At 43.5% G+C, this 115,343-nt stretch carries 75 protein-coding genes, 6 tRNA genes, 1 rRNA gene and 7 pseudogenes (1 of these 89 running past the window's edge); 59 read left to right on the top strand and 30 right to left on the bottom strand.

The genetic code is table 11. From position 1 onward, the window contains the following. From ACGF63_RS10085 to ACGF63_RS10055, 7 genes are all read right to left on the bottom strand, one after another. Positions 1-1,091, bottom strand: partial view of a VRR-NUC domain-containing protein gene (locus ACGF63_RS10085; protein ID WP_387630464.1) — the 5' portion only. It extends 268 nt beyond the left edge of the window; only the first 1,091 of its 1,359 coding nucleotides appear in the window; its start codon is at positions 1,089-1,091; the stop codon falls past the left edge of the window. A 2-nt stretch (positions 1,092-1,093) separates the two neighbouring features. Beyond that, positions 1,094-3,208 carry a type VI secretion system tip protein TssI/VgrG gene (tssI, locus tag ACGF63_RS10080; protein WP_387630462.1) on the bottom strand — a complete coding sequence of 705 codons (2,115 nt, stop codon included), beginning with the start codon at positions 3,206-3,208 and terminating at the stop codon, positions 1,094-1,096. A 1,060-nt stretch (positions 3,209-4,268) separates the two neighbouring features. Further along, on the bottom strand, positions 4,269-5,159 hold the full coding sequence (locus ACGF63_RS10075; protein ID WP_387630459.1) for an Rpn family recombination-promoting nuclease/putative transposase: 891 nt from the start codon (positions 5,157-5,159) through the stop codon (positions 4,269-4,271). A gap of 286 nt (positions 5,160-5,445) precedes the next feature. Then, positions 5,446-17,232 (bottom strand): MARTX multifunctional-autoprocessing repeats-in-toxin holotoxin RtxA, encoded by an 11,787-nt coding sequence (gene rtxA, locus ACGF63_RS10070; RefSeq protein WP_387630457.1) that lies wholly within the window; start codon positions 17,230-17,232, stop codon positions 5,446-5,448. Between the two features lie 685 nt (positions 17,233-17,917). Further along, on the bottom strand, positions 17,918-29,923 hold the full coding sequence (rtxA, locus tag ACGF63_RS10065) for an MARTX multifunctional-autoprocessing repeats-in-toxin holotoxin RtxA (protein WP_387630455.1): 12,006 nt from the start codon (positions 29,921-29,923) through the stop codon (positions 17,918-17,920). 29 nt (positions 29,924-29,952) lie between these two features. After that, on the bottom strand, positions 29,953-30,414 hold the full coding sequence (gene rtxC, locus ACGF63_RS10060) for an RTX toxin-activating lysine-acyltransferase RtxC (RefSeq protein ID WP_036850547.1): 462 nt from the start codon (positions 30,412-30,414) through the stop codon (positions 29,953-29,955). Between the two features lie 21 nt (positions 30,415-30,435). Then, positions 30,436-30,786 (bottom strand): hypothetical protein, encoded by a 351-nt coding sequence (locus ACGF63_RS10055; RefSeq protein ID WP_036850544.1) that lies wholly within the window; start codon positions 30,784-30,786, stop codon positions 30,436-30,438. A gap of 346 nt (positions 30,787-31,132) precedes the next feature. Here ACGF63_RS10055 and ACGF63_RS10050 point away from each other — a divergent pair, with 346 nt between their 5' ends. The 7 genes from ACGF63_RS10050 to fur all read left to right on the top strand — a co-directional run bounded on the left by ACGF63_RS10050 (position 31,133) and on the right by fur (position 39,832). Continuing rightward, positions 31,133-33,238, top strand: coding sequence for a peptidase domain-containing ABC transporter (locus ACGF63_RS10050; protein ID WP_036850541.1), 2,106 nt, complete (start codon positions 31,133-31,135; stop codon positions 33,236-33,238). After that, positions 33,231-34,586: an HlyD family type I secretion periplasmic adaptor subunit gene (locus tag ACGF63_RS10045; RefSeq protein WP_387630450.1), complete on the top strand. Its 1,356-nt coding sequence runs from the start codon at positions 33,231-33,233 to the stop codon at positions 34,584-34,586. The genes ACGF63_RS10050 and ACGF63_RS10045 overlap by 8 nt, the downstream gene beginning before the upstream one ends. Positions 34,587-34,588: 2 nt before the next feature. Further along, positions 34,589-36,733, top strand: a complete 2,145-nt coding sequence (locus ACGF63_RS10040; protein WP_387630447.1) for a type I secretion system permease/ATPase — start codon at positions 34,589-34,591, stop codon at positions 36,731-36,733. 185 nt (positions 36,734-36,918) lie between these two features. Beyond that, positions 36,919-37,887, top strand: coding sequence for a GlxA family transcriptional regulator (locus ACGF63_RS10035; RefSeq protein ID WP_036850535.1), 969 nt, complete (start codon positions 36,919-36,921; stop codon positions 37,885-37,887). A 139-nt stretch (positions 37,888-38,026) separates the two neighbouring features. Continuing rightward, on the top strand, positions 38,027-38,314 hold the full coding sequence (gene ybfE / locus ACGF63_RS10030) for a LexA regulated protein (protein ID WP_036851002.1): 288 nt from the start codon (positions 38,027-38,029) through the stop codon (positions 38,312-38,314). A 172-nt stretch (positions 38,315-38,486) separates the two neighbouring features. Next, positions 38,487-39,017, top strand: a complete 531-nt coding sequence (gene fldA, locus ACGF63_RS10025; protein WP_036850533.1) for a flavodoxin FldA — start codon at positions 38,487-38,489, stop codon at positions 39,015-39,017. 368 nt (positions 39,018-39,385) lie between these two features. Beyond that, positions 39,386-39,832, top strand: a complete 447-nt coding sequence (fur, locus tag ACGF63_RS10020; RefSeq protein ID WP_021326440.1) for a ferric iron uptake transcriptional regulator — start codon at positions 39,386-39,388, stop codon at positions 39,830-39,832. Positions 39,833-39,914: 82 nt separating this feature from the next. On the opposite strand, the pseudogene ACGF63_RS10015 reads toward fur, so the two are convergent. The 13 genes and pseudogenes from ACGF63_RS10015 to ACGF63_RS09955 all read right to left on the bottom strand — a co-directional run. Further along, positions 39,915-40,171: pseudogene (locus ACGF63_RS10015) on the bottom strand (transposase); the annotation flags it as partial. A 415-nt stretch (positions 40,172-40,586) separates the two neighbouring features. Further along, positions 40,587-41,657 carry an Rpn family recombination-promoting nuclease/putative transposase gene (locus tag ACGF63_RS10010; protein WP_387630444.1) on the bottom strand — a complete coding sequence of 357 codons (1,071 nt, stop codon included), beginning with the start codon at positions 41,655-41,657 and terminating at the stop codon, positions 40,587-40,589. Between the two features lie 229 nt (positions 41,658-41,886). Further along, entirely contained in the window at positions 41,887-44,562 is a 2,676-nt protein-coding gene (locus tag ACGF63_RS10005; RefSeq protein WP_387630441.1) for a beta-N-acetylhexosaminidase, read from the bottom strand. A gap of 878 nt (positions 44,563-45,440) precedes the next feature. Then, entirely contained in the window at positions 45,441-46,187 is a 747-nt protein-coding gene (locus ACGF63_RS10000) for an SDR family oxidoreductase (RefSeq protein WP_152963600.1), read from the bottom strand. 54 nt (positions 46,188-46,241) lie between these two features. After that, positions 46,242-46,691 (bottom strand): cupin domain-containing protein, encoded by a 450-nt coding sequence (locus tag ACGF63_RS09995; RefSeq protein ID WP_036850528.1) that lies wholly within the window; start codon positions 46,689-46,691, stop codon positions 46,242-46,244. A gap of 76 nt (positions 46,692-46,767) precedes the next feature. Further along, the gene (locus ACGF63_RS09990; RefSeq protein WP_152963601.1) at positions 46,768-48,492 is read right to left on the bottom strand and encodes an FAD-dependent monooxygenase; all 1,725 of its coding nucleotides are present in this window, start codon (positions 48,490-48,492) and stop codon (positions 46,768-46,770) included. Between the two features lie 57 nt (positions 48,493-48,549). Further along, complete coding sequence (locus ACGF63_RS09985) at positions 48,550-50,217, bottom strand: FAD-dependent oxidoreductase (RefSeq protein ID WP_152963602.1); 1,668 nt, start codon at positions 50,215-50,217, stop codon at positions 48,550-48,552. Positions 50,218-50,257: 40 nt separating this feature from the next. Continuing rightward, complete coding sequence (locus ACGF63_RS09980) at positions 50,258-50,953, bottom strand: methyltransferase (RefSeq protein ID WP_387630437.1); 696 nt, start codon at positions 50,951-50,953, stop codon at positions 50,258-50,260. 27 nt (positions 50,954-50,980) lie between these two features. Continuing rightward, positions 50,981-52,687, bottom strand: coding sequence for a class I adenylate-forming enzyme family protein (locus tag ACGF63_RS09975; RefSeq protein WP_152964139.1), 1,707 nt, complete (start codon positions 52,685-52,687; stop codon positions 50,981-50,983). Continuing rightward, positions 52,662-53,420, bottom strand: coding sequence for a TenA family transcriptional regulator (locus ACGF63_RS09970; protein ID WP_051477505.1), 759 nt, complete (start codon positions 53,418-53,420; stop codon positions 52,662-52,664). The genes ACGF63_RS09975 and ACGF63_RS09970 overlap by 26 nt, the downstream gene beginning before the upstream one ends. A 55-nt stretch (positions 53,421-53,475) precedes the next feature. Further along, positions 53,476-54,264, bottom strand: coding sequence for a class I fructose-bisphosphate aldolase (locus ACGF63_RS09965; protein WP_036850522.1), 789 nt, complete (start codon positions 54,262-54,264; stop codon positions 53,476-53,478). Between the two features lie 9 nt (positions 54,265-54,273). After that, positions 54,274-55,581 (bottom strand): 3-dehydroquinate synthase II, encoded by a 1,308-nt coding sequence (locus tag ACGF63_RS09960; RefSeq protein ID WP_081738293.1) that lies wholly within the window; start codon positions 55,579-55,581, stop codon positions 54,274-54,276. Positions 55,582-56,007: 426 nt separating this feature from the next. Further along, positions 56,008-57,525: an MFS transporter gene (locus ACGF63_RS09955; protein WP_387630432.1), complete on the bottom strand. Its 1,518-nt coding sequence runs from the start codon at positions 57,523-57,525 to the stop codon at positions 56,008-56,010. 165 nt (positions 57,526-57,690) lie between these two features. Between ACGF63_RS09955 and ACGF63_RS09950 the strand changes: the two genes are divergently transcribed. Next, the gene (locus tag ACGF63_RS09950; protein ID WP_152964142.1) at positions 57,691-58,584 is read left to right on the top strand and encodes a LysR family transcriptional regulator; all 894 of its coding nucleotides are present in this window, start codon (positions 57,691-57,693) and stop codon (positions 58,582-58,584) included. Between the two features lie 87 nt (positions 58,585-58,671). Here the strand turns inward: ACGF63_RS09950 and glnS are convergent, their stop codons facing one another. The 3 genes and pseudogenes from glnS to nagE all read right to left on the bottom strand — a co-directional run. Beyond that, the gene (gene glnS, locus ACGF63_RS09945) at positions 58,672-60,339 is read right to left on the bottom strand and encodes a glutamine--tRNA ligase (RefSeq protein ID WP_036850515.1); all 1,668 of its coding nucleotides are present in this window, start codon (positions 60,337-60,339) and stop codon (positions 58,672-58,674) included. A gap of 198 nt (positions 60,340-60,537) precedes the next feature. Then, a pseudogene (locus ACGF63_RS09940) lies at positions 60,538-60,987 on the bottom strand (glucose PTS transporter subunit IIA); the annotation flags it as partial. A gap of 56 nt (positions 60,988-61,043) precedes the next feature. Further along, positions 61,044-62,562: pseudogene (nagE, locus tag ACGF63_RS09935) on the bottom strand (N-acetylglucosamine-specific PTS transporter subunit IIBC); the annotation flags it as partial. Positions 62,563-62,907: 345 nt separating this feature from the next. On the opposite strand from nagE, the gene nagB reads away from it, so the two are divergent. From nagB to ACGF63_RS09890, 9 genes are all read left to right on the top strand, one after another. Next, positions 62,908-63,720: a glucosamine-6-phosphate deaminase gene (gene nagB / locus ACGF63_RS09930; RefSeq protein WP_152964143.1), complete on the top strand. Its 813-nt coding sequence runs from the start codon at positions 62,908-62,910 to the stop codon at positions 63,718-63,720. A gap of 84 nt (positions 63,721-63,804) precedes the next feature. Next, positions 63,805-64,965, top strand: a complete 1,161-nt coding sequence (nagA, locus tag ACGF63_RS09925) for an N-acetylglucosamine-6-phosphate deacetylase (protein WP_152964144.1) — start codon at positions 63,805-63,807, stop codon at positions 64,963-64,965. A gap of 15 nt (positions 64,966-64,980) precedes the next feature. Continuing rightward, positions 64,981-66,198, top strand: a complete 1,218-nt coding sequence (locus ACGF63_RS09920; protein WP_152964145.1) for an ROK family protein — start codon at positions 64,981-64,983, stop codon at positions 66,196-66,198. Between the two features lie 152 nt (positions 66,199-66,350). Further along, positions 66,351-66,427 (top strand) — tRNA-Met (locus ACGF63_RS09915). 5 nt (positions 66,428-66,432) lie between these two features. Next, positions 66,433-66,517, top strand: a tRNA-Leu gene (locus tag ACGF63_RS09910). Between the two features lie 29 nt (positions 66,518-66,546). After that, positions 66,547-66,621: transfer RNA gene (locus tag ACGF63_RS09905), tRNA-Gln, on the top strand. Positions 66,622-66,664: 43 nt separating this feature from the next. Then, positions 66,665-66,739 (top strand) — tRNA-Gln (locus ACGF63_RS09900). A gap of 59 nt (positions 66,740-66,798) precedes the next feature. Then, positions 66,799-66,875, top strand: a tRNA-Met gene (locus ACGF63_RS09895). Between the two features lie 4 nt (positions 66,876-66,879). Continuing rightward, positions 66,880-66,954, top strand: a tRNA-Gln gene (locus tag ACGF63_RS09890). A gap of 220 nt (positions 66,955-67,174) precedes the next feature. Here the strand turns inward: ACGF63_RS09890 and ACGF63_RS09885 are convergent. The 3 genes and pseudogenes from ACGF63_RS09885 to ubiF all read right to left on the bottom strand — a co-directional run. Beyond that, positions 67,175-67,366: pseudogene (locus ACGF63_RS09885) on the bottom strand (helix-turn-helix domain-containing protein); the annotation flags it as partial. A 2-nt stretch (positions 67,367-67,368) separates the two neighbouring features. Further along, positions 67,369-67,458: pseudogene (locus ACGF63_RS09880) on the bottom strand (type II toxin-antitoxin system RelE/ParE family toxin); the annotation flags it as partial. Positions 67,459-67,535: 77 nt separating this feature from the next. Next, positions 67,536-68,717 (bottom strand): 3-demethoxyubiquinol 3-hydroxylase, encoded by a 1,182-nt coding sequence (gene ubiF, locus ACGF63_RS09875; RefSeq protein ID WP_387630473.1) that lies wholly within the window; start codon positions 68,715-68,717, stop codon positions 67,536-67,538. A 198-nt stretch (positions 68,718-68,915) separates the two neighbouring features. Between ubiF and miaB the strand changes: the two genes are divergently transcribed. From miaB to crcB, 24 genes are all read left to right on the top strand, one after another. After that, the gene (gene miaB / locus ACGF63_RS09870) at positions 68,916-70,346 is read left to right on the top strand and encodes a tRNA (N6-isopentenyl adenosine(37)-C2)-methylthiotransferase MiaB (RefSeq protein ID WP_152964147.1); all 1,431 of its coding nucleotides are present in this window, start codon (positions 68,916-68,918) and stop codon (positions 70,344-70,346) included. Between the two features lie 87 nt (positions 70,347-70,433). Continuing rightward, a complete protein-coding gene (locus ACGF63_RS09865; protein WP_387630471.1) occupies positions 70,434-71,411 on the top strand; it encodes a PhoH family protein in 978 nt (325 codons plus the stop codon). Beyond that, positions 71,408-71,875: an rRNA maturation RNase YbeY gene (gene ybeY / locus ACGF63_RS09860; protein ID WP_152964148.1), complete on the top strand. Its 468-nt coding sequence runs from the start codon at positions 71,408-71,410 to the stop codon at positions 71,873-71,875. The genes ACGF63_RS09865 and ybeY overlap by 4 nt, the downstream gene beginning before the upstream one ends. A gap of 72 nt (positions 71,876-71,947) precedes the next feature. Beyond that, positions 71,948-72,829: a CNNM family magnesium/cobalt transport protein CorC gene (corC, locus tag ACGF63_RS09855; RefSeq protein ID WP_036850495.1), complete on the top strand. Its 882-nt coding sequence runs from the start codon at positions 71,948-71,950 to the stop codon at positions 72,827-72,829. 7 nt (positions 72,830-72,836) lie between these two features. Further along, the gene (gene lnt / locus ACGF63_RS09850; protein WP_387630427.1) at positions 72,837-74,366 is read left to right on the top strand and encodes an apolipoprotein N-acyltransferase; all 1,530 of its coding nucleotides are present in this window, start codon (positions 72,837-72,839) and stop codon (positions 74,364-74,366) included. 124 nt (positions 74,367-74,490) lie between these two features. Further along, on the top strand, positions 74,491-74,952 hold the full coding sequence (locus ACGF63_RS09845) for a carboxymuconolactone decarboxylase family protein (RefSeq protein WP_036850489.1): 462 nt from the start codon (positions 74,491-74,493) through the stop codon (positions 74,950-74,952). A gap of 452 nt (positions 74,953-75,404) precedes the next feature. Next, positions 75,405-76,298 (top strand): glutamate/aspartate ABC transporter substrate-binding protein, encoded by an 894-nt coding sequence (locus tag ACGF63_RS09840; RefSeq protein ID WP_036850486.1) that lies wholly within the window; start codon positions 75,405-75,407, stop codon positions 76,296-76,298. Positions 76,299-76,431: 133 nt separating this feature from the next. Beyond that, positions 76,432-77,172: an amino acid ABC transporter permease gene (locus tag ACGF63_RS09835; RefSeq protein ID WP_046973647.1), complete on the top strand. Its 741-nt coding sequence runs from the start codon at positions 76,432-76,434 to the stop codon at positions 77,170-77,172. Further along, positions 77,173-77,847, top strand: a complete 675-nt coding sequence (gltK, locus tag ACGF63_RS09830; RefSeq protein WP_152964152.1) for a glutamate/aspartate ABC transporter permease GltK — start codon at positions 77,173-77,175, stop codon at positions 77,845-77,847. Continuing rightward, positions 77,847-78,572 (top strand): amino acid ABC transporter ATP-binding protein, encoded by a 726-nt coding sequence (locus ACGF63_RS09825; protein ID WP_152964153.1) that lies wholly within the window; start codon positions 77,847-77,849, stop codon positions 78,570-78,572. Before gltK ends, ACGF63_RS09825 begins: the two co-directional genes overlap by 1 nt. Before the next feature lie 162 nt (positions 78,573-78,734). After that, on the top strand, positions 78,735-81,317 hold the full coding sequence (gene leuS / locus ACGF63_RS09820) for a leucine--tRNA ligase (RefSeq protein WP_387630421.1): 2,583 nt from the start codon (positions 78,735-78,737) through the stop codon (positions 81,315-81,317). A 14-nt stretch (positions 81,318-81,331) separates the two neighbouring features. Next, complete coding sequence (gene lptE / locus ACGF63_RS09815; protein WP_051477504.1) at positions 81,332-81,880, top strand: LPS assembly lipoprotein LptE; 549 nt, start codon at positions 81,332-81,334, stop codon at positions 81,878-81,880. Continuing rightward, positions 81,877-82,917 (top strand): DNA polymerase III subunit delta, encoded by a 1,041-nt coding sequence (gene holA / locus ACGF63_RS09810; RefSeq protein ID WP_387630418.1) that lies wholly within the window; start codon positions 81,877-81,879, stop codon positions 82,915-82,917. The genes lptE and holA overlap by 4 nt, the downstream gene beginning before the upstream one ends. Beyond that, positions 82,901-83,578 (top strand): nicotinate-nucleotide adenylyltransferase, encoded by a 678-nt coding sequence (gene nadD / locus ACGF63_RS09805; RefSeq protein WP_051477503.1) that lies wholly within the window; start codon positions 82,901-82,903, stop codon positions 83,576-83,578. Before holA ends, nadD begins: the two co-directional genes overlap by 17 nt. Positions 83,579-83,677: 99 nt before the next feature. Continuing rightward, positions 83,678-84,004: a ribosome silencing factor gene (gene rsfS / locus ACGF63_RS09800; protein ID WP_081738292.1), complete on the top strand. Its 327-nt coding sequence runs from the start codon at positions 83,678-83,680 to the stop codon at positions 84,002-84,004. Positions 84,005-84,006: 2 nt separating this feature from the next. Then, positions 84,007-84,477, top strand: coding sequence for a 23S rRNA (pseudouridine(1915)-N(3))-methyltransferase RlmH (rlmH, locus tag ACGF63_RS09795; RefSeq protein ID WP_036850471.1), 471 nt, complete (start codon positions 84,007-84,009; stop codon positions 84,475-84,477). 38 nt (positions 84,478-84,515) lie between these two features. Then, positions 84,516-86,411, top strand: coding sequence for a peptidoglycan DD-transpeptidase MrdA (mrdA, locus tag ACGF63_RS09790; RefSeq protein ID WP_036850468.1), 1,896 nt, complete (start codon positions 84,516-84,518; stop codon positions 86,409-86,411). Positions 86,412-86,419: 8 nt separating this feature from the next. Then, complete coding sequence (gene mrdB, locus ACGF63_RS09785) at positions 86,420-87,532, top strand: peptidoglycan glycosyltransferase MrdB (RefSeq protein ID WP_036850461.1); 1,113 nt, start codon at positions 86,420-86,422, stop codon at positions 87,530-87,532. 13 nt (positions 87,533-87,545) lie between these two features. Then, positions 87,546-88,553: an endolytic peptidoglycan transglycosylase RlpA gene (gene rlpA, locus ACGF63_RS09780; RefSeq protein ID WP_387630413.1), complete on the top strand. Its 1,008-nt coding sequence runs from the start codon at positions 87,546-87,548 to the stop codon at positions 88,551-88,553. Positions 88,554-88,715: 162 nt separating this feature from the next. Continuing rightward, positions 88,716-89,927, top strand: coding sequence for a D-alanyl-D-alanine carboxypeptidase DacA (gene dacA, locus ACGF63_RS09775; protein ID WP_152964159.1), 1,212 nt, complete (start codon positions 88,716-88,718; stop codon positions 89,925-89,927). Between the two features lie 162 nt (positions 89,928-90,089). Beyond that, positions 90,090-90,353 carry a DUF493 family protein YbeD gene (gene ybeD, locus ACGF63_RS09770; RefSeq protein ID WP_011145617.1) on the top strand — a complete coding sequence of 88 codons (264 nt, stop codon included), beginning with the start codon at positions 90,090-90,092 and terminating at the stop codon, positions 90,351-90,353. Positions 90,354-90,485: 132 nt separating this feature from the next. After that, positions 90,486-91,127: a lipoyl(octanoyl) transferase LipB gene (gene lipB, locus ACGF63_RS09765; RefSeq protein ID WP_036850454.1), complete on the top strand. Its 642-nt coding sequence runs from the start codon at positions 90,486-90,488 to the stop codon at positions 91,125-91,127. A gap of 111 nt (positions 91,128-91,238) precedes the next feature. Continuing rightward, positions 91,239-92,204, top strand: a complete 966-nt coding sequence (gene lipA, locus ACGF63_RS09760; protein WP_036850452.1) for a lipoyl synthase — start codon at positions 91,239-91,241, stop codon at positions 92,202-92,204. Between the two features lie 14 nt (positions 92,205-92,218). Further along, positions 92,219-92,593: a fluoride efflux transporter CrcB gene (crcB, locus tag ACGF63_RS09755; protein ID WP_036850451.1), complete on the top strand. Its 375-nt coding sequence runs from the start codon at positions 92,219-92,221 to the stop codon at positions 92,591-92,593. 78 nt (positions 92,594-92,671) lie between these two features. Here crcB and cspE read toward each other — a convergent pair whose 3' ends face one another. Both cspE and ACGF63_RS09745 read right to left on the bottom strand, forming a co-directional pair. Next, the gene (gene cspE / locus ACGF63_RS09750; RefSeq protein ID WP_021323071.1) at positions 92,672-92,881 is read right to left on the bottom strand and encodes a transcription antiterminator/RNA stability regulator CspE; all 210 of its coding nucleotides are present in this window, start codon (positions 92,879-92,881) and stop codon (positions 92,672-92,674) included. Positions 92,882-93,100: 219 nt separating this feature from the next. Further along, on the bottom strand, positions 93,101-93,562 hold the full coding sequence (locus ACGF63_RS09745) for a methylated-DNA--[protein]-cysteine S-methyltransferase (RefSeq protein ID WP_036850449.1): 462 nt from the start codon (positions 93,560-93,562) through the stop codon (positions 93,101-93,103). 334 nt (positions 93,563-93,896) lie between these two features. On the opposite strand from ACGF63_RS09745, the gene nrdH reads away from it, so the two are divergent. From nrdH to emrB, 13 genes are all read left to right on the top strand, one after another. Beyond that, on the top strand, positions 93,897-94,127 hold the full coding sequence (gene nrdH / locus ACGF63_RS09740; RefSeq protein ID WP_152964160.1) for a glutaredoxin-like protein NrdH: 231 nt from the start codon (positions 93,897-93,899) through the stop codon (positions 94,125-94,127). A 13-nt stretch (positions 94,128-94,140) separates the two neighbouring features. Further along, positions 94,141-94,563, top strand: a complete 423-nt coding sequence (gene nrdI / locus ACGF63_RS09735) for a class Ib ribonucleoside-diphosphate reductase assembly flavoprotein NrdI (protein WP_162524278.1) — start codon at positions 94,141-94,143, stop codon at positions 94,561-94,563. After that, the gene (gene nrdE / locus ACGF63_RS09730) at positions 94,560-96,689 is read left to right on the top strand and encodes a class 1b ribonucleoside-diphosphate reductase subunit alpha (protein WP_152964161.1); all 2,130 of its coding nucleotides are present in this window, start codon (positions 94,560-94,562) and stop codon (positions 96,687-96,689) included. The genes nrdI and nrdE overlap by 4 nt, the downstream gene beginning before the upstream one ends. Before the next feature lie 21 nt (positions 96,690-96,710). Continuing rightward, positions 96,711-97,670, top strand: a complete 960-nt coding sequence (nrdF, locus tag ACGF63_RS09725; protein WP_036850445.1) for a class 1b ribonucleoside-diphosphate reductase subunit beta — start codon at positions 96,711-96,713, stop codon at positions 97,668-97,670. Between the two features lie 598 nt (positions 97,671-98,268). Next, positions 98,269-99,468, top strand: coding sequence for a glycine betaine/L-proline ABC transporter ATP-binding protein ProV (proV, locus tag ACGF63_RS09720; protein WP_152964162.1), 1,200 nt, complete (start codon positions 98,269-98,271; stop codon positions 99,466-99,468). Further along, positions 99,461-100,546 carry a glycine betaine/L-proline ABC transporter permease ProW gene (gene proW / locus ACGF63_RS09715; protein ID WP_152964163.1) on the top strand — a complete coding sequence of 362 codons (1,086 nt, stop codon included), beginning with the start codon at positions 99,461-99,463 and terminating at the stop codon, positions 100,544-100,546. The genes proV and proW overlap by 8 nt, the downstream gene beginning before the upstream one ends. 72 nt (positions 100,547-100,618) lie before the next feature. Then, positions 100,619-101,617, top strand: a complete 999-nt coding sequence (proX, locus tag ACGF63_RS09710; RefSeq protein WP_387630407.1) for a glycine betaine/L-proline ABC transporter substrate-binding protein ProX — start codon at positions 100,619-100,621, stop codon at positions 101,615-101,617. Between the two features lie 225 nt (positions 101,618-101,842). Next, positions 101,843-103,066, top strand: coding sequence for an MFS transporter (locus ACGF63_RS09705; RefSeq protein ID WP_387630404.1), 1,224 nt, complete (start codon positions 101,843-101,845; stop codon positions 103,064-103,066). 92 nt (positions 103,067-103,158) lie between these two features. After that, positions 103,159-103,917: an AzlC family ABC transporter permease gene (locus ACGF63_RS09700; RefSeq protein WP_152964166.1), complete on the top strand. Its 759-nt coding sequence runs from the start codon at positions 103,159-103,161 to the stop codon at positions 103,915-103,917. After that, positions 103,917-104,252 carry an L-valine transporter subunit YgaH gene (gene ygaH / locus ACGF63_RS09695; RefSeq protein WP_198539154.1) on the top strand — a complete coding sequence of 112 codons (336 nt, stop codon included), beginning with the start codon at positions 103,917-103,919 and terminating at the stop codon, positions 104,250-104,252. The genes ACGF63_RS09700 and ygaH overlap by 1 nt, the downstream gene beginning before the upstream one ends. Positions 104,253-104,381: 129 nt before the next feature. Further along, the gene (mprA, locus tag ACGF63_RS09690) at positions 104,382-104,909 is read left to right on the top strand and encodes a transcriptional repressor MprA (RefSeq protein WP_021323081.1); all 528 of its coding nucleotides are present in this window, start codon (positions 104,382-104,384) and stop codon (positions 104,907-104,909) included. Positions 104,910-105,142: 233 nt separating this feature from the next. After that, positions 105,143-106,321: a multidrug efflux MFS transporter periplasmic adaptor subunit EmrA gene (gene emrA / locus ACGF63_RS09685; RefSeq protein ID WP_036850436.1), complete on the top strand. Its 1,179-nt coding sequence runs from the start codon at positions 105,143-105,145 to the stop codon at positions 106,319-106,321. Positions 106,322-106,345: 24 nt separating this feature from the next. Further along, entirely contained in the window at positions 106,346-107,887 is a 1,542-nt protein-coding gene (gene emrB, locus ACGF63_RS09680; RefSeq protein ID WP_036850426.1) for a multidrug efflux MFS transporter permease subunit EmrB, read from the top strand. A 46-nt stretch (positions 107,888-107,933) separates the two neighbouring features. Here emrB and ACGF63_RS09675 read toward each other — a convergent pair whose 3' ends face one another. Beyond that, positions 107,934-108,950: a tRNA/rRNA methyltransferase gene (locus tag ACGF63_RS09675; RefSeq protein WP_152964168.1), complete on the bottom strand. Its 1,017-nt coding sequence runs from the start codon at positions 108,948-108,950 to the stop codon at positions 107,934-107,936. 137 nt (positions 108,951-109,087) lie between these two features. Here ACGF63_RS09675 and ACGF63_RS09670 point away from each other — a divergent pair. The 5 genes and pseudogenes from ACGF63_RS09670 to ACGF63_RS09650 all read left to right on the top strand — a co-directional run. Continuing rightward, a pseudogene (locus tag ACGF63_RS09670) lies at positions 109,088-109,312 on the top strand (DTW domain-containing protein); the annotation flags it as partial. A gap of 115 nt (positions 109,313-109,427) precedes the next feature. Beyond that, the gene (locus ACGF63_RS09665) at positions 109,428-112,070 is read left to right on the top strand and encodes a bifunctional acetate--CoA ligase family protein/GNAT family N-acetyltransferase (RefSeq protein ID WP_387630399.1); all 2,643 of its coding nucleotides are present in this window, start codon (positions 109,428-109,430) and stop codon (positions 112,068-112,070) included. A 163-nt stretch (positions 112,071-112,233) separates the two neighbouring features. After that, a complete protein-coding gene (pssA, locus tag ACGF63_RS09660; RefSeq protein WP_152964170.1) occupies positions 112,234-113,589 on the top strand; it encodes a CDP-diacylglycerol--serine O-phosphatidyltransferase in 1,356 nt (451 codons plus the stop codon). A 415-nt stretch (positions 113,590-114,004) separates the two neighbouring features. Continuing rightward, positions 114,005-114,286 (top strand): Exc2 family lipoprotein, encoded by a 282-nt coding sequence (locus ACGF63_RS09655; protein WP_152964171.1) that lies wholly within the window; start codon positions 114,005-114,007, stop codon positions 114,284-114,286. Between the two features lie 259 nt (positions 114,287-114,545). Further along, a pseudogene (locus ACGF63_RS09650) lies at positions 114,546-114,668 on the top strand (IS982 family transposase); the annotation flags it as partial. A 509-nt stretch (positions 114,669-115,177) separates the two neighbouring features. Here ACGF63_RS09650 and rrf read toward each other — a convergent pair. Then, a 5S ribosomal RNA gene (rrf, locus tag ACGF63_RS09645) occupies positions 115,178-115,293 on the bottom strand. Positions 115,294-115,343: the final 50 nt, after the last annotated feature.

The raw sequence follows: 115,343 nt of genomic DNA, 5'->3' as shown, positions 1-115,343 counted from the left end.
CACCGGGCTTTTATCTCACTCTCAGTCCAAGTCACGATTTTCCCCGTTTGTTCACTGACCCAGGAAAAAGCGTAACTGGCCTGATGAGTTATCGGGTCGATTATCTCTTTACACACCCACTTGCCGGTTTCACTGAACCAGACCCCAAACTGAGCAAGGAGTTCACGGGTACTGTCGCGGATATAATCTAACCCCTGCTCTGTCAGGCCAGCCACTTCCTGTCCGAGAATAACCCAGTCTTCATAGCTGGGTAAAAAAGACCATGGGGAAGTACTGACAAGCGGGGGATTTTTGATCAGGGGTTGCGGAATGGTCCCCGGCACGCCCTCTTCGGGAGGTGCGGGTAAGGCGTTATCATCAGGAGGCGAACCGGGCGGCAGGGGGGCCAGCGGTATCGGATTTTTATAGTGTTGTGAACCGGGTTGATAATGTTTTCGCCACGCTTCATCATACTGTTTTTGCTCTTCTGTACGGTTATCGTCGACACGCATCACACCAAAGCGCTTTTCTGTCGCAATCTGGATATAATCTGTTTCTTGCCCTTTACCGAGGTAATCTCCCGGAAATTTCACCTCAATCAACATTTTTAGATTATCGGGGTGCACAGAACCATCAAAATAGGTGGCATTTCTGCCCGGCCAGCGGAGAACCTCATCTTTAACCAGAATAATATCGGGGCGGCGAATACGTTTAACACCAAATTTCTCCGCGTCGTCGGCAGAAGGCCGGGCAAACGGATTACTGGATTGCGGTAAATTATCACCATAACGCTGCTTAGAGTCTTGACTGGTCGCCAGCATGGGTAAAGGGACATCTTGCTCTCCTCGGAGAGCAAACACCACTTCCGCTTTATAGGGCCATAAAAAGTCATGTTTAAACTCTTCAATCTTAATCAACCCACTCATAATGACTTGATTAAGAAAACGAATGGCACCCTGCCTGGTGATAATCATTGCCGGCAAACGCAGGGCATATTCGGCTTTTTTCGCCAGGTAGCAGGGATCTTCATCGGTGGGGAAGACCCCTGTTTCCATTGTACAGGTGATTGATGTGACAGCTGGGCACATCTTGCTGCTGTTGGATATTGCCATACTTACTCCTCCATAAATTCCATAACATACTCTACGGGCGCGTTATCACTGACCTCGTATAAAGTTTTCTTCGGTTTCGGTGGGGATCCCGGTGAACTCAGTTGCAGATTTTCTTCAACCTTACTCTGTACAGTCACAGTTCTGCCCAGCGCGTCAGTTTTACCGGAAAGGATCTGCCCATCGGCGGTGGTGATGGTGTAGAGGGTATTCACCAGCGGCTTACCGCTCTGCTCACTCAGCAGGGTATAGCGGGCAGCGTAGTCAAACAGCGCATCGGCGGATTTTCTACCGATGGTATGGTCAGACATGGTGATGCTGACCCCTTCGATACGGATATTCCCCATCGGGTCAATGACTATCTGCCCGCCTGCGTTTCCAATGGTGATTTGTCCGCTTTCAGAGCGTAGCTTGATATGTTTACCCACGGTAATTTGCTGATTATCGGTGATGTTCAATTGATGGCTTTTACCAATGGAAACGGCTTGCTGGCCTTTAATGGTCACCGTTTGATTTTGACCGACTTCAAGCGTCTGGAAGCCTTGTACGGCTTCATCATCATCGTTTTTAATGATGATGGTGCGGTTATGTTCAACTGCTGTTTTCTGGTCATGGGTTATCTGTGTGGTTTTATCCCTAAGAACCCGGGTATTCATATCCCGTTGAGCGTGAATAAACACTTCCTCGCTGCCGTTTGCGTCATCAAAGCGCAGCTCATTAAATCCCTGTCCTCTGTGAGTCTGGGTTTTGAAGGTAGTCCGGGTTTTCTCCGCCGGTAAATCAAGCGGCGGACGATTGAGGCCGTTGTAGGTGCAGCCCGTCACAATCGGGCGGTCGATATCGCCATTGAGATAACTGACTATCACCTCCTGCCCGACGCGGGGTATCGCCATAAAACCGTAACCGCTGCCGTTCCAGCCCTGGGCGACCCGTACCCAGCAGGAAGCGAGGTCGTCCGCTTCATCGTAACGGTTCCAGTGGAAGTGGATGCGTATCTCGCCGTGTTTGTTAACATAAATCTCTTCGCTTCCCGCCCCGACTACCGTAGCGACTTCATCACCGTCCGCCAGTGGCTTGTAACGGTAAGGTGGCCGCCAATCCTGTCGCCCTGGAATAAAGGCGACATCGTTTGTCAGTGTTGTTCCTTCACCCCCGTCGTTTGACGCAATAGGCTGCCGCCCATGATGAGTGACAGACAGCACCTGCCAGCGGTCATTCATCGCTTCTATTGGATGGGATTGCAGCGTAAAAATTTTGCCCGGATGAAGCCGGATACAGTTGGTTTGGGCCGTGCCGACTTTGCTGTAGTTTTGTAACTGCTCTAACCGCAGTTGGGTAAACGGTTTTCCTTCCGCATCCCACTGAAAACGCCCGTAGCTTTCAAACACCGAATCGTACCCGCGATTGTCAGCTGTCTTCCGGTGTTCGAGCGAATATTTGGGGTTAAGAAAGTTATAGTCTTTCTGGACAGTGCCATTCGGGCACAGGTATTCGCCATAGCTCCACTGGTATGCAGTGGTATCGGTATCGTCCGTTTCAGGATGCGTATTGTAAGTAAGATCGATATCCGCCTGCATGCCCAGGTGGCAATCACAGAACAACATCTGTTTTTCTTCAAACCAGAAGATAATGCCCTCTTCCGCCGCCAGCCGGCACCAAAAGTCATAGTCTGATTCACGTTTTTGCGTGGTGTATTCCCGGTCAGCATGGCTTTTATAGAGCGTATCACGGACAAATAAAATACGATGTTGTTTAAGCAATTGCGCCAGGATTTTCGGTACAGACTGGCGATGGAAAATACGGCTATCCTGATTAAGCGTCATCAGCCACATTGTGGGGCGGATAGTGAAGGTATAAAAAGTTTGACGGCCATCAGTATTACCCTGTTCGACACCGGCTATCAAACCATTAATGGTACGTTCAGTAAGGCCATTACGGGTAATAATCAGTGATGCACCGTTCCCCAGTTGGTCATTCAAAGGAATATCATCACGCGGACTCACTACGGTTAATGTCAGGTTATAAAGCTGTGACAGCTCTTCCTGCAAGGTAAATTGTGTCACCTGAAAGGTTGTTTGGGACAGTGCGCCAATCTGGCAGGTGAAAACTAATCCATCCATATTTGAACCCTTACATAATTGAACCATCATTCTGAAACGGGGTAATGACGACAGCAGCCATTAAGCGAATAATCACGTTTTGTTTTTTTAATCGCGCCGCAAAACGTTTCTTCATATTACTGAGCCGGTATTTCAACTTGATGGCGCTGAATACAAAGACAGTGCCAGCCTGTTCCGTAGTAAAAAATGCAAGCGGAAAACCAAGTCACTTAATACGTGGCATTTGAGAGAACAATAAACAGCTTCCCGCTGAGTCGAGTGGAAATAAATAACAGAGAATTTCTCCCTCTGTATTCTATGACCATAAGATCACGATATTTATCATATGAACATGATAAAAATGTGATGCGCATCACATAAAATAGCTAATTAATCACTATCAATGCATGGAATTAATAAAAATCTTCGTAAGTTTTTGCCTAATACGGGGGAAATCTAAAACCCCAGAAGCATCAAAAATATCAATCAAGTGTATTTGGGCTGACAATATATGCTTTGCGTGTTTCTATTTGAATTCAGTGACCGTCTTGACGTAATCTGCGTAGATTTTATTAACACTTTATTTAGTTATTCACAATATATGATTTCTGTAATTTCAGCACTTAGACTGACTGGCTCAATAACGGAAAAAGCCGTATTCATTACTTCCTCACTAGGTCATCAACAGCAATTCTTTGTTAATTACCCAGTGAAGAAAAATAGACAACCCATTACAAAAGACAATTATTCATTCTATTTTGGAAGAAACATTTAGCAATATTATCTTTCACATCATCACCAGTTGCCGCTAATACTGTTAGCTCCACCAGTTCCGGCGCTCTTTGAACAATAACACCGTTTTTTTAGATACAAAATAGCATCAACTCGACCAATATCCACAACACCATGCAGGCTACTGTATCGATCAATTAAACCGAGCTTGAATTTACGGGATTGTGATATCGCTATCTTTAAACGAAGTTGAGGTTAAGTTAGAAAAATGGCAGTTTAAAATCTGCCCATAATAAAACTCAGGGCAGAATCCCACTTTTGAATGCTGATTAAGAACTCTCAGTACGAGTTAGTGGCGTATTTGCTCAAGTTCGTTCTCGCTCAGACCGGTGGTTTTCATCACCGTTTCACGGTCGATTCCGCTGTTCAGCAATGCATGAGCAATTTTTAAAGTTGCCTCTTGGCGCCCTTCCTGACGTCCTTTCTGCTCCAGTTTCTGCGCTATAGTCATCAGTATCTCCTCATACTTCGGGGACTGTTCTGCCAGTCGCCGGATAAAACCCTCTGGATCGGCGGTATCTCCCGCCTGTAATAAGTAGTTTAGCACGCTTTTTAACTGCTCATCCGTATAGTAATCATACGTCAGCAGCGTAACCAATTCTTGCAGCAGCTCCGCCATATCACGCTGCCTGATATGCTTTTGCACCATTTCCAGTAGCGCAACCCGTTTGTGTGTCAGGATCTTATCGTCCGGGATTACCGTCACATCTACCAGCGGGAATGCACCGGAATAGATCTCCTTCGCCAGAGCCGAAGCATCGAAGCAGTCGAGCCAGTTGGTACTCCACGGATACGGCTGTATTTTTCCGTGATAGAACAACACCGGAATAACCAGCGGTAATTTTTCATGTCCCTGTTCCAGATGCCGTTGCATTGCTGAAACACTGTAGCGCATTAACCGGAATGCTATCATTCTGTCCGGGGAACTCTGGTGTTCGATCACGCAATACACGTAACCGTCACCCTGCGCCGTTTTCAATGAATACAAAATATCGGAATAATGTGCGCGCAGATTATCCTCAATAAACGACCCTGATTCCAACCGTAATGTATCAAGATCACAAACTGCCCGTAATGTCGCAGGCAAATGAATCTCCAGGAAGTCTCTGGCGGTATCAATATGACTTAAAAACTGTTTAAAAACAGCGTCATGTGGCGTTGGTGTATTTTTTCTCTTCATCGGTGAATGGTAGCATACTTTCTTTTATATTGAAGGAATATTAAGCAAGAAACCGAGCGGACTGAGATGCTTTGAATCTTCTTTGACAAAAACGTTGATCGTATCTCAGGTACTTTAATTTCCTTCTTAAGCGAAGTTCAGGTTACTTATTATACCCTTCATTTTTCAAGTTGCTGCTTTGTTGGCTGCTTTCACTCACCCCAGTCACATAGTTATCTATGCTCCTGGGGATTCGTTCACTTGCCGCCGCGCTGCGGCTCGAAATCTATTAGGTATAGCAAATTAATCAGGCAAATTTTCCTTTTCCCATCGTGGTATCTGTCCACGCCGTCGTAATAGCACTCTTCGCTTTACTGTCCAGGCTTTCAATAAAACCATTATCACCGGCTATTGGGGAAAAACTGCTCATGGCCTGGATCAAGGAATCAACCGCATTGTCAGAAAGCGCAGTAAATTCACGCTCTCCTGATCCGTCCTTACACCCCATCTGAGTCACCAGTTTGGCACGATGACCATTAAAGTAGTCATTAAAGGTGACTGAACCTACCGATTCAAATAGGCCCTGCTCAGTTTTATCCTGAGTATGACGGTTCACTGATAATACCAAGTCATACCCGCTGCGCTGGAACCACAGGTTTTGCCAGTCAACACCATTAAAGACAATGATATCTTCTGCGCTGATATCATTAACCTGACTGTCAATCACCTTATCACTGACCATAAAGCTGTCTACACCCGCACCACCGAGGAAACTGTTCTTATAACCCCCCAGCACCAGCAGATCTTGACCCACACCGCCATCAAACTGACTGAATTTCGAAATGGCGGACGCTATCAGGTGATCATCACCGTTTCCGCCATTGATCACCGCATGGTAGCCCATCAGCTTAATCACATCGTTACCTGTGTTGCCATCAATGCGGTTGTCATTACCAAACACTCTGGCAAAGTCATTGCCTTCACCCAATTCAACCCGGTTGTTATTACCGATGGTTACGGCGTAATCCTGATCTTCCCCGGTATCCACCCGATTGTAGTTGCCGGAAGTCACAACGTAGTCCCGGCCTTTACCGGCGTCAATAAAGCCACCTTCGCCAAAGACAAACGTCTGGTCATTCCCCTCACCCATAAAGACATGGTTAATGCGTCCGGCCACCACTGCGGTGTCATCACCATGACCACCAAACATCCAGTTTTCACGTCCCATCAGAACACCGAGGTCATTACCTTCACCGCCCGTAAAGATGTTGGATGTGCCAATTGAATAATAAACGTCATCACCACGACCACCCCAGAAGTTGTTGTTGTCGCCCAGATAAGCACCGAGATCTTTACCGTTACCGCCCCAGTTGAAGTTATAGTTCCCCAACGAGACATGGATATCGCTATCCCCTTGCAGGTGACCGCTATTACGCAGGAAATCAAACGTTTTTTGTTCCATATTGAGCAGATCTGCGGTCAAATTCTCTTTCAGATTAGTGACGAGCGATTGCATCTCTTCTTGCTTCTGTTTGATGGACATCGTCGCAAACAGGTTAGGCAGGTTCAGCGAATTAAAGCCAAATGCACGCTCTGATTTATCATGAGCCTGAGTATTCTCTCTGTTAATGGCAACCGAAGATCTTTTTTCCTGATGTTCATTAGGCGCTTTCTCTTTCAGCCCATGACTCACAAAAAAGGATTCCACACCATCCGCATTCATCTTGATGTTCTGTTTTAAACCATCACTTAATTTATCCGGATCAGTGAAAGCTCGCAGTTGATCACCACTAAATTTCCCAATAGCTGATAGCATCTCTTGCAAAATCGCCTCGCCATCAACAGGCTCGCCGGTACGGGAGACAATCCGTCCCTCCGGGGTGTAATCCACACCAAAGATATCCGCTAAGGTGGTATCCGAACTCACACTGGCTAACCGGCCAAGCAATTTATTCCTGAGCTGGCGCGGTAAGTCCCATAGATTATAGGTAAACGTTGTCCGCGCCATACCGGTTGTCGAGTATTGCTGCGTCATTAAACCAAACAGTGAACCCAGGTTGGTATCCAGAATCGATTGTATATGGTCACCGAACATAAAATTCCAGCTACCGGTTGTGACCTGAATGTCCGCTCCCTGTCCCCCTACCGCAAAATTGAAGGCCAGCTTTTCATTGGCCTGACGGAATTTATCTGCACGGCTCATTTTGCCCGTACCAATATTGTTGCCGTAACCACTTAACCATTGGTTGTATTTCTTGTTCAGCGCTACTTCGACGTCACTTTTCAAGCCACGGCCACTGCGTTCATGCTGAGAATCCAGATCAACCAACGTGTTGTAGTCCACACTGCTGGTTTGGTCCAGACCAGACATATCCCGCACAAATTTCTTCGCACCAAACAGTGTCCATTGCCGATCCTGCGCCGCCAACCAGTTCCGTTCTTCACCGGAACGAGCGATCGCTTTCAGTACACCCGTAATACGAACAGTACCATCAAATGGATTAACCAACGGTGGCGTTGGGATTGATTTATCCATCATCACTATCAGGTCATTACTGCGGCCCTGGTTGAAACTGACGTTGCGGTTACCGATAAACATCTGCGCCCCTTCAACCGCTTGATAGCCACCGATATTGACGCTGTGTTTACTGTCGCCATCACCGATGTGAACCATCACATTGTTGTCACCGAAGGCCAGTGATTTAAAACCACCGGTCCCCACTTTAACACCCACGTTTGAGGTTCCCCAGTTGATCGCGGTAAATTCACCATCACCCACATTCACTTGAATATTGCCGGAGTAACTCAGCGGTTTATCCGATTGATGACTTGAACTCACTTGAATCCTGTTTTTGCGCTTCCCTGGCGCGGTGAAAACATTATTGTTATCCGCAATTACCCCTCTGGTCACGGCATCAGCCTCTCTGTACCCTACTCTGGAGAGGTTGATATCACCTTCAGCAATACCACGACGAATCTTTTCTGTTCTGGTCGTCAGTTCATCTTGTTCATTCCAGCACAATACCAGTTTGTTATCGTCCAGTTTGTTAACCCACTGATTATTTTTATTGAGGGTAAATTTACGGCCCGTCGCGTCAACCGCGACTTCACTGCGACGCGCTGAAACCTCACTACGGATGCCTTGTTTATCTAAAGCGGTAATAAAATGATAGGCAAAACCATCCCGTTTATCATCACTAATCAGTGAACAGCCCACGATGCTGATACGTTCGGGTTTACCCGCCTGGCTAAAGTTCTGGCTGAACAGCTTCAGTTTTATCGCCAGTTCGTCAGCACTGTAACCACTCAGACGCATGTTATTTTGTGCCGATCCGTCACGACCATGACCGACGATCTGCCAACGTAACTTGCCTGATAATCTGGCAGGGTCGCCATAAATGACATGATATTTGCCATCGGCATCAAGTTTAACAAGGACGCTGGAACTTGGGTGTTTACCCGCCAGATTGATCGCCGCTTTCGCTACAACCGGGTCATCTTCCATCTGAATAATGAGCTGGCTACCAAAGCGGGTTTCACGATCATCACGCTTTTGCAGCAAGTTCTTTATCACATCACGATTTTTATCTTGAAAACTGACAAGAGTCGATACAATCCTGTCTGCATATTGGCTCATCAAAGCACCGCTTTCTTCATGACCATAAGAGGTTTGTTCACCAGATATGTGGTAACCGGAAGCGGTTAGTCTCGCACGTAGCTTTTCCCCTTCATGGCCCAAACCTTGGCTATCAGTCAGCAACATGATCGGCATATTGATCGGCAAATCTTTAAGGTTTTTTTCTACTGAAAATTGCCCATTCATCACTTTTGCCAATGCCCCAATGATGCCACCGGGGTTTGGTACTTCATGCGCGGTTATACCTTCGGCTATATTCAGCATCGGCCTGTCAAGTAACAAACCTGATACTGCTTGATTATTTTGCGCCGCGTAGCGGGCAAGATCAGCCGCAACCGGCCCACCAATGGAATAGCCATGAATGATGATGTTACCCGGATCGATACCGCGATCTTTTACCAAATAGCGGAACATCGTCCGGGCATCTTGATAGAGTCCTTTTTCACTTGGCCCTCCATCACTGCCACCATAACCACGCACGTTGATGGCAAGCATATCAATACCTTGCCTTTGATAGTAATTTTGGATATGACGGGCTTGCTCCTCAGCAGGTAAACCTGAACCATGAATAAAAAGCACTACTTTTTTCACGGCAGCTGTAGAAGTGACGCCAGGTTTTACGTCACCCAGATGATAATATCCGGTTAAACGTCCCTCCCCACCTTTCAGCGTAATTTTGCTTGATTTGCCATTAGCAACCGCATTATTCAGTACCGCCTTAGTCTTATTACTGATATGACGGCGATCTTCTTTAAGGCCATGAAGTTCGTTGTTCAAGAATCGGGTCAACGGATCTAAAGGCTCTTTATCATGTGGCGGGGTACCGTCATTCCCCGTTATCACCGATTCTGATGCTCTATTTTTGCCCGATAACGCTTGCAAGGCCTCCACAGGAGAGTGGCTTTGTTCTCTCTCCTGCGTGTATTCTCGATAAAGGTGCTGAGTTTTCTCAAAAGCACTATTTAATGCCTGACTTATCCATAGTTTCCCTTTATCTCCAGCGATGTCCATCAGGTCCATATAACTGGCAGTGTAGTTTTGCAGTACCTGCCTGCGCTCATCTCCCGTCGTCTGCAACGCTTTGTAGACGACCAAACTTTCATTGACAGAATGACCGCCATCAAACACCAGGAATACCAACGTATTAAGATATCCCTGCTCCACCAGGAAAGCAGGATCTTTACTGGCAATGTAGTTATTGAGGTGAACCATGATATTGGTCGAGCCAGATGCCCCCGTCACCACAGAATGCCCTTGAGCCAGCGCATTACGCTCAAGCGCTGTCTCCTGCCCAGGCGTCAAAACTCGGCCTGCGGCAACCTTCCTGCCATACAGAAAGTCTTCGTACTGATCACCTGACGGCTGGTAGGGCAGAGCAATACCATAATCGTTGGTTTGCTGTTCAGTTAACTCCACTTTGTATGTCACATTAGCCCGGTCAGTTAACTCATTACTGGTCGAACGGGCCCAGTAGATCGCCTCACGATAGAATGCATCCCCTTCAGCCTTCCATTGAGATGAACTCAGCCCCATGCCATCCATGTTCGACATTTTTACCGCCAGAAACGGTATTTTGATCATTTCAAAGCCGTTATCCACCTTGGTCATCATGGTCTTAAAGTTATCAAAGGTCGGCTGTTGCAGGAATGTGGTCAGTTCAGGCACCCGGCTGAACCAAGGGCGAGTATCCTTTTGAATGACATTGGCAAAGGCTTGCATCCTGATCGCAATATGTCTGTCACGTACAGTTGAATCGGCGGTGCTCTGCATCCATTGTTCAAATTCCCGCACCAGGAATTGACCTGTCCGCCCGGCAGTCGCTATCGCCTCCGGTGACACCGTTTTCACCAACGCATGTGCCAATTCTGAATCAAAACGACGGCCAAATAAGTTGTCAATATATTGGGTGGTGGCTTTTTTTCTGTGAGCATCAACCTGTAATGACAGCACCAAAGCATGCAACTCAGGGTATGCCTGTAACTGGGGAGCGGCATCATTAAATAACCGGGTGGTTTCTTGCGATGTCACCTGTCCGGTGAGCCAGAGTTTCCTGGCCCGCTCAACTAAAGGCATCGTTTCCGGGATATCCGCCTCTTCCAATCGGCTCATGAAAGCAATGAGACTTTCACTTTCAGTCTTAGGCGCTTCCCGTTCAGCGCCGGAGTTCATTCGGGTCAAAGGTGTAATTCGCCATTCAATAAGGCGATCAATTTCGTCTTGCGTGACACCGCCTTTCAGACCCACAATACGTCCGGTTCCATCAAATATTATCCGCTGATTAAGCCGTTTAGCATGCTGAGGGGCCACGGCAATCCCAAGGACCCCAGCTGATTCGGCTCTTTGAGCTTGCAAGTGCTCAATCATCCTGCCCATCTTAAAGCGCACTAAGTTCACTTGACTGCCACGCGGGGTAAATTCCGTTGAATGACGCTGTTGCCAATGAGAGAGTGCCTGTTCAAACTGCAATACATGCTCTTCATCAAAATGGTTCACCATTTTGTAGAAAGTATCACGTACAGCGACCAGCGCCTGACTAAGCTGCTTTTTCCGGCCTAATGCTTGCGCATTGGGATTGATAAACAGCTTGTTTCCTTCCGTCAATAAATTAAATTTTAATTTTTCAAATATAACGGAATTATGCTGTTCCACCTGAGGGCCATTCCCCAACGATTTCAAATCAACGCTTGAAGTTCGCAGAGGTCTTCTGACAAGCTCACCGGAGCTGTTTAAGGTTGAAACCATCATGTTGTCAGATTGTGCTTTGGCGAACGTTGAAGTCTCTAAAACGCCAGTATTCGCTACGCGAATGGCGGCATTTATCTGTAGACGATTAATCGCCTGTTTAGCACCAGCCAGCGCCTGTCGCTCTTCTTCAGTCAAGCCCTTGTCAAATTTGCTTTTAACTTCCGGCATAGATTCAGGATCAATATGGCTGCCGGTTTCCTCTGCCCCTGTTGATTCGTAGGCCTTGCCAGATAAACCACTGCCACCCGCCCCAGTGCGATCAGGTCTGGAATCGCTCTGTTTGGCTCTTTTAGCATCTGTTTGTGCCTGAGCTACTTTACTTTCAGCCGCAGCAGTATCGTGCTTACCCCGATTTTTAGCGTCCTGATACGCGATATTCGCGTCATTTTCAGCTTTTTCGGCCCGCTGTTGCTGCGATAACGCCTCTTCTTTTCTTAACCCGGCTTTTTCCTGAGCGTCCACAATATCTTGTTTTGCACTAGCACGATGCTGCTCACTTTTTGCTACACCTGTTTCTGATTTCGCAACCAATTTTTCTACTTGTTTTTGGTTATCAGTAAGATACTGTTGAGCAGTTGCTAATTTTCTCTGTGCAATAAATTTGGTGTAATCCAACTCATGCTGAACACTGTCCAAAAACTCAGCAGCAAATTGATCGCGCCACGGGTCACTTGATTCACCGTTGTAATTCGCATCATCATCAAGCGCCTCCAGGCCCTGAGTCATGGAAATCAGTTTGTCAGTTTCCACCTGCGCTTCTGCTTTTATCGCATTACGCTGCGTCAACCCACTCTGGTTAAGCGCTTTCTGATCCGTTAATGCCAATTGGGATTGCGATTTTTCAATAGCTGCCAGTTGTTTATCTTTTTCCTGTTCCAGCAGCTGACGATCTTTTTCGGCTTTTTCTTTATCGTTGAGCGCATTTTGCGCCGCTTTATCCTGTTTCGCGTGTTCGGTAACGGCATTGGTTTGTCGTGGATTCTTAGATTTCGCAACAACGTTATCCAGAATATAGCCGACTCCATCATTCAAACCGGTTCCTTTAAATTCAATCCGGTTAGTACCCGCTTTTGCCATTAAATCGAGTTTTTGGGTGTGCCATATAGCCCGCTCCCCAGAAGCTGAGAATACAGACTCACCATTCCATAACACCGTTATTCCATTGTCACTAAGATCACGATCCTCGATATTTAGACGGCTCGCAAAATCAAAAGTCAGTGAAATCACTTCTCCTTCAGACAGATTTTGCAATTCCTGCCAAATAGTGGTGTTTTTATCAACATCAAGTGCACTGACTCGTTCGCCATAACCTGCATTATCAAGACCATAAGCACTCGCCGGGCTATATGCCTCGATATCATTGGTTGACTGCCACCCCAAACTACCTTGCTCAAAGTTACCATTGACGATCAGGTTTTTATTCTGGCTTGGCATAGATCCTATTTTTCGATTCAAAGCGCTTTCTATTAAATCAATATCAAGCCCTTCCACCCCTGTTACAGAACCACTGAGACGACTGCTTAAATCTGAATCTACCAGCGCAATTTCTTCCATCTGAAAGCCATCAATAGCAGAAACTTCCACTAATTTAATCGCGCCTCTGCCTTTATATGCCCCAGATATGTTAGCTTCATCACCCTGCACCAGATAGTTGATCGCCTGACTGCCTGCCACACCTAACGCAGTCTGTTTGATATTCTCAAACAGGGAAGAGAGTTTGTTGCTTTCTGCAACAGAAAAACTGTAAAAATCACCGTTACCAATCTTAATCGCCACGTTATTGCGGGCATAAGAGGCGTTGACACCCAGACCATCACCAACATGAATATTGGCGTTGCCTTTGCCTTTCATGACCGCCACATTGAGACCCTTTCCGACTTTGGTATTAGCGTTATATTCACCCCACACCACGTTAACTGAAACACCGTCACCCACTTTGGTATTCATATTAAGGTCGCCATGCATGGCAGTCACACTTAAACCCTTCCCCACCGTGGTAGCGACATTAGCTGCGCCTTTCGCGGCGGTAACCTGTATACCATCACCCACTTTGGTGACGATATTGCCTTTACTCCACAACGCATTAAAGCTGTCACCATGACCCACTTGAGTCACAATGTTAGCATCGGCTTTGGCAAGCACCACATTACGCCCGTTGCCTACCCTGGTGATAACGTTAGCCTTGCCCCAGGCTCCGGTGTAGTCATCACCGTTACCGATATGGGTGATAATATTGGCATCACCCTGAACGACCGTGACTTCCTGCTTATCCCCCGCTTTGGTAATGATGTTCGCTGTACCTTTAGCAAAGTTGTAACGATCGCCATCACCCACCTGAGTCAGGATATTGGCCTCACCCCAAACGGCGTTCACCCCGGTGCCGTTCCCCACTTTGGTCATGATATTGGCTTTACCTTTGGCGAAACCCACTGTTGTGCCATCACCAATATGCGTCATGACATTACCCACATCGGAAATAAGCAGGCCAACTGTCGTGCCCTCTCCCACTTTCGTCAGAATATTGCCTTTGCCAAGCAGTACCGCCGCAGTTGTCGAATTGCCAACATGAGTGATGACGTTGGCTTTCACCCCAGCGACTACCCCCATAAAATCATCACCCACTTTGGTGACAATATTGGCCTCACCCAGCGCCAAGACACCGGTTAACCCATTGCCGGCATGGGTCATGATATTGGCCCGGCCAAACATGGCCGCCAGCGTTGTACCATCACCGACTTTAGTCATGACGTTCAATTCACCAGCAAACAAACCAATACTGGTGCCATCACCCACATGCGAATAGATATTGGCTTTACCTATCATCAAAGCGACCGTCAGATCATCACCGACCTTAGTCAACACATTGGCACCCCCGATCATGGCGGCAAACGTCTCGCCATCACCCACATGGGTAAAGATATTGGCCTTGCCAATCATCGCTGACAGAGTCATACCGTTACCCACTTTGGTCGCGATATTGCCTTTTGCCAACATCAGGGCAACGCTGGTACCGTCGCCAATATGGGTAAACACGTTGCCGGCGGCTATCATCAGTGCTAATGCGTTGCCATCACCCACTTTAGTAAAGATGTTTACTGCGCCACCCATCAGCGCCCACGCATCACCGTTGCCAATATGGGTAAAAATGTTACCCGCACCAAGCATAGCCGCAATCGCAGTTCCATCCCCAACTTTAGTGAAGATATTGCCGGCGGCTCCCATGACACCCAATGTCTGATCGTCACCGACATGGGTAAACACGTTGCCCACCCCAAGCATAGTGCCGGTAGTATTGCCGTTCCCGACTTTGGTCAGGATATTGGCCCCCCCCAGCATGACCCCGGTCGTGTTGCCGTCACCGATGTGAGTCAATATGTTTGCACCACCGCTCATTATCGCCAGTGTATTACCCGACCCTTTCTTGGTGAGGATATTGGCTCCGCCCAGTGCTATCGCTGTGGTATCTGATGTTTCAATTTCATCACTGAGATGCGTGATAATGTTGGCACCGCCGAGCATACCGGCAATCAGATCACCGGCACCGAGTTTAGTCAGCACGTTCGCGCCGCCCAAAAGTACCGAAGAGATATCCCCTTTGCCTGCTTGGGTGATGACGTTAAAACCACCCGTCCCCGAGCAGTTCGCATTGCCATGACCTATTTGGGTATGGGTGTTGTAACCACCCAACATAACAACCTGGCTGTCACCATTGCCTTTATGGATCGAGATATTGCCATACGCCAGCAAATGAGCCAGATATCGCCCATCACCAACCCGCACGAGAACATTTGCCGCACCGCCAGCGTAAGCGTCCATTTCTCCCCGCAGGCTTTGATGAACAAGGACATTTGCCAAACCTGCCCCACGAAATGTCAGATCGCCCTCTTCACCGCTTTTCACAATGACATTGGCGGCACCAGCGCCGTCAAAATGCGTCACACCGGATTTTGAACTGTGCAAAATAACGTTAGCCGCCCCTGCACCGTTGAAATTAACATCACCGTACGTAACGCTGGATGTAATAACGTTTCCACCACCCGCACCACTAAAATGAATATCACCAGAGCTATCACCACTGGTTATTGATGATTTGGTAAGATCTTGCTCAGAATAGCCTTCAAGACGAGCTAAACGATCAGTAGTACTGTGATCAACATTTAAATCATAGTAAAGCTGACTTAACGCATAACCCGCTCCGATTGATCTGTAGCCATGAGGATAGGAAAATATTTCATTCGCTAAATGACCAGTATAGTCACCCTGTTTATACCAAGCTCTTGCTATATATTTCAGTTTCCCCGTTTCATAATCATTTGCCAGTTTAACCTCAACCACTTTGGTATAGGGCTTCAAAAAGACCGCATACACATAAGTATTCGGCAGACTGTTTGATTTAACTGGGGATACATCGATTTTCGAACCATCCGGAAAGATTGCATACCCTCCTATTTTGGCATCACCCAGTGTGACATTTTCTGCTTTAACGTTCATACCGCCAGCATAATTCACCCACTTACCTATTAATAGCGCTTCCTCGACGCCATGCATCGTGGTTGTTTGTCGATGTAGTAGGTTAATACTGGAAAGACTAATAGCCTCTTCGTTTTCAATCGGAAAAAATCCATTGCTTACTGAGATCTTTTCCGCTGGCAAATCCTTAAGATGATCACCTTCCTTATACCAGGCAGTAGAGTAATAACGGAGCTTACCAGTATCAGGATTATTCTGAAGCCGCACGGCAACAATTTTAGTATTAACATTATCGGCAAATGCAAACAGATAAGTATCAGGCTCGATGGTGGATTTAATCGCCTTAACTGACTGAGGTTGCTGAATCCAATGCCCCGCCATTATTGCCGATACCATGACAATATCTTTGGCTTGAGCAAACTCTATTTCATTTTCCGCCCCCGTCCGGGTAATTTTATTATAAGCCCCTGCACCAGAGAAATTAATATTACTATGGGCAATATCGGAATAGAGTTTGTTATAGCCACCGGCGCCTTCAAACGTGATATCACCGCGAGTCTGTTCATACACATCTTCACTGTGGCGTATACGCTCAATGCGGTTTGATGCTCCTGCGCCACGTAAGATAATGTTGCCTTCTCTGCCTTTCCGCACGATATGATTATCCGCGCCAGCACCATGGAAAGTGATATCACCACTTTCCATCCGCGAGTTGATACTGTTTGCCGCACCCGCGCCATTAAATGTCACATCACCCTGAGTCCCCTGATAACGGTTAAACCAGGTACGATCAATATCATTAGCTGCCCCTGCTCCGATAAAATATAAATTGCCCTGGTCAGTTTCATGCCATAACTCATTATATCCACCCGCCCCTTTAAAACTGGTGTCACCAGACAAGCCTTTACGAACCAGTTTGTTATAGCCGGCAGCGCCCGAATAATACAAATCCCCCGATTTACCCGTATGATCAATGAAAGCAGCACCTGCCGTCCCCGAAAATGACAAGCCGCCATTTCCGGTTTTACAAATACCGGCGTAACCTGAAGCTCCTTTTACCGAAAGTTCACCCTCTGTATGGTATACATCAACCTTAAATGAACCAACGGTAACATTGTCATCCCCGCCATAAGCATAAACGTCACCACCAACACCAATAGCAGTAATATTATTACCATCATTATCGTCGTAATATTTTCCAGTAAAGAAGTATTCTGTACTCCTATTTGATGATTTCCCCATAAATAATCCTTTAATTTATCGTTTAGGTTAAGCAGAAAACCACCGCACTTAATGGATGAGCGGTTATTTTTAATATTCAAACTCTCATGAAATAGTACAAACTTTACAAATTTTTAACAGTAATAAATTAAATAAAGAGAAAAAACCACTATTAAAATTAACATTAGAGATTGTTTACACGAATTTATCAGACATGCTTTTTCCAAAAGTAATTTATTAATAAAGCACGTATAATAAGGAAAACACTAAGTTCAGATAGGTTTCAAACTGACGCATCTATAAACACTTTCAAATAAATCCATCGAATAGAATAAATAAAAAACCCAAAAAGATATTTAACGCAGATGTTTTTTTCCACAAGAACATGGAAAATACAGATAAGATAATAAAGTCACTTCTAAACTAAGATACAACTTTTCATTAATTACGATCAATTATTTCATTCCATTCCCATGAAAATATTGAGGATTATAACCATTAAAACAATATAAGTAAATGAGATAATATCATCATACTTTTTTAGTCAAAAAACAATAATAACGAATAGAATTAATTAATAAAAATAACGATTGGTCAGTGAGCAATCTACAATATAATCGGCATTCGTATTCAGCAGTAAAATAATGGCTTACCGATTCTGTGAGTCATTCTTATTACTCATTTTACTTTTATTATCGAAAATTAATTACGCAAATTTCGCCTTGCCAATAGTGGTATCTGTCCACGCCGTTGTAATAGCAATTTTGGCTTTACTGTCCAAATTCTCAATAAAACCATTATCACCCACGGTAGGTGTAAAACTACTCATTGCCTGGATCAAGGAATCAACCGCGTTATCTGAAAGCGCAGTAAATTCACGCTCTCCCGATGCGTTCTTATCACTCATCTGAGCCACCAATTTGGCACGATTGCCATTAAAGTAATTATTAAGGGTGACTGAACCTACTGATTCAAATATGCCCTGAGCAGTTTTATCTTGAGTATGACGGTTCACTGATAACACCAAATCGTATCCGCTGCGTTGGAACCACAAGTTTTGCCAGTGAATATCGTTAAAAACGATCATATCTTCTGCATTGATATCATTAACCCGATTATCAATCACATCTCCGCTGACGACAAAACTGTCTACGCCTGTACCGCCTTTGAATTCGTTCTGATAACCACCCAATACCAGCAGATCCTGACCATCACCGCCATCAAACTGGCTGAACTTCGAAATGGTTTCCGCTATCAGATGGTCATCGCCTTCTCCACCATTGATAACCGTATGGTAGCCCATCAGCTTAATGCTATCGTTGCCTGAATTACCGTCGATCCGATTGTCATTACCAAACACTCTGGCAAAATCATTCCCTTCACCCAACTCAACCCGGTTGTTATTGCCGATGGTCACGGCATAATCCTGATCTTCCCCAGTATCCACCCGGTTGTAGTTGCCGGAAGTCACAACGTAGTCCCGGCCTTTACCAGTATCAATAAAGCCACCTTCGCCAAAGACAAATGTCTGGTCATTCCCCTCACCCATAAAGACGTGGTTAATGCGTCCGGCCACCACCGCGGTGTCGTCACCATCACCACCAAACATCCAGTTTTCACGTCCCATCAGGACACCCAAATCATTACCTTCACCGCCCGTAAAGATGTTAGATGTGCCAATTGAGTAATAAACGTCATCACCGCGGCCTCCCCAGAAGTTGTTGTTGTCTCCCAGATAAGCGCCAAGATCTTTACCGTCACCGCCCCAGTTGAAGTTGTAGTTACCTAATGATATGTGGATATCACCATCCCCTTGCAGATGACCACTATTACGCAGGAAATCGAATGTTTTCTCCTGCATATTGAGCAAATCAGCCGTCAGATTCTCTTTTAGATTGGTCACTAGCGACTTCATCTCTTCTTGCTTGTCTTTGCTAAATATCGTCGCAAACACGTTAGGCAGATTCAGTGAATTAAAGCCAAATGCACGCTCTGGTTTGGTGTTGCCAGTAGCCAAAATGCCGGTTTGATCATTTTCAGTATTAGCTACCGAAACCTGACCTTCTTGACTTTCATCAACAGTTTTCTCTTTCAAACCATGACCTTCCGCAAATGATCTGATCCCATCCTTACCCATGTTGAGATGAGATTTCAGACTGTCGAGCAGTTTATCAGGATCAGTGAAGGCTTGCAGTTGTTCACCACTGAATTTCCCAATGACTTCAATCATCTCTTTCAGAATAGCCACGCCATCCACAGGCTCGCCTGTGCGGGAAACAATCCGGCCATCCGCGGTGTAATCCACACCAAAGATATCGGCTAAAGTGGTATCTGCTCCCACTCCCGCTAATCGACCAAGTAGTTTGTTTTTAAGCTGACGAGGCAGATCCTGCGGATTATAGGTAAAAGGTGTCTGTGCCAAACCCGTCGTTGAGTATTGTTGCGTCATTAAGCCAAACAACGAACCCAGATTAATATCCAGAATCGACTGAATATTGTCACCGAACACAAAGTTCCAGTTCCCGGTCGTAACCTGAATATCTGCCCCTTTACCACCTACCGCAAAGTTAAAAGCCAGTTTCTCATTGGCCTGACGCAATTTATCCGCACGGCTCATTTTACCCATATCGGCGCTATTACCATGACGACTTAGCCACTGGTTAAATTTCTTATTCAGGGCCGCTTCAGTATCACTTTTCAGGCCACGGCTGCTACGTTCATACTGAGAATCCAGCTCAACCAGTGTCTTATAATCCACACTGCTGGTTTGATCTAAGCCAGACATATCCCGAACAAATTTCTTTGCGCCGGCGATTGTCCATTGCTGATCTTGTGCCGCTAGCCAATCCTGCTCTTCACCAGAATAAGCAATGCCTTGTAATACGCCAGAAATACGTGCCGCGCCATCAAATGGATTAACCAATGGTGGCGTTGGGAGGGATTTATCCATCATCACAATTAGGTCATTACTGCGTCCTTGGTTAAAACTGACGTTACGATTACCAATAAACATTTGCGCTCCCTCAAGCGCCTGATAACCCGCAATATCGACGCTGTGTTTACTATCACCATTGCCGATGTGCACCATCACATTATTATCCCCGAAGGCCAATGATTTAAAGCCACCCGTCCCTACTTTGATACCAATGTTCGATGTTCCCCAATTGAGCGCAGTAAATTCACCCTTCCCCACATCCACCTGAATATTACCAGAGTAACTTAGCGGGTTATTCGATATATGATTTGAGTCAACTTCAATTTTATTTTTGCGCTCCTCTGGTGCCGTGAAAATATCTGCATTATCCACAATCGCACCTTTAGCTGGCGTATCTACATCCGCTATACCGACACGAGAGAGATTGATGTCGCTTTCAGCAATAGTGCGACGCACCCGCTCTGAATGCGTTTCAAGTTCGCCTCGTTCATTCCAATTCAATACGATTTTGTTATCAATCAGGCTGTTAACCCATTGATTATTTTCATTTCGCGTAAATTTACGGCCAGTGACATCAACGGCAACTTCACTACGACGAGCTGAAACCGCCGTGTGGATATCTTGCTCTTTTAACGCAATGATAAAGTGGCGGGCAAAACCATCTCGTTTGTCATCCTCAATCAGCGAACAGCCCACGAGGCTAATGTGGTCTGGTTTACCCGCCTGACTAAAGTTCTGGGTGAATTGTTTTAGTTTTATTGCCAGCTCATCCGCACGGTAGCCACTCAGACGAGTGTTATTCTGCTCTGATTCGCTACGACCATGCCCCACAAGCTGCCAACGTAATTTGCCTGATAATTTAGCCGGATCACCATAAATAACTCGGTATTGTCCATCAGAATCAAGCTGAACAACCACACTAGAATCCGGGTGTTTACCCGCCAGATTTGCCGCTGCTTTAGTTGCTACAGGGTCATCCTCCATCTGGAAAATGATCTGACCATCAAAACGAGTCTCGCGGCCATCGGTTTGTGGTGTCACCGCCACTGTTTGCCAGAGATTAACAGGTTTGTGAACTAACTCTGCCGCTGATGTTGCTTGCAAGCTATTAAGCAAAGGATCTCGCACCCCATCCTTGGTAATAAGTTTATTCAGTAATGGAGTGCCATCACTCTCCATGACGACCGTTTCCAATGCCTTATTTTTGCCCGATAACGCGGCTAACTCTTCCACGGGAGAGTGGCTTTGTTTTTTCGCTATTACTTCAAGCTGAGCTTCTTGAAGCACCTGAGCATAATTAAACAACTCAGTTGGCGTCCAGGTACCAAACTTTGGCAGCCACTTATGACCGACAAGTTTCTCTGCCCCCCCTGCTTTTAATACTCTGGCAATGATGCTTGAACAGTTATTCGTCAGCAATTGATAATGTTCATTAGGATCGCTGCTGATTTTATTCCATTCCGCCTGCATTGCCGCCACATCCAGACCTTCAAGGTTAATGCGGAATACGCGCCCTTGATCGGCTTCGCTGATTTTAAAGTCCCGAATATTCTTCAACTCTCGATCTTTAAATTCACGAATGACGTTAGCAACACGTTTTTCTGCCAGTTGAGGGTCTTGTACATTTTTATCGGCTTGATATCGCAGTTCTTCCGCAAAAAGTCTGCCAACATCTGCCATCTCATATTGGCGATCATTCCACATTTCAACAAATGGCTGGTATATCTGCTCAGGAATACCGGCTGATTGCAGCAACGCAGGATTTTCCAATGCCATCATAGCAAAGCCTTCAGTAACATCTTTGAAGGTGATATCTACCCCTTGTGCGAATTGCAGCTTTTCAATGAAACGTTGTAATTTACGATCACCATCTTCCAGACCAAACTTATCATGCTCTTCGAAGGCGACATCTGCTTCAAGCGTTCTATGGTTCAACGAAGGCCACCAACTGACATAATTTTTCTCATTGATAGCGCCTGCATCGTCCGCATTAATATGCGCTCGTCCCTGACCAATTTGCATGGCGACGTGCCCTAACTGGCTATGATCGCTTGGTTTCCAAACAAACAGTGTGGCACTTATTGGAGATAAATGCTGTTCAATCGCCTGATGGATCTTTCTTAAACCAGAGACATCAATACCTTTACCATCGTTCGATAAATCGCTGGCTTTCAGATTCGAGAAGACGGCATCTGAAACATCTTGACCATATTCTTTAATAACCGTTGCTTTGACTTGCTCAACCGCTTTATCAAAATTTTCCGCTTTCTGGTTAATATGAGTATTTGCCTTACCCCGAGTGACAAAATCGCCATTTTCATCAACATAAAAGTGTTTTGAATCCTTAAGATTGGCACTGCCAAGCTTATCATACAGACTACTGAAATCGCCTTGTTCTGGGATTCTCACAGTGGATTCAGCAAGCACCATCGACTCTTCAAAGCGCGTGTCAATTTGAGACAACAAGTCCTTCATTGCGGGTACACGACCTGAGTCAGGATGACCTAAGAGATAACCTTCAACCTGTTGGCGCAAATCGGATAATTTTCCAATCACATCCAATTCATCGTCTTTTCTTCCTTGTCGGGCATTCTGATAACTCTCTAATGCATCAATTACTTTTTGGTAACTGTCACCACGAGTTTTACCTGCAACAGATGCGACTGCCTGGAACTCACTCACCGACATCAATTTTGGCACGGGTTTCCAGATGCCATTCACTTTCTCAGTAAGAATTCGGGTGTGTCCTTGATGATGAGATATAATCCGATCTTCAATGAAATATAACTCATCAGGTAACTGTGCATAATTGTCATAATTAGCCAGAATAAAACGTTCAACTGCTTTAAGCAGATTATTACTGGTCGTATTTTTTACAATAATTCGCTTAAATTCATTGCCATTACCTGGCCACGCACGCACCTCAAATCCTTCATCACTCTTTTGCACTAATAAGTTACGTTCTGTACGTAATCCATAAAACGGCAATGCCTGATTTAGCATAGTGTCGATAGCACTGAGCTTAATATCGAGCTCAACAACGGTATCGGCTTTATAACCACCGGGGTTAACCGCCAGCCGTTTTTTCTGCTCTTCAATAGTCAACGCATCAAAGCGCGTCTGCACAGTAATACCCGGTTTGGTTAAGTTGCGGCCAATAGATTCTATAGGCCGCCCTGCATATTCACTTGCCGGCTTATCTAGCAATCGAATTTCACCCACTAATCCTTCACGTTGCAATTTACGCAATACAGGTAATTCAACATTCCAGAAATAGTTACCAAGACGTAAGCCGCCTTCAGAGATCAGATAAACATCACCACGTGATCCTGCGGCATAGATGGAACTCCAGAAACCGGTGTTGCTATATGCAGCAGCATTAATTGCCGATCTTAACGCTTTATGTTCATTATTTTCAGGATCGGCAAGGTACATAATTCCCCAGCGCATGAGTTGCTTATTAAGTTGAATCGCAAAGGCGTTTCCTTGCACATCAACATCGTAAACAATTTTTTTACCATCCGGTTGTGCTGCCTCAAGAACATCTCTATGTCTTCTAAAACTCTTCCCGGACCAGAATGAAACAATACTCTTATCATCGCGGACAGGTTCAAAGCTATAGCCATAGCGATCCAGTTTTACAATAAACTCAACGCGTTTATCCCAGTCATAATCCAGCGTCGCGTCAACAAACAGTTTCGCTAAAGATGCAGCTTCATCCTCCGGTACTTTCTCCGATACTTTGTTTTTGGTGTTAGTGTTGGCATTCCGAATATACTTTTCAACAAAAGTCACCATCCGCAGCCTGGTTTTATCGGAAATATCTGCACTAACGCGCTTAAATCCAGGAACAGGAATATATTCGTCCCGCGTATCAACATTACCATTATCAAGCCAACGGTAAATGTGGGCGATTTTTTGTGCCCGACTTAGTACAGAAGAATCGATCGCCCTCTTTTTGCTTCCACCTAATCCTTCCAGATTAATACCCGAAATTATCGGCGCTTTTCTGATGAGTTCACGCGTCTGATGTGAAGGCGGTACCACAATGCGGTCAGATTGTGTTTCAACAGACTGCGGAGTAAGCGAAACACCGGTATTTTTTGCACGCCTTCCCGCGTTGATCTGCAACCGGTTTACGGCTTGTTTAGCACTCGCCAATGCTTGCAGTTCTTCTTCGGTCAGTCCTTGATAATATCTGTTTCTCGCTTCTGGCATCGATTCAGGATCAATATGGCTGCCGGTTTCTCCTGCGCCTGTTGACTCGTGGGCTTTTTCTCCTGATAAGCCGCTGCCACTTGCTCTAATGCGATCAGGCCTGGAATCGCTCAGTTTTGCCCCTTTAGCATCAGCTTGGGCCTGAGCCGCTTTACTTTCCGCCGCCACGGTATCACGCTTACCACGACTTTCAGCATCCTGATAGGCTATCTTAGCGTTATCCTTCGCCTTTTCTGCCTGCTGCTGCTGTGAAAGTGCTTCTTCTTTTCTCTGATCTGCTTTGAGTTGCGCATCTACACCATCAAGAATTGCCTTATCACGATTTTGTTTACCTTTTTCCACACCAGCTTCTGATAGCACAACGGCATCTTTTACTTTTTGCTGTGTACCAATCGTATCCCGATGTATATCTGCCAGCCGTTTTTCTAATGTTGGCTTGATGTCATCTAGCTGTTTCTGGACGTCCTCAGAGATTCCACCCGCATAGTCAAGATAATGGCTATCTAACTCACGACTATCATCAGTCTCATCTTTAAGTTCTTTAAATCTGTCAGCGATTACATTCAGCTCTTCAGTCACCGCTTGAGCTTCTTCTTTTATCGCCTCACTCTGTGCTTGCCCATTCTGGTTAAGCGCTTCTTGATCCGTTGCTGCCAATTGAGATTTCGATTTTTCAATCGCAGCCAGTTGCTTATCTTTTTCTTCTTCTAAGAGCCGGCGATCTTTTTCAGCTTTTTCTTTATCGCTTAACGCATTTTTGGCCGCTTGGTCTTGCCTGGCATGTTCAGTCACACTGTTGGTTGGCAATGTACCTATAGATTTTGCAACAACGTTATCCAAGATATAGCCTAACCCATCATCCCGGCCCGTCCCTTTAAATTCGATTCGATTAGTGCCTTCTTGTGCCGTTAATTGCAGTGTCTTATTTTGCCATGCAGCTTCGCCACCAGACGTTGAGAAGATACTTTCGCCGTTCCAGAGCACCGCCATACCCTCTTCTGGAGAAAGACCTGAACGTTTTGCAAAGTCAAAGTTCAGTGAAACAACTTCACCTTCAGACAGATTTTGCAATTCCTGCGAAAGCGTGGTGTTAACATTCACATCAAGTTCACTGACTCGCTTTCCATGACCGGTATTATCAAGCCCGTAGCTACTTGCCGCATTATAGGCTTCAACACCATGAGTTGACTGCCAACCTTGATTACCTTGTTCAAAGTCACCATTGACGATCAGATTTTCGTTCCTCTCTGATACCAATCGATTTTTTCGATTCAACGAGCCTGCTAAGGCGCTTTCTATTGAGTCAATATCAAGCATTTCTACCGCTGTCACAGAACTACTCAGGCGATTGCTTAAATCCGAACCAACTTGATCAATTTCCTCCATCTTAAAACCATCAATGGCAGAAACTTCCACTAAGTTAATTGCACCTCTGCCTTTATGGGTTCCCGATGTGTTAGCTTCATCCCCCTGAACCAGGTAGTTGATCGCCTGACTGCCACCCACACCGAGTACAGTCTGTTTGATATTGTTGAAAAAAGAGTCGAATTTGTTGCTTTCAGTATTACTCGATGCCACAGCCAAGCTGTAAAAATCGCCGTCACCAATCTTAATTGCCACATTATTACGCGCATAAGAGGCATTAACGTATAAGCCATGACCAACCTGAATATTGGCATTACCTTGGCCTTTCATTGCCGCAACATTAAGACCATTGCCAACTTTGGTATTAATATTGTACTTACCCCAAGCCACGTTAACCGAGACACCATCACCCACCTGGGTGTTAATGTTAGCGTCACCATAAGCAGCAGTTACACTTAAGCCATTTCCTACTGTCGTCGTTACATTAGCTTTACCTTTTGCCGCCGTCACCTGCATACCATCACCTACTTTGGTGACGATATTGCCTTCGCTCCACAAGGCATTAAAACTCTCTCCCTTGCCTACCTGAGTGACAATGTTGGCCTTACCTTTGGCAAGTACCACATTACGCCCGTCACCGATTTTAGTGATAACATTGGCTTCGCCCCAAGCGCCGGTGTAATCATCATCGTTACCGACATGGGTAATCATGTTGGCATCACCTTGAACCACGGTGACTTCTTGCCCATCACCCACTTTGGTAATGATGTTCGCTTTACCTTTCGCGAAGTTGTAACGGTCGCCATTTCCCACTTGGGTTAGGATATTCGCCTCACCCCAAGCCGCATTCACCCCGGTGCCATCTCCAATTTTGGTAATAAGATTGGCTTTACCTTTGGCAAAACCCACCGTCGTGCCATCTCCAACATGTGTCATCACGTTACCCACATCGGAAATAAGCAGGCCGACTGTGGTACCGTCTCCCTCTTTGGTCAGAATATTGCCTTTGCCAAACAGGATACCTGCGGTTGTCGCGTCGCCGATATGCGTAATGACGTTCGCTTTCGCCACCGCAACAACTCCCATGAAATCATCACCCACTTTGGTAACAATATTGGCTTCACCCAATGCTAATACGCCAGTTAAGCCATTGCCGACATGAGTCATGATATTGGCTTTACCAAACATGGCCGCCAGCGTTGTACCCTCGCCTACTTTAGTCATGACATTCAGCTCACCGGCAAATAAGCCAATACTGGTACCACCACCCACATGCGAGTAGATATTGGCTTTACCCACCATTAAAGCCGCCGTCAGATCGTCACCAACCTTGGTCAACACATTGGCACCACCGATCATGGCAGCAAAGGTATTGCCATCCCCTACATGGGTAAAGATATTGGCTTTGCCGATCATCGCCGCCAGGGTCATGCCATTACCCACTTTAGTTGCTATATTGCCTTTTGCCAGCATCAGGGCAACACTGGTGCCATCCCCAATATGAGTAAACACATTGCCTGCGGCTACCATCAATGCCAGCCCATTACCGTCACCCACTTTAGTAAAGACGTTTACTGCGCCGCCCATTAACGCCCAGGCATCCCCTTTGCCGACATGGGTAAACAGGTTGCCTGCGCCAATCATGGCCGCAATCGATGTACCATCCCCAACTTTAGTGAAGATATTTCCTGCCGCTGCCATCACGCCCAATGTCAAACCGTCACCAACATGGGTTAACACGTTGCCCATGCCGAACATGATGCCAGTCGTGTCACCATGTCCGACTTTGGTCAGAATATTGGCACCACCCAACATCACGCCAGTTGTGTTACCGTCACCAATATGCACGAGGACGTTTGCACCACCGCCCATGACAGCCTGTGCATTACCTTTCCCTTTTTTGGTGAGAATATTGGCACCACCCAACGCAATTGCGGTGGTATTTGAGGTTTCAGTTTCATCACTGATATGCGTGATAATGTTAGCGCCCCCGAACATACCCGAAACCAGATCTCCGGTACCAAGCTTAGTTAGTACATTGGCACCACCTAAAAGTACTGAGGAGATAGCCCCTTTTCCTGCTTGGGTGATAACGTTAAAGCCACCAGCCCCGAACCAGTTCGCGCTGCCATCACCTATTTGGGTATGCGTGTTGTATCCGCCCAACATTAGCACCCGGCTGTCACCGTTGCCTTTGTGGATTGAGATATTGCCATAGGCCAGAAGATGAGCCAGGTATCGTCCATCCCCAACCCGCACGAGAACATTTACGGCACCACCCGCGTAAACCTCCATTTTCCCGCTCTGACCTTGGTGAACGAGGACATTGGCTAAACCCGCACCACGGAATGTCAGATCGCCCTTTTCACCACTTTTTACAATGACATTGGCTGCACCCGCACCATCAAAATTCGTATCACCGAATTTTGAGCCATGCAAAATGACGTTTGCCACCCCTGCGCCTTTAAAATTAACATTTCCCTGCGTGACATTAGATTTAATAACGTTTCCACCACCCGCGCCGTTAAAATTAATGTAACCACTGCTTGTGAATGACTCTACCAAGTCTTTCTGACTATATTCTTCGCTATGGACTAATCGATGGGAAATACGGCGCACTGTATTGGCGCTATATTGAAGCTGGCTTAACGTGTAGCCGTGGCCAATAGAGGTATATCCATTATCATAGGAAAACTGTTCATTGGCCAAATTACCCGTATGATCGCCTGTTTTGTACCATGTTGTTGCTTTGTATTTCAGTTGCCCGGTATCAAAATCATTTTTCAACTGAACTTCAACCACTTTGGTATATGGCCCCATCACTTTGGCATACACATAAGTATTGGATCGACGGTTCGATTTGACTGCAAAAACATCAACTTTGCTACCATCAGAAGAGATCGCATATCCCCCCATTTTGGCATCACCTAACGAGATATCCTCTACTTTAACCACAATGCCACCCGCATAGGTTACCCACTGATCTATCAATAGGTTTTCCTCAACAGCATGAATCTTGACGGGTTGCTGATGCTCAAAGAGCAAACTGGAGAGACGGTAAGCGCCATTAGTGTTTACAGCGGTAAATCCATTGCCTGACGAAATATCTTTCGCCGCAAGATTTTCAAGGTGATTGCCTGCTTTATACCAAGAAGTAGCGTGATAACCGAGCCTACCGGTTGTGGGATTATTTTGCAGCCGAACTTTACTGATCTTAGTGTACATTTTGTCAGCAAACGCAAAAAGATAGGTATCCGGTTCGATAGTTGATTTAATTCCTGTGACTTGCCTAGATTCCTGGATCCAGCTTCCTCCCATCGTTGCCGTCGTCAATACTATCTCTTCAGATTTAGCAAATTCCAGTGTCTCACCATAGAAATCTCTATTCGTGCCTACTCTGGTGATTTCATTGTAAGCACCGGCACCGGAGAGATTAATATTGCCATGTGCGACATCAGAATAGAGTTTGTTATAACCCCCTACACCTTCAAAAGTAATATCACCACGCGTCTGTTCATACCCATCTCTATTTTGGCGTATACGCTCAATTCGATTCGATGCCCCAGCACCACGTAAAATAATGTTACCTTCTTTACCTTTAAGTACGATGTGATTATCAGCACCGGCCCCGTTGAATGTAATGTTACCGCTTTCTACTCGTGAGCTAATGCTGTTTGCAGCGCCTGCGCCATTAAAAGTCACATTTCCCCGTGATCCTTGATAACGGTCAAACCAGGTGCGGTCAATGTGATTAACAGCCCCCGCGCCGGCAAAATATAAATCTCCTCGGTTAGTTTCATGCCATAACTTATTGTATCCTCCGGCTCCTTTAAAATTTGTATCGCCAGACAAACCTTTACGAACTAGTTTGTTATAGCCAGCAGCGCCCGAATAATTTAAATTTCCCGTATCACCTGTATGATTAATAAAAGCCGCACCGGCTGCCCCCGCAAACGACAGACCGCCATTTCCCGTTTTACTAATGCCGGTGTAGCCTGAAGCTCCCTTTACTGAAAGGTCACCATCTGTATGGTATACATCGACTTTAAATGAACCAACAGTAACATCATCATTTCCGCCATAAGCATAAACTTCACCACCAACACCAATAGCAGTAATATCATTACCATCATTATCGTCGTAGTATTTCCCCGTAAAGAAGTACTCTGTACTTCTATTAGATGATTTCCCCATTAGAAAGCCTTTAAATAATAATATAAAAATTAAACAAAGAACCACTGCACCTGACGAACACAGCGGTTGTTTTGCACATCAAGTTTCCCGCGGACAGTACAAGCTTTCTGGCCTTTCCACGGTAAAAAAACACGACGGCGTAAATCCCTGGCAACTTCGCGGCCGTGTCCAAAAGGCGCAATCATTTCGGGAAAAAAGATATGTGAACCTGAGCGCCAGTCCGTGTGGGTAATCTCTCTTTTTCCCGAAAGAAGCTCATCTCGATTTTGCTCAGATAAAAAAGCCCAATTACAAAAAGCAATTGGGTGCCCTTGTTCATTTGCATAATAGCAAAACTGATTCAGTTCAAACGCAGGCAAGATACGCTGTTGCCACTCGGACACCAGGTATCTCCGATGCAAAGGAGAATACTGACTCAGCAGTAACACTCCTCCGATCATTGCCTGAATTTCTGCGGTATTCAGTTTCGCTGGTTGATGTACAATCGCCATACGTTACTCAACCGCCAAGGGTTATTTTTCGTTTTTAGATGTGCGTTTCTTCGCATTAGCAGGTTCTTCCGCTATAACTTCTGATGCAGCTTGCTCTTCAGTCAATTGCGGAGCAGGCAGAAACCCGGCGGCAACCAGTTTGTCAAATTCCGCTGCCATACGCGGATCTTCCAACATATTTTTAACCATCGAAACCATATACATAAATCCCGATGCCGGCATATGAATAACCTGTTTTAATTCAAGTTCATTATCATTCTCCGCCATTATTCCGTTCGCCATCCGATTTGGTTCCTGACCAACAAAATAAAGAGAGAAAATACCTTTGTTATAATTGACGCTAGAGATAGTTTGTACGAATTTTTCAGACATATTTTATTCACCAAAAAACAAACAATTCATTAAAAAGAATGCTAAATACATATAACAACAAAAGCACTAAACTCAAAGAAATCTTGAGCTTATATAACGACAAATGCTGCTAAATGAGTGAGTCAAATGAAATAATATAGTGCAAAAATTCAAAGACAATATTCATATCCAAAAAAGTCTCTTTACCCCCCACACATAGTCCTATTTACCCACACCATTACCGACAACAAATATAAGATAATTAAGTGACATCAAATTACAACATAACAAACAGGTAACATAATAATCTGTTTCTATTAATATTTTATGCAAATATTACTTATACAAACTCTAAAGATATTTATTCATGAATGAGATTGAGAAATTAACCCTATCATCGTTAAAATTAATATTGATGATCTGTAATGGAAAAAACAATATCAGTGATATTGATAAATTAAAATACTCTGATTGTTACCACTCTTATATAAGGGCTATCGAGAAAAAATTTAACTTATCTCTTGCAAATAAACACTCTGCAAGAAAGAAATATCATGACATATCATTACCCGCAATCTTGTTTGATAATAATGGCCTACCTTTTATTTTAGCCAAATCGAATAAAGATAATTCACTCATTCAGAAAGTGAATAAAGAAACACCAGAAGTATGGTCAGCAGAAAAACTGATGGCAGAGTGGAGTGGAAAATGGATTAAAGTAAAACAAAAGCAAACTAAATTTGATATTAGTTGGTTTATTCCAGAATTTCTGGCACAAAAGAAAAACCTGGGTGAAGTATTGCTATTTTCTTTTGTGCTACAAATCCTTGCTCTCATTTCACCGTTAGTCATTCAGGTGGTTATGGATAAGGTCTTAATCCATCAGGCGTTATCAACCCTTGATGTATTAGTCTTTGGCTTAATTATCGCCGGTATAATAGAGGTGGTTTTACGTGGATTACGTGAGTACCAATACGCTCACACCGCAAACCGTATCGATATCAAACTGGGGTTAAAGCTGGTACGGCATCTGTTTGGGCTACCTCTACTCTTTTTTAAATCCCGTCAGGTAGGCGCGATTGTTACACGGGTTCGTGAACTGGATACCGTCAGGGAGTTTCTGACCGGTTCAATGTTCACTTTATCCGTCGATGTGCTGTTTATGTTTGTTTTCATCTATGTGATGAGTCTGTTATCCAGCACGCTTACCTGGGTTTTTATCGCAACCATCCCTTTTTATGCCATTCTGGCGTGGTGGCTGACTCCCCGCATGGAGAAGGCCGTTGAAGAACAGTTTACTCATGCAGCGATAAATACTTCTTTTCTAACTGAAACCGTTTCCGGTTCTGAAACCCTTAAAAGTCTGGCGGTAGAACCGAGATTCATTCGCCGCTGGGATAGCCAGACTGAGAAGATGGTCAATACCAGTTATGCAGTACAGCAATTGAGTAATCGCTCAAACCATATTGTCATGCTACTGCAAAAAGTTACCAATGCCGCGATTCTCTGGTTGGGTGCCTCAGAAGTTTTATCACTGCAAATGACCATTGGTCAATTGATCGCCTTCAATATGATGGTCAACCACACGTCCCAGCCATTAGCCAGGCTGGTGGAACTGTGGGGACAATTCATCAGAACACGGGTAGCCGTAGATAAATTAGGCGATATGTTGAATCTACCCACCGAGCAACAATCCGGCCAGCAACAGGTAACGCTGCATGGTTCAGTTTCGTTTAACAACATTGTCTTTCGCTATCAACCTGACATTCCACCAACCATTAAAGGACTGACGCTTGATATAAGAGCCGGAGAAACCATTGGTATTGTAGGTACGTCCGGTTCTGGGAAAAGCACGCTGGCACGTTTATTACTCCGCCTTTATACCCCGGAAACCGGTGCGATCACCTTAGATGGCATTCCATTGCAAAATATAGGCATTGAAACACTCAGGCAGCAAGTCGGTGTGGTTTTGCAAGAAAATTTCTTATTTAACAAAACAGTATATGAAAATATCGCCCAGTCAAAACCCGATGCCGGCCTGGAGTCCGTGATTAAAGTCGCCAAATTGGCCGGGGCGCATGAATTTATTCTCAGGCTGCCAATGGGATATGACACAACCATCGCAGAAGGTGGACAATCCTTATCCGGTGGTCAGCGTCAGCGGCTTGCCATCGCCCGGACTCTCCTGGCTGATCCCAAAATTCTCATCCTTGATGAAGCAACCAGTGCACTTGATGATGAGTCACAATCTCTCATTCAATCAAATATGGCCGAAATTGCCCAAAGCAGAACGGTGATCACTATCGCCCACCGGCTTTCAACCGTGCGTCATTGTGATCGCATCATTGTGCTTAATCAGGGGGAAATTATTGAACAAGGCTCTCACGATCAGCTGCTTAACCATGACAAGCAGTACCGGAAACTCTGGCAGTTACAACAGGAATTAAAACAGGAGGGGCTTTGCCATGATTAAGGCGTTTAAAGATAAACTGAAATCACGGTTGCGCTGTCGCCCACCACACTATGATTTTCTACCAACACATTTAGCGTTGTCACAACGCCCACCTTCACCTTTTGCCCGCTACACTGCGATAACACTCAGTGTCGGTATCATCATAGCCTTGCTCTGGGCCTATCTGAGTAAGTTGGATGTTCAGGCAACCGCTACCGGTCGTCTGATTGTCTCTGGCCGCTCTCAGATAATTCAGGCATATGAACAGAGCCGGGTAACCGCTATCCATGTTCAGAATGGGCAGCAGGTGGAGAAAGACGCCCCTCTTCTGACACTCGATACTCTCGGCGTTAACCAAGATATCACCCGGTTATTCAAGCAGATCGAATATCAAGCCCACGAAAAAATTCGTTATCAGGCTTTGACAGAACAACAGGAACCAACAGAACAGGCACTGTTTCAATCATTACCGGCATCCCAGCAAGCACAAGTGGTTGAAAACTATTCCCGTGAGAAAAGAGAATACGAAGCGGTTGTAACCAATCTGAAAGCAGAGATGAACGTGAATCTCTCTTCCCAACAATCACGAAAAAGCGATATTAATGCGCTCACTAAGCTCCGGCAAAATATCAGCCAGCGTTTAAAAGCACGTCAGACCTTAAGTCAAAAACAAGTGATCAGTAAAGTTGAATATCTTGAACAGGAAAAAGAGTTTCTGGAAACAGAGCGCCTGATTGCCCAACAAAATGCGGAGCTTAATGTTCTGCAATCGCAATATATTAGCCTAGAAGAGCGTTTAAACAGTCTGAAAACACAAAAAGAGCGCGAATGGTTTGATAAAAGAAAACAGGCCGAAGTTCAATTGGTCGTTTTAGAGCAAGAACTTGCAAAAGCTCAGGTACGGGAGCAGCTTGAAGTCATTCGCTCCCCCGTCACAGGCACCGTTCAACAACTCAGTGTGCATACGTTAGGTGCGGTACTTCAACCGGCACAAAACTTGATGGTGATCGTTCCTGATGACAATGTGCAGCTAGCGGAAGTGCAAATTTTAAACAAAGACGCCGGATTTGTTTATTCGGGGCAACAAGTCACCATTAAAGTCGATGCCTTCCCATACACACGTTACGGCACTATCGACGGTGAACTGTTAAGTATATCCAGAGACTCAACCACGGATGAACAATTAGGACTCGTCTTTCCTGCTCAAATTAGTCTCAAACGCAATAGTATTGTCATAGACAATACCCATATCGAAATTACCCCGGGTATGTCCATTGTTGCCGAAATCAAAACTGATCAGCGGCGCGTTATCGATTATCTCCTGAGTCCTATCAGAGAGTATCAATCTGAAGCATTGAGGGAGAAATAATCGTGAACGTATTACCATCTTCTACCATTGATTCCAGTCGCTACATTCATAATCAGGCACTGGATTGCATCGTCTATGTGGGGAAACAATTTCATAAATCAGCCTCTGTCGATCAACTTCAACACAGCCTGGGTTTTGATTCTTTATATCTGAGTGATTTACAACTGCGTGAAGCAGCCAACGCTATCGGGCTGCACAGTAAAATGGCGTGCTTAACTGCCAATACAGCACCGACACTGCCCTTACCGGCATTGATCGAACTGGAACAACAGTGGTGGGTACTTATCGAAGTCGACAATAACAATATTACCGTTCTCGATCCTACGACTAAACAAACGCGGTCACTCGCTTTACCGACTGATGATAAAGAAAGTGCCTATAAAATTCTTTTAATCGCAGATCAGCAATTAACTAAGAAGCATGTCAAATTCGGCTTGAACTGGTTTTATCCCTCAATTTTCCGGCAAAAAAGTCAGATAAGAGATCTGTTTTTGTTTGCCATCGTTCTTCAGCTATTTGCGCTGGTCAGCCCAATACTGTTTGAAAACATTATCGACAAAGTTTTAGTAGGTCGAAGTTTATCCAGCCTGCATGTATTAGGCATAGCTATGCTCGCTATCGCCCTTGCAGAGCCTTTGTATAGCTTTATGCGCAATACTGTATTTGGGCACATGGCAAGCCAGATAAATTCTGAGCTTTCCGGGCGACTGTATCGTCATCTGACAGGATTGCCGCTGCAATATTTTAAACAACGGCAAACAGGGCAGATCATTGCCAGAGTCAGAGAGATGTCTCAAATCCGCCAGTTTCTGACAGGTTCTACCCTGATGCTGCTATTGGATTTAATCTTCGTCATCATGTTCATTGGCATCATGTTTTACTATGCCTGGATACTAACCTGGATTGTTATTGGGTCGCTTTTCGTTTATTTCGTATTCTGGATTATCGCAGGGCCGATTATTCGCCGCAAAGTAGAAGCAGAATATGAAACTGATGCGAATGCAACAAGCTTTCTGACCGAAGCCGTCACAGGGATTGAAACCATCAAAACCACCGCGACTGAAAACCGTTTCTTACATCAGTGGCAACGTATTCTCAGCCAGCAGCTGACTAAAAGCTTCTCGGCACAGAAAAGCGGTTTAATCGCAGGACAGGGAATCGATTTTGTCCAGAAATTTACCGCAGCGATCCTCCTATGGTGGGGAGTGACAGAGGTCTTACGCGGTGAACTGACTCCGGGGCAACTTATCGCCTTCAATATGCTGGCCGGACACGTCACGCAGCCTATCCTCCGGCTCGCACAAGTTTGGCAGGATTTTCAGCATACGTTAATCGCCTTGAAACGCGTGGGGGATATTCTTGATGAGCCAATGGAGAACAATAAACAGGGATTGGCTTCTGTACCTGAGCTGGAAGGCCAGATTGAATTCAAAAATATTCGCTTCCGCTACCATGACGACACGCCGGAAATTCTGGCAAACCTGTCGTTATCAATAAAATCGGGTCAATTTATTGGCATAACCGGACCATCGGGTTCAGGTAAAAGTACGCTCACCCGTTTGCTACAAAGGCTATATGTACCTCAACATGGGCAAGTTCTGATTGATGGCATGGATCTAGCCATTGCCGATCCCGTCTCCTTACGCCGCAATATGAGTGTTGTACTCCAGGAAAGTATCCTGTTTTCCGGCAGCATCACCGATAACATTCGGCTGTGTAAACCCAATGCAACAGATGAAGAAGTCTATCGCGCTGCTGAGTTATCCGGTGCCATTGAATTTATTCAATCCTTCCCCCACGGTTTTGCACATCCGGTTGGGGAAAAAGGGGCAAATCTCTCAGGCGGTCAAAGGCAGAGAATCGCATTAGCAAGAGCGCTCTTGGTCAACCCAACGATTCTGATCCTTGATGAAGCTACCTCAGCATTGGACTATGAATCCGAAGCGGCAATCATGGCAAATATGGATGAAATATGCCGTAACAGAACAGTTATCAGCATTGCTCACAGGCTCAATACAATTCGCCACGCGGATAAAATCTGTATGTTAGATCAGGGGCAAATTGTCGAATTTGGCTCACATGACCAATTGCTCCAGCAAGGCGGCTTATACGCTCACTTGTGGTATCAACAAGTTGGCGAAAACTAAATGTCCCCGCTTAACTCTATAACAAGAATTGAATAAATTTTGACTTAAATTGTATCTAACCTTACTTATTTGTTCAGAAAAATAACTAAATGTAATTAAATTATTTATAATTGTTATTGTAAGTTATTAATATGTTAGATAATAAAATATCTTTATACATCTTAATTTTTAAGTTGGAGAATTTTATGGACAGGAATCCAGTTTCTTTAAGCGCTTTAGCATTTTCAGGAGGACCTCTGACTTCTATTACCGGCCCAATAGAAATTTTAACCATTGCCGCTCATTTAGCCGGAGCGCCGGAGCCAGAAATCAATATTGTCACACAGGATAATCAGGATGCGATCGGACTGGGCGGTGTTCGGCTAAAACCCAATAAACTCATAGGAGAAATTAAACAAACGGATATTGTCCTGGTGGGCTCAGTTGGAGTCCCTTATTACGATTTCGATCTTTGTACCCAAGAAACCTTAGATTGGCTCCAGATGATGGGAGAAAGAAATATTCCTATCATCGCCATTTGTTCAGGTTCTTTTGTACTGGCTAAAGCTAATTTACTCAATAACCGCAAAGCCACCACACACTGGCTATTTACCAAATTATTCAAGGACATGTTTCCACAAGTACAGTTACATTCAGAAATAAAAGTCACCAGCGATAACAATATTTTTTGTACTTCCGGCACCTATGAATACCATGATGTGATGATGCATATTATTGAACAGATATATGGTCAAAATACCCGAGAAACTTGTAGCCAACTTATATTTGGTGACATAGAAGGCGTCCCCCCACATACTCTGGCAAGTTTTGTACCATACCGCCAACACTCAGATACATTAATCCACAAACTACAGGATTGGATGCATTCAGCCCCATCAGATATATTATCGGTCGGCGATCTGGCAAATAAAATTCATTTGTGTGAAAGGCAGATGAAGCGACGCTTTAAAACAGCGACCGGCCAGACACCCATTCAATATATCCAGCAAATCCGGTTATCCCTGGCAAAATACTGCTTAGAAAAATCGAATAAGACCATAGAAGAAATCAGCCATGAAGTTGGCTATGAAGATACCCGCTATTTCAGAGAGTTATTTAAGAAATCAAATGGGTTAACACCAATCGAGTACCGCAGAAAATACCAGTACCGCTAAAGTCGGAACGCAATGGACATCCTTTACGAATAAACAGTGACACGGCTTTTTATCTTTGTCAGACAGTAGCGATACACGGGAAGCTGGGGTATCATGGCGTGCTATATTTTATGGTATACGCCCTTTAGTAGTTGAATTTATGGCAAAAGAACAAATGGATCGCACCACTCTGGATTTGTTCGCAAATGAACGCAGACCGGGGCGCCCAAAAACCAACCCACTTTCCAGGGATGAACAGCTCAGAGTCAATAAACGTAACCAGCTTCGCCGTGATAAGGTGCGTGGTCTGCGTCGTGTGGAATTGAAAATAAATGCTGACGCAGTCGATGCGCTGAACTTTCTTGCACAACAACGCAATATCAGCCGCAGTGAACTCATTGAGCAAATTTTGCTGGCCCAGTTAGCAGAAAGCGACATCACTGATTGATAGCATTGAAAGTACCAAATCACACAAATTTGACAGAATTGTCCTTGCTGTTTGGTCAGAATAGGATTTTGTTTTTTTATTAATACAATCAGAATTTTTCTGCTGATTTTGACATTTTATACGTATATCTCAAACAGAAATATACAAATAAAACAAGAGGTTATATCATTTTATGGCAATTATAGGTATATTCTTTGGCAGCGATACCGGCAACACAGAAAATATTGCCAAAAAAATCCAGAAAATTCTGGGTTCCGACATTGCAGAAGTCCATGATATTGCCAAGAGCAGTAAAGAAGATATCGAACAGTTCGATATTCTGCTGCTCGGCATCCCTACCTGGTACTACGGAGAAGCTCAGTGTGACTGGGATGATTTCTTTCCTACTTTGGAAGAGATCGATTTTGACGGGAAGCTGGTTGCCCTTTTCGGTTGCGGCGATCAGGAAGATTACGCGGAATATTTCTGTGATGCGATGGGCACTATCCGTGACATTATTGAACCTCATGGAGCAATTATTGTTGGTCACTGGCCAACAGCAGGTTATCACTTTGAAGAATCGAAAGGTCTGGCTGATGATGACCATTTCATCGGGCTGGCTATTGATGAAGATCGCCAACCAGAATTAACCGAAGAACGGGTTAATTCCTGGACTAAACAGATCTACGAAGAGATGAGTCTATCGGAAATTATTGCCGGATAGGAATTTACCTCAATAGACGTATATTGGTGCAGGCCATTTCTTATCAATAGTGAATACGCGGTAGGTGAGTAGCCATTTGCTTTGCTCACCCTGTGGGATCGCGTTCAAAAGCTATCGCTTTTGTCAACACACTGCTCATATCCGCTCTTTTATTATGAAGAATGGCAAAAAAATAACCTAGACCTTATAAATAGTAAGGTTATTCCTGCGTTTTACAAATGATTATTCTGGCAAAATGTGTAATGATAGTTAAGGTTAACGTGGTTTTCATTTTCACTAGCCATGCCTATAATCATAATCTGATAACTAACTGGTACTTTTTGAAGTATCGCTAAGTTCACTTTACTGAGTTACAGGACTGAATCCGCATGACCGACAACAATAAGGCATTAAAAGATGCTGGACTTAAAGTTACACTTCCTCGATTAAAAATACTGGAAGTGTTACAGGATCCTGAATACCACCACGTCAGTGCGGAAGATCTCTACAAGAAACTGATTGATAACGGTGAAGAGATTGGCCTCGCTACTGTCTACCGCGTGTTGAATCAGTTTGATGACGCCGGCATTGTCACCCGTCATAATTTTGAAGGTGGCAAATCGGTTTTTGAACTCACTCAACAGCACCACCACGACCATTTAATCTGTCTGGACTGCGGTAAAGTCATTGAATTCAGTGACAAACAGATCGAAAAACGCCAGAAGAATATCGCTGAACGTTATGGGATTAAACTCTCAAACCACAGTCTTTATTTATATGGTCATTGCTCCGCAGGTAATTGCCGCGAAGACAGTAGTGCACATGACGAGAAGTAATTCATTCCTGAGCCGATAATTTTTTATCTATAGAAAGGAACCCATCAGGGTTCCTTTCTCCATAACGGTGCCCGTGATGCTACTTCGCATCCGCAGAACTGTGCTCTATCGTCTCCTTTCGTCGCATGTAGATCTTTTTACCCCACGGTACTAATCAGTTTTCTCTGACCTGCTCTTTACTGGCTTCCCAGATATGGCGGGTTATCGCTTTTCCGCCTTTAGCGTAAGTGCAGGCACTACGTTGCGGATATATTGGCAGGTAGCCGCCGGGGCTTGATAATACCGGTATCCCTGACGGTCGGTTGGGGTATAAATCAGTTTTTCACCCTGCGAGCATACATTGCCTGCTCGACAATGTGGTCAAAAATCTGCTGAAAGACATCGGTATGATTAAAACGGCGGCTCCTGATTAACATGGCGGCAAACTCCGCTTGGTAAACGGAACTTAATTAACCTCAGTTCCACTTAAGAACAGAGATTTCAGAAGCACGTAGATCCAGACTCAATCTTATCTCTTGGAATGTAAATGTGCCGCTTCTATGCGTTTCGTGCATTGACTCACGCATTTTTATGCCGATAACGTATCAACAGTAAGTTCGTCGGACATGTGTTCAAGCTCACTCTGGCTCAGTCCGGTAATTTTCATCACCGTTTCACGGTCGATACTCATACTTCGGTGACTGTTCTGACAGTCACCGTAAGATCCTCTTTTAACATGAATCGTTGAATGCTGATGAAGAACTCTCAGTACGAGTTAGTGGCGTATTTGCTCAAGTTCGTTCCGGCTCAACCCGGTAGTTTTCATTATCGTTTCACGGTCGATACCCATGTCGATCATCGCACACGCAATTTTCAGAATCCCCCGTTTTTCGCCTTTATGCAATCCTTCCTGGAGTCCTTCCTGACGTCCTTCCTGACGTCCTTCCTGACGTCCTTCCTGACGTCCTTCCTGACGCCCTTCCTGACGCCCTTCCTGACGCCCTTCCTGACGCCCTTCCTGACGCCCTTCCTGACGTCCTTCCTGACGCCCTTCCTGACGCCCTTCAATAAATCCTTTCTGGTGCCCTTTCTGCTCCAGTTTCTGCGCTATTGTCATCAGTACCTCCTCATACCTCGGGGACTGTTCTGCCAGCCGCCGGATAAAACCCTCTGGATCGGCGGTATCTCCCGCCTGTAATAAGTAGTTTAGCACGCTTTTTAGCTGATCATCCGTATAGTAATCATACGTCAACAGTATGACCAACTCTTGCAGTAACTCCGCCATATCTCGCTGCCGGATATGCTTTTGCACCATTTCCAGTAGCGCAACCCGTTTGTGCGTCAGGATATTATCATCAGGAATTACCGTCACATCTACCAGCGGGAATGCACCGGAATAGATTTCCTTCGCCAGGGCTGGATCATCGAAGCAGTCGAGCCAATTGGTACTCCACGGATACGGCTGTATTTTCCCGTGATAGAACAACACCGGAATGACCAGCGGCAATTTTTCATGTCCCTGTTCCAGATGCCGCTGCATTGCGGAAATACCGTATCGCATCAGCCGGAATGCCATCATCTTGTCCGGGGAACTTTGGTGTTCGATCACGCAATATACGTATCCGTCACCCTGCGCTGTTTTTAGCGAATACAGGATATCAGAATAATGCGCGCGCAGATTATCCTCAATAAACGACCCTGATTCCAACCGCAATGTATCCAGATCACAAACTGCCCGTAATGTCGCAGGCAAATGAATCTCCAAAAAGTCTCTGGCGGTATCAATATGACTTAAAAACTGTTTAAAAATAGCGTCATGTGGCGTTGGTGTTTTTTTTCTCTTCATCAGTGAATGGTAGCATACTTTCTTTTATATTGAATGAATATTAAGCAAAAAACCGAGCTGCTGAAATGTCTTGAATTTTCTTTGACAAAAATTTTGATCGTATCTCAGATACTTTAATTTCCTTAATTAAGCGAAGTTCAGGTTAATTAAAACAAAGTGCCGGATAAAAAACCAGCACTTTGTCAGTAATCTGGGAACCCATCAGGGTTCCTTTCTTAATAAGACAAAATCATGCCTTTACATTATCGATCCGGCTGTAACGTTGACCATCCGGGCTAACAGAGCGGATAAACACATTTCCTTTTACCTTCGGACGCTTGTGATTGTCATAAATCTTCCAGCTATTACCGCCATCAGTTGAGTACTGAATAATCAGCCCCGGCAAAGCAATATTAGCCTTCAGAACACCGCGTTTTACCTTAGCTCCAGGTACCGGTAAACGGTAAGCAATCCCTGCCCTATCCAGTTTGACAAGTTCACGTTGCCCTATCAGGTTAGCGAACCGTGTCCAATCACGATGAAGTGCATCAATATCAACGTTATGCATTTCCCCTCCTTTATACTCCTGGCCTGGAACATAATCCTGTTCCCAACCCGCCCGGTGCCATGCCCGTTCTGCCAGCGGTAATAAGCGAGGATAAATCATATATTCCATCTGCTCATCAGTACGGACGGTTTCACTCCATGCTTGCCCTGACAGCCCATAAGCGCCCGGCCACGGTTTATCACTTTTCGCACGGAATGCATTGCCATCACGGTCAACGGATGTTTCAGCGTTTTGCGGCATATTATTTGGTGCAAAACTAAAGATCTTGGCTTCGTCATTAAAACGAGTTGCCCAATAATATCCACGTTCCTGAGGATGAACTTCATATGGCATATCCAAATAAACATAATCCGGATTGGATATAACCACTTCATAGCCCTTGTTCGCCCAATCATTGACTGAATCAAAGCCACCCCAGTAGAGAGTATCCCAGAAATTCACACCAACGCGTTTGGTCGCAAAATCTTTAGCGCTGTCAGCATGTTTCAGTCCATCCTGCCACGCCTGCATCTTCTCAATACCATTAGCATTCACAATTTTGCTCACTTCAATTGCGAAGTAACTGGCAAGATGCTCAATATCTTTCACCACGCCCTGCTCTACCAACTTCTGGCAAGCCTGAGACTTAGCCCACGGCTTATCTTCTATACTTTTATCAATAATGCCTTTACCCGGTACTATAGGGCCATTCTTATCCTGGAACCCTTCTCCCAAACGAATATTCTTCGCTTCATCACCACCAAAATGCCAGGTCTCCAATGGCAAGCCAGCCTCTTTATGCATAGCGGCAATTTCACCAATGACTTTCTCAACAAATCGTTTTGAAGAATCCATACACGGGTTCAAATAACTGCGACGATCATAGAACTGAACAGAGGTTGCTCTGGTGGTATCAGTTGGATCCAACAAGCGATATAAATTCGCGCCTTTCACATTACCCTGCCCCATCAACTTCTTATAACGAGCTTCCATAGAAACCACTGCGGCACGAGCATGAGCCGGCATATCAATTTCAGGAATAACGTCAATATAGCGGGCTTTGGCATATTTCAGAATGTCGATGTAGTCCTGACGGCTGAAGAATCCACTGCCCATATTGTTGTTATCAGGGCCAGATCCCAATTGCGGCAACAAACATTTGGTTTCACTCAAATCATGGCAACGCTGGCTACCAACCTCCGTTAGTTCGGGTAATCCAGGAATTTCCAAACGCCAACCTTCATCATCGCTCAGGTGGAAATGGAATTTATTCAGCTTGTAACTTGCCATTTGGTCAAGCAAGCGCAGGACTGCCTGTTTACTGTGGAAATTACGCCCTACATCCAAGATAGTTCCACGATACTCAAAACGTGGAGCATCTTTTACCGCCAGAGTCGCAATCTTTCCGCTGCCATCGACAGGAATCAATGACAGTAGAGACTGAAGACCGTAAAACACACCAGATTGGTCAAAAGCAACAATTTGAGCACCATTCTGAGTAACATTCAGGCGGTAAGCCCCTTTAACCTGCCACTCACCAATAAAATCTGAAGAGACAATCTGAGTCGCAACCAGATAGCCACTATTCTCTAATTTAATGCCTTGATCGGTAAAACGTTTTCTGACAAGAATAACCGCCTCGTCATTCAAACCGCCAAATTCCAGTCTTACACCCCCAGATAAATCAGCATCCCCTGAATAAATCTGAACTTCTTTTGGTGTCGGGATTATTTGCCCACGTAATTTTTCTGATTTGACTTTTTTAACCTGCAAATTCTTTGCATAACGATTTTCAGGCGTCATCAGAATGTTGTTATCCGCTGTTGTACGTTTCCATTGATCACCGGTGAAAGCAGATAAAAATTGGGTCAGATCTTCTGTATCCGTATTCACAAGGACTTTAGGTTTCGCATCGCCTGACGTTGCATACCAGCGCGGCAAAAAGTCAGTGCTGTAAATCTGCCAGTACTCTCCGGTAATAGGCAGTTTTATCTGCTGATTCGCTTTAATACCGATGAATTTCTCAGTTGGTTCCAGTTTATGTAAATCACCCGTGATACGCGTGATTTTGAACTGCTCATTATCGACACTCAGAACCTGGCGGATACTGTGGAAATAAATCGCCCAGTCAGATGAATCAATGGCCTGATTACCATTGGTTAAAGTAATATCGACCCGATTACAAGTAGCCCAATCCGCCCCCAATACCGCACAATTAACACCATGATCTCCGGCCTGATTATCAACAACCTTATAATTAACTTTCAATTGACTCAGTGAATCAACCAATTGCTGCGCTGTATTATTGGCAAAGGCAGAACCCATCAGACCAACAGTTGCCGTTAGCGCCGCCAGTGTGCGCAATTTAAATTTCTTCATTGTCGCCTCTTTCAAACACAAATGTTATGTAAGGTAAGCCACTGCCCAGAAATATAAAAACAGCGGCAACGAGCCATTAGAAGACAATAAATGGCATGATGATGTTGAATTTAATCTCTTTCTCATCCTGGAAAAATTCCAGGCAGATCCTTAAAAACGTACACTCTGGTCATAGATTGGATTAGTGCTGATTTTTGTACTATGTGTAATCATAAAATTAATTACTTTTTAATTAAAATAAATCACGACCAAAAATGTAAATCTATCCGTAAAATAAAAATTTCAATTGAAAAAGAAAATTAAAATCACCTAATCAACATATATACAGACTATTTTTCACCTCACAAATTATCAATGGTAAAAAAGGGATTTTTTACAAAACATGACAAAGGACACATTACAAGAAAAATACAGTAATAGTTATACAGTACATTGATATTAAAATAAAAAATAATAAAACCATAAAAACTTAACAATATAAGATACGCATTAAAAAATAGATTTATTAATATAAATGTTTTTCAACTAAAATAGATGCAAAATTATTTATCAATGATAGTATTTGCAAGACTATCCTGATAATCATAATTATTGCCGGCTATTCTTGTGAATGAACGGTGAGCCCAAGCAGCACGCAAAACCTGAGCGTACACGTAGTATGTGAGGAACCTATATAGGAAAAGTATTATAAAATATAACAAATTAAGCCAATAACTATGTGATCGGGGTGAGCGAGTGCAGCCAACAAAGAGGCAACTTGAAAGATAACGGGTATAGTTCATAAACAAAATCACCGGGATATTGCCAATAGGCTTTCTACCCCGGTTGGATAATTATCTGTTTTTAAATACAATCGACAAAACCCATATCACATTTATCTAAACATTAATCATACCGCCATCAACAGTAATATCAGTTCCCAACAAAAATCTCGATTCATCTGAAGCAAGGAAAACAGCCGCATCGGCAACATCGGCCGGGGTTCCCAGATGCCCAACCGGGATCATGGTTCTGGCCTCCTGATAGACACGTTGAGTATTGTCTAAACCTAGTTTGTCAAATGCCGGTGTCATTATTGGACCTGGACTAATACTATTAACCCGAATCTGACGATCTAAAAATTCCGCCGCCAAAGCACGCCCCAAAGCCAATAAAGCGCCTTTACTCGCAGAATAAACCGCACTTGTACCACTTTTACCAATATGACCGCTGACCGAACCGCATAAAATGACGGAAGATGGATTGGCAAGAAGAGGAAGCATAGATTGCAAGAGGAAAAATGGCCCCTTCAAATTAATAGAGATAAGACGGTCAAAACTTTCCTCACTTTCTTCTTCTAATTTATGACTCGTCACAATTCCAGCATTAAGAAAAAGAGCGTCAATTCGTGGCCAACGCGCTTTAATTGTATCCCTTAAGATGGTTTGTGCTGCAAAAGATCCTGCGTCACTGGGTATAACCCAAACATCCTTGCCAAAGAATCTCTGCGCAAAATTTAATGTCTCCGGGTTGTTTCCAGTAATTGCAACATGAGCCCCTTCAGCATGAAATTTTTTTGCCGTTTCAAAACCAATACCGGTAGTTCCTCCGGTAATTAATGTATATTTCCCCGATAATCTAAACATAATAGTGCCATTCCTCTTAAAAAATAGCCTTAATTGATGTATATCCTGCTAAATTCAAAGTTCCTCACGAACTGCCAGCCCCAGGTTTTGCAACATCGGTGCATTCTCACATGCAATATAGAATGCTTCATCAGTGGTACTGCTATTTGTATGTTGATGCCATGCCCATACAGGCACATATATTGCATCACCTGCTTTCCATGAAACATGTTGTTCACCAATGAGTGAATACCCCTCACCATTGACGATATATATTATGGTTTCATAACTATGCCTGTGTTTACGCGTGGATTGCCCAGGTTGTAATCCCCCCAGAGTCATACTGAGAACTTTACTGGGTAAATTAACCATAGCGACCTTATGGCACCTTTCATTTGAGAAATTCACATCTTGACTTATTTCAGAATTCAATACGTTTTCATGAATTAATTGAGTCGGCTTATCTTCAATTAACTCTCCTGGAACTCTACCGAAATCGCCAGATGAAAAGAAAGTTTTTTTCATTATAATCACCTCTAATATCACGCCTTATTTTATAATTTGCATTCTTTAACTGTTTTAAAATGGCATTCAAGATATTTTATCTTAAAAGTATTTTAATCATCGTTTCTGCCAAAAGTTTTTCATGTTCTTTATTATCCTGACAATACCATGCTATATGCCCATCCGGTCTGACAAGAATACAAGAGGTTTCATCGAAATGACAGCGACCATAAAAGTCACCATAAATATCGTCAACATCCTCACCAGGACCAATAATATAAGCATTGATTTTACAAACATGTTCTTCGTTATACTTTTCTACTGCGGTGATCCATTTTTTTCCACTTATCCCGGTAAATAATGAATATTGTCCATGACCAACCAAATTAATTGAAGATATAATTTTTCCTTTTTGGCTTAACCAAACATGTGGAATTCGAGCACCAGGTATAAATGTCGAGTGATACATGAAATGCAGATCGTCACTTTTTTTCCCTTCGTCAGCAATATCTCCTCGCAAAATAGCTACCGATTCATAAAATTGGTTTAATTCAACTCCATGACCATTAAGCTCATAATTCTTTAATCTGAGTGCCTTATAAAATCGATCTCTTCTCGCTATACCAATATCATCATCAAAGGAAAGAAATTCTGCGGTAGATATTGCCGGCTTATCCAGACCTAATGAAAGACTCAGTTCTTGACTTTCACTTATGCTCTTTATTGCCCTGGCAACGACGGCTTTACCTATCGGAACTCGCTCTTGACTATAAGTTTCTAACAAAGCAGGCCCTGCATATTGTTTAAGAACATAGGCAAGTTTCCAACATAAATTATAAGAATCTTGAATAGATGTATTTGATCCCAGACCATTATTGGGCGGATGACGATGAACCGCATCGCCAACACAAAATATTCGCTGATTAGAATACGCTTCAGCATACATATTATTTACTGTCCAGGTCGATATTGATTTAATATTGATATCCACATCATAATTACCGATGAGCTTCTTAAGAATATTGACCGCATCGTTCTCTGTAATAACCGGTGGAGGTTGAGCTATATCGTAATTCCACACCCCCAACCACTCTTTCCACGGGCGTACCATTCTTAATGCCCCAACACCAATTCCGCCAGAAATAGCCTCGTTATTAAAAATGAGAAATAATGCGCCAGGCCGATGAGAAACTAAAGCAGATAAATCAGCGTCAAAGAAAATATTGATACAACCCGCAAGATCTAACTCTCCTCTCATAGGCAATTTTGCGTCAGAACAAACTTTGCTTTTGGCACCGTCAGCCCCGATGAGATATTTAGCACGAATTTGATATTCGCGTTTTTCTAAACGATCAAAAACAGTCACTGTCACACCATGCTTATCTTGTATCGCTTTTATGTATTCTGACGAAAATTTTACGTGTGCTCCGTTTTTAACCGCACGACCAATCAATATTGGCTCAAGATAAGTTTGTGGTATATCACAGATACTAAACGGGCTAGCTATTGTATAATCACTTAAACGTTCTGGGTGCGCTCCCCATGACTTTATTCTGGCAATTTCTTTCCCTGCCAACGTATCGCAAAATATACTATTACCCATCACATCATTTAATACAGAACTCGCCATTAACTCATCACCAACACCAAACTCCGATAATATTTCTATTGTTCGCTGATTGGTTATATGCGCGCGAGGTGTATTCGCCAGCCATCGATGTTTCGTGATGACCAGTGTATTAATTCCGTAGGTACTCAGAAACAGGGCCGCTGCTGAGCCAGAAGGGCCGCTACCTACGATAAGAACATCCGTCTCAATCATAATATTGTGTTCCGTCTTTAATTAGCATTAGTTACCCTATTTCTGGGAAATCTTCGCTTACTGACCCATAATTCTATCCAGTATCGAACCTGCGTTGTCAGGCACCTTATCGCCTTTCCAGGCAATATATTGATCAGGTCGTACTAAAAGGAGCCTTGCCTGATATAATTGCCAGGCGTCGTAACCAGGAAGATCAATAACCTTTATCGGAATTTTACGTTGATATGCCTGATCTAATAGTTCGGATACATCTGGAAGATGCTCTCCTACTCGAAGCAAACTAAATCCAGTGCCTAAAATATCAAACAGGGATATTCTTGCTCCTGGAACAGGCGTTATCCACAAGTGCGGCAATCGTCCTCCCGGCACATTACTCGGTTGATAATTCAGAAAGTCATCATCCGGTATTGGAGCACTGTTAATGATATGAGAAGAATTGTCGTATCGGGCACCCAATTCAACACCGATCGAACTAAATTGACTGCGAAATACCTTAAGCTCGTCACCTAATTTTTGGCGAGCCAAATCACCAGCAGAGTCTGCATCTTCCAGATTTTCAGGTATAGATAACGCAGATACTCGTTGAGTCAAAAAACGGGCGGCAGATGTATTTCTAACTGCAACTGGACGACGCTCGCTTTCATAAGAATCCATTAACTTATCGCCAGCCCAGCCATTTATAGATGCGGCAATTTTCCAGGCTAAATTACTCGTATCGTCGATTCCTGTATTCATTCCGAAACCACCGGTAGGAGCAAATAAATGCGCTGAGTCACCTGCCAAATATATCCGACCGTCAGAAAACCGTTCTGCGACAAGAGCAACTCCACCTTTCCATAGCGAGTTACCAAGGACTGATACCTCCATATCTGTACCTATCCCTGCCTGCGCTATGCGAATTAATTCTGCATCATCAATAGTCTGTCCAAGTTTACTCTGAGTCACAAATAAAAAATCATCTTTACCATCCAAACTGATAAATAACATTCTCAGCATAGGTGAGATAATATTGTACATCCAGGCCGCTTTATCTTGTAATAGTCCCCGGTAAATACCAGGAACACGGATATAACTGGAAATCATTCCGCCAGTCAGAAAACCTGTCTTCGCTTCAACCGTTCCTTCATATGCAATCCCCAGTTTGGAGCGAACAAAACTTTGTCCACCGTCACATCCGATCATATAGGTTGCATGCCAAACTTCATCAAAATGTTTTCCCTCAATATGCTCCGCATAAAGTTTTACTTCATCTTTATATTGGACAAAATCTCTAACACGCCAGCCATATCTTATTGTGATATTTGGACGACTGCTTGCATGTTGTAGCAAAAACTTTTCAACATAGGTTTGATTTACACGTAGTATCGGCTCTGGAACGGGGTCTGTCGCAGCAGCATTTTGGGTCCTGGACATTTTTTCCATTTCCGACGGCATATCGATACGTGCCAGTTCCCATGCATTAAGCTTGGTAAAATAGGCTATATCCAGAGGAAACTCTTTCGGCAATCCTAAATCCCGAATAGACTGAGATATACCCAAACGACGATAATGTTCCATAGTGCGGGCACTATGGGTATTGCCTTTAGGGTGTAACCGAGTCAATTCATCCAAATTAAAAATAACGGAACGAATACCATATAAATCCAGAAATAAAGCCAACATCAGGCCAACTGGTCCACCACCAACAATGGCAACTTGCGATACAGAAATATTTTCTGAAGTCAAAATATACTCTCCTTAATAATAACTTATAAAAATAAATATTTTAGATTAAAGATACCAGTTGGAAAATTTTGTATATCTGTGAATTTTCGCCCTTTCCTCTTTCTTCATATAAAACAAGATAGTTATAATCATATTCCATAAGTAATTCACTAAACGCCGCCTCATTTCCCTGGCTGCTAAACCCAATGAGTAGCTTTCCCTGTGGATTAATATATTTTTTTGCCTCCTTAAGGAAACGTTTATGTGTTATATACCCTGGATCATAAAGTGCGTGATAAATTTTCTCCTGAAAAGAGTAATTTTCAGGAACAAATAGAAAGTTAGAATTCCAAAAAATGACATCAAAACTTTCTCCCTCTTCTAATGTGTCAAATAAATCGCCATGTCTTACAGAAACGAAATTATTTACATTATGACGCATTACATTAAACAAGGTATTTTCCACTGCTTCCCCACTAATGTCAGAAGCAACAACCGGATAACATCCCTCCAATGCCGCTGTGACAGCGGTCACTCCTGCACCACAACCTAATTCCAAAAAAGAGGTATTTTGAGTATAGGGAATATTCTTAGTGAATATACCAGTGGACTGAAAATGAGTGGGTGGGAACACATTTTTATGAATGTTAAATAACCGTCCCATACATTCAAACTCAGAGACATCGGAAGATTCAGCAAGGATCAATTTTTGTTTTATAGCTTCGACAACAGGACCTTCATGAGAAACTTTGCTCACAATACTTCACCTTCTTTATAATAAATTCTAATTAGCCGATATGTAGTTAACGATTTTTAAAATTCCATTGGGGAGTTGTTTATTTCTTTCATATTCCTCAAGAGTTTTAGGGAGAATATCCTTTAATCTACGCTTCAAAACTTTACCTGTTGCGCCGGTGGGGATTTGATCGAAGCTATTAACAACGATAATCGCATATTCTCTAATATAGTATTTCCTTCCAATTTTTTCCAACATTAGCTGAATAACTTGTTCTACAATAATATTTACATCCGAAGTTAATTTCTCATTTAATAAAATTAATATGACTAATTTCGTTTCTCTATTCTTGGCATGAGATAAATCCAATCCAATAATTATTGCATCATAGATACTTTCGATCGTCTGTATCGCTTCTTCAAGTTGAAGTGTATACAAAGAACCACCAGGGGTATGAATAACATCAACCACCCGATCAATTTGATAAAAAACACCGTCTTTGCAATATCCGACATCTCCGGTCAGAAAATATCCATTGCGCCAGGCATCAGAGGTCTTTTGACTCTGTTTCCAGTAGCCAGAAGTGATCGTTGGTGAACATACCGCGAGTAATCCAACACTCCCTGCCGGCATTTCATCACCAGAATCCATATCAAGTATTTTGGCTGTCACTATATCCACAGGACGCCCAATAGCACGGGGAGGCGCAATATGATCAAGTGTAGAGACACTTCGCAACAAAGCCATGCCAAGCTCCGAACTGCCAAACGCATCGATATAACGTGCATCAGGAGAACTCATCAGCAAACGGCGAATGTGACTATGATGCGCGGCATCCCCCATGCTAAACCATCGCCGTATTGATGGAAATTCACCATACGATACCCCGCGTTCCAGCAAAGAAACGTAACTTTTGGGAAAAGCAACAACCGTTGTAGGAGAAAAATCCCTTATCGCTTGCCGTACAGATTCACCATCCTGGCTACTGAGTACATAAGTTGGGATGCCATGCAATACAGCCGTTTCAAGGTGGCTAATCGCAGCGGAGTGTGACTGCGGCAAAACGGTCAGCAAACGCTCATCGGGTGATTCGACAAAACGCCCAAGTCTTGCGCGTTTTCCCATAAAGAATTGACGATGTTCAAATTTTACCGCTTTAGGTATTCCTGTCGTACCAGAGGTATGGCTCAACATTAGCAATGTTGTATCCATCGGAATAGACGGCCACCAAGAAGGTAAATCGTATTTAATCCCGGTATTAAAATTTGCAACATTCAGAATTGCACATATATTTCCTGAATTCCGTAAATTCTTGATCAGTGAATTATGACTAAAAGAAAACTCATCTGTTACCAGTTTATTAAAACCATTCTCTTTGATGTAAGGGATACCAATATCCGGTGGTATCGCCGGATTAATTAAAGCGATTGTCGCACCAATACTTGTAACCGCGAGGTAATGCAAAAATGGCCCCATTCCATCTTCTATACAAACAGCGACAACATCTCCGGTTTCAATTCCATTAGCCAAGTACCAACCCGCAAGATCACGTCTAATGCTTGCCAAGGTATTTAAACTAAATTGTTGAATATTGCGTTCATCGGCAATGGTTATGGGTTTATCTGTAAAAATAAAATCCACCGCCGGGGTATTACTTAGCGCTAAACAGCGGTCAAGAAAATTACCACTGCCTAACATGTCATCATTACGCAAAATGTCTATATCACGCTCAGATAATAGTGTCGTTATATTCATTAAGATTTACCCTGGTATTACTTTGATATAGCTCATTTAGCATTGCCATGCGAAAACGCACCATCTCTTCACCAACAGCAATAACATCTGCCCTTCGGTGAGGATTTTCTTCAATCATTCGATCAATAATTTTCCTCATCACTATTGCATGATCTTCGTCCTCCTCAACATGGATTTTGAAAAAATATAATGCGTCATCAGAAGCCTTTATTGATCGCAATGCATCTAAGATGGGACCATAAACCAAAGGTACAATTGCCTCAGCACCTAAACACAACGCCGCCAGCCCTCTTAGGGAATCATCACTCCGGCAGTGGCGAAACATCGCGTCAATCAGTTGCTGAGTACTTTTAAGAATTGCGTCACTTTTAGGAACAGCATTGATAGCCGCCATCGCCTTTTTATATAACTCTGCATGAGATATCTTTGCAGCATCAGTTCCTGTTAGCTCTTCCAGCAAATTATGAGAAAGTGACACAAAATCTTTTTGATCCGCTAAACCTCCCATTAATGAACACAAATATCGGGTAAAATATTGTGAATAATAATGGTGCTGAATCATAAACTTTCTTAGTAAGCTTTGGTTGGCCTGCCCAGAACGACAAGCCACCAGAAATATATTCGAATTAAGTTCTTCCAATAACTCTTTAGAAAAAATATCTTCCCACAACGGTGATAAGAAATAACCGGTTTCTTGTTTAGGCTCGTTTTGAGTGTTGATAGCGAGTTCCATAATAAACCCTTTTAGTAACATTCAACTGATGAGATCTATGATATACAGGCTCTTATCAAGCCAAAGATATTAGCTCTGCGTTTATGCACTCATATAAATTTTTCAGCAGAGATTGTGGATTTAGATTTTGAAAAACATTTCTGCCAACACATAATCCGCTAGCCCCAGCTGAAATAGCAACTTTTGTATTATCGATCAATATGTTGTCAGCAGTTTTTTCTCCTCCAGCAAAGAAAATTTTAATATCAGAACCATGAAGGGATACAATTTCTATAATGGATGTTTCCGAGTCAGGAAATCCTATTTTTATTGCATCAGATCCAAGCTCAGTGACAATTCTGATTAAATGGTGAAGTCTTTCCATTTTTATTTCAGGTGATTCGAAAATAACTTTATCATATAACATTGTCAGTACCGGAAGCCCGGCTTCATGTGCTATATCAGTCACCATTCCTAATATCGATAAATTATGCTCAAAATTTTTTCCCGTAAAATTTATCTGTATAGAAACAGCGTCCGCGCCAAGCTGAAGAGCAGCCTCTATACTCGCCACCAATATTTTGGTGTCCGGCGATGCTGATATAATCGGCATACCATTAATATGGAGAATAACACCAATTGATGGGCGCAAAGCGCCACGTAAAATTAACTTCTCTAATACCCCTTTATGTGCCAAAATAGCGCTAACATAGTTATTATTAATCCACGGCTCAACTGCATATATATTCTGTAAACCAGGGATCGGCCCCATCGTTAATCCATGATCAATTGGCACGATCAAGCCTTTATTTGAATTGGGAAATAACAATCTACTTTCTCTTAATTTTCTTCCAATATATCCCATGATCGTCACCTATTTCTCGATGATTGATTCGTTAATTTTTATACCAACATGACGACCAGGCTCTGTGATATATCCGAGTACCTTATCTCCAAGTTTAAGTTCAGAGATATTCAAAGGTTTCGCCTCACTAGAGAAAATGCGCACATGCCAATCATCTTGCATCAAAACATTGACTCGTTTGTTCCCCGCAAACTCTGCTTCAATTAACCGAAGCGGTCTCTGCTCGATTTTTACACGACCAACAGTAATATGTCGTACTTCTCCCTTCGAATTAACCGCCATTACCGATGAGCCAGCTTTTAATTCACTCATATAATCTGTCCGGTTACCGAAGTTATATACATAGGAATGTATCGCTCCAGCGTTAATACGAAATGGCCTCAATTCCATATACGGCAGAAAAAATACTTCTGGACAGCACAATAGAGCGCCTTGTGAGGTACTGCCTACCAGCATGCCTTCATCCTCACTGAATAATGTGGATGCATCAATGCAAGCTCGATACCCCATACCTACAGGACGGCTTTCTGTAATTATTCCTACTTGTAGTTGCAGTGATTCTTTTCTGTTATATGATAAACGATCGATAAAGTCGCTCATAACATCATGTGTATTGGGTGAAAATATAACGCCTTCAGCGCCATATTCCATAACACCATAAGATACAATTGCATCATCGACATCGTTGGGATCTCTGATTTCTTTTAACAAAATAGTCCCGGTAGATTGTAACGATGCAATGACCAATTCGAGGGGAATATTGGTTGGGTCACGAAAAAGAATCCAGAGAAAGTTGAATTCTATGCCTTCATTGATTGTCTTAAGTAAACTTTCTTGATCATCAACATAGCTTTCATAGCAAGTAGCAATAGACTCTTCTTTAAGTTTTCTCAAAGTGAGAATATCATTAGAACAGATACATTTATTTGAATTTGTCTCTAAAGATTTGAATAGAGTGAAATGTTCGCTTTCCCGGAATTTAATCAGCTCTTCAGATGTTTTAACCCTCAGAATTATTTGCATTCTTTTGGGTATTGCATCAATGAAAGTTGAGAAATTATTTGGATATAAAATTATACCACTATAAAAAGAATTTATTACCCTGATGAAAATGCTGTCATCTGGCCTTTGTTCTGACAGCTTTTCTGTATCAAACCAAATCACCGGACCATTTAAAGCTTCACGTTTAGAACTTTTATTTTTACTTGGATTGTTTAATCTTACATATGTTCTCTTGGCAACTATTTCGGCTGTTTCAAAATTGTCGGATGGGATAGTAACTGCTTCCTTTTGCACGCTAATTATATTTTTGTTCATATTCATAATCCCCTAAAAAATAAAGAATAGTTTTTCAATTGGTAATTTTTATTAATTAATATCAAGTTATTATTATCATATCCTCTTTTTTTCCGCATCTATAAAATATCCAGCCTGTAATTTTTTATTTCATAGCTTCAAGAATCAGTATAGTGATATTTCACAGAATACATTGTTTATTATTTTTCTAAAATGAATAAATGTGTAAAAAAACCACATCCTGCTCATAAATACAATAGATAATGGTAACATTTCTCCTGATAATGAAATAAAATTCCACTAATTAACAGATAATCAATAGTTATGTAATTAATGTCAGCTCTTCGAGTTTCATTACCAATCCATTTTCCTGCTACTGAAGAACTGTGATCTATATTATTAATATAACTAGTGAATAGAAAAGCCATTACTTTGAATCTATTATTTTTATTTACTTTCGCTGTGGGATTTTACTTTCCCCAACAAAATAAACACTAAGATTGCGGTAATGGCTGCCGCGACTGCAAGCGCAATAAGTTGATATCGAAATGCTTCTTCATATACTTTATAAAGCAATGATTTATCTAATGAAGGGTGAATCGCAACAGCGTTATGTAAATCGCTCATTGCAAGCCGCGTAGATATTTCAGATAGAATATCGGTTGGAACACTACCCTGTGTATTTAAACCCGAAGCTATACGAGCAGAAAGAACCGCGCCTACCACCGCCAATGCAATACCGTCTCCCGCCAGGCGGACAGCATTGAAAATACCTGTCGCCATTCCTGCCCGCTCTTTAGGTACCACGCTCACAGCCAAACCATCCATCAACCCCCAAGGCAGACCAATCCCGATCCCAATAACTAACATTGGCCATAATCTTTCGGCTGTTGTATCACCAGAAATTCCATAACCTAACCAAAATAATCCAATAGCCGCGATGATAAGCCCCAGTCCTGAAAGTACACCGACATTAATCCAGCGAGCCAATTGACCAGCAATAAAGGGGACTATTAGCAAAGGTGCAGATAATGCAATCATCATCTGACCGGCTTCTAATGCGCTGTACCCTTCTACGCCAATAAAACGGGCCGGCAGTATGACAAGCAATACGACATAAGCATACGCCGGCGCAATTGCGAGAAGCTGTACCCCAACGAAGCGGGCGTTTGCGAATAAAGAAAGGTCTAACATGGGTTTTGAACGTTGCCGCTCAATAACAATAAATACGATGAAAACAATAACGGCACATATTAGTGTCGTCAGCACTATACTGTTTCCCCATCCTTTTTCAGGCGCCAGAATGATCCCATAAGTGAAAACAGCTAAAGACAAAGTAAATGTTATCGCTCCGGGCCAATCTAGCCCCTCAGCGTCGGGATCACGAGTTTCCCGGGCATAAATACTGACCAGTATACTTGCTGCCAATGCAACCAGAGAGGGCAGCCAAAAAACCCACGGCCACCCTAATGTGTCAATAAGCAGCCCCGCCAGAAAAGGTCCAAAAGCAGCGCCAGCCCCGAATGTTGTACCAATCAGGCTAAAAATACGTGTACGTTGATAACCTTCAAATTCCTGAGTCAATGCTGCCATTGAACCCGCAAAGGCAGCAGCAGCCCCTAATCCTTGTATAAGCCGTAAAATATCAACCCAAAAAACGGACGGCATATAAGGTATTGCCGCAGTAACAACAGCAAAGAGCAATAAACCTAATAACCAGAGTTTCTTACGTCCGTGAATATCGGCCAGGCTACCCGCCGCCATTGTTGCACTACCGTAGGTAAGAATGTAGGCGTTAATCACCCAACTGAGTTCTATAGCACTGCCCCCAAGCGCTTGATTGATCGATGGCACAACAACGGCGGGTCCCGCGATACTCAAAGGAATAACAGCGGCTGTAAGGCAAGCAGTCAAGACGAGTGGAATTTTATTTACACTCGCTCCCGTATTTATTTTAGTTTTCATGATCCAGCCTTGAGTAATGTGTGACTTGCCGCGATATGGCAGACAGAGCAAGATGTATTTTATTTCATACTACAGAGTCGCTAATAGTAGATAAATAGACCTACAATCACTTCTGAAGTGGCTTTTCTGTCACCAATCGTGATCTAAAAAAACCAGGAGGCCTAGATGAACAATTTGAGTGGATTCATGATCTTCATTCATGTCGCCGAAGCTCGCAGCTTTGCAGACGCAGCCCGGCAACTCGGACTATCTCCTTCGTCCGTCAGCAAAAGCATATCCCGATTAGAAGAGAAATTAGGTGTACGTCTGCTCCAGCGTAGCACCCGTAGCGTCAGTTTAACTGCTGAAGGCTCACTATTCCTTGAACGCTGCAAACGTATCCTTGATGAAATCTCCACGGCGGAAAATGAATTGTTGAGTTCCATCTCTGCCCCTCAAGGTCGCCTTCGGGTGAGCTTGCCATTAATCAGTAATCTGATGCTGCCCGTATTATCCGCTTTTGCGACTCGTTATCCACAGATAGAACTGGAGCTGGACTTTAGTGATCGATTAGTTGATGTCATTAATGAAGGTTTCGACGCGGTGGTTCGTACAGGAGAGCTTAATGATTCACGATTGATGAACAAACGTATAGGATCCAGCCGTTTCGTTTATGTTGGCGCTCCCAACTATTTTGCCCAACACGGTAAACCATCACAACCCGAAGAGTTATTACATCACGCCTGCCTGATGCACCGTTTTCCAACTACAGGTCTTTTAGAGAAGTGGCCGCTGCGCGCGGGAAAATCCGCAGTAGATATACATCTTCAGGCAAAGATGACCAGCAATCATGTCGAAACGCTGCTTCACATGGCGATCCAAGGTCACGGTATCGCCTGTTTACCTGATTTTACCGTTAAGCAAGCATTGGCTAGCGGTACATTATTAACAGTTTTAGACAAATGGGCGGGTACTTCGAGTACTTTCCGTATCCTATGGCCCTCTAACCGCTGGGTACTACCCAAAGTCAGAGCTTTTGTCGATTTCATGGCAGATAATTTATTTCCACAAGAGAAATAGCAATAGAAATAACAATATTTAGCAAAAAAACTGCACCTCAACTGTTGGCCTCATATCCAACTCGTTGGGTACAGTTCATTATCTCAATTAATCCTGAGAAATTTTTGTCCAGGTATCACGCAGACCAACAGTACGGTTAAATACCAGACTTTCTGCACTGGAATAACAACTATCAGCACAGAAATAACCTTCACGCTCAAACTGATACGTTTTTTCTGACTTGGCATTCGCTAAACTTGGCTCAACAAAGCCCTGATGGACCACCAGTGATTCTGGGTTAATTGTCGCCAGAAAATCATCCTCTGCACCGGGATTTGGTACGCTGAATAGACGATCATACAGACGGAATTCAGCAGGAACAGCATGGGACGCACTGATCCAATGAATAACACCTTTCACTTTACGTCCATCTGCCGGATCTTTATTCAGCGTCTGCTCATCATAGCGGCAATAGATTGTCGTGATATTGCCGTCAGCATCTTTTTCAACACGCTCTGCTTTGATGATATAAGCGTTACGCAAACGAACTTCTTTACCCAAAACTAAGCGTTTATATTGACGGTTAGCTTCTTCACGGAAATCTGCCCGGTCAATATAGATCTCACGGTTGAATGGCACTTCACGGCTGCCCATCTCCGGTTTATTCGGATGATTAGGCATACTCAGCATCTGCTCCCCTTCCGGCCTGTTTTCGATCACCAGCCTGACCGGATCGAGAACAGCCATTGCGCGAGGGGCATTTTCGTTCAGATCATCACGGATACAGGACTCCAATGCGGCCATTTCCACATTATTGTCCTGCTTAGTCACACCAATACGACGGCAGAATTCACGAATGGAAGCGGCAGTATAACCACGACGACGCAAACCTGAGATAGTCGGCATCCGTGGATCATCCCAACCTGCAACAATCTTGTCGGTCACCAATAGGTTCAGCTTACGCTTGGACATCACCGTGTATTCAAGATTCAGACGCGAGAATTCATACTGACGCGGATGACAATCAATGGTGATATTATCCAGCACCCAGTCGTACAAACGACGATTATCCTGGAATTCCAATGTACACAGCGAATGTGTAATACCTTCCAGCGCATCAGAAATACAGTGAGTAAAATCGTACATCGGGTAGATGCACCATTTGTTACCAGACTGATGATGTTCTGCAAATTTAATACGGTACAAAACCGGATCGCGCATCACAATAAAAGGTGATGCCATATCGATCTTGGCTCGCAGGCAAGCTTTACCTTCGCCAAATTCGCCGGCACGCATTTTTTCAAACAGTGCCAGGTTTTCACCAATACTACGGTCACGATACGGGCTGTTTTTACCCGGCTCTTTCAATGTGCCGCGATATTCACGGATCTCTTCCGGGCTCAATTCATCAACATAAGCCAGGCCTTTATTGATCAATTCAATAGCATACTGATACAACGTATCAAAATAATTGGAAGAGTAGCGAATATCACCACTCCACTCAAAACCTAACCACTGAACGTCATTTTTAATAGAATCAACGTACTCAACATCTTCCTTAACCGGATTAGTATCGTCAAAACGCAGATTGCACTGGCCCTGATAATCCTCTGCAATCCCAAAGTTCAAGCAGATAGATTTTGCATGACCAATATGCAGATAACCATTGGGTTCAGGTGGGAAGCGGGTATGTACGGATGTATGTTTACCAACTGCCAAATCTTCATCAATTATTTGACGAATAAAGTTTGTCGGGCGGGCATCTGCCTCACTCATTGTTTTATACCTCAATAATGCCAAAAGCGCGTCACATAACCGCCTATAATCCAACAAGCAGTGCCGAGAAACAACCGTTTGTTACTGCCAAATGGCGATTCAGAGCAAAGTTAAAGCGAAAAACGGGAAAAGTGGCACTCTTCCCGTTTTTCATTTTATTGAAAACTTTTTATCAACTTTTACGGACTTGTCTGTTGTTTATCTCAGCACATCAAATAATTTTGTCTGTCCTGCTTTTACCTGACCTTTTGCCAAGATATTGATACCGATATAATCATCAATATTGCTGACGATAACCGGACTAATCATAGATTTAGCATTAGCATTCAGATAATCAAGATCCAGATTCAATACAGGTTCTCCAACTTTCACCATGGTGCCTTCATTCACCAACCGTTTAAAACCTTTACCGTTAAGAGAAACCGTATCAATGCCCAAATGTACAATCAGTTCCAAACCTTCATCAGTTTCAATACAGAAAGCATGATTGGTGTCGAAAATTTTCACGATCGTACCGGACACTGGCGCAAGCACAGTATTTGATGTTGGTTTGATAGCAATACCATCACCAACAACTTTACTGGAAAAGGCTTCATCAGGTACGTCTGTCAAATCGATTAACTCACCACTGACCGGAGCAATCAGCGTCAACAGGATTTTACGTTCGCCTTCAGGCTTCGCTTTCTGCGCTGTCTGATGTTGATAGTTTGCTGTCGCAGCAGCAACCGGACCTTTTGCCAGAACATCACGCATAGCACTGGCAATCAGTTCTGCACGAGTACCAACAATAATCTGCACACTCTGTTTATTCAGGCGGATAATACCGGAAGCACCCAGGCGTTTAACCAGATTGTCATTGACCTGATCGACATTTTTTACAGACAGACGCAGACGAGTAATACAAGCATCAATGCTTGTCAAGTTATCTGAGCCACCCACTGCGGCAAGATATTGATGAGCTTCATTGTGGATGTTATTAGCTGTTGCTTTACCATTTTTGTCCACATCAACATCATAGCCATCAATTTCACCATCAGTTGCCAACTCACGTCCCGGAGTCATCAGATTGAATTTTTTGATAGTAAAACTAAATACGAAATAATACAGGCAGAAAAATACCAGACCTTGTGGGATTAACATGTACCAATGTGTCGCTAATGGGTTACGGGAAGAAAGTACCATATCCACTAAGCCAGCACTGAAACCAAAACCCGCAATCCACTGCATTGTCGCTGCGATAAACACTGAAATACCGGTCAAGATCGCGTGCAGCACATAAAGCACTGGCGCAACAAACATGAAGGCGAACTCTAGAGGCTCAGTAATACCAGTGAAAAATGCAGCGAATGAACCCGCAATCATAATACCGGCAATTTTGGCCTTATTTTCGGGACGTGCGCAGCGATACATCGCTAATGCCGCACCTGGTAGACCAAACATCATAATAGGGAAGAAACCTGCCTGATAACGGCCGGTAATACCAACAATTGCGCTACCATCTACAATGGATTTCTGACCACCGAGGAAATTAGGAATATCGTTGATACCGGCAACGTCAAACCAGAATACAGAGTTCAGGGCATGATGCAGGCCAACAGGAATCAGTAGGCGGTTAAAAAAGGCATAGATACCGGCACCTGTAGCACCGAGATCTTTAATACTTTCACCAAAAGTGACCAGTGCATTATAAACCACCGGCCATACATACATCAGAATGAAAGCAACCAGAATCATCAGGAAAGAGATTAGGATGGGGACCAAACGACGACCGCTGAAAAATGACAACGCTTTCGGCAGTTCAACACCACTAAAGCGGTTATACAGTTCAGCAGACACAACACCAACTAAAATACCCACAAATTGGTTATCAATTTTACTAAAGGCTTTTGGTACATCGTCAACCGGAATACCCTGGATCATAGATACCGCTGCCGGAGAACACAGTGTCGTTACGACTAAAAAACCGACAAAACCTGTCAGTGCCGCCGCACCATCCTTATCTTTAGACATGCCATAAGCCACACCAATAGCAAACAACATTGGCATGTTCTTAATAATGGCTTCACCAGATTTAATCAGCAAAGCTGCCAGTGCATTATCAGCTCCCCAGCCTACCGGGTCGATCCAGTAACCTATCCCCATTAGTATTGCAGCCGCAGGCAGTGTGGCTACCGGTACCATTAATGCTCGCCCCACTCTTTGCAAATAACTCAGAATATTCACCTTGCTCCCCCTTATATCCTAATTACCGGAGTCTCTTACTGCTTATGACTACATTATGAAAGTAAGCAATAAGGACTTTTATTCTACAATTTTAGTGTAGGAAATTTATTTTTCGTCGCAAATTAATTCCTTGTTATATGTGATGTAAATCACCACAAACACCAATAATTTGGTCAAAATGCTAGCTAACACACAAATCTTATTTTATCATTAAAAATATCATACCGCGCAGAGTGTCTCTGCCAATGAAAATGTTTTAATATTCAAACTATAGACGATTAATTAAGAGAATAATGTATAACTCTATTATTTAACTATGATAATTTCTTATTTTAAGAGGTAATTATGAGACTGATCCCCCTAACGAATGCAAGTGATGTCGGTAAATGGTCTGCACACTATATCGTTAGTAAAATCAACGCATTTAATCCAACTGTTGAGCACCCTTTCGTTTTAGGACTGCCAACCGGCAGCACACCACTGGCAACTTACAAGGAATTGATTACTCTGCACAAAGCAGGGAAAGTCAGTTTTAAACATGTCGTTACATTCAATATGGATGAATATGTCGGTATCCCCGAAAATCATCTGCAAAGTTACCATAGTTTCATGCACCATAACTTCTTTGATCACATTGATATAAAAAGAGAAAATATCAATCTACTCAATGGTAATACTGCTGATATTGATGCAGAATGCCAACGTTATGAAGACAAAATTAAGTCTTATGGTCAGATTCATCTATTTATGGGTGGTGTGGGTAATGACGGCCATATTGCATTCAATGAACCAGCATCATCCCTGACTTCCCGCACCCGCATCAAGACGCTGACTGTAGAAACCCGTACTGCCAACTCTCGCTTCTTCGATAATGATATTAATCAGGTACCTAAATACGCCTTAACCGTAGGTGTAGGTACTTTGATGGATGCGGAAGAAGTTATGATCCTGGCTACCGGTTTGAATAAAGCCCTGGCAATACAGGCCGCTATTGAAGGCAATATTAACCATATGTGGACCGTAAGCTGCCTGCAAATGCACCCTAAATCCATCATTGTCTGTGACGAACCAGCAACAATGGAATTGAAAGTAAAAACGGTTAAGTACTTCCATCAATTGGAAGCAGACATTATCGACATATTTGCCAGTAAAAAATAAGAATCCACACAGCCTGAAGCTTATCTCAGACTGATTATCATCATTATTCTCAATCATCATCTCCAGATCCCATAGGAGGCTAAGATGTATGCTTTAACCAACTGCATTATATATACCGGTCATGACAGACTGGATAATCATGCTGTTATCATTGCTGACGGCTTAATTAAACGGGTTTGCCCAACACAAGAGTTACCCGAACAGATTGAAAAACGTGATCTGAATGGTGCAATTCTTTCCCCCGGCTTTATCGACCTGCAAGTTAACGGTTGTGGTGGTGTTCAATTTAATGAACGGCTGGAAGATATTTCAGAAAAAACGCTGGATATCATGCAAAAAGCCAATGAACGCTCAGGCTGTACCAGTTACTTGCCGACCCTGATTACCAGCACAGATGAATTGATGATAGCCTCTGTTGAGGCAATGCATACCTATCTGAAGCATAATAAGTTTCAGGCTTTGGGCCTGCATCTGGAAGGGCCTTACCTCAATCCGGTAAAAAAAGGCACTCACAATCCAGAAATTATCCGTAAACCTACACCTGAAATGATAAATTTTCTGTGCGATAATGCTGATGTCATTACCAAGCTGACTCTCGCACCTGAAATGGTGGAACAGAAATACATTCACCAATTGATTGAATCAGGGATTGTGATTTCTGCCGGTCACTCCAATGCCAGTTATGAAGAAGCCCGACAGGGATTTCGGAATGGCATAACCCTCTCAACCCATCTCTATAATGCGATGCCATATATTTCTGGTCGCCAGCCTGGTCTGATTGGCGCTATCTTTGATACACCAGAAGTTTACGCAGGTATTATTCCCGATGGTTTTCATGTTTCATGGCCGAATATTCGTAATGCTAAGCGTCTGAAAAAAGATAAGTTGATTCTGGTAACAGATGCCATACTTCCCGCCGGTATGGATACTTCTATCAATAAAATGGAGCATTTCACCTTTGCCGGTAAAACCATATACTATCGAGATGGATTGTGTGTTGATGAAAATGGCACGTTAAGTGGCTCTTCTATCACTATGATAGACGCCGTTAAAAATAGCGTTGAACACGTTGGTATTGCTCTGGATGAAACACTGAGGATGGCGGCACTCTACCCAGCCCGTGCGATTGGTGTTGATCAATATCTCGGCACTATTGAAGCCGGTAAAATTGCTAATCTCACCGTTCTTAGTCACGACTTTAAAATCTGCAAGACCATTGTTAACGGAAAAGAAACTGACCTTTGAGGGACGAAATAACCGATGAGTTATAGCAGCACACAAATTGGTAATATTGACCTTGTAAAGCAACTTAACGGCGCTGTGGTATACCGGTTAATCGATCAACAAGGGCCGATATCCCGGATTCAAATTGCAGAGCAAAGTCAACTTGCACCCGCCAGCGTGACTAAAATTACTCGTCAGTTACTTGAACGCGGCCTGATTAAAGAAGTCGATCAACAAGCCTCTACCGGAGGCCGTCGCGCAATTTCAATCGTTACAGAAAATCGTAATTTCCATACTATCGGTGTCCGCCTTGGCCGCCATGATGCCACTCTCGCGCTTTATGATATGAGTGGCAAGGCATTGGTTGAAGAACATTATCCACTGCCTGAAGCCACCCAGCAAAAAGTCGAAAACTTGCTTATCAGCGCAATAGAAAACTTTATTCAACAGAATCAGCGCAGGATCCGTGAATTAATCGCCATTTCAGTTATCCTGCCCGGATTGGTTGACCCAAATACCGGCATCGTCCGCTATATGCCTCATATTAAAGTGACTAACTGGACTCTGGTCGATAATCTGAAAAAACATTTCAACATGACCTGTTTCGTTGGTCATGATATCCGTAGTTTAGCACTGGCTGAGCGCTATTTTGGTGCCACCCGTGATTGTGAAGATTCGATATTGGTGCGTATCCATCGGGGTGCCGGTGCTGGGGTGATTATAAACAGCCAGATATTCCTTAATAATAGAGGGAATTTAGGTGAAATTGGTCATATTCAAATTGATCCCCTCGGTGAGCGTTGTCATTGCGGCAATTTTGGCTGTCTGGAAACTATCGCCTCTAACTCAGCAATTGAAGCGAGAGTTCAGCATCAATTAAAGCAAGGTTTTCCAAGCCAGCTAACATTAAATAACTGCAATATCAGAGCCATCTGCCAGGCCGCTAATCAAAATGATCCATTAGCATCTGAAGTGATAAAAAATGTCGGCCATTATCTTGGTAAAGCCATCTCTATCGCCATTAATTTATTTAACCCACAGAAAGTTGTTCTGGCGGGGGAAATTACTGAAGCACAAAACGTTCTCTTACCCGCTATTCAAAGTTGTATCAATACTCAGGTTTTAAAAGAATTTCGCGAAGATCTGCCAATCGTTGTGTCTGAATTAGTTCACTGTTCCGCCATTGGTGCCTTCGCTCTGACTAAACGCGCTATGCTTAATGGTGTACTGTTACAACACTTACTCGAAGGGTAATATTCATTTTTTGTTGGTTTTCTCATCAAAATGATTATAAGCCAAACAAACAAGCGACCTTAAGCAAATTTCAAGAAAAAAGCAGTTGACGCATTTAGCTGATATACGCATAATGCGCCCCGCAACGCCGATGAAGGTAATGCAAAAAGGATGGCTACGTAGCTCAGCTGGTTAGAGCACAGCACTCATAATGCTGGGGTCACAGGTTCGATTCCCGTCGTAGCCACCATCTTTGCGGGAGTGGCGAAATTGGTAGACGCACCAGATTTAGGTTCTGGCGCCGCAAGGTGTGCGAGTTCAAGTCTCGCCTTCCGCACCATTTCTTTCATCAAGTTGTTATCATGCAGATGGGGTATCGCCAAGCGGTAAGGCACCAGGTTTTGATCCTGGCATACCCAGGTTCGAATCCTGGTACCCCAGCCATCATTTTGATAATACAATGCGTTGTGCAGTGAATACTTTCAGTTGGGGTATCGCCAAGCGGTAAGGCACCAGGTTTTGATCCTGGCATACCCAGGTTCGAATCCTGGTACCCCAGCCATTAGATGAATGTTGTCCACTGATATTTTGCGATAAAGTCTCTTGCATCGTAAATAAAATGGCTACGTAGCTCAGCTGGTTAGAGCACAGCACTCATAATGCTGGGGTCACAGGTTCGATTCCCGTCGTAGCCACCATTTTTGGGGTATCGCCAAGCGGTAAGGCACTGGATTCTGATTCCAGCATTCCGAGGTTCGAATCCTCGTACCCCAGCCAGTTAAATCAATGTGTTGCAACAAGCAACATGTTGGCAAAGAATATCAAAAGAATATTCTTTGCAGTGAAGCGCCGCCTTTCGGGATGGCGTTTTTGCTTTTATGCCTATAGTTCCCCATCCGGCTCACCCAATTTTCTTTAATCGCTGTTTATTGCACATCCCACACTTGTCTCATCGCTCTTTCACCGGTCCGGTTGGCTCACGCCTTTCCTATTCCTAATTGCGCAAAGTTCCAACATTAACAGAAATCAACTTGGCAAAACCCGTTTGACTTAAGCCCGTCGCTTGGCGAATACTCTTTACTTTTATCGCCTCAACGTTAGTTTCACGAGAGGGCGCACGTTCACCGTTAATGATCTCATTCATCTGTGTCATGCTTTCAGTCAGCTTGGAAAACAGTTTACTATCCATCTTTACCACCTCTCATTTAACTCTCTCAGGATTTTCTTCTCTGATTCACTCAGATCGTCCTTAATACCTTTTTTATAAATCAGCAGCAACCTGGTGATTGAATTTGATGAAGTACTTTCCGTTGTCGGTGCAATTACGTTTATTTTATCTGCTAATACCAATCTATACATTACAATCCCAACGCATATTTAAGCGCCGCTTTTTTCATTACTCCAGCTCGTTGAGCTGCCATCAATGCCAGATTACGTGCAACTTTCAGCCCCGGTAACTCATTACTGAACACGGTGTAAAACAGATCCATTCCAGCTTGCATCATCAGGTTATCCGGCATTCTGTGACGCTGATAACGCATAAGCACTTCCAGTGAATCCCATTTTTCTGTTAATTCTCTGGCCTTCACCAAAACATTAAGCAACGTATCTACATCCCGGTAACCAAGATTAACCCCCTGCCCTGCCAGCGGATTAATGGTATGAGCCGCATCGCCCAGCAAGACTAATCCTTCACGCACATAACTGTTAGCATGATGACGAGCCAAAGGAAATGAGCCGGCGGCAACAGGGGTCACTTTGCCTAACCGCACAGGAAAGGCCTGAAAAATCTCCTGCTCAAGTTGAATCATTGGCATTGCCTGTAACTGCCGTATACGTGCCGGTTTGTCATACCACACCAGCGAAGCCCATTGGTCAAATAGCGGAAGAAATGCTCTTGGGCCAGAAGGGAAAAACTGCTGCCAGGTAATATCTTGCTGTGGCTGCTCGGTTTTTACTGTAATCAACATACAAGACTGTCTGTATTGCCAGCCACGGCTACCAATCCCTGCCATTTGCCGAACCTGAGAACGGGCACCATCAGCCCCGGCAATCAAACGGGTATTAATTTCAATGCCATTATCCAGAGTGACCAACCAGCTCGCTTTCTGCCGCTGCATTAATTGCATTACCGCAGGGCACAGCAAAGTCAAATTGGGGTATTTTTCAAACTGCCGCCACAGCGCCAGCTGCAAAATACGGTTTTCAACCATATAGCCCAGCTCAGGCAGACCCAGATTTTGTGCATCAAACACCAAATTGGAATCATTTTGCTCCCAAGTCTCCAATTTGCGATACAGCGCACTGCGCATCTGTAATACCGCATCCCATGCACCAAGTTGTTTGAGCAAATCTACAGAAGCACAACTGATTGCCGATACGCGCACATCAGGATAACTCTGTGCATCATAAGATTGTGGTGGCTGATGATCCAACAAAGCGACTGTCCAGCCTTCTTGCGCCAGTCCCAATGCTGTCGCAGCACCGATCATGCCAGCACCAACCACCACTACATCAAAAATCTGTTGCGAATTATTCATATCAGTCATGCTATTAACTCATTGATTGGCACAGTGTACCGGATTTTTAATCCTTCGGTAGAGAATATCCTGTTTAACAGTCTGGTCACTGCTCCCTCAAATGACTACAATATCCGGCAACTTTATGCCTAATACACAACTGCTTTTGCAGTGCAATAATCTCCTTAAGCACTGTAGAAAGCCCGGATGCACAAGAAAATGTCGACGATAAAAAAACTGTATATTAAAACTTGGGGCTGTCAGATGAATGAATATGATTCATCTAAAATGGCCGACCTGCTCGAAAGTACTCACGGTTATCAGTTAACCAATGTCGCCGAAGAAGCAGACATTTTACTATTGAATACCTGTTCAATCCGTGAAAAAGCACAAGAAAAAGTTTTCCATCAGTTAGGCCGCTGGAAAAATTTGAAAGACACCAATCCAGATATCATTATTGGCGTTGGTGGCTGCGTCGCTTCTCAGGAAGGGGATTTCATCCGTCAGCGCGCCCAGTGTGTAGATATTATTTTTGGGCCACAAACACTGCACCGTTTACCTGAAATGATCAACCAGGTGAAAGGCACCCGCAGCCCGGTTGTTGATATCAGCTTCCCGGAAATTGAGAAATTTGACCGTCTGCCTGAACCACGTGCTGACGGCCCATCTGCATTCGTTTCCATTATGGAGGGTTGCAACAAATACTGTACTTTCTGTGTTGTACCTTATACCCGCGGTGAAGAAGTCAGCCGCCCAAGTGATGATGTTTTGTTTGAAATCGCCCAGCTTGCCGCACAGGGTGTACGTGAAGTTAATCTTCTCGGTCAGAACGTGAATGCTTATCGTGGTGCAACTTATGATGGTGATATCTGCTCTTTCGCTGAATTAATCCGTCTGGTCGCCGCTATAGATGGCATTGATCGTATTCGTTTTACCACCAGCCATCCTATTGAATTCACAGACGATATTATCGCTGTTTATGAAGATACACCGGAGTTGGTTAGCTTCCTGCATTTGCCGGTACAAAGTGGTTCTGATCGCATTCTGACTCTGATGAAACGTGCGCACACTGCCCTTGAATATAAAAGTATTATCCGCAAACTGCGTAAAGCACGACCAGAGATCCTAATAAGCTCTGATTTTATCATCGGCTTCCCAGGTGAAACCCAGGACGACTTTGAGAGAACAATGAAACTGATCGCTGATGTCAATTTCGATATGAGCTACAGCTTCATCTATTCCGCCCGTCCGGGAACGCCAGCAGCGGATCTGCCTGATGATGTCAGCGAAGAAGAGAAAAAACAGCGTCTTTATCTACTGCAACAACGCATCAATCAACAAGCTATGGGCTACAGCCGTGCTATGTTGGGTAGTGTACAACGTATTCTGGTTGAAGGAACTTCCCGTAAAAATGTGATGGAACTTTCCGGCCGTACTGAAAACAATCGAGTCGTCAACTTTGAAGGCCAACCTGACATGATTGGTAAATTCGTTGATGTTGAAATTGTTGATGTCTACGCCAACTCACTGCGCGGTAAAGTCATCGGTACAGAAGATCAGATGGATCTTCGTATACACGAATCACCTGAGTCCGTTATAGCCCGTACCCGCAAAGAAGATGAGATCGGGGTCGGCAGTTATCAGCCTTAAATATAGAGATAATTAGTGATTCAACAAACTCATTCACAAGTCGCAACCCAGGAAATTTTCCTCGAACCGGCCGACAATCAACGCCTGATGAGCCTATGCGGCCCGTTTGATGACAATTTGAAGCAGCTTGAGCGCCGGCTGGGCATTGAAATCAGCCGTCGTGACAACCGTTTTAAATTGATGGGCAAACCGTTAAGCGTTAGTGCTGCCACCAATATCCTACGCCATTTATATGTGCAAACGGCCTCTGTCCGTGGTGTTATCCCTGATATCAAACCAGAGCAAATTCATCTGGCGATTACCGAGAGCCGGGTTCTAGAGCAAGCTGCCGAAAACATACCTGAGTACGGTAAAGCCGTTAATATTCGAACCAAACGTGGCATGGTGAAACCACGCACACCTAATCAGGCACAGTATATTGCCAATATTCTTAGCCATGATATTACGTTCGGAGTTGGTCCTGCCGGCACAGGAAAAACTTATTTGGCTGTTGCCGCAGCAGTTGATGCACTGGAACGTCAGGAAATTCGCCGTATCCTGCTAACCCGCCCGGCAGTAGAAGCGGGCGAAAAACTGGGTTTCCTGCCTGGCGACCTGAGCCAGAAAGTTGATCCATATTTACGCCCGCTCTACGACGCCTTGTTTGAAATGCTGGGTTTTGAAAAAGTTGAGAAGCTGATCGAACGAAACGTTATTGAAGTTGCCCCATTAGCTTATATGCGTGGACGAACTCTTAATGACGCGTTTATTATTCTGGATGAGAGCCAGAACACAACCATAGAGCAGATGAAGATGTTCCTGACCCGTATCGGCTTCAACTCCAAAGCGGTTGTCACAGGCGACGTTACACAGATTGACCTGCCTCGTGGACAGAAATCCGGCCTGCACCACGCGATTGAGGTTCTGTCAGGGGTCAGTGAATTGAGTTTTAACTTTTTCCACAGTGATGATGTTGTCCGTCACCCGGTTGTTGCCAAAGTGGTCATCGCTTATGAAGAGTGGGAAGCAACGGAGCAAAAACGTAAGCAGACACTCAGTGAACAACGCAAACAGGAAGCACAATGAGTTCAGTCATACTTGATTTACAAATTGCCTGTGAGAGCTCACAAAGTCTTCCTGAAGAAACCCTGTTCCAGCAATGGCTGGATGGGGTTTTACCTCAATTTCAATCTGAAAGTGAAGTAACAATCCGCATTGTTGATAAGGCAGAAAGCCAAGACTTAAATCTGACTTATCGCGGTAAAGATAAGCCAACAAATGTGTTATCTTTTCCATTTGAAGCACCACCAGAGGTTGATTTACCCCTGCTTGGCGATCTAATTATCTGTCGTCAGGTCGTTGAAAAAGAAGCGGAGGAGCAACAAAAAACCGTAGAAGAGCATTGGGCACATATGGTTGTGCACGGCTGCCTGCATCTGCTGGGCTATGACCATATCGAAGATGATGAAGCAGAAGAAATGGAATCTCTGGAAACAGAAATTATGCAAAAGCTAGGTTATGCTGATCCCTATCTTGCAGAAAAAGAGTAACCACTCTCACCATTTTTATGCTAAAAAATACCGACAACAACTTATTTAATGGGAAATTTTCATTAAAACGCCATGAGCGACGACCATTCTTCAAGTAACGATAACCCTGGCCCTAAGAAAGGTTTTTTTACTCTTCTTCTTAACCAGCTCTTTCACGGTGAGCCAAAAAGCCGTGATGAACTGGTGGAACTGATCCGTGACTCTGAACAAAACGATCTGATTGATCCTGATACCCGCGATATGCTCGAAGGGGTCATGGATATTTCTGATCAACGTGTCCGCGATATCATGATCCCCCGTTCCCAAATCGTTACCTTAAAACGTAATCAAACCCTGGACGAATGTCTGGATGTGATTATCGATTCGGCTCATTCACGTTTCCCTGTGATCAGTGAAGACAAAGATCACATTGAAGGGATTTTAATGGCAAAAGACTTGTTGCCATTTATGCGCACCGATGCCCCACCATTTAGCATAGATAAAGTTCTGCGTCAGGCTGTCGTTGTACCTGAAAGTAAGCGGGTTGACCGCATGCTAAAAGAGTTCCGTTCTCTACGTTATCATATGGCAATCGTCATTGATGAATTTGGTGGTGTATCGGGTCTGGTCACTATCGAAGATATTCTTGAACTGATCGTCGGTGAAATTGAAGACGAATACGATGAAGAAGAAGATGTCGATATTCGGGCTCTGAGCCGTCATACCTATACGGTGCGAGCGCTCACTCAGATTGAAGACTTTAATGAAGCCTTTGGTACCCAATTCAGCGACGAGGAAGTGGATACTATTGGTGGTCTGGTTATGCAGGCATTCGGTCACTTACCCGCCAGAGGAGAGTCTGTTGATATCAACGGTTATCTCTTTAAAGTTGCTATGTCCGATAGCCGGAGAATTATTCAGGTTCATGTTACGATACCAAACGATGCTCCAATGCCTAACCTTGAAGAAGAATAGAGTCTGGATGAACAAAGTCTCATTATTAAATTGCCAGCGGCTTCGTGCCTTACTGGCACTATCTTTCGGAGCCAGTGGAACACTGGCTTTTTCACCTTTTGGCTTCTGGCCTGCCGCCATTATCTCCTTATTTGGGCTGCAACTTCTGACGTTAAACAGAACAGTCCGGCAAGCAGCCTTTATCGCTTTTTGCTGGGGGTTTGGTCTGTTTGGCACGGGAATAAACTGGGTGTATGTCAGTATTGCCAATTTTGGTGGCATGCCAACCGCAGTTAATATTCTGCTGGTCATATTACTTGCAGCCTATCTCTCACTCTATCCCGCTTTATTTGCAAGCTTGCTCAACCGTTTTTTCGCAAAAACGAACTGGTTGAGACTCGCGGTAGCAGCACCTGCATTATGGCAACTCACCGAATTCCTGCGTGGTTGGGTTCTGACCGGTTTTCCCTGGCTACAGTTCGGCTACAGCCAATTAGATGGCCCAATGGAAGCCATCGCACCTATCTTAGGTGTTGAAGCCATCACTTTCCTGTTAATGGCTGTCAGCGGGTTATTAGTTCTGGCGGTCACGCACCGAAAAATTGTCGCGGGTATTATCGCTATCGCCATTCTGCTATTACCTTGGCCAATGCGCCATTATCAGTGGTACAACCTGCTGCCTGAGAAAGCGGTTGATGTGGCACTGGTTCAGGGAAACATCCCACAATCCCTGAAATGGGACCCAAAAATGCTCAGTGAAACCCTAGACATCTATATGGGTAATAGCCTGCCATATATCGGTAAAATACCGATAATCATCTGGCCGGAATCTGCAATTCCTTCACTGGAAGGTTACCAACGTAATTTTCTGGCAAAATTGGATATGCTATTACGCAATCAGCACACCAGCCTTATTACCGGCATTGTTGATGAAAGAGCAGTCGGCAACAGCTATAAGACCTATAACAGTCTGATTGTCCTTGGTGATAAAATACCTTACCAATATCCCGCGGCCATCCGCTACGATAAATATCATCTGGTACCCTTCGGCGAGTTTGTTCCTCTGGAGTCTCTGCTCCGACCTCTGGCGCCATTCTTCAATTTGCCAATGTCTTCATTCAGCCGTGGTAACTACACTCAACCACAACTTTCTGTTGCCGGATATAATCTGACCGCCGCCATTTGTTATGAAATTATACTTGGTGAGCAAGTTCGTGCTAATTTCAAACCAGATACCGAATTCTTGCTGACTGTTTCCAATGATGCCTGGTTTGGGCACTCAATCGGCCCCTGGCAGCATTTCCAGATGGCACGTATGCGCTCCCTCGAATTAGGACGCCCATTGTTGCGTGGTACAAATAATGGCATTACAGCCGTTGTCGGCCCAGATGGGAAAGTGCAGGAGGCACTCCCACAATTTACCCGCCGTGTTTTAAACGCTAAGGTGACACCCGCAACCGGGATGACACCGTATGCACACTGGGGTAATTGGCCAGTATGGGGAATCACGGTATTGTTTACCCTATTTGCACTGATCTATAACCGTCGGCAATCTTAATCCAAATATCCATACAAACAAAAGAGAGCGAAATGAAATAGCTCCTTTATATCATTCAGAAGCAAATTAACTTTCAATCCATTTTTTCATTCAATTGATAGAAAAAACACAGGAGTAACAAGTTATGCAAGCAAACCGTCCGCGGCCAGCGGAAGTTTCACCAGAACTTTATAGCGCAGTAGCCAAGGTCGATGAATTAACTTACAAATCAACCCTCGGTAAAGAGCTTATCGAACTCGTCAAGGTAAGAGCCTCCCAAATCAATGGCTGTGCCTTTTGCCTTAATATGCATTCCAAAGCTGCCCGTAAAGCAGGAAGCAACGAGCAAAAACTCTACCTCCTGAGCGCCTGGAAAGAAGCCACTATTTTCACATCACGGGAACGTGCCGCTTTAGGTTGGACAGATGTTTTATCCCGAATTGCCGAAATTGAAGCAAATGATGAACATTACACCCCATTATTGGCTGAATTTGATGAAAAAGAGATTGTCGATTTGACGTTATTGATCGGCCTTATCAATCTCTGGAATCGTCTGGCAATTGGTATGAAATATACTTTGCCCAATCCCACCATTGATCACCCCTGATACAATCCGGCATGGTTATTCTGTAATAACGCCAAACAACTGTCACTGATAGTTAACCATGCCAATCCTCAATGATTGATGTTAAAAAAATAATCTGATTGAATGATTTATTGGCCTTAATTTTAGCCCTCCTTATTACTTTGGCACGTTAATTGCTATTATCTCCATGAATGAAAAGGGAAATACCTGTTTAACTAATAAAAAGGGGAAAATGCACCAAAAAAGTGATAATCACACACCTTAATTGTGCAAGATAAGTAGAATTGTTCATTTATAGTGCGAGACAGCTCCCGAAATAGAAACAATTCATTTTCATTGACTAACCCTTTTGTACTATTTTTTAACACTACATATACATATAACAGCAAATGATCCTTGGTTAAAAACAAATCACCAGAGAGACTTTTGCAAACATAACATCGCAAACGATAACCACATCAAAGGAGTTGTATATGCGAATGCGTAACCTAGTATTAACCATGATGTTACTTGGCGCGGCAGGTGCTGCTCAAGCCGAAGAATTAACAGGGACACTGAAAAAGATAAAAGATGATGGCGTGATCATTGTGGGACACCGTGAATCCTCCGTGCCTTTTTCTTACTACGATAATCAACAAAAAGTCGTCGGCTACTCACAGGATTATTCCAATCTGATTGTTGAGGCCGTGAAGAAGAAACTCGGCATGCCAAATCTGCAAATAAAATTGATACCCGTGACCTCTCAAAATCGTATCCCTCTACTTCAAAATGGGACTTATGATTTCGAATGCGGTTCCACCAGCAATAACCTTGAGCGCCAGAAACAAGCCACTTTCTCTAACAGCATCTTTGTTGTTAATACTCGTTTGCTGACTAAAAAAGATTCCGGCGTAAAAGATTTCCCAGATTTGGTTGGTAAAAACGTCGTTGTCACCTCCGGTACGACTTCTGAAATATTGCTGAATAAACTCAACGATGAGAAAAACATGAAAATGCGCATCATCAGCGCAAAAGATCATGGTGACGCATTCCGTACTTTAGAATCCGGCCGCGCAATAGCCTTTATGATGGACGATGCTCTATTAGCTGGTGAACGCGCAAAAGCGAAAAAACCTAACCAATGGGAGATCGTGGGTAAAGCTCAATCTAAAGAAGCTTACGGTTGTATATTACGCAAAGACGATCTTGAGTTTAAAAAACTGATCGATGAAACCATTATTCAGGCACAAGCCTCCGGCGTGGCAGAGAAATCATTTGATCGCTGGTTCAAACACCCGATTCCTCCCAAGAATCTGAACTTGAACTTTTCTTTGTCTGATGAAATGAAAGCACTATTTAAATCGCCGAATGATAAGGCACTTAACTAAAAATATAATTAAAAAAATGACAATTTGATTGGCACTACTGGGTGCGAGGTGGTCGTTCCCTACCTCGCTTTTTTTTCCCGGCCAATCAAGTGTTTTCAAGGGATCAAGCCATACCCTTGCAGGGAGTATTATTATGTCAATCAATTGGAACTGGGACATCTTTTTGCAAGCTGCCCCTTTCGGCAATACCACTTATCTCGGCTGGTTGATAGCCGGATTTCAAGTCACAATTGCCTTGTCTATCTGCGCCTGGATTATCGCCTTCGTTGTCGGTTCGCTCTTCGGCATCCTACGTACTGTTCCCAATAAAATATTGTCTGGGATAGGTACCTGTTATGTTGAGCTTTTTCGTAACGTACCACTGATTGTTCAGTTTTTCACCTGGTATCTGGTTATGCCTGAGCTGTTGCCGGAAAAAATCAGTATATGGTTTAAAATTGAACTGGATCCTAACATCCAGTTTTTCATTTCTTCCACTATCTGTTTAGGTCTTTTCACCGCTGCACGTGTGTGTGAGCAGGTTCGGGCTGCCATACAATCATTACCACGCGGTCAGAAAGCCGCAGGGTTGGCAATGGGGTTAACCCTGCCACAAACCTATCGCTACGTCCTGCTGCCAAATGCTTACCGGGTCATCATTCCACCAATGACTTCAGAAATGATGAATCTGGTAAAAAATTCCGCTATCGCCTCCACTATTGGCCTCGTGGATATGGCAGCACAGGCAGGTAAATTACTCGATTACTCAGCACATGCTTATGAATCATTTACTGCGATCACACTGGCCTATGTTGGAATCAATCTGGTGATTATGCTTGCCATGCACTTGCTTGAGAAGAAAGTGCGTTTACCGGGTAATATTGGAGGTCAATAAATGTACGAGTTTGACTGGAGTTCTATTGTTCCCAGTATCCCTTTTCTGCTGCAAGGCTTAGTCATTACAGCAAAAATCACCATTATTGCTATTGTTATCGGTATCCTTTGGGGAACCGTACTGGCCGTTATGCGCCTCTCTTCTGTAAAAGCCCTGAGCTGGTTTGCAACTTTATATGTCAATCTGTTCCGTTCTGTACCATTGGTCATGGTACTGTTATGGTTCTATCTGATTGTGCCTAGCCTATTGCAGGATGTTCTCGGTATTTCACCCAAAACGGATATTCGTTTAATTTCAGCCATGGTCGCGTTTGCATTTTTCGAAGCGGCTTACTATTCAGAAATTATCCGTGCAGGCATTCAGAGTATTTCCCGCGGGCAATCTTCGGCAGCACTGGCATTGGGGATGACGTCAATGCAAAGCATGAGAATGGTGATTCTGCCTCAGGCATTCCGTGCGATGACCCCGCTGTTACTGACACAGGGTATCGTGCTGTTTCAAGACACCTCACTGGTGTATGTACTCAGTCTGGCGGACTTTTTCCGTACCGCAGCGAATATCGGTGAGCGTGATGGCACTCAGGTTGAAATGATCCTGTTTGCTGGTTTTATTTATTTTATTATTAGTTTTGCCGCATCTATGCTGGTTAACTATTTGAAGAAAAGGACTGTTTGATGATCTCCCTGAAAAATGTATCCAAATGGTATGGCCAATTTCAGGTGCTTGCTAACTGCTCAACTGAAGTTAAAAAAGGTGAAGTCGTTGTGGTCTGTGGCCCATCTGGCTCCGGTAAATCCACCCTGATAAAGACGGTCAATGGTCTGGAATCCATCCAACAGGGTGAAATTCTGGTTAATGACATTAAAGTCAATGACAAAAACACCAATCTGGCGCAGTTACGTTCAAAAGTCGGCATGGTGTTCCAGCACTTTGAGCTGTTCCCACACCTCTCCATCATTGAGAATCTTACTCTGGCTCAGATTAAAGTGCTTAACCGTGATAAAAAAGCGGCAGAAGAAAAGGGGCTGAAACTGCTTGAACGTGTCGGGCTTGCCAGTCAGGCTAACAAATTCCCGTCACAACTTTCCGGTGGTCAGCAACAACGCGTGGCAATCGCCCGTGCACTTTGCATGGACCCTATTGCTATGTTGTTCGACGAACCCACTTCCGCACTCGACCCTGAAATGATCAATGAAGTGCTCGACGTCATGGTTAAGCTGGCGGACGAAGGTATGACCATGATGGTTGTTACCCACGAAATGGGTTTTGCCCGTAAAGTAGCCAATCGGGTTATCTTTATGGATGAAGGCAAAATTGTTGAAGACAGCAAGAAAGAAGATTTCTTTGCCAATCCAAAATCAGATCGCGCTAAAGAGTTTCTGGCTAAAATTCTTCATTAGTATTATCTCATTTCCGGTGGTGGTGCCCGTCGCCACCGGATTTTCCCTCAGAACCCCTGTTGCTTGCGTATCAAATCAGATATGCTATGCCGACCTCATATTTCACCAACTAAATGATTGCTACAAGCGTAGCTTTTTACTCACCATAGGATCATCGGTGTCATGCAAGAACAATACCGTCCAGAAGATATAGAGCCGCAAGTTCAGCTTCACTGGCAAGAGAAGCAAACTTTTAAAGTGACAGAAGACAACAGAAAAGAAAAATATTACTGCCTGTCCATGCTACCTTACCCTTCTGGCCGACTACACATGGGTCACGTACGTAACTACACTATTGGTGATGTTATCTCTCGTTACCAGCGTATGCTTGGCAAAAATGTCCTGCAACCTATTGGCTGGGATGCATTTGGCCTGCCCGCAGAAGGCGCGGCGGTGAAAAATAACACCGCACCGGCTCCATGGACCTATGCCAACATCGAGTATATGAAAGGTCAGTTGAAAACACTGGGTTTTGGTTACGACTGGGATCGTGAAGTCACTACCTGTACGCCTGAATATTACCGTTGGGAACAGTGGTTTTTCACCAAACTGTATGAAAAGGGCCTGGTTTATAAAAAAACCTCCGCTGTTAACTGGTGCCCCCACGATCTGACTGTTCTGGCCAATGAACAAGTGGTTGACGGCTGCTGCTGGCGTTGTGACACCAAAGTTGAACGTAAAGAGATTCCACAGTGGTTTATCAAAATCACTGATTATGCCGAAGAGTTGCTAAACGATTTGGATACGCTGGAAGAGTGGCCTGAGCAAGTCAAAACCATGCAACGCAACTGGATTGGACGCTCTGAAGGTGTAGAAATTACTTTCGATGTGGCTGACAGTCAGGAGAAACTGACCGTCTATACCACCCGTCCTGATACATTCCTGGGTGCCACTTATGTCGCGGTTGCCGCAGGTCACCCTCTGGTAAAACAAGCAACAGAAAACAACCCTGAACTGACCGCTTTCATTAATGAATGTCGTAACACCAAAGTTGCTGAAGCAGATATGGCAACAATGGAGAAGAAAGGCATGGCAACCGGCATGTTTGCTATTCATCCGTTAACCAAAGAGAAAGTGGCAATCTGGGTTGCAAACTTTGTTTTGATGGAATACGGCACCGGTGCTGTCATGGCCGTTCCTGGTCACGACCAACGCGATTGGGAATTTGCGACGAAATATAACCTGCCAATCAAAGCCGTTATTCTGGACAGTGAAGGCAACGAACCGAATGTTCATGAAGCGCCAGTGACAGACAAGAATGTCCTGTTCAACTCCGGAGAATTCAGCGGCCTGAATCACGAAACTGGTTTCAACGCCATTGCTGATAAACTGGTCGAAATGGGCGTAGGTAAACGTAAAGTCAACTATCGCCTGCGTGATTGGGGAGTTTCCCGTCAGCGTTATTGGGGTGCCCCTATTCCAATGGCTACGCTAGAAGATGGTACCGTTGTTCCGGCTCCAGAAGATCAACTGCCGGTTATTCTGCCGGAAGATGTCACCATGAATGGTATCACCAGCCCGATTAAAGCGGATCCTGAGTGGGCGAAAACCACTATCAACGGTCAGCCAGCGCTGCGTGAAACAGATACCTTCGATACCTTTATGGAATCTTCCTGGTACTACGCTCGTTACACCTGTCCAGAATATGACAAAGGTATGCTTGATCCGGCTGCGGCTAATTACTGGCTGCCAGTTGATCAATATATCGGTGGTATCGAACACGCTATCATGCACCTGATGTATTTCCGTTTCTTCCACAAACTAATGCGTGACGCTGGTATGGTCAATTCTAATGAGCCCGCAAAACGTCTGCTGTGTCAGGGAATGGTTCTGGCCGATGCTTTCTATCATATCGGCAAAAATGGCGAAAAAGTTTGGGTTTCCCCAGTTGATGCCCTTGTTGAACGTGATGATAAAGGTCGTATCATCAGGGCGACAGACAGAGAAGGCCATGAGCTAGTTTACACCGGCATGAGCAAAATGTCTAAATCCAAAAACAACGGTGTTGATCCACAATTGATGGTGGAAAAATACGGTGCCGATACCGTCCGCCTGTTTATGATGTTCGCTGCTCCACCAGAATTGACTCTGGAATGGCAAGAGTCCAGTGTTGAAGGCGCAAATCGCTTCCTGAAACGTGTATGGCGCCTGGTTTATGAACATAGCAGTAAAGGAGTAACTCAACCGCTGGAGATCACAAATCTGACCGCAGAACAGAAAGATCTGTTCCGTGATCTGCACAAAACCATCGCTAAAGTTACCGATGATGTCGGTCGCCGTCAGGCATTCAACACAGCCATCGCTGCCGTGATGGAATTAATGAATAAACTGACTCGCGCACCACAGGAAACGGAGCAGGATCGCGCTCTGATGCAGGAAGCGCTGTTGGCGGTTGTCCGTATGTTGTCACCCATCACGCCTCACACTTGTTTTACTATGTGGCAAGCTCTGGGCGGTGAAGGTGATATCGATACGGCTGACTGGCCGCAAGCTGATGAGCAGGCAATGGTTGATGACACCAAACTGGTAGTCATTCAAGTTAACGGTAAAGTACGTGGTCGTGTTACCGTACCGACAGATTCTACTAAAGAATATGTTCATGATATGGCAGCAAAAGAATATGGAGTGGCGAGATACCTTGAAGGCGTCACTATTCGTAAGGTCATCTATGTACCAGGCAAACTGCTGAATCTGGTCGTCGGATAATAAAAGGAGGCAATGTGCGGCATCGTATTTTAACGTTGTTGCTGGGGTTAGCGGTGCTGGTCACCGCTGGCTGCGGTTTTCATCTGCGCGGTACCACTCAGGTACCACCGGAACTCAAAAAGCTGCAATTAACGAGCAGTGATCCATATGGGCCTCTGACCCGTTCTGTTCGCCAACAACTTCGTCTGAATAACGTCACTATCCTTGAAAATGGTAGCGCCGAAATCCCTATTCTGAGGCTAATCGGTTCTTCAGAAAATAAAGATACCGTTTCCGTTTTCCAGGATGGTAAGGCGGCTGAGCGCCAATTGACACTGTATGTCGATGCACAGGTTATTATGCCAAACGGTAGCATCTACCCGCTTCAATCCAGAGTTGACCGCTCTTTCTTCGACAACCCGTTAGAAGCATTGGCAAAAGATGCTGAAAACGAGATGATCAATCAAGAAATGCGCGAACAGGCGGCACGTCAGTTAGTTCGCCAGTTACTGACTGTTCACAGTGCAGAAAAACAGAAAACCAGAGAAAAACAAGCGGAACAGCAAGCTACGCGGGCACAATGATCAAACTCTATCCCGAACAACTGATTTCGCAGCTCAATGAAGGGCTGCGAAACTGTTATCTGATATGGGGCAATGAACCCCTGCTATTACAGGAAAGCCAGGATCATATTCGCAAGACGGCTGAACAGCACTCTTTCACTGAACACTTCACTTATACTCTGGATAATCATACCGAATGGGATGAAGTATTTAGTGTTTGCCAGTCATTAAGCCTGTTTGCCAGTCGTCAAACACTCACTTTACTGTTGCCGGAAAATGGCCCTAACGCAGTAATGGCTGAACAACTGGTAAAACTAGCGGAATTACTTCATCCAGATATACTGCTGATATTGCGCGGTTTGAAATTGACCAAAGCTCAGGAGAACAGTAGCTGGTTTAAAACATTAGGGAAAAACGGTGTCTACATCAGTTGTCAAACGCCTGAATTGAACCGTCTGCCTCAATGGGTCGCGCAACGGGCCAAAGTCATGAAACTGACTCTGGAAGCGCAAGCCAATCAACTGCTGTGTTACTGCTATGAAGGGAACTTATTAGCACTGACTCAGGCTCTTGAGCGGCTCTCCCTGCTATATCCAGATGGTAAACTGACCTTACACCGTATTGAAAATGCGGTGAATGACGCGGCTCACTTTACACCTTATCACTGGGTAGACTCTCTATTATCAGGTAAGGCAAAACGAGCCTGGCATATTCTGAAACAGTTACAACAGGAAGATTGTGAGGCCGTTATTCTGTTACGTACCATACAGCGTGAATTGCTGCTGCTACTTACACTAAAGCGCCAAAGCACCACAATTGCTATAAAAACTCTGTTAGATCAACATCGAATATGGCAAAACCGCCGCCCATTACTAACAAATGCACTGCAACGCTTAACTCAGCATGATTTACAGCTAGCAGTCCATTTACTTGTACAGATGGAACTCCGGATTAAACAGGATTACGGTCAGTCTGTCTGGCCAGATTTAGAAACAATTTCCATGTTGTTATGTGGGAAAACATTACCTGAGAGCTTTTTTAATGCCTCACGCCATTGATTCTATTTGTCCGACACATCCCGTTATTCAGGCATTATTTGGTGGAACATTTGATCCAATTCATTATGGGCACCTGCATTCGGTTGAAGCTCTGGCACACCAAACTGGCCTAAAGCAAGTGATTCTACTGCCAAATCACGTTCCCCCCCACCGCCCACAGCCAGAAGCCACCGCACAACAACGGCTGGAAATGGTTCGGCTGGCGGTACAGGGCAATCCACTATTCACTGTCGATACCCGTGAACTGGAGCGTACCACCCCGTCGTACACAATAGATACGTTGGAATCATTCCGTCAGGAGTTTGGTGAAAATCAACCACTGGCATTTATAATCGGCCAGGACTCTTTGTTATCACTGCATACTTGGCATCGCTGGCAAGAACTGCTGAATATTTGCCATTTGCTGGTTTGTGCTCGTCCCAGTTATCAAACCCAGCTTTCTACAATCGAAATGCAGCAATGGCTTACGCAACATCAAATCGACAATCCCACTCTACTTAGTAACAAACCTAACGGTTATATCTATCTGGCTAATACACCGCTGTTACGCATCTCAGCAACAGATATCCGGCAACGCCACCAGCAAGGGCTAAGTTGTGATGATTTGCTATCCCCTTCAGTACAAAAGTATATAGATTCACAGGGGTTATATCGCCAATAGCGAAATCTGCCCCGATTAGTCACTTAGTTGGCCTTACCCTTGAGTGACCTGGCATGCTATTATTCCGCACTATTTGATCAATTTTGATAAAAAATAAGGATGAGCCTTTTGCAAGGTAAAGAACTCCAACAGTTTGTTATTGATAAACTTGAAGACTCCAAAGCACAGGATATTATTTCTCTGGATGTTCACGGAAAATCCAGCATTACCGATTGCATGATTATCTGCACAGGAACTTCCAACCGCCATCTGATGTCCGTCGCAGATAATCTGGTTGATGACTGTCGTGCGAACGGTTTGGCTCCACTTGGTGTTGAGGGACAGGGCATATCTGACTGGATTGTCGTAGACCTCGGTGAAGTTATTGTACATGTCATGCAGGAAGAGAGTCGCCGCATGTATGAACTTGAAAAGCTTTGGAGCTGAGTTTGAAGCTGCAATTAGTCGCTGTAGGTACAAAAATGCCGGACTGGATACAGGCCGGCTTTATAGATTATTTGCGCCGTTTTCCAAAAGACATGCCATTTGATCTGGTAGAAATTCCGGCGGGGAAACGAGGCAAAAACGCGGATATTAAACGCATTCTGGAAAAAGAAGGTGAACAAATGCTGGCCGCTGTCGGCAAAAGCAACCGTATTGTCACTCTGGATATTCCTGGTTCCCGTTGGGAAACACCTCAACTGGCGCAACAGCTTGAACATTGGAAACAGGATGGCAGAGATGTCAGTTTGCTTATCGGCGGACCAGAAGGTCTTGCGCCAGCATGTAAAGCCGCCGCAGAACAAAGCTGGTCACTGTCGCCACTGACCTTGCCCCATCCTTTAGTCCGGGTTTTAGTTGCAGAAAGCCTGTACCGGGCATGGAGTATTACCACCAATCATCCCTATCATCGGGAATAATTTGGTTACCAACGGATAAAGCGAATTCTGGCAATGGGATGAAAAATAAACGTACCCCTTTTCGTGATTACACGGCTGAATCAGCCCTGTTTGCCCGCCGCGCATTGGTGGCGTTTATTGTTATCCTGGTACTGACTGGTGTCTTGGTTGCCAATCTTTATCATTTACAAATCACCCGCCACGAAGACTACCAAACCCGCTCAAACGAAAACCGCATTAAACTGGTTCCAATCGCGCCAAGCCGGGGTATTATTTATGACCGTAAAGGCACACCATTGGCGCTTAACCGAACAATTTACCAGTTGGAAATCGTACCTGAAAAGGTAGAAAAACTTGAGCAAACGCTCAATGATTTACGGGATGTTATCGATCTGACTGACGAAGACATTGCCAACTTTGAAAAAGAACGTAAGCGTTCACGCCGCTTTACCTCTATTCCACTGAAAGCGTCGCTTGATCATATTCAAGTGGCACGTTTTGCTGTTAACCAGTATCGTTTCCCCGGCCTTGAAATAAAGGGCTACCAACGCCGTTTCTACCCTTATGGTTCAGCGTTGACTCATATCATTGGCTATGTCGCCAAAATTAATGATAAAGATGTAGAACGGTTGGATAAGGAAGGGATTTTACCCAATTATGCAGCTACCCATGATATCGGTAAGCTAGGTATTGAACGCTATTATGAGTCTGTTTTACACGGCAGAACTGGTTATGAAGAAGTCGAAGTCAATAATCGTGGCCGTGTGATACGTCAATTACATGAACAACCGCCACAGGCTGGACAGGATATTTACCTGACTATCGATCTTGAATTGCAGATCTATATTGAGAAACTTCTCACAACCAGCCGTGCCGCAGTCGTTGTCAGTGATCCACGTAACGGGGAAATTCTGGCCTTAGTATCTAACCCAAGTTATGACCCAAACCTGTTCGTAAACGGTATCTCCAATAAGAACTATCAGGAATTATTAAACAACCCTGACCGACCGCTTATTAATCGTGCGACTCAAGGGATCTATCCTCCTGCTTCAACGGTTAAACCTTTCATTACCGTTGCAGCACTCAGCACAAGCGTTATCAATAAAAATACAACTGTTTTTGATCCGGGCTGGTGGCAATTGCCAGGTTCAGAAAAACGCTATCGTGACTGGAAACGCTGGGGACATGGTAGTCTCAATGCATATAGAGCCATTGTGGAATCTGCGGATACTTTCTTCTATCAAGTTGCCTATGATATGGGCATTGATCGTCTGTCTGAGTGGATGACCAAATTTGGTTATGGCGAATACACCGGAATCGACCTGGCTGAAGAACGCTCAGGGATCATGCCGACCCGCGAATGGAAGCAAAAAAAATATAAAAAACCTTGGTATCAAGGAGATACTATTCCTGTAGGTATCGGCCAGGGATACTGGACAGCAACCCCCATTCAAATGGTCAAGGCGCTGACAACCTTAATTAATGACGGTAATGTGAAAACGCCGCATCTGTTACTGGGTAAAAAGTTGAAAGGTGAGATGATCCCTTATCAACAAACAGAAAATGTTCAGATAGGTGATATCCATTCAGGGTACTGGGAACTGGCGAAAAGTGGCATGTATGGTGTTGCTAACCTGCCAAATGGTACCGGTCACAAGAGTTTTACCGGCACACCGTATAAAGCTGCCGCCAAATCAGGAACAGCACAGGTCTATAGTTATGAAACTTACAATGCCAGTAAAATTGCTGAACATTTACGGGATCACAAACTTATGATTGCTTTCGCCCCTTATGAGAATCCGACAGTAGCCCTTTCCATTATTTTAGAGAATGGTGGTGCAGGTCCAACAGTGGGAACCCTTGTCCGCCAAATCCTCGACCATGTACTGTTAGGGGATAACAATACAATATTACCGGATGCTGCCCCTGCACCACCCGGAACAGAAAGTGACTGAATAACACTATGACAGAAAACCAGAAAAAGGTTCCTCTCTGGACCAGATTACATATCGACCCGCCATTGCTGCTATGCATTCTGGCACTACTGGTATACAGCGCTTTTGTTATGTGGAGCGCCAGCGGTCAAGATATGGGGATGATGGAGCGCAGAATCGGCCAAATTGGTGCCGGATTTGTTGTCATGATCATTATGGCGCAGATCCCACCAAGAGTTTATGAAAGCTGGGCACCTTATCTCTATATTGTTTGTGTCATTTTACTGATTTTTGTCGATGCTTTCGGGCAGATCAGTAAAGGGGCACAACGCTGGCTTGATCTGGGGATCATCCGTTTCCAGCCTTCTGAAATTGCCAAAATTGCAGTACCACTGATGATTGCCCGTTTTATGAACCGCGATTTATGTCCGCCATCGCTGAAAAATACCACTATCGCTTTAATGCTGATTTTTCTACCCACTTTACTGGTCGCCGCCCAACCAGACTTGGGTACTTCAATTCTGGTCGCGGCTTCCGGTCTATTTGTCCTGTTCCTTGCAGGAATGAGCTGGCGGCTGATTGGTATTGCGGCTCTACTATTAGCCTGCTTTATCCCTATTTTGTGGTTCTTTCTGATGCATGGATACCAGCGTGATCGCGTAATGATGTTACTTGATCCAGAAACTGATCCATTGGGTAAGGGTTACCATATCATTCAATCGAAAATCGCTATTGGCTCCGGTGGCTTATCAGGTAAAGGCTGGTTGTTCGGGACACAATCTCAGTTGGAATTTCTTCCAGAACGCCATACTGACTTCATATTTGCCGTGCTATCGGAAGAGCTTGGTTTGATTGGCGTACTACTGTTATTAACATTATATTTGTTATTAATTATGCGCGGGCTGGTTATCGCAACCAGAGCACAGAATACTTTTGGCCGGGTCATGGTTGGCGGCCTAATGCTAATCTTGTTTGTTTATATCTTCGTAAATATCGGCATGGTGAGCGGTATTCTGCCTGTGGTAGGGGTTCCTCTGCCATTTGTCAGTTATGGCGGTTCAGCATTAATCGTCTTAATGGCCGGTTTCGGCATTATAATGTCGATTCACACACACCGAAAATTATTGTCTAAAAGTTTATAAAGAAGAGGTTTCAATGCGTCAACACTGGCTTATACTCGGCATGATTGTGGCTTCATTATCCGGCTGTACCACTCCTGACGAGCAAAAATCTTCCCCGTTACCAGCAGTACCAACACAGGATGTTTTGGGTGCTGAACCTCATTATGAGCCTTATCACCCCAGCGCTAATAATGATTATCAGATGAACGGACATATTTATCATATTGTTCAAGACCCATCTCAGTTCAGTGAAACGGGTTATGCCAGTTGGTATAGCGCAGAATCCAGTGGCAAAATGACAGCGATTGGTGAACGTTTCAATCCTTATGCTTTGACGGCAGCCCATCCCACCCTACCAATTCCGAGCTATGTCCGGGTGACCAACTTGAGTAATGGCCGTATGATGGTTGTCAGAATCAATGACCGTGGTCCTTATAAACAAGGGCGGATTATCGATCTGTCAAAAGCTTCTGCTGAACGCCTGAATCTGACTCAAAGTACCAAAGTTAAGATTGATTTTATTCAAGTTGCCCAAGATGGTTCTTTATCTGGTCCCGGTACTGTCGGCAGCCAGATAGTTAAGCAGAGTTATGCGCTACCCGGCAGGCCAGTTCTAACAACAGGGCCACTAGGAACACCCACAATGGAGCATGTTCCGGATCAAACGAGCAGCCAGCCTTTGGCAAATCAACCGGTGGAGCAAACACAACCATTGCCTGTACAGTCAGAAGTCACTGGGCAACTACCCGCAATGAAGTTACAACCGCCTAAACCTGTGACAAATAGTACGTCAACAACCGCTGCCCCAACCTCTACGAAAAATGGTTTTATGGTTCAGGTTGGTGCTGTTAGCAGTGAACAACGGGCAAAAGAGTGGCAACATACCCTGGAACAACGCTTTAATGTTCAAGGACGAATAACCCAATATAGCAACGTTTATCGTGTACAATTGGGGCCATTCAACAATCGCCAGCAAGCTACCGATTTACAACAGAAGCTGGCTGATCAAATACAGCAATCCTCCTTTATCGTCAGCCCTTAATTGTTCGCTTGCTGATATCTGGCTTTAACGCAGATATCAGCAAGCGAGATAAAAAAATGTAAACCTGTTGCTTGTTAAAATTTGCCAATGTCAGTATTTTTTTTCATTTGCTATGATGTGGCCCGATATCAACCTTTTCTCACGGATGTTGTCCAACCGACCATGAAATATACAATCACTTCTCGTTTTATAAAAAGTGCCACCCTAAGTATTGCGCTGGCAATAAGTGCTTCTGCCTTTGCCGATGGGAACGATGTAAACCTGAAAACGATGATCCCAGGTGTGCCTCAGATCGATGCTGAAGCTTATATTCTTATCGACTATAACTCAGGAAAAGTTCTGGCTGAAATGAATGCAGATGCACATCGTGACCCTGCCAGCTTGACAAAAATGATGACCAGTTACGTTATTGGCCAGACAATCAAATCAGGCAAAATCGGCCCAAATGATATGGTCACTGTTGGCACTGATGCATGGGCAACAGGTAATCCGGTATTTAAAGGCTCCTCCCTGATGTTCCTCAAACCAGGAGATCAGGTCTCGGTTTCTATGTTATCTCGCGGTATAAACCTGCAATCCGGTAATGATGCCTGTGTTGCAATGGCAGATTATGTTGCCGGTAGCCAAGAATCTTTCGTTAATCTAATGAACGGTTATGTAAAATCCCTTGGCTTACAGAATACACATTTCAAAACTGTTCATGGTCTGGATGCGGAAGGCCAATACAGCTCTGCCCGTGATATGGCGTTAATTGGTCAAGCACTGATCCGCGATGTTCCTGAAGAGTATGCTATCTATAAAGAGAAAGAATTTACCTACAATAATATCCGTCAAACAAACCGGAACGGCTTATTATGGGATAAAAGCCTAAATGTAGATGGTATAAAAACCGGCCACACGAATGCTGCAGGCTATAATCTGGTCGCTTCTGCAACGGAAGGCGATATGCGTCTGATTTCTGCGGTATTAGGCGGCCATACTTATAAGGGCCGTGAAACAGAGAGCAAGAAACTGCTGACTTGGGGGTTCCGTTTCTTTGAAACTGTCTCGCCACTGAAAGCTGGCAAAGAATTCGCTTCTGAACCGGTTTGGTTCGGAGACAACGATAGGGTTCAGCTAGGCGTTGATAAAGATGTTTATCTGACTATTCCCCGTGGACGTCTGAAAGATTTGAAAGCCAGCTATGTCATGAATAATACTGAATTACACGCACCGTTAGCGAAAAGTCAGGTCGTCGGCACCATCAATTTTCAACTTGATGGCAAGACTGTCGAACAGCGCTCATTAGTCGTTATGAACGAAGTGAAAGAAGGCAGCATCTTCAGCCGTTTTATCGATTACATCAAACTGCTATTTCATCATTGGTTTGGCTAATCCTTGAAATAGTTAAACTACAAAAAAACATAACCCAAGAAGCGAACCAGGCTACAGCCTGACCGCAATAAAAATCCCCGCGATTTAAAAGCGGGGGGAAGATATCAAATTTTACAGAAGAGACTGACCGTACGTATTGCGGAAAGCAAAACAGGAGTGCCCATGAAAACGAAATTAAATGAACTGCTTGAGTTCCCTTGTTCATTCACTTACAAAGTGATGGGCCTGGCTGAACCTGAGTTAGTCAATCAGGTCGTTGAAGTAGTTCAGCGCCATGCACCGGGCGATTACTCTCCACAAGTGAAACCAAGCAGCAAAGGCAATTACCACTCAGTATCCATTACTATTAACGCAACTCATATTGAACAGGTAGAAACTCTGTATGAAGAGTTAGGTAACCTTGAACTGGTACGGGTAGTGTTGTAATACAAACCAGAATAAATCCCCTGTAATTTCACGGGGGATCCTTTATCTATCAGAAACACCACAGTTTCAAGTGGACTAAACTGGTGAGAATCTCTTCTGAGGGTTATACTGACCAAATCTTATAGCTATCAAATGATGTTTCAATTGCAACATAAAACGATCTTCTTACGCCAATTAGGAATACAACCCTACGAGCCGATTTCTGATGCAATGCACTTGTTTACTGAGCAGCGAAATACTGATACATCCGATGAAATCTGGCTGGTACAACATCCAAAAGTGTTTACTCAAGGACAAGCAGGTAAGTCTGAACATCTGCTATCTCTCGGTGATATCCCGGTTATTCAATCCGATCGCGGTGGACAAGTCACTTATCATGGTCCCGGCCAGCAGGTCATGTATATCATGATTGACATCAAACGCGCCAAAATTGGTGTACGGCAACTGGTTACAGCAATAGAGGATACCGTGGTTAAAACACTCGCTCACTTTGATGTACAAGCTTATGCCCGTCCGGATGCTCCAGGTGTTTATGTCGAGGAAGCTAAAATCTGCTCTCTAGGATTACGAATACGTAAAGGCTGCTCTTTCCATGGGCTGGCACTTAATATCGCCATGGATTTAGAACCATTTCTGCGTATTAATCCCTGTGGCTATGCCGGTATGAGAATGATTCAACTCAGTGATTTAGTTCCCGGAATTACTGTTGAGCAAGTACAACCTATTTTGGTAGAAGAATTCTGCCAACAGTTAGGATTTAAACTGAATAGTTAAAGATGTTATAATTTTTTAATATTTTTCAAAAATTTTTTAATGGATTTATCATGCAATAGGCTGAATGATAAGTCTCAACCTGATGAATTTAACACTGGAACCAGCACGATTATGAGTAAACCAATTCAGATGGAACGCGGAGTTAAGTACCGTGACGCAGACAAAATGGCGCTGATCCCTGTCAAAACAGTGATTACCGAACGTACAGAAATCTTGCGTAAACCTGAGTGGATGAAAATCAAACTTCCTGCGGATTCCAGCCGCATTCAGGGTATCAAATCGGCCATGCGCAAAAATGGTCTGCATTCCGTCTGTGAAGAAGCTTCCTGCCCTAACCTGGCTGAATGTTTTAACCACGGTACAGCAACTTTTATGATCCTTGGCGCAATCTGTACCCGCCGTTGTCCTTTTTGTGATGTAGCCCACGGCCGCCCAATGGCGCCCGATACCAACGAACCGGTAAAACTGGCACAAACCATCAAAGATATGGCACTGCGCTATGTCGTCATCACCTCCGTTGACCGTGATGACCTGCGTGACGGCGGCGCTCAACACTTTGCTGACTGCATTTCTGCTATTCGTGAAAAAAATCCATCCATTAAAATTGAAACTTTGGTTCCTGATTTTCGTGGACGTATGGATCGTGCACTTGAAATATTGACAGCGACACCCCCTGACGTATTTAACCATAACTTGGAAAACGTACCACGGGTTTACCGTCAGGTACGCCCTGGCGCAAATTATGAATGGTCACTGAAATTGCTCGAAAAGTTCAAAGAAGCCCATCCCGATATTCCGACCAAATCTGGCCTGATGGTAGGTCTTGGTGAGACCAACGAAGAAATTCTTGATGTTATGCGTGATTTACGCCGCCATGGTGTCACCATGCTAACTCTGGGCCAATATTTACAACCCAGCCGCCATCATTTACCGGTACAACGCTACGTTAGCCCACAGGAATTTGATGAAATGAAAGAAGAAGCTCTGGCTATGGGATTCACCCACGCTGCCTGTGGACCATTTGTTCGTTCTTCTTATCACGCTGATTTGCAAGCCAGAGGCGAAGAAGTCAAATAATCATAAGATTTACTATGATTAATATTATGTTGGCTGTATTTATTGGTGGTGGCTTAGGCAGTGTATTACGCTGGTTTATCAGCCTCCACCTTAATAGTATTTCTACTAACATCGCGGTTGGTACCCTTACCGTTAACTGTATCGGTGCATTGATCATCGGGCTAGGGTTAGCCTATTTTAATAAATCCATCCATCTTGATCCGGTCTGGAAACTCATGCTAACCACCGGTTTTTGCGGAGGTTTAACAACCTTTTCCACGTTTTCTGTAGAAGTCGCCTATTTGTTACTGGATGGAAAACTAGGATGGGCATTGGGAACAGTTTTGCTTAATCTTTTCGGCTCACTACTGATGACAATTTTAGCTTTCGCATTGATGAACGAGCTTTAAATTTAAAATTACACACACATCACAAAAATCAAAAAAAACCCGTTGTATCAACGGGTTTTTCAAAATACGGAGTTAAAATCAGATAGCGACAACGTTTACAGCAGATGGACCTTTAGCGCCGTCAGTGATTTCAAACTCTACCTTTTGACCTTCTGCCAGAGTTTTAAATCCGTTGCTCTGAATAGCAGAGAAATGCACAAATACGTCTTTGCTACCATCTTCTGGAGTGATAAACCCGAATCCTTTGGATTCATTAAACCACTTAACGTTACCTTTAATTTTTGACATCAAACTTACCTTTAACGTGAAAATAAGACACAAAACCTGTGTCATATACAGTACAGCAAATAAATTGGTTGATTGTCTATAACCAAGATCACGAAAAGCATAATAAAATACAATAGATCTTATCTTTTATTTAGTTTTGCTGCCAAATAATGCACATATGTAAATATTCTATCACCTTCCCTGGTCTTTTATCAGGCAATTTATTAAACAAACAAACTGTTATGCTTTTTCATGTTCCAGTAACCAGCTTTTAATATTCAGGCCACCAGTATATCCCACCAATTTACCATCATGTCCAATAACACGATGGCAAGGTACAATTAATGAGATAGGATTACGAGAATTAGCCATTCCTACAGCACGACAATAATTGACTGAACCTAGTGCCAATGATAGCTGCTTATAACTCCGCACTTCGCCAAACGGGATCTTACATAACTGCGACCATACACGCTGCTGGAATTCAGTTCCTGCCGGATTGAGTGGAACAGCAAACCCGGTACGTTTACCCGTGAAATACCCCCGTAGCTCCTTCACGCACTGTTTAGTGATATCATTTTTCACTTCAAGCGCTGTTTTTTCATCAACAAAATACAGACTGGTTACTCCCTTATCATCCGCAGCGATATGAACATACGGTTTCGGGAATCCTTTAGGTGTATCAAAATACTGATGATACATAGCCACCTCCTCCATTGAAAAAATATCAATTATTATAGGGATTAGAGTAAATCGTCTTTTTAATAAATTGCAATGATGAATTCAGTTGCTCCCTTACCACCGACTAGAAAACTTAAATTTCCCCAATAGGGGAAAAGTCTCCCGGACAATAGAGAATAAACAACACCGTAATTTTGATGACAGTCACTCAATGTAAAATTAACACTATATATAGTATGGTTGAAATAAGATTTCACCACATATAGTATAAATCAAGTTGTAGCCTTTCGGGAAACGGTTACCTGTGAACCAAATTTCGTCATTACACACCCACAAACTGAATAAGGAGTCATTAATGAGCATTACTATTTATAGCAAACCTGACTGCGTACAATGCGACGCAACCTATCAGGCTCTAAACCAAAGAAATATTCCTTATCAGATTATTGATTTAACCGAAAACCAACAAGCTTTAGCGGCTGTCCACACTATGGGTTACCAGCAAGTTCCCGTCGTAGTCGCAGGTACACAGCATTGGTCAGGGTTCCACCCTGATAAAATCAATGCGTTATCTGAGAATTTGTAGGTTTATTATGAACATGAATCCGCTGGTCTACTTCTCCAGTTCATCCGGAAATAGCTACAGATTTGTCCAGAAGCTAAAGATGCCAGCTCTTCGTATTCCGATAAACCAATCAGGTAATCTGCTCAATGTAACTTCACCTTACATTTTACTAATACCAAGTTATGGTGGTGGAAGTGCTAAAGGCGCGGTTCCACCACAAGTGATCCAGTTTCTAAATGTTGCCGAAAACCGGGCGCTGATTCGGGGAGTCATCGCCGCCGGGAATACAAACTTTGGCGAAGCTTACGGTATCGCCGGACGGATAATTTCAGAAAAATGTCGGATACCACTCCTATACCGTTTTGAACTATTGGGTACTGAAGAAGATGTACATCAAGTACGCCAGGGTATCCAAAGATTCTGGCAACATTATTCACCAGAGAATATGCAACCATGACTTTCCAAATTAACGAGCGGCAGGATTATCATGCTCTCAATGCCATGCTCAATCTGTACGATAATGAAGGACATATTCAGTTTGATAAAGACAAACTGGCCATTCATCGCTATTTCCACCAACATGTAAATCAGAACACGGTCTTTTTTCATGATCTGAAAGAAAAACTCGATTTCCTTCAGCAAAAGGGATATTACGAAACTGAAGTACTAAAACAATACGATTTTACTTTTGTTAAAAAGCTTTTTCAGCAAGCTTATAGCAAAAAATTCCGCTTTCAAACTTTTTTGGGCGCATTTAAATATTACACCAGCTATACACTGAAAACCTTCGATAATAAACGCTACCTGGAACGCTATGAAGATCGGGTATGCATGGTAGCACTGACCTTAGCTCAAGGCGATCAGGTATTGGCTGACCGTTTGGTCGATGAAATTATCAGTGGCCGTTTTCAACCAGCAACACCAACTTTCCTTAATTGTGGTAAGAAGCAGCGTGGAGAACTGGTTTCCTGTTTCCTGCTGCGAATTGAGGATAATATGGAATCCATCGGGCGTTCAATCAATTCAGCATTACAGCTTTCAAAACGTGGCGGCGGTGTCGCCTGCTTACTAAGTAATCTGCGGGAAACCGGTGCACCAATAAAAATGATTGAAAATCAGTCATCAGGTGTCGTTCCAGTAATGAAAATGCTGGAAGATGCATTTTCATATGCCAATCAACTCGGTGCACGCCAGGGTGCAGGTGCCGTTTATCTCAATGCTCACCACCCTGATATTCTCCGTTTTCTGGATACAAAACGGGAAAATGCCGACGAAAAGATCCGTATAAAAACACTCTCCATTGGCGTCGTCATTCCTGATATCACTTTTAAATTGGCTAAACACAATGAAGAAATGTATCTATTCTCACCTTATGATATTCAGCGGGTTTATGGCGTGCCAATGTCTGAAATTAGCATTACAGAAAAATATGCTGAGATGGTAAATAACAAAAAAATTCGCAAATCAAAAATCAATGCCCGTGAATTCTTCCTGACGTTAGCTGAGATCCAATTCGAATCCGGTTATCCTTATATTATGTATGAAGACACCGTGAATCATGCAAACCCAATTAAAGGTCGGATCAATATGAGTAATTTATGTTCCGAAATTTTACAGGTTAACAGTGCCAGTGAATATGAAGATGATTTAAATTACCTCCACATCGGGAAAGATATTAGTTGTAATCTGGGATCGATGAATATCGCTCATACAATGGATTCACCTGATTTTGCCCTTTCTATTGAAACAGCTGTTCGCGCCTTAACTGCCGTATCAGATATGAGCCATATCGGTTCAGTTCCTTCTATCGAGAAAGGAAATCAGGATTCTCATGCAATTGGTTTGGGTCAAATGAATCTTCACGGTTATTTGGCAAGGGAAAGCATTCATTATGGTTCTGAAGAAGGGATTGATTTCACAAACATCTATTTCTATATCGTCACTTATCATGCTTTGCGTACTTCAAATCAGATTGCAATTGAGCGAAATAGCTACTTTAAAAGTTTTAAAAATTCCCGTTATGCCAGTGGTGAATTTTTCAATAAATATACGGAAAGATCATGGCAACCTCAGACAAAAAAAGTCCGTCAACTATTTGAACAAGCAGGAATAACTATTCCCAGACAACAAGACTGGCTTGAATTAAAAGCCTCAGTGATGGCTCATGGTATTTACAATCAGAATCTTCAGGCTGTTCCTCCCACAGGTTCTATTTCATATATCAACAATTCAACCTCAAGTATTCACCCGATTGTATCCCGTATTGAGATCCGTAAAGATGGCAAAACAGGAAGAGTATATTACCCTGCTCCATTTATGACCAATAATAATCTTGAATATTACAAAGATGCTTATGAAATAGGGCCGGAAAAGATTATTGATACTTATGCCGCAGCGACTCAACATGTTGATCAGGGATTATCACTGACACTTTTCTTTAAAGATGGTGCCACTACACGCGACATTAACAAAGCCCAAATTTATGCCTGGCGTAAAGGGATCAAAACACTTTATTACATTCGTCTGAGACAAACCGCTTTAGAAGGTACAGAAATACAAGGCTGTGTTTCATGCTCACTGTAAAATTAATGCTGGAAATTTATTATGATCAGTAACCCTATATATGCAATTAACTGGAACCGTATTGAAGATGACAAAGATTTGGAAGTCTGGAACCGGCTAACAACTAACTTTTGGTTACCGGAAAAAATTCCGTTATCTAATGATATTCCCTCATGGAATACACTGACGGCAGAAGAGAAAAAACTGACTACCCGGGTATTTACCGGGTTGACCCTATTGGACACCATCCAAAACACTGTCGGCGCTCCGGCATTGATGGAAGACGCACTGACACCCCACGAAGAAGCGGTTATGTCCAATATTAGTTTTATGGAAGCTGTTCACGCACGTTCTTACAGTTCCATCTTTTCAACATTATGTCTGACTACTGATGTGGATGACGCCTATCGCTGGAGTGAAAAGAATTTTTCATTGCAGAATAAAGCTAAAATTATCTTAAATTATTATTGTGATAACCATCCATTAAAGAAAAAGGTCGCCAGTGTTTTTCTGGAATCATTTTTATTTTATTCAGGCTTCTATTTACCGATGTATTGGTCAAGTCGGGGAAAATTAACAAACACAGCCGATTTAATCCGACTTATTATCCGAGATGAAGCTATTCACGGTTATTATATCGGATATAAATTCCAAAAATCATTGGATAAATACGCTAAACCAGAGAAAAAAGAAATTAAAGATTTTACTTTTTCATTGTTATTAAATTTATACGAAAATGAAGTGAAATATACAGAAGAGCTTTATGGTATTGTTGGCTGGACTGAGGATGTTAAAAAATTCTTACATTATAATGCCAATAAAGCATTAATGAATCTTGGATATGAAGCCTTATTTCCCTCAGAAACGACGAATGTCAGCCCGGCAATACTCTCCGCATTATCACCTGGTGCAAATGAAAACCATGATTTCTTTTCTGGTTCAGGTTCATCGTATGTTATTGGTAAAGTAATTAATACAGAGGATGAAGATTGGGATTTCTGAAGAAAATGACTTTATTTTATATAAAATATTTCGAACATCAGATAACCATAATACGATAATATTCAAAAACAATATCATTAAGCCTGTTTTTTAAACGACAAAATGCCATAAAATCCTTATATTTTTATGGTGTTTTTTACAGTTGCAACGAATTCCTGTGAACATTTTTTGCCAGAAACAGCCATTCTCCTCATCTCAAACGACAAAAAACATTAATAAGTCTAATTAATAATAAATTAAATTTCATTCTAATCAGATATAATCAATATTATAAATTAATAACCAATTCCATCTAAAATACAATTGCCTAATTATTATCTTTAAGTCACAAAAACATATTAATAACAATAACATAGAAACAAATCACCCTTTCGACAGTAGAATCAATTCATAGAAAATAATTTGCTAATAATAATGAAATAACGCCAAATACATTTACTCCAATTAATTTCATATCACTATTTTTTACATTAATTAACATTAACATAGGGTTGTCAGGCTCTCTCAGTATGTTAGGGTATATATCTTCAAAGAATCATGCAGAGATGAATAATGCATAAAATTATTAAATAACCATTGAAAGGAAAGTAACTATTTCATGGCAATTAAACTCGAAGTTAAAAACCTCTATAAAATATTTGGCAAGCATCCAGAATATGCATTCAAATTGCTGAATTCTGGCTTGAATAAAGATCAGATATTTGAAAAGACAGGTCTGACTATTGGTATACAAAATGCCAATCTGGCCATTGAAGAAGGCGAAATATTTGTCATCATGGGATTGTCAGGCTCAGGCAAATCCACCATGGTACGCCTTCTCAATCGTCTGATAAAACCGACTCGCGGTCAGGTATTAATTGATGGGGAAGATATTTCTGAGATTTCAAAAACAGCGTTAAGAGACGTTCGCCGTAACAAAATCAGTATGGTTTTCCAATCATTCGCACTGATGCCACATTTAAACGTCATGGAAAATACGGCTTTTGGCATGGAACTTGCTGGCATCCCCAAGCAAGAACGCCACAAAAAAGCGTTGGATGCACTGAAACAGGTAAACCTGGAAAGTTATGCGCAATCCTACCCTGATGAACTTTCAGGCGGAATGCGCCAGCGTATCGGGCTTGCCAGAGCACTGGCTAATAACCCGGATATTTTGCTGATGGATGAAGCATTTTCTGCCCTTGACCCATTAATTCGTACAGAAATGCAGGACGAGTTACTCAGTCTGCAAGGTAATCAGCCACGAACCATCGTCTTTATCTCCCATGATTTAGATGAGGCAATGCGTATCGGGGATCGAATTGCCATTATGCAAGGCGGTGTGGTTGTACAAGTCGGGACACCTGATGAAATCCTAAATAATCCGGCAAACGACTATGTGAAAACCTTTTTCCGGGGCGTAGATATCAGCCATGTATTCAGCGCCAAAGATGTCGCTCGCCGCCGCCCAGACTCGCTTCTTCATGTTGCGCCAGGTTTTGGCCCTCTTTCCGCATTGAAAGTCCTGGATGACGAGAACAGGAATTATGGTTATCTGATCGAACGTGGGCAAAAGTTCGCGGGTGTGGTTTCCGTAAATTCATTGGAAAAAGCATTACGGGGAAAAAAACCGATCGAACACGCCATACTGACAGAGCCAGCCGCCGTTGCTGCGGATATGCCTCTCAATGAATTGATTTCTGTTGTAGCACAATCACCTTGTGCGGTTCCGGTTGTTGGGGATAACAACAAATACATCGGCGTTATTTCCAAAGGGATGCTGTTGCAGGCTTTAGATAAGGAGACACCAAATGGATAATCAAAACGAACATCAAACTCAACCTACACAGGATACGAGGGATCCCCATCCCTCCTCGGTTGATAGCGTAGATCCCTGGAGTAGCGAAGCCAGTGTTGACAATTCAGCCGGTTCTGACTGGCTGGATGCACCAGCAACAACCGTACAACCTGAACATTTCAATATCATGGATCCATTCCAACACCCCCTTATTCCCTTAGACTCATGGGTAACCCATGCTATTGACTGGGTTGTACTGAATTTTCGCCCGGCATTTCAGGAGATGCGTGTCCCAATTGATTTTGTTCTCAGCAATTTTGAGCAATTTCTAACCTCAATGCCCGCACCTGTTGCAATCCTGTTTTTTGCTCTGATTGCCTGGCAGCTATCAGGCATTGGTATGGGTATTGTGTCACTTGTTTCGCTGATAATTATTGGTGCAATCGGAGCATGGTCTGAAGCTATGGTCACTCTGGCCTTGGCTCTGACATCTCTGCTGTTCTGCATCATCATTGGCTTACCACTGGGTATCTGGCTGACACGCAGTGGAAGGGCCGCCAAAATCATCCGTCCTCTGCTTGATGCTATGCAAACCACGCCGGCGTTTGTCTATTTGGTGCCAATTGTCATGCTATTTGGTATCGGCAACGTACCTGGAGTTATCGTCACCATTATCTTCGCCTTACCTCCAATTGTCCGTCTGACAATTTTGGGTATCAAACAGGTTCCGCCAGATCTGATAGAAGCAGCCGAATCTTTTGGTGCCAGCCCTCGCCAAATGCTGTTTAAAGTTCAGTTACCGCTGGCTATGCCGACAATTATGGCCGGTATAAACCAAACTCTGATGCTCGCGCTGTCAATGGTTGTTATCGCCTCAATGATTGCCGTCGGTGGTTTAGGTCAAATGGTTCTGCGGGGTATTGGTCGTCTTGATATGGGCCTTGCCGCGGTAGGTGGGGTCGGGATCGTTATTCTCGCGATTCTCCTTGACCGTCTGACACAATCTCTTGGCCGCGACAGCCGTACCAAAGGAGGAAATCATTGGTATACCTCCGGGCCAATTGGGTTAGTTACCCATTTATTCAGCAAAAAAGCATAGCCTTGCAAAGGCATATATCAAACCGCAAATTTTTAATAAAAAATTATGATGACGACTACAGGAGGAAAAACTATGCGCAAAATAGTTATCTGGGCTATAACCTTGTCATCACTGATAAGCTCTCAATCATTCGCTGTCGAGTTACCGGGTAAAGGTATCAGTGTACAGCCAGTACAAAGCACCATTACCGAAGAAACATTTCAGACTCTTATCGTCAATAAAGCACTGGAAAAACTTGGCTATGATGTCAAACCAATCAAAGAAGTAGACTACAATGTTGCCTACTCCTCTATCGCTTCCGGTGATGCGACTTTTATGGCGGTAAGCTGGGAACCACTACACAACAACCAATATCGGGCAGCAGGGGGAGATGCCAAATTTTACCGTGTTGGTAATTACGTAGAAAATGCTGCTCAAGGTTATTTGATCGACAAAAAAACAGCAGAAAAATACCACATCACGAATATTGTCCAACTGAAAGATCCGAAAATAGCCAAATTATTTGATACCAACGGTAATGGCAAAGCCGATCTTACCGGCTGTAACCCAGGGTGGGGCTGTGAAGCCGCGATTAACCATCACCTTAAAGCTTATGACTTGAACAATAGTGTTGAACATAATCAAGGAAATTATGCCGCCATGATGGCGGATACCATGACTCGCTATAAAGAAGGTAAACCCATCTTATATTACACATGGACACCTTACTGGATCAGTGATGTGCTGAAACCAGGCAGAGATGTTGTCTGGCTACAAGTGCCTTTCTCGGCTATGCCTGACGGTGAAAAAATAGATACCAAACTACCAAACGGCGCTAATTACGGTTTCCCGCCAAGTATTATGCATATTGCCGCCAATAGAAAATGGGCAGAAGATAACCCAGCAGCAGCTAAGTTGTTTTCTATTATGAAAATACCGCTTGCTGATATTAACGCCCAAAACCTGCGGATGCATAATGGTGAAGCATCGCAAGCAGATATCGAACGCCACGCAAACAATTGGCTCAAAGCTCACCAAAAATTATTTGATAACTGGATTGAAACTGCCGCGAAAGCCGCCAGAAATAATTAACATTCTGAATACCACAGTGAATTGGCCTATACCAATTCACTATTTTTTATGTCTATTTTCCCTTACACCGAATTGGATAACTCAATCAATATTTGCAGGTTTCTTTCTACCATCCTCTCGGTTTTATCGTTGAATCTAATAATAAAAACTCACTACAATGCGCTCACTTTTAGTGAGTTACCCACTCCCTCTAAACCTGCCGTTCGAGCATAAGGAAACACATTTATGGAAGAAAATATTTCCCGTACACCGTTAAATCCAGGGTTGATTGCTTTGATAGCAATTGCCACAGGTTTGGTTGTTGCCAGTAACTATTATGCACAACCGCTGCTTGATACTATCGCGTTACAATTTGACCTGACTGTCAGCGAAGCGGGGTTTATTGTGACCACAGCTCAGTTGAGCTACGCCGTTGGCCTGATATTCCTTGTACCATTAGGTGATATGTTTGAACGACGCAGCCTGATTGTCTCAATGACAATGTTAGCCGCTGTTGGATTGCTGATTACCGCTCTGTCGCAGAATATCTGGCAAATGTTGCTGGGAACTGCACTAACAGGTTTATTTTCAGTTGTTGCCCAAGTACTGGTCCCTCTGGCGGCAACACTTGCTCTTCCCCATCAACGAGGAAAAGCCGTTGGTATAATTATGAGTGGGTTGCTACTTGGAATATTACTGGCAAGAACCATCTCCGGAGCAATGACTACGCTTGGTGGCTGGCGAACTATTTTTTGGGTTGCCAGCGTCTTATTGGTGATTCTCTCCCTAACATTATGGCGCTGCCTGCCTCGTTACAAACAAGTGACCACTCTCAATTACTGCCAATTACTTGGCTCTATTGTAAAACTCGTCGCCACAACTCCCCTTCTAAGAGTACGTGCCATACTGGGAGCACTGACATTTGCCAATTTTAGTCTTCTATGGACATCAATGGCATTCCTGCTCTCAGCACCTCCTTTTAACTACTCCGAAGGGATAATCGGTTTATTTGGGTTAGTCGGTGCCGCAGGAGCACTGATGGCAACTAAAACCGGGCAACTGGTTGATAAAGGAAAAGGTTCTCTGACCACCAGCATTTCTCTGGTGCTACTACTTATTTCATGGATACCGATTGGCTTCGCCAAAGAATCATTAATCGGCTTTTTGATTGGTATTCTGCTCCTCGATACTGCGGTTCAGGGTGTTCACGTTACCAATCAAAGTACGATCTACCGTATCATGCCAGAAGCCAAAAACCGACTCACCTCTGCTTACATGACCAGCTATTTTATTGGTGGCGCTCTTGGCTCTCTCGTTTCAGGTTATGCTTATAAACATTCGGGTTGGTATGGCGTTGCCGCCGCCGGAATGACCATCTGTATAATCAGCCTGATCGTGTGGTTCTTAGGCAAAAAGCATGAGCCAAAAACGTTGCAAGAAACAAGTTATGGCAAAAAAATGTCTAAATAAAAACATTTATGAAACATTTATTAAGGATAATATTTTCTATTTGATTTCCTTTTGTTAATGTTACATAACATTTATATAACCGGATATTTTGTATGCCTGCTCCTGACGCATTAACGCCTTTGTCCAGTAAAAAATCTTCCTTTACTGAGGGAATCATGGACAGTTTACCCATCGTAATCGGGTACATTCCCGTCGCTTTTGCTTTTGGTCTTAGCGCGGTAAAACTTGGCTTCAACCCAATAGAAGCCATTTTCTTTTCATGCATCATCTACGCCGGTGCAAGCCAGTTCGTTATCACGGCCTTACTGAGCGCGGGCATGTCATTATGGGTTTCTGCCTTGACAATACTGGCAATGGATGTTCGCCATATCCTGTATGGTCCATCTTTAAGACATCGTATCAAAGATAAACTAACAGAGAAAAAAACCCTTATCTGGGCTTTTGGTCTGACAGATGAAGTTTTTGCCGCAGCCACCGCAAAACTGATTAAGAACCAACGTAGTTGGAGTGAAAACTGGATGGTGGCTATTGCAAGCTGTTCCTGGCTTGCCTGGGTTGTTGGTACAGCAGCCGGCGCATTTCTTGGCAACGGTTATCTGGAATCCTACCCTGCGATAGAAGCTGCCATGACTTTCATGTTACCGGCACTATTTCTCAGTTTTCTGCTTGCATCTTGTAGAAAACAAAACAGTTATTGTGTTGCAGCAGCGCTAATTGGGGCACTGTTGGGAATAACTCTTTTTTCAATCCCTGTTGCCATTCTGGCAGGTATTGTCGGTGGCTGTATCGCCGCATTGTTACAACCACGAAACAGTTGCAGTGACACTTATGAACAAAAGGAAACACAATGATTGACAGTAGAATTTTGCTCATCGGGCTATTTGTTGGATTAGCTAACTTTTTATTCCGCTATCTGCCACTGCGTTTTGGTAAAGCGCGTCAGTCTGGTGGCAAACAAGGCGGAAAAACAGGCATTATTCTTGACAGCATTGGCATTGCATCTATTTGCGCTTTACTCATCGTATCAGGTGTACCTGATGTAATGAGAGACAGTAAAAAGCTATTTCCTACCCTGGTGGGCTTTTTAACTATCTGTTTAATTTTTTACAAAACAAAGAAAATTATACTCGCAACACTATTCGGCGCACTGCTTTTTGGACTAACATTCAAAATATTTATGAATTAGGTATCAATATCAAAAGAAATATGATGATAATAAATAACTACAATTGCTAAATTTATCTTTTAATATACCATTTGGATGTTTGATAACAAAAGTTATCTTACCAGTTGAAACTAATAAGGTATCTAAATAATGGAAAGTTCGTTTACGCCTACCGAAGAATTACTGAATATTCGTGCAGCACAGCAAGCCAAATTAAATAAAGATATCCCTTATCAAGAGATCCTGTTGACTAGGTTATCAATGCACGTCCAAAGCAAATTGCTTGAAAACCGTAATAATATGCTGAAAGCTCAAGGAATCAATGAGACTTTGTTCATGGCCCTGATGATCCTTGATACTAAAGAAAGCCACAGCATCCAACCATCAGAATTAAGTGCCGCATTAGGTTCTTCCCGTACTAATGCCACGCGTATTGCTGATGAATTAGAAAAGCAGGAGTGGATTGAAAGAAAGGAAAGTCATAACGATCGTCGCTGTCTTCACCTTCACCTGACAGATCAAGGTACAAAATTTTTAAATAGTTTACTTCCACCTCAACATGATTGCTTGAGAAGACTTTGGTCATGCCTTGACCAGGAGGAACAAAAACAGTTAGAGAAGTTAATGAGAAAATTACTGGTCAGACTTGATACAATGGGCGATTGTATCAAAAAATAACTTATTGTTTGATCGAGCGATTTTCATCCAAACAATAATTTTCTGGTTAAATTGTTCGAAAAAAATTTCCTTGTTAGCCAAGATGATCTTTTCTGCCAAAAGCTAACTATTATTCTTCGATAACATTGGATTCTGTGTGATTCATCTTTCCAGTAGTGATGACATACCACTACTGGAAAGTGAGCCGAAAGATGATAGTGGCCAAAAGATAGATAACAAGCATGGAGATTACTATGAGCACAAATGAGGAAATTGAAGTACCAGCACCACAAAATCCAACCGATAACAAAAAAAGACAACGCAGTCGTGCCTTAGTATTACTAACTCTTGTATTTACTCTGCTTGGTGTTACCTACTCTTTTTATTGGTTTCTCATCTTACGCCACCATCAAGAAACAGATAATGCCTACGTTACAGGCAATCAAGTTCAGATTATGTCGCAAGTTACCGGCAGTGTAATTACAGTTAACTTCGATAATACTGACTTTGTGAAAAGCGGCAGTGTATTAGTACAACTCGATCCCCGTGATGCAGAGTTAACATTGGAAAAAGCAAAAACAGCACTGGCTAACAGTGTTCGCCAGACTCATCAGCAAATAGTCAACAGTAAACAATATCAGGCTAATATCGCTTTGCGCCGCTCTGAATTGACCAGAGTTCAAAATGATCTCAGCCGTCGTGAAATACTTAGCGCTCAGAAAGTGATTGGTAAAGAAGAGCTGCAACATGCACAGGAAGCCGTTGCCAGTGCCCGGGCCGCTCTGGATATCGCTATCGAGCAATATAACGCCAATCAGGCAGTTATTCGTGATACGCCACTAGAAAAACAACCTGCCGTTGAACAAGCAGCAACAGAGGTCCGTAACGCCTGGCTGGCGCTCCAACGCACTAAAATAGTCAGCCCAATTGATGGCTATGTCTCACGCCGCAGTGTACAGGTTGGCGCACAAATCAATAAAAACACACCTCTAATGGCGATAGTTTCAGCAAACGATATGTGGATAGAAGCTAACTTCAAGGAGACTCAAATTGCCGATATGCGTATTGGCCAATCCGTCGAAATCACCAGCGATTTCTACGGTGGAAGCAAAATATTCAGCGGCAAAATCACTGGTCTTGATATGGGTACAGGCAGTGCTTTCTCTTTGTTGCCTGCCCAGAATGCCAGTGGAAACTGGATTAAAGTTGTTCAACGTTTACCCGTCCGCATTACACTGGAGCCTGGACAATTAGAAAAATACCCATTACGTATCGGCCTCTCGACTAAAGTAAGAGTAGATACCACCCGTTCTGATGGCCCTGTTCTGTCTGACAGAACACGCACCAAATCGGCTTATCACACCTCTGCGCTGACAATAGATATGTCCCCTGCAAATAAAATAGTCAACGACATAATTAATAATAACGCTTAAAAACAATACAGACAGAAGGCAACAGTGATGAAACAGCCGCTCACAGGGGTCAAACTTGCATGGATGACCATTGCGCTATCTTTGGCAACTTTCATGCAAGTTTTGGATTCCACAATTGCTAACGTAGCGATACCCACTATCTCAGGTAATCTGGGGTCATCAAATTCTCAGGGACTTTGGGTCATTACCTCTTTCGGTGTTGCAAATGCAATTTCCATCCCGATTACCGGATGGCTGGCAAAGCGCATCGGTGAAGTTAAGCTATTCATCTGGTCAACAGCCCTGTTCGCTATAGCTTCCTGGCTATGCGGGATTTCCAACAGCCTTGGAATGCTAATCTTCTTCCGGGTTATTCAGGGGTTAGTTGCTGGTCCTCTTATTCCTCTTTCGCAAAGCCTGTTACTGAATAATTATCCCCCCGCCAAAGGAAATATGGCGCTTGCGTTATGGTCAATCACTATTATTGTCGCACCGATTTTTGGCCCTATTCTGGGCGGCTATATCAGTGATAACTATCATTGGGGATGGATTTTCTTTATCAACGTCCCTGTTGGTATAGCGATTATTCTAATTGCGATGAAAACGCTGAAAGGACGTGAAACCCAAACACAGATCAAACCTATCGACACAATAGGACTCGTGTTGTTGGTTGTCGGGGTGAGTTGTTTGCAAATTATGCTGGATCAGGGTAAAGAACTGGACTGGTTTAATTCTACCGAAATTATCGTATTGGCTGTTATCGCCGTAATCTCATTGGTATTTTTGACAGTATGGGAATTGACCGATGACAATCCAATTATTGACTTGTCGCTGTTCAAAGAACGCAATTTTACTATTGGTTGCCTCTGTTTGAGTTTGGCTTATCTACTCTACTTCGGCACAATCGTTTTGTTACCTCAATTATTACAGGAAGTGTTTGGCTATACCGCAACCTGGGCAGGACTTGCATTAGCGCCAGTAGGATTGTTGCCATTGATAATATCTCCGCTGATTGGTAAGTTCGGCAATAGAGTAGATATGCGCTACATAGTGACATTCAGCTTTGTAATGTACTCTGTCTGTTATTACTGGCGTGCATATACATTCGAACCAGGAATGGATTTTGCCGCCTCTGCATGGCCTCAATTTATTCAAGGATTTGCTATCGCCTGTTTCTTTATGCCGCTAACAACCATTACCCTTTCTGGCTTACCACCAGAACGTGTGGCATCTGCATCCAGTTTGTCTAACTTTATCCGAACATTGGCAGGCTCAATAGGAACATCACTAACAGCGACCATGTGGACTCAACGCGAATCAATGCATCACGCTCATTTTACAGAACACATCAATCCTTATAGCCCCGATACTCAACAGATTTATCAGCAATTATCGGCCTTGGGAATGAATAACCAGCAAATTTCGGGTTATCTGGCAAAAGAAATTACCCATCAGGGACTCATAATTTCAGCAAATGAAATATTCTGGCTCTCCGCCTGTGTATTCCTGATTTTAATTATACTCGTCTGGTTAGCGAAACCCCCATTCATACAAGGCAGTAAAGAGAGTGTTAGCGGAGCCCACTGAATCTTAAATAGCAAAACGGGAGCACCCACGGCTCCCGCTTTTTCCATCAGGCTCTATTCTGTCGCCACCACTCTGCCAGCATAACGCCAGTTGCAACAGAAACGTTCAGGCTTTCAATCAAACCTGTGCCGCCGACGAACAGACTCATATCGCCATGTTCCCAAGCACTGTCACTCAAGCCATCATGTTCCTGACCAAGTACCAGAACCATTTTTTCGGGTAATTTAGCTTTAGCTAAATTGGTGCTGCCTTTATGGCTGGATGTTGTCACAATGGTATAACCAGCTTCACGAAATTTATTCAGTGTGGTGGTAAAACCATCAGCATCAATACCTTTAATATGTTCAGCGCCACCCTCTGCTGTACGAATAGCCGCACCAGATTCTAACAAAGCCACATCCTGCAAAATCACACCCTGCACACCAAAATGCGCACAGCTTCGCATAATAGCACCGAGGTTATGTGGATTACCCACATCTTCAAGAGCCAGAACACAGTCTTTTACCGGAGCACTTTTCAGGTAGGTCTCCGCATCCAAACCACTGCGTTTTTTAATCAGAAAACAAACACCACCATGATGCTCAGTACCTGACACTTTCGCCAGTTCAGCTTCATCCACAACATGATAAGCTTTGCGGTTGGCAGCCATCCATTTTAGAGCATTACGGAAGCGTGGTGTCACTGACTCAACAAACCAAGCACGAACTATCGCCTCAGAACGGTTCTTAAACATCGCCTGACAAGCATTTTCACCATAAATCCGGGTTTCTTCCATTCGCTGACGACGAAGCTGCTCTGGATCAATCTGACTTTTCCCACTGATACCGCCATGCTCTGGCGTTAAAGAATCACTCTCAGGGCGAGAAACTGTTTTCCAAGGCGATCTTTCACGCTCAGTAACACGCGGAGAACGGGATGATCGCTCATCGTCCCGACGACGCTGACCTTGATCGCGTCCTTTGCCCGACGGACGTTTGTTATTGCTGCGGCTGTCATTACTGTCCTCACTACGGACATACATCACTTTGACTTTGCCATTTTTACCACTATATGAATCGTTCATTCGTCTCTCCAACTACTTTATGGCGCGAAGATTACCTGATGTGTGCATGGTAAGCTACCTCTGACACCTACAATCCATTAAAATATGCCTTTAATTTTTTTCCTACCTTTTACCTGAAGGACCCAGGTTCCTGATTTATGAATGATAATGCCGTCTTCCAACTGCGCCAGCAGCGCCTCGCTCGCTCTACTCGTCCCTTTCGTGCCCGTGGTTGCCGTATAGAACGTTGCTCTTACTGTCTACTGCCATAAAAAAGTTGTCTGTGCGATACAATCGAACTGGCGAATGCAACCAGCCGATTTTGTCTTATCATGTTTGATACCGAGCCAATGAAACCCAGTAATACAGGTAAATTGTTAGCTATTTTCATCAACAATATCTGGCAGGTAAACCTCATCACCCGATAGCGTAAATCACAGCAATGACCAACAAAATCCGTTACAGTGACCACATTAATCGCTAACAAGGAGCCTCCTGATGAGCCAGCGCGGACTTGAAGCTTTATTACGCCCTAAATCCATTGCGGTAATTGGCGCCTCAGAAAAACCAGAACGAGCGGGTTCCGTTATGATGCGCAACCTACTTGCAGGAGGATTTGCCGGACCAATACTGCCGATAACACCCAATAGCAGTTCCGTTCAAGGGGTTTTAGCCTATCCTTCAATAGATAAATTACCGATTACACCAGATTTGGCTGTTATTTGTACTCATCATAGCCGCAATTTGCAAAGTCTGGAACAACTGGGGCAACTTGGTTGCAAAACAGTTATTATTCTTTCCTCACCAAAGCCCCAATTTACTGAGCTAAAACAGTGTTGCCAGCGCTATAGTATACGGCTACTTGGACCAAACAGTTTGGGATTATTAGCCCCCTGGCAAGGATTAAACGCCAGCTTTTCTCCAGTTCCAATACTCAAAGGGAAACTAGCCTTTATTTCTCAATCTGCGGCAGTATCAAATACGATTCTTGACTGGGCTCAACACCGAGGAGTCGGATTTTCCTACTTTATCGCATTGGGCGACAGTGTAGATATTGATATTGATCATCTGCTTGATTTTCTGGCTCGTGACAGTAAAACCAGCGCTATCCTGCTCTATCTGGAGCATATTCATGACGCCCGTCGCTTTCTTTCAGCGTCCAGAAGTGCTTCCCGCAATAAACCTATTTTGGTGGTTAAAAGCGGCCGCACCAAGCGGGCCCAGAAATTACTTGGTGAACAACAAAACCTGGATGCTGCCTATGACGCAGCAATTCAGCGAGCTGGATTATTGCGGGTGCAAGATACACATGAAATGTTTTCTGCTGTAGAAACGTTAAGCCATATGTCACCTTTACGGGGAGAGCGACTATTTATCATCAGCAATGGTGCTGCTCCAGCAGCAATGGCGCTGGATGAGTTATTCCGTCGTAACGGTAAGTTAGCAACGTTAGGTGAAGAAACAACGAAAGCATTGAAAACACACCTGCCAGAAACTATCGCCTTACACAATCCACTGGATTTAAAAGATGACTCTACGGTGGAACGTTACGTCTCCGCACTAAAACCTTTGCTAGACAGCCATGACCATGATGCTCTGTTACTTATTCATTCTCCTAGCGCAATTGCTCCCGGCATTCAGACCGCCACAAAAGTCATTGAAACAATCCGTAAACATCCACGGGGAAAATGGCTGACTATCTTCACCAACTGGTGCGGAGAGTATTCTTCACAAGAAGCCCGCCGTCTGTTCAGTGAAGCAGGTATTCCAACTTACCGAACCCCGGAAGGTGCCGTTACTGCTTTTATGCATATGGTGGAATATCGCCGCAATCAGAAACAATTAACAGAAACACCAGCACTATCAGCAAACATCACAGCCAATACGGCCCGCGTCCATCAGTGCATACAACAAGCTCTGGAACAGGGGAATTCGCGTCTGGATACCCATGAAGTTCAACCTATTTTGGAAGCCTATGGCCTCAATACACTTCCAACCTGGATTGCGCATAACAGTGATGAAGCAGTCAATATTGCCCAACAGATCGGTTATCCTGTCGCCCTGAAATTACGTTCACCAGATATCCCACATAAATCAGAAGTTCAGGGGGTTATGCTCTATTTGCGAAACGCAAATGAAGTCAGAACTTCTGCTCAAGCGATTATCGAACGAGTCAATCAAAACTTCCCTCAAGCAAGAGTTCAGGGACTGTTAGTTCAGAGCATGGCAAATCGTGCCGGAGCACAAGAGTTGCGTATCGCAGTAGAACAAGACGAAGTATTTGGTCCACTGATTATGCTGGGAGAAGGTGGTGTTGAATGGTCACATGAAACACAAGCAGCCGTAGCATTACCGCCGCTTAATATGGCATTAGCGCGATACCTGGTTATTCAAGCCATAAAAAGCAGGAAAATTAAACTCAGGGGCTCCCCTCAATCATTAGATGTGCTGGCACTTAGCCGACTTTTGGTTCAAGTATCTAACCTATTACTTGATTGCCCACAAATTGTACGACTCGATATTCATCCATTACTGGCTTCTGACGATGAGTTCACACTACTGGATGTTTCAATGGAATTATCTTCGATAGAAGGCGATCCACGGACCAGATTAGCTATCCGCCCATATCCAAGCGAACTGGAAGAAACCATAAAACTGAAAAGTGGTGCAGAATGCCTTCTGCGTCCAATTCTGCCAGAAGATGAGCCACTGCTGAAAGATTTTATTGGTCAGGTTACCAAAGAAGATCTTTATTACCGCTACTTCAGTGAAATCAGCGAATTCACCCACGATGATTTAGCAAATATGACTCAAATTGATTACGATCGTGAAATGGCATTTGTTGCCGTGCGTCATCCTAAGACTAACCCGGAAATTATCGGTGTCACCCGTGCCATAGCTGATCCTGATAATGTCGAAGCAGAATTCGCTGTACTGGTACGCTCTGATTTAAAAGGGATTACCCTTGGACATCAGCTTATGATTAAGCTGATTAATTATACGCGGGAACATGGCATAAGCCGCCTCAACGCCATCACCATGCCAGAAAACCGTACTATGATAAAACTGGCTAAAAAACTTGGATTTACCATAGATGTTCAATTTGAGGATGGTATTGTAAACTTAGCCCTCGAACTTTAAATCAACTACGTGATGAATCGCACAGACTTGAATCATTAGGTAGCAGAGCGTTAAATCATGCTCACAATTAGCCAAACTAATGGTATTATCGCCAGATCATTTGATTCATTGCTTTATATAGTCGTATTTCAGCCATCCAACATAAGAGAAAAAGCGCACTGTGATGTTGTCTAAATTCAAACAAGCTAAACACCAACAACACCTTGCACAACTGCCTAAGCTACCTCAGTCAGTTGCTGATATTAAAACACTTTATCAACCAGAAGTGTTCCGCAGCACCCTGCTGGAAAAAATTGCTAGCGCTGAAAAACATATTTATATCATCTCTCTCTATCTGGAAAACGATGACGCAGGAAGAGATATCCTTAATGCACTTTATCTGGCTAAACAACAACGCCCGAACCTAGACATTAAAGTTCTTGTTGACTGGCATCGAGCACAACGTGGACGAATTGGTGATGCTGCAATGGCAACTAATGCCGATTGGTATTGTTCCATGACAGAAACATATTCTGATGTAAAAATTCCAGTATTAGGTGTACCAGTAAATACCCGTGAAGCACTGGGAGTTTTACATTTAAAAGGTTTTATCTTTGACGACACGGTGATTTATAGCGGAGCGAGTATTAATGATGTTTATCTCCACCAACATGATAAATATCGTTATGATCGCTACCATTTGTTTCGCAATGCAAAACTTGCAGAAGCAATGAAGCACTTTGTTGATAATGACATTATCGCTACAGGTGCTGTACAAAAACTGAATTGTAAGAATCGCCCCCGTAGCCCTGAAATTAAAACTCTGATCCGTCAATTTCGTTCTTCTCTGCGACACACGACTTATCAGATAAATAATCAGGCAACGAACGATGAATTGTCTGTCACTCCGCTTGCCGGTCTGGGGAAGAAAAATCTTCTAAATAAAACCATCAGTCATCTTATCGCCAGCACAGAACAAAAGCTGATTATTTGTACTCCGTATTTTAACCTTCCAGCTATCATTGTCCGACTGATTATTCATCTACTTCGTCAGGGTAAACAAGTCGAAATTATTGTTGGCGATAAAACTGCCAACGATTTTTATATTCCACCGGAAGAGCCATTTAGAATTATCGGTGCATTACCCTATCTATATGAAATCAACCTGCGCCGTTTTATCAGCAGACTACAGCGCTATGTGGATAGCGACCAACTCACTGTACGACTATGGAAAGATGGTGATAATAGCTACCATCTGAAAGGTGTGTGGATAGATAATCAATGGCAGTTGATTACAGGAAATAATCTTAATCCTCGTGCCTGGGGACTGGATTTAGAAAATGCAATTCTTATCCACGATCCTAATAAAGAAATGCAGGAACAACGTACAAAAGAACTAAATTGTATCCGTACTCATACTACGATTGTCAGTCATTATCAGGAACTGGACAGTATCCAGCTTTACCCAGTCAAAGTACGTAAACTTATCCGTCGCTTACGCCGTATCCGGGTAGACAGGCTGATTAATCGTATTCTGTAATTGAATCGATAAAGCTGATTATCATTTAAATCCCTTGTAGCTCATGTAATCTCAGGGGATTCTTATTTCATTGAATTTCGGTTTAGGAGTTTTGAACCTCATTGTCATTTTCTAAAGAAGAGAACAATATAGCTATGGAAAATAATAATATTGAAAATTTTCAGGATATTATTGGTAATATTCAGTGCAATAGATATGTTAATCAAACAGATACTTTGAAATTAATTTCTAGCAATTTCTCTTCATTATCAATTTATTTAATTGACTATTAGTATTGTAGAGGGTTTTTTATGCGCTCTTTATATTTTTTACCTGTTCTCTTATTTTTATCCGCTTGTTCAGTAAATCTCCCTCCGTATGAACGGGAAGCCAGGCATTATGTTTATCGTTCTAATGATGATTTTGACCCTAACATGTGAATAATTCTATTAAACTTCTAACGCCTTTCTTTGAACAATTTTATAGAGAGGGAGTTAAGAATAGAATGGACAATATCAGCTCACAGGAATTTGAGCAAAGAATTAGTTATTTTAATAGTGATAATTTCATCCAAGAAATCGACATGTCAGAAACATTCATTTCACCAAAAGTACATATAGAAAAAATTGACAATAATAGTCAGATTTCAGATAAGAAGATAAAAGCATTAATTAAAGGAGTCATCAATTCTTACGAGGCTGGTTACTATGGAAAATAAAAATATTCTCCATAAACTTATTAGTAAATTCTTATCCAAATCAGGGATTCTATTTGGATTAAAATTAAACAAGCTATCTTTTGATGATAAAGGAGCTATTTCATCAAAATAGCTATTAATCAGTAAGATTACCGTTAGTTATAGTTTAAGTTGCTCACGGAATCCTCAGGTACGAATAATTTAGACGAAATTTATTGTGAATAGGCAGCAACGGTTACTCGACAACGGTGAAAGTCAGCAGCATCGTCATTCAACACTTTCCTATGATGAGGTCATGACTCTCCTTATTCTGTTCCACATGTCTCGTTTTCGTGATTTTAAATATTTATATAATCAATACGTTAAGATCTGCTTGCGGACCGAGTTCCCTAAACTTGTTAGCTAACGTCAACTTCGTTTAAGAATAGCGATATCAGAATCCCATAAATTCAAGCTCGGTTTTTTTAGGTTGGAATGTATAAGCGATTAGGCCTGCGGCGACCCCCAATAAAATCTATGGCGACAAAGGAGATATCTCACAGTCTCTAAATAATGAACTGGCTCCAAGAGATCATCCTGGTGATAAATACGAGTAATAATATGAAACTTAAAGATATTTCTCTATGGGACCGAATTATGCTAAGAAAATAGTATTGAATAGAAATGCTCTTTGATCAGTTAAAAAACATCTCACACATAGAGCATACACGGCATCGAAACCCTCTAAACCTACTTCTTGAGGTCATAGCTGGGTTGCTCCCTTATACTTTCGAACCCAAAAAACTGAATCTTAACCTACCCCCCTCTGAGGTGAGCTATCTTATGCAAATCTAAGGTTAAATCAGTCAATAAAATCATCCCCTGAAACGCAAAAACCCCCAGCTGACGCTGAGGGTTTCTACTTCATTTAAAGCCTGGCAGTTCCCTACTCTCACATGGGGAGACCCCACACTACCATCGGCGCTACGGCGTTTCACTGCTGAGTTCGGCATGGGGTCAGGTGGGACCACCGCGCTATCGCCGCCAGGCAAATTCATTTCATCCCGACCGTTATCTGCCTTCTCGACACATAACCATC

Origin of the sequence: Photorhabdus sp. RM322S, assembly GCF_042879395.1 — a bacterium.
GTDB classification, from domain to species: Bacteria; Pseudomonadota; Gammaproteobacteria; order Enterobacterales; family Enterobacteriaceae; genus Photorhabdus; species Photorhabdus khanii.
Note: the sequence above shows the minus strand (reverse complement) of the source record. Positions and strands in the feature narration are given on the sequence as shown.

What these genes read in the sequence shown, in the direction of transcription:
- tssI (WP_387630462.1), bottom strand. Translation starts at nt 3,208, where the DNA reads ATGGATGGATTAGTTTTCACCTGCCAGATTGGCGCACTGTCCCAAACA.
- ACGF63_RS10075 (WP_387630459.1), bottom strand. Translation starts at nt 5,159, where the DNA reads ATGAAGAGAAAAAATACACCAACGCCACATGACGCTGTTTTTAAACAG.
- rtxA (WP_387630457.1), bottom strand. Translation starts at nt 17,232, where the DNA reads ATGGGGAAATCATCAAATAGGAGTACAGAATACTTCTTTACTGGAAAA.
- rtxA (WP_387630455.1), bottom strand. Translation starts at nt 29,923, where the DNA reads ATGGGGAAATCATCTAATAGAAGTACAGAGTACTTCTTTACGGGGAAA.
- rtxC (WP_036850547.1), bottom strand. Translation starts at nt 30,414, where the DNA reads ATGGCGATTGTACATCAACCAGCGAAACTGAATACCGCAGAAATTCAG.
- ACGF63_RS10055 (WP_036850544.1), bottom strand. Translation starts at nt 30,786, where the DNA reads ATGTCTGAAAAATTCGTACAAACTATCTCTAGCGTCAATTATAACAAA.
- ACGF63_RS10050 (WP_036850541.1), top strand. Translation starts at nt 31,133, where the DNA reads ATGAATGAGATTGAGAAATTAACCCTATCATCGTTAAAATTAATATTG.
- ACGF63_RS10045 (WP_387630450.1), top strand. Translation starts at nt 33,231, where the DNA reads ATGATTAAGGCGTTTAAAGATAAACTGAAATCACGGTTGCGCTGTCGC.
- ACGF63_RS10035 (WP_036850535.1), top strand. Translation starts at nt 36,919, where the DNA reads ATGGACAGGAATCCAGTTTCTTTAAGCGCTTTAGCATTTTCAGGAGGA.
- ybfE (WP_036851002.1), top strand. Translation starts at nt 38,027, where the DNA reads ATGGCAAAAGAACAAATGGATCGCACCACTCTGGATTTGTTCGCAAAT.
- fldA (WP_036850533.1), top strand. Translation starts at nt 38,487, where the DNA reads ATGGCAATTATAGGTATATTCTTTGGCAGCGATACCGGCAACACAGAA.
- fur (WP_021326440.1), top strand. Translation starts at nt 39,386, where the DNA reads ATGACCGACAACAATAAGGCATTAAAAGATGCTGGACTTAAAGTTACA.
- ACGF63_RS10010 (WP_387630444.1), bottom strand. Translation starts at nt 41,657, where the DNA reads ATGAAGAGAAAAAAAACACCAACGCCACATGACGCTATTTTTAAACAG.
- ACGF63_RS10005 (WP_387630441.1), bottom strand. Translation starts at nt 44,562, where the DNA reads ATGAAGAAATTTAAATTGCGCACACTGGCGGCGCTAACGGCAACTGTT.
- ACGF63_RS10000 (WP_152963600.1), bottom strand. Translation starts at nt 46,187, where the DNA reads ATGTTTAGATTATCGGGGAAATATACATTAATTACCGGAGGAACTACC.
- ACGF63_RS09995 (WP_036850528.1), bottom strand. Translation starts at nt 46,691, where the DNA reads ATGAAAAAAACTTTCTTTTCATCTGGCGATTTCGGTAGAGTTCCAGGA.
- ACGF63_RS09990 (WP_152963601.1), bottom strand. Translation starts at nt 48,492, where the DNA reads ATGATTGAGACGGATGTTCTTATCGTAGGTAGCGGCCCTTCTGGCTCA.
- ACGF63_RS09975 (WP_152964139.1), bottom strand. Translation starts at nt 52,687, where the DNA reads ATGAATATAACGACACTATTATCTGAGCGTGATATAGACATTTTGCGT.
- ACGF63_RS09970 (WP_051477505.1), bottom strand. Translation starts at nt 53,420, where the DNA reads ATGGAACTCGCTATCAACACTCAAAACGAGCCTAAACAAGAAACCGGT.
- ACGF63_RS09965 (WP_036850522.1), bottom strand. Translation starts at nt 54,264, where the DNA reads ATGGGATATATTGGAAGAAAATTAAGAGAAAGTAGATTGTTATTTCCC.
- ACGF63_RS09960 (WP_081738293.1), bottom strand. Translation starts at nt 55,581, where the DNA reads ATGAACAAAAATATAATTAGCGTGCAAAAGGAAGCAGTTACTATCCCA.
- ACGF63_RS09955 (WP_387630432.1), bottom strand. Translation starts at nt 57,525, where the DNA reads ATGAAAACTAAAATAAATACGGGAGCGAGTGTAAATAAAATTCCACTC.
- ACGF63_RS09950 (WP_152964142.1), top strand. Translation starts at nt 57,691, where the DNA reads ATGAACAATTTGAGTGGATTCATGATCTTCATTCATGTCGCCGAAGCT.
- glnS (WP_036850515.1), bottom strand. Translation starts at nt 60,339, where the DNA reads ATGAGTGAGGCAGATGCCCGCCCGACAAACTTTATTCGTCAAATAATT.
- nagB (WP_152964143.1), top strand. Translation starts at nt 62,908, where the DNA reads ATGAGACTGATCCCCCTAACGAATGCAAGTGATGTCGGTAAATGGTCT.
- nagA (WP_152964144.1), top strand. Translation starts at nt 63,805, where the DNA reads ATGTATGCTTTAACCAACTGCATTATATATACCGGTCATGACAGACTG.
- ACGF63_RS09920 (WP_152964145.1), top strand. Translation starts at nt 64,981, where the DNA reads ATGAGTTATAGCAGCACACAAATTGGTAATATTGACCTTGTAAAGCAA.
- ubiF (WP_387630473.1), bottom strand. Translation starts at nt 68,717, where the DNA reads ATGAATAATTCGCAACAGATTTTTGATGTAGTGGTGGTTGGTGCTGGC.
- miaB (WP_152964147.1), top strand. Translation starts at nt 68,916, where the DNA reads ATGTCGACGATAAAAAAACTGTATATTAAAACTTGGGGCTGTCAGATG.
- ACGF63_RS09865 (WP_387630471.1), top strand. Translation starts at nt 70,434, where the DNA reads ATGAGCCTATGCGGCCCGTTTGATGACAATTTGAAGCAGCTTGAGCGC.
- ybeY (WP_152964148.1), top strand. Translation starts at nt 71,408, where the DNA reads ATGAGTTCAGTCATACTTGATTTACAAATTGCCTGTGAGAGCTCACAA.
- corC (WP_036850495.1), top strand. Translation starts at nt 71,948, where the DNA reads ATGAGCGACGACCATTCTTCAAGTAACGATAACCCTGGCCCTAAGAAA.
- lnt (WP_387630427.1), top strand. Translation starts at nt 72,837, where the DNA reads ATGAACAAAGTCTCATTATTAAATTGCCAGCGGCTTCGTGCCTTACTG.
- ACGF63_RS09845 (WP_036850489.1), top strand. Translation starts at nt 74,491, where the DNA reads ATGCAAGCAAACCGTCCGCGGCCAGCGGAAGTTTCACCAGAACTTTAT.
- ACGF63_RS09840 (WP_036850486.1), top strand. Translation starts at nt 75,405, where the DNA reads ATGCGAATGCGTAACCTAGTATTAACCATGATGTTACTTGGCGCGGCA.
- ACGF63_RS09835 (WP_046973647.1), top strand. Translation starts at nt 76,432, where the DNA reads ATGTCAATCAATTGGAACTGGGACATCTTTTTGCAAGCTGCCCCTTTC.
- gltK (WP_152964152.1), top strand. Translation starts at nt 77,173, where the DNA reads ATGTACGAGTTTGACTGGAGTTCTATTGTTCCCAGTATCCCTTTTCTG.
- ACGF63_RS09825 (WP_152964153.1), top strand. Translation starts at nt 77,847, where the DNA reads ATGATCTCCCTGAAAAATGTATCCAAATGGTATGGCCAATTTCAGGTG.
- leuS (WP_387630421.1), top strand. Translation starts at nt 78,735, where the DNA reads ATGCAAGAACAATACCGTCCAGAAGATATAGAGCCGCAAGTTCAGCTT.
- holA (WP_387630418.1), top strand. Translation starts at nt 81,877, where the DNA reads ATGATCAAACTCTATCCCGAACAACTGATTTCGCAGCTCAATGAAGGG.
- nadD (WP_051477503.1), top strand. Translation starts at nt 82,901, where the DNA reads ATGCCTCACGCCATTGATTCTATTTGTCCGACACATCCCGTTATTCAG.
- rsfS (WP_081738292.1), top strand. Translation starts at nt 83,678, where the DNA reads ATGAGCCTTTTGCAAGGTAAAGAACTCCAACAGTTTGTTATTGATAAA.
- mrdA (WP_036850468.1), top strand. Translation starts at nt 84,516, where the DNA reads ATGAAAAATAAACGTACCCCTTTTCGTGATTACACGGCTGAATCAGCC.
- mrdB (WP_036850461.1), top strand. Translation starts at nt 86,420, where the DNA reads ATGACAGAAAACCAGAAAAAGGTTCCTCTCTGGACCAGATTACATATC.
- rlpA (WP_387630413.1), top strand. Translation starts at nt 87,546, where the DNA reads ATGCGTCAACACTGGCTTATACTCGGCATGATTGTGGCTTCATTATCC.
- dacA (WP_152964159.1), top strand. Translation starts at nt 88,716, where the DNA reads ATGAAATATACAATCACTTCTCGTTTTATAAAAAGTGCCACCCTAAGT.
- ybeD (WP_011145617.1), top strand. Translation starts at nt 90,090, where the DNA reads ATGAAAACGAAATTAAATGAACTGCTTGAGTTCCCTTGTTCATTCACT.
- lipB (WP_036850454.1), top strand. Translation starts at nt 90,486, where the DNA reads ATGATGTTTCAATTGCAACATAAAACGATCTTCTTACGCCAATTAGGA.
- lipA (WP_036850452.1), top strand. Translation starts at nt 91,239, where the DNA reads ATGAGTAAACCAATTCAGATGGAACGCGGAGTTAAGTACCGTGACGCA.
- crcB (WP_036850451.1), top strand. Translation starts at nt 92,219, where the DNA reads ATGATTAATATTATGTTGGCTGTATTTATTGGTGGTGGCTTAGGCAGT.
- cspE (WP_021323071.1), bottom strand. Translation starts at nt 92,881, where the DNA reads ATGTCAAAAATTAAAGGTAACGTTAAGTGGTTTAATGAATCCAAAGGA.
- ACGF63_RS09745 (WP_036850449.1), bottom strand. Translation starts at nt 93,562, where the DNA reads ATGTATCATCAGTATTTTGATACACCTAAAGGATTCCCGAAACCGTAT.
- nrdH (WP_152964160.1), top strand. Translation starts at nt 93,897, where the DNA reads ATGAGCATTACTATTTATAGCAAACCTGACTGCGTACAATGCGACGCA.
- nrdI (WP_162524278.1), top strand. Translation starts at nt 94,141, where the DNA reads ATGAATCCGCTGGTCTACTTCTCCAGTTCATCCGGAAATAGCTACAGA.
- nrdE (WP_152964161.1), top strand. Translation starts at nt 94,560, where the DNA reads ATGACTTTCCAAATTAACGAGCGGCAGGATTATCATGCTCTCAATGCC.
- nrdF (WP_036850445.1), top strand. Translation starts at nt 96,711, where the DNA reads ATGATCAGTAACCCTATATATGCAATTAACTGGAACCGTATTGAAGAT.
- proV (WP_152964162.1), top strand. Translation starts at nt 98,269, where the DNA reads ATGGCAATTAAACTCGAAGTTAAAAACCTCTATAAAATATTTGGCAAG.
- proW (WP_152964163.1), top strand. Translation starts at nt 99,461, where the DNA reads ATGGATAATCAAAACGAACATCAAACTCAACCTACACAGGATACGAGG.
- proX (WP_387630407.1), top strand. Translation starts at nt 100,619, where the DNA reads ATGCGCAAAATAGTTATCTGGGCTATAACCTTGTCATCACTGATAAGC.
- ACGF63_RS09705 (WP_387630404.1), top strand. Translation starts at nt 101,843, where the DNA reads ATGGAAGAAAATATTTCCCGTACACCGTTAAATCCAGGGTTGATTGCT.
- ACGF63_RS09700 (WP_152964166.1), top strand. Translation starts at nt 103,159, where the DNA reads ATGCCTGCTCCTGACGCATTAACGCCTTTGTCCAGTAAAAAATCTTCC.
- mprA (WP_021323081.1), top strand. Translation starts at nt 104,382, where the DNA reads ATGGAAAGTTCGTTTACGCCTACCGAAGAATTACTGAATATTCGTGCA.
- emrA (WP_036850436.1), top strand. Translation starts at nt 105,143, where the DNA reads ATGAGCACAAATGAGGAAATTGAAGTACCAGCACCACAAAATCCAACC.
- ACGF63_RS09675 (WP_152964168.1), bottom strand. Translation starts at nt 108,950, where the DNA reads ATGAACGATTCATATAGTGGTAAAAATGGCAAAGTCAAAGTGATGTAT.
- ACGF63_RS09665 (WP_387630399.1), top strand. Translation starts at nt 109,428, where the DNA reads ATGAGCCAGCGCGGACTTGAAGCTTTATTACGCCCTAAATCCATTGCG.
- pssA (WP_152964170.1), top strand. Translation starts at nt 112,234, where the DNA reads ATGTTGTCTAAATTCAAACAAGCTAAACACCAACAACACCTTGCACAA.